We start from the raw sequence: 115,343 nt of genomic DNA on the forward strand, positions 1-115,343 counted from the left end.
CGCGAGGGCTGGCTCAAGCGCGGCGCGTACGTCCTGCGAAGAATGCGTCATGATTCCCCCTGTCGATATGAGTGGTGGACGCCAGTCAGCACGTCACGACGTCGCCGAGCGGCGCGGGCCCCGTGAAGAGGGCGAAATCGCGCAGCTCGCTTTCCGGCGGGGGCTCGCAACTCCACACCCGCGAGGGTTGCCAGCCGAACTGCCGCTTGTACTGCGCGAGCGACTCCGCCAGCTTGAACGCGGCCACGACCGGATCGATCACGGGCACGCCCACAGCCTGCTGAACCGCGTCGAAGAAGCCGAATTCGATCGTGCAGCCCAGAATCACCGCTTCCGCGCGATCCTGTTCCACGGCGCGGCGCGCCTCCTCGATGATGCGCGCACGCGTATGCGCAGGATCGGTCTGAAAATCGTTCACGCCCATCGCGAGCGAACGCATCGACGCGAGCCGATCGAGCATGCCGTAGCCGCGAATTCGGTCGCGCATCTGCTCGACCCATTTTTCGCGCCCGACGATCACCGAAAAACGGTTGGCGAGATTGGCGGCGATCTGCAAACTCGCCTGGCAGGGACCGACCACGATGGTTTGCGACGAGATTTCACGCGCTGCTTCGAGCGCGGGATCGTAGAAGCACCCGATCACCATTGCGTCGATCCCCTGTACGCCGGCTTCGCGTGCGACATGGACTGTCCGTTCCTCGATCAAGGCCTCGTAGGCGCGGTACTCCAGATGCGTTGGCGTGGACGCCATGTCGAGCGACGCGACTTCCACCGTTGTCGTTGGCTGCTTGATGGCGTGCAGCATCTGGGCAATCGGACGATTCCACGTGGCAATGCCCACCGGATTAAGCCAGCGCACCGAAACCGGTACATTCACCGGTTCACCCTTGAACGAATTGCTCATTGCACGACTCCTTGCTTGACTGAAGCATGTGTGAACTGCAAAAGACGCAGTTGCGTTACAGGTATTTGACGAGTGCCATCGTGAACGAGACCGAGCGGTGCAGGTTCGACGACGTGTAGTAATCGAAGTTGAGATTCCCCGAGATATAAATGCCGTATTTCGCCAGACCGTAATAGCTGAACGCCGGGCCGATCTTGCCTTCGCGCATTTCCTCGAAATCGGAGGCCGCCGCGCTATAAATGCTGTACGCGTGGTGCAGACCGATGAACAGATCGTCGCGCACCTGGTAGCCGCCCGCGATATCGAGCAGCGTCATGCTGAGCCCGCCGCGCAAATGCTCCATCTGCCCATTGCCGATATCGGTCGCGTTGAGATTGCGCGTCGCGTAGGTCAACTCGACAGGATTGATCGTTACGCCGATACGACCAATCTGGATGTAGTTGTTGACGTTGAAGCTATACGAATACTGGTTCGCCCCGGCCCCGAAGCCCGCGCTTTTCGTGCTGCCATTGGGAAACGTGACCGTGAACGTGGGGCTCGTCCAGAATGTCTTGTAGCCGGGCGTGCCCACGGGCCGGTCGGGCTCGATCACGTTGTAGTAGTACTCGATGCCGATATTCGGATAGGCGCCCCCAAAGCCACTCGCACCGGGCGCGCCGTGCGTGTTCGCATAACCCACCGAACCGTTGATCCAGAACTCGAACTGGTCGCGATGGGTGCCCGTGAACCCCGTCTCGGTAAAATACGCCGGGTTGAACGACGAATAAATCTGATTGGAATTCGGGCTCGTGTGCTGAAACACCGGAAATGCTTCGAGCGCCCATGAATTCGGTGCGCCAGCCTGGCCGTAGCCGATGAATTCGTCGGCGCAAGCCGGCAGCGCGGCGCCCGCAAAAAGAGTTAGACCGGCAGCTCCGGTCGCCAACCTACGCCCCACTTTCATGCTGATCCCCTGTCCTCTGCATGTAATACGGAATCCTGATTAATAGACGGTCTTTTCCCCATTCCGTCTGGCGAGGCGATCAGTCCGCCATCGCCGCTTCGATCTCGCTCACGGTTTTCGGTATCGGCGGGCCCATCACGCGCGCCCCCGTTGCCGTGATTTCGATCTCGTCTTCCACGCGCATGCCGCCCAGCCCCACGCAAGCACGCAGCGTTGCGTAGTCGATCAGCCCCTCATGGCGCCGCTCGGCGGCCCAGCGCTCGATCAAGGCCTCGATGAAATAGATGCCGGGCTCGACCGTAAGCACCATGCCGGCCTTCAGCGGCTTGCCCATGCGCAGGCTGCGCAAACCGAACTGGGTGCTGCGCGGTGTCTGTACGTCGTAGCCCACGCGGTCTTCGCCATAGGACTCCATGTCGTGAACATCCAGACCAAGCTGGTGGCCAAGGCCGTGCGGAAAAACGACTGCGTAGGCGCCCGACGAGACGATGTCGGAGACGGAGCCCTTGAAGATCCCCATCTGCAACATGCCGCCGGCGAGATGCGTGACGACGGCGCGATGCACGTCCGCGTAGCGCACGCCAGGGCGCGAGCCGCGAATGCCGATGTCCTGGGCCTCGAGCAGAAGCGTGTACAGCTCCCTCTGGCGCGTATCGAATCGCCCGCTCACCGGCAGCGTGCGCGTGATGTCGCTCGCGTAGCCGCACGCGCTCGTCGCGCCCGAGTCGTTGACGACCAGGTCGCCCGGCGCGAGGCGTCCGTCGTAGTTGAAGTTGTGCAGAATCTCGCCGCGCTTCGTGAACACGGACTGATAGGCTTCGAGCACGCCGTGCTGCGCCAGCACCGCGTGCATCCGCGCTACGCCCTCGCGCTCGCGGGCACCGGGGCGTACCGCGCGCATCGCCGCGCGATGCATTTCATCGGTAACTGCGAGCGCGGCTTCGATCTGCTCGATCTCTTCCGCGCCCTTGACCTCGCGAAGCGCGACGAGCGCATCGATCAGCGCCGTTGAGGCGCATCTCGCCACTTCCTGGGGCGCAACGCCCATGAGCCGGCCGATTTCGAGCGTCGTGGCCGCCCGGTACGGCGGCAGAAAATGCAGCTTGCGAGCGTCCCTGCGCGCAGCGTCGAGCGCGGCTTGCAGCGCCGCGTAGCCGCGCACCGTGCGGCAACCTGCCCGCTCACACGCGCTCGCGAGCGACGGCGTTTTGCCAAGCCAGATTTCGTCGTCGAGCGTCGCGTCGTCGCCAAACACAACGTCTTCGCCGCTCTCCAGATCGAGCAACGCCACTAGCCCCGGACGATTGATGCCAAAGAAGTAGCGGAACGTGGCGTCCTGCCGGAACGGATGCACGTTGTGCGCGAAATTGATCGGCGCATCGACATTGCCCGGCAGCAGCACGATGCCCGTGCGGAGCCTTTCGCGCAACGCCCGGCGCCGCGCGATATAGATGTTCTCTGCAAACATGTGAAAACCCTGGATCGTGTTTCGATGGTTCGATGTCGCGATCAAACAGCGACGCCATACACGCGCTTCGCGACTTCGGCGCTCACATAGCCGTTCTTCACGTCGTCGAGCACCGCCGCGCGCGAGCGCCTGGCCGGGTCGCCAAAGCCGCCGCCCGACGCCGTGCGGATGCGGATCACATCGCCGCTGTCGAGCGGCAGCGCGCTCACCATGGAATAGCGCTCGGTCGCCCCATTCCCGCGCACGACTTCGATGTAGTTGAGCGAGCCGTCCGCGCCACCCGCCAGCCCCCAGGGCGGCACTTGCGAACGCGTGTAGCCGCAAGTGAGCAAGGTGTGATCGGCGCGCACGCGATACTCGACGTGAATGCCGCGTCCGCCCCGGAACTGGCCATGGCCGCCCGGTTCGTCGTTGAGCGTCATGCAATCCACGTACAGGCCATAGCGCGCTTCGCAGACTTCCGCCGGGCAGTTGTAGGTTTCGCCATGCATGCCCGAATACACGGCGCTGTTGCCGTCGCGCCCCGCTTCGCCGCCCCAGCCGCCAATTTCGGGTTCGACGAGGGTGAACGCCCGCCCCGTATCGGGATGCACGCCGCTGATGAAAGTGCCGCAAATCGATGCGAAGTTGCCCGCCGGCAGGCGTTCGGGCAAGTGCGCCGCGAGACAGCGCAGGATGAGATCGTGGGCGCGGATCAGGTTCTCGAAGTAGAAGCCTTCGGCGGCCGGGCTCTGCGCCTCGAACATCGTGCCAGGCCGCGTGAGCACCGTCAGCGGACGGAACGTGCCGCCATTGGTCGCGGCGCGCGGATCGGTGACGGACTTGAACGCCATCTGCGCGGCGACGACGGTGCCGTCGCGGCTCAGATTGTGGGGTCCGGGCGATTGCGCCGGGTTGTCGCGCAAGTCGACGATCATGCCGGTGTCGCTGATCTCCACAATCACGCGCAACGTCTGGCCGTCGTCCTGCAATTCGTCCATCGTGAAGCGGCCGCGCGGTGCGTCTTTGAGCGCCGCGAGCGACACCTTCTCGCCGAGTACCATGAAATCCGCCACGGCCTCGAGAAACACGTCGACGCCGTACTTTTGCGCGAGATCGACGATTCGCGCCGCGCCGCCGCGCACGGCCGCGATACCGGCCCAGAGGTCGCCTTCCATGAAGTCGGGCAAACGCGTGTTCGAGCGCAGGATCTGCATGACCGGGCGAATGGGCTTGCCCTTCGAGACCAGCTTCACGCAGGCGAGGCGCAGGCCCTCCTGGAAGATGTCGCCGGCATGGGTCGAGAGCGAACCCGGCACCGAGCCGCCTACGTCGTTCCAGTGCGCGATGTTCGCTGTCCACGCAATGATCCGGTCACCGGCGAACACGGGCATGGCGAGCACGACATCGTTCAGGTGCGTGACGCCCCCGCCGCTGTGCGGGTCGTTGGTGATGAACACGTCGCCGGGCTCGATCTCGCCCGGCTGCGCATGCTGCGCGAGTATGCGCTTGACCGCCTTGTCGAGCACCGCGATGAAGCCCGGCGCGCCGGAGCCGGAACTTGCGATATCGCCATGCGCGTCGGTGATGCCCGTGCCCATGTCGAGCACTTCGTAAATGATCGGGCTCATCGCGGTCTTGATCATCGCCGCGAACATTTCGTCGGCAATGGCCTGTAGCGAGTTCTGGATGATCTCCAGCGTAAAGATGTCCACTTTGCTCATCGTCGTTCTCCCTCGTCAGAGCGTGATGTGAAGGTTGCCGAGGCGATCGACGCTCGCTGCATTGCCCGGATGCACCACGATGGTCGTGCCCGCGTCTTCCACGATCGCGGGCCCCGCGAACGCCATGCCGGGTTCGAGCTTCGCGTTGTCGTAAATGGTGGCCTCGTGCACGCCTTCGAGCGCGTAGTCCACGGAGCGCTTGCCCTTGACGGTGCTCGCCAGCGTCGCGCCCGTGACAGGCAGCTCCGCGAGGTCGAGCTTGCCGATCTCCGAGGTCGTAACAATATGGAAGCCGACGATTTCGAGCGGCGCGTCGAGCCGGTAGGTGTACTGCCGTTCATACGTGGCATGAAAGCGCGCGGCAATCTCGCTCCAGTGCGAGACGATGCGCTCACCGGCGTTGAACGGCACTTCCACCGAATGCTCCTGGTTCTGGTAACGCAGCTTGCAGTGGATCGCGATGTGCAGTTGCGCGCGGGCAATGCCCTCGTCGCGGAACTGCGCGGCAGCGGCTTCGACCAGCTCGTCGAGCACGCCTTGCGCGGCCGCGAGCGAGGCTTCGTCGGCGGTCTGGAAAAAGCGGTTCACGAACAGGTCGCGACGCAGATCGGACATGGTCATGCCCCACGCCGAGAACACCGACGCTCCACGCGGAATCACCACTTTTTTCACGCCCAGTTCCTGGCCGAGCGCCACCGCGTGCATCGCCCCGCCGCCGCCAAACGCGACCAGCGTGAAGTCACGCGGGTCACGGCCGCGATTGAGCGAGACGAGCTTGAGCGCGTTGACCATGTTGTCGTTGGCAATGCGCACGATGCCGCGTGCGATTTCCTCGCGCGTCATCGCGAGGCGAGCCGCGAGCGGGTCGAGTGCGCGCTCGATCGCCCCCATGTCGGCAACCGTCTCGCCGCCGCAGAAGTAGTCCTTGTTGATGCGGCCGAGCACGAGGTTCGCGTCGGTCGTCGTCGCGTGCGTGCCGCCGTTGCCATAGGCCGCAGGCCCCGGCGACGCACCGGCCGATTGCGGCCCCACATGCAGCTTGCCGAAGTCGTCAACCCAGGCGATCGACCCGCCACCATTCCCGATCTCCACCAGATCGACCACGGGCACCATGATCGGATAGCCCGCGCTTACGCGGTCGCGCTCCACCCAGTAGTCGGTCTTGATGGTCACCTGGCCGTTTTCGATGAGCGAGCATTTCGCCGTCGTGCCGCCGATATCGAGCGCCAGCACGTTTGGCTCGCCAATCAGGCGGCCCAGTTCGGCGGCGCCCCAGAAACCGCTCGCCGGACCGGATTCGACCATCGTGATCGGAATTTCACGCGCATGTGCAACCGTGTCGACACCACAGTTCGACTGCATCACATAGAGCGGCGCCCGATAGCCATTGGCCCGCACGCCCTGCTCGAGCTGGTCCAGATAGCGCGAGGCGATCGGCTGCACGTAGGCCGAGAGCACCGCCGTGCTCGTGCGCTCGTATTCGCGCCACTCGCGCGTGATCTGGTGCGAGGCCACGACCGAGACCTCCGGCCATAAGCGGCGGACTTCGTCGAGCACGGCGCGCTCATGCGCGGGGTTCGCATAGGCGTGCAGCAGGCAGATCGCCACCGCCTCGACTTCCGCACGGCGAAAGTCCTTCACGATTTCAGCGAGCGCGCCGAGGTCGAGCGACTCCCGCTCGCCGCCATCGTAGTTGATGCGGCCGCCCACCTCGCGGCGCAGATGGCGCGGCACGAACGCCGCAGGCTTGGCCCACCTCAGATTGAAAAAGTCCGGGCGATTGGCGCGTGCGATCTCGAGCACGTCGCGAAAGCCCGCCGTGGTAATGAGGCCGGTGCGCACGCCACGCCGCTCCGTCAACGCGTTGATGACGACGGTCGTGCCATGCGCGAGGAAGCTCACCTCGTCGAGCTTGACCTGCGCCTTCTCGAGCACGTTGATGATGCCCTGCTCGAAATTGGGCGGCGTGGTGTCGGTCTTTGCCGTGCGAACGGTCTGCGCGCCGGTCGCGGGGTCGATCTCGAAGTAGACGAGGTCGGTGAACGTGCCGCCGACATCGGTCGCCACCCGAATGGTCTTTCCACCTGAGGTCATCGCACTTCTCCTTGCGTCACGATGGCTGGCGCACAAGCCGCCGGCCGTTGTTTTTCTGACTGGTCGCCGCGTTTCATAATAGGTAGCATGCCTAAACGTATGTTCATGGAAGCGGCCATGCCGCGATCGAATGAAGCGCTCGCGATACGGCCCCCGCGCAACGCGCGCCGGGGACGGCACCGGACGGTTCATCTGCTGCTGAGGCGGACTTTATGAATCCAATAAGCGCGCGGCAACCGGCACGGCGGGTAGGCGGGAGACGGGGTGAGCTACCCGCCTACCCATATGGGTAGTTTTGTGCGGGTAGTTTCGGAGGCGGGCCGCGGGGGCAAAGGCGCCGCGCGCCGCGAAGTCACGGCTGCGTGGGCACCAGCCCCTGCTGCATGGCGGCGGCGATGGCGCCCGCGCGGGAATCGACCCCGAGCTTCTGGAAGATCTGCTTGAGGTGGAACTTGACCGTGTTCTCGGAGATATCGAGCGAGCGCGCGATCGCCTTGTTGGTCTGCCCGGTGGCAAGCAAGCCGAGAATTTGCGCTTCCTTGCCGCTGAACTGCGCGCGCGGGCGCACGGGATGCGCGCGCCAGCCTCGCAGTTGCGAGACGATTGCCTGCAAGGCAGGGATGCCGGCGTCTCCAGCCGTCGGCAGGAACGGCAGAATGCCGGGGCCGATGTCGAGCAGCAGGCCGGGAATTTGATGCGCGATGACCGGCCGGAGCGCCTCGGCAAGCTCCGCCGGGGTTGGTCCTTTCGCGCCCGCGGCCTTGCCCAGGGGGATCAGCGCGAGCAGACGCAAACGCCAGGCGGGCAACAGCAACCCCGCCCGCTCCAGCTTCGCGGCATCGTGGGCGAGGCGCGCGAGCGCTTCGGCCGCGGCCCCCATTGCAAGGCGCATGCGTGCGAAGGCCAGCGCCGCCGCTTCGCACAGGCGCCAGTCGAGACCGCCATCCTCGGCGGATGTCGCAGCGAGGCTGAGTGCCTGCGCCTCCTGCTGCGCGCGCTCACCTTGCCCGCACTGGGCAAGCAAGTCGACGCGCCAGATATTCACCAGTTCAGCCAGCCGCGGCAGTTGGCGGTCCTGCGCTATACGCTCGGTGTGATCGAGCACGCGGCAGGCGTGCTCCATGCCGTGCTGGCGCAGGCCCGCGCGCCAGGCGATATCAGCGGTATTGGCGAACAGTTCGAACCAGCCGTCGATATGCTCCAGCGTTTCCTGGCCCTCGACCAGCCACGATTCGGTCTCCGCCCATGCGCCTTCGAGATAGAGATGCTGCGCCTTCAGGCAACCCACAACGGCCTTGAGCGAGCTGTCCGTGCCGAAGTTCGCCTCGGCGAGCGTCATGGCCTCGTCGACACGTTCTCGCGCGGTGGCGATTTCGCCGCTCGTGCACAGGGCGAGCGCTTCGTGCATGAGGCAGAAGTTTTCGCCAAGCGGGCTCGCAACGATTCGCATGCGCACACGTGCCGCGCGCGCCGCGCCAATCGCGTTGCGCATCTGGCCGCGCCGCACCGCGAAGAGCGCGCCTACGCACAGCAACGTGGCCTGGGCGAGAGCGTCGTCGGGCAGCCGCTCGTTCGCGCTTTGATCGTCGACGGGCAAGCGCAGATCGTCGCCGTCGATGTCGAAGTACCCGCGCAGCAGCGCCTCGATGACCGTGAAGTCACGCTCGAGGCGCGCGTCACCTTGCATGGCCGGCTGGGCGAGACGCAGCAACTCCATCGCCAGCGCCGGGTTGCCGAGCTTGGCTTGCAGGTAGGCCTGCATGAGCACGAGTTCCGGGTCGCTGCGGCGCGCGCGTTCGTCGAATTGCTGTAGCAGGCTCTGCGTGTAGTGGATGCCGTGGCGCAGCACCAGTTCCCAGCCACCCGCGTCGAGCACGAGCCGGATGCCAAGCGCCGTGTCTTGCGCACGTAGCGCGTGCGACACCGCCAGTACCCAGTCGTCGCGCTGCGCGAGCCACTGTGCAGCGGCTCGATGGATCTCCCGGGCTCGTCGCGCGCCAAGGCGCTGGCTGAGAAAATCGGAGAGCAGCAGGTGGTAGCGGAACCAGTTGCCGTTGGCGTCGAGCGGGACCAGCAGTGCGTGGAACGAGGTCAGGCGCGCGAGCAACGTGGCGCTGTCGTGACGGTCGCGCGCGACATCGGCGAGATCGGCGTTGAAGCGCTCGAGCACCGACGTCTCGATCAGGAAGTCGCGGCAATCTTCGGGGAGATTGTCGAGAATCTGCTCGGCCATATATTGCGCCATCTCGGCGACGTGCCCTGAGAACGAGGGCAAACCGAACGCCGACGCCGTGCCTCGGGCGAGCCACAGGCGCGCTAGCTGGACGGCGACGGCCCACCCCTCCGTTTTCGAGTGGACGGTCGCGAGGGTCGATGGCCCATGGTCGGGGCCGAGGATCTGCGAGGCTTCGGGTAGCGACAGAACGAGGTCGTCGGCGTCGATTTCGTGGACGAGCCCGCGCGCCTTGAGCGTGGCGACTTGCCAGGCCGGTCGGGTGCGACTCGCGATCACGAGGCGCAAGCCGGGGGTCGCCCGTTCGAGCAGTGTCAGCACGATCTCGTCGATCACGCGCGATGCGGCCCGGTGGTAGTCGTCGAGCATCAGCGTAAAGCAGCGCCCGTCGCGCGCGAGTGCCTGAAGCAGCGCGGCGATCGTGCGCTGCGCGCGCGCATCGAGTGCCTGGGAGTGGGCCAACGACGCCAGGCTGCCGAGATCGAGGCCGGCGTCTTCGAGCGACAACAGCAAATAAACGAGAAAGCGGTTCGGATCGCCATCGGCCTCGTCCAGCGAAAGCCAGGCGACCGGCTGCGTTTGTGCGCTGTCGCTCGCGCGCAGTGCGTCGCGCCACTGCGCGAGCAACGTCGTCTTGCCAAATCCGGGCGCGGCGACGACCAGCGTGAGCGGACGGCTTGCGTGCGCCTGCAAGCGTTCGAGCAACGCGAGGCGCGGCACGGCTTCGAGCTGCGTATAGGGGGGCGTCAGTTTGCCGACCCACATCCAGGCGCTCGACGGATCGGTCGCGTCGAGTCGGACGTCGGTCATAGGGACTTCCCGCTGCCGCGTTGCGGCTCACGCCTGATTGCGCGGCAGCCGGCACGCATGTGTCGCGGAGCAAAAAATGGGCTGTTCTGGCCCGGGAATGGATAGCGTGGCATTGGCCTGGTTTGAGTCTGGCGCATCGGTCGGAACAATAGCCGCAACGGCGGCGGACGCGGTGTCGCTCGCAAGCCCTCGCAGCAAAGCCATATTGCGCGCAGTGTAACGCAGCCGAAATTCCGTGCAGAGCGTGTGCGGGTAAGTCTGGGGTCTCGCTGCCCTGCCCGGCGCCGGAGGTTCGCGGCGATTCAGCGGCGCGACCGTGACCCGGCTGGCGATCGGCTGGCGATCGGCTTGCCGCGCCAAAGCGGTTCACGCGGCCCGCCGCGCGCCGTGCCGTCCGCCCGATTCCATCAATCGGGCGTCGCATCCGGTCCGGTGCTTCATGACGCGGCCCACTCGCTCCCCTCTGGCGATGGGTTCAAGTGGGCCTGCCGTGCTCAATGCAGGGTGTGGGCGCAACTGATGGCGTCGTGATCGGCGTCATCGGACGAGGCTTGATCGAGGATCGCGCACCGGAAGTCGTACTTTACGCGCAGGATCGCGGATTCAACACGTGCGTCGCCGCGGTAGCCGCTCAGGCGAGTATTGATCGCCTCCTCGACGGCGAGAATGGCCTGCTCGATGCTTTCAGGATCATCGCTATCGAATCCGACCTCAATCTCGACGCTCTCCAGCAGGTCTAACGCTGCCGAAATATCATCCGAAGCAACGAATAGCGTCTCGGCGTTTTCTCTCATCTTCCCTCCCCGTTGGATCGTTCAGCGTTTTCAGACAGCTGCGAGTTGCACGACTATCGTTGCACATCCGGAGCCAATCTGGCGGGAGATGATGGCGGTTGTTGGGTTCGAAACAACGGAAGGGTTGCGTTACATAGTGAAGCGAATAGAATCGACTGTTCCAGCTTGATCTATTGTCGCGGCGTTCGCCTTTTGGACATCATCGACAACCAAGAGCATCTCCGCTTCAAGGCAGTCGCTGCCACCGTAAATGCGGGCTATGCGATCAAGGCGGCCCTCAATCCCACGAAAAATACGATCCTCGTCGAGAAAGGCTCAAGCGTCTATGCCTGTCTGATCGCCGTGCAAGCGCGGGACGCGAACAAGCCGTGGGGGCAGCAGCGGGTGTCGGCCGACCAATCGTCCGATGCGCTGCACGCCAACTTCAATCCGCGCCTGTCGTGAAGCCGCCGTGTCGGCGCAGCGTCGCGCCGGGAGGCGCTCGAACCGCCGCAGCCGTGACGTGCAGCGCACCGCCCGCTCACGTCATTCCGACGGCTTCGAGAAGCCTGCAAACCGCTCATCAATCACACGCCCGAACTCTGCCGATTTGTAGGCGCTCGCAATGTCTTTCACGTACGGTTTGTTCAGATCGGCCGTGCGCACCGCGACGAGGTTCAGATAGTACGGCGGGATTTTTTCGAGCAACAGCGCATCCGTGAGCTTGAGGCCGGAGGCCAGCGCGAAGTTGCCGTTCACGAAGGCGTAGTCGACGTCGTCCAGAGAGCGCGGCAACTGCGCGGCTTCCAGCGGCACCAGCTTGATCTTGTGCGGATTGGCATCGATATCGCGCTCCGACGATTTCACGGCATCGACACCGGGCTTGAGCGTTACCCAGCCAAGCTGCTGCAACAGGATGATCGCGCGCGCCTGGTTCGTGACGTCGTTCGGCAGGGACACCGTGGCGCCGTCCTTCAGTTCGTCGAGACGCTTGTGCTTGTGACTGTATAGCCCGATGGGCGCGGTTGGCACCTTCACCAGTTCCGACAACGCGAGCTTGTGATCCGCCGAGAACTTCTTCAGATACACCTCGTGCTGGAATGCGTTGGCGTCGAGCGCGCCATCGGCCAGCGCGAGATTCGGCTGAACATAGTCGCTGAATTCGACGATCGTCACCTTGTAGCCTTCTTTCTCCAACTGAGGCTTGATGCCGTAGCGGATCTGATCGGAATAAGGTCCGGCTGTCGCGCCGAAACGGATTTCCTTCTTGTCGGGATCGGCGGCATGCGCGCTCACGCTGAGCGCGATCAATGCCCCAAGAGCGAGGGTGGCCAAGGGCGACCAGGCATGGCGGAAAGCTTTCATCGGGTTCTCCTCTGCGCCGTTGTGCCCGTGGGTCGGGCCCGGCTGCGGTTTATTGGTTGTCGGCATGCGAGCTTAAAAAAAAGTCAGCCCCCGCCAAACCAACAAATCAATCTTTGGTTTCCTCTGGAAGCGAATACGGCTGGCCGCCCATTCAACCGCAGCGTGACGCGCTTCATATGTTTTTCAGCATTCGTTCGTTGTCGAGCGTGCGATCAAACCGTAGCCTCGTGTATCCAGCCGCGACGCGTTTCGCCGCCATCCCATCGAGGCCGCCCATCGCGCACGGCGCTTTACCGACAATCTCAAGTACATCCATGGTCACGATCGCGAGTCAGCTTCCCGAACCCTTCAACGACGCCGTGCGCGCCCTCCTGCCCGATGCGCAGGTGATCGGCATTCCACGCGGTGTGCCGCCGGGATTGCCGGACGATGCATCGATCCTCGTCGCCGCGCCGATCATCGTGAGGGGCGCGACGGCGCCCGAGCATGCCCCTGCCGGCTGGCCGTTCGGACTGCGCTGGGTGCAACTGGGTTCATCCGGAATCGACTTCTATCCGCGCTGGTTCTTCGACGGGCCGCCCGTCACAACGGCGCGCGGCACCGCATCGCAGGCGATCGCGGAATTCGTGCTGGCCGCGATCTTCTCGCACGCGAAACGTCTGCCCGACATCTGGATTCACGATGCGCACGAATGGCAGATGTCGCCGCTCGCGACGGTGGCGGGAAGTACGGTCGGCATCTTCGGTTTCGGTTCGATCGGCGAGGCGGTTGCGCAGAAAGCGACCGCGCTGGGTGCGCGGGTTCTCGCCGTGCGCCGCCGTACGACGAATCAGGCCGCCGTAGCTGGCGTGACCTTTGTGGCGGACATCGGCGAGCTGTTGCAGCAATCCGACCACCTCGTGCTGGCGGCACCCGCTACGGAATCGACGCGCCATATCGTCAACCGGGCCTCGCTCAAGCTCGCGAAGCCAGGGCTTCACCTGATCAATATCGCGCGCGGCTCGCTCATCGACGACGCAGCGCTGCTCGAAGCCCTCGACGAGGGTGTCATCGGCCGCGCCTCGCTGGACGTCACCGAGCCGGAGCCTTTGCCCGCAGGCCATCGCTTTTATACGCACACCCGCGTCCGGCTCTCGCCGCATACGTCGGCGATCGGCCCGCACAATACCCAGGAGCTGGCACGCAAGTTCGCGCGCAATTTCAAGGCCTTTTCCGCAGGCACCGCGCTGGAGGATCTGGTGGATGTTCGCCTGGGGTATTAGCGGCGTGCCATTTGTGACTGCGAGCGTCAGTGGGAGCGGGCTCAGGCCAGCAACGCCCCATAGCCCACAGGCCGCTCACCGATATTCAGTCTTTTCAGGCAATACCAGAGCAATGCGGCATTGCTCGTGATGACCGGACGTCCCACCGTGTCCTCGATCGCCTGGATCACGCCGCTCACGCGGATGCCCGCGCAGCTAATCAGCACGGCGTCGAACTCGCGCGGCAATGCCGTGGCGAGCTCGAGCCACGTTTGCTCGGGCAGTGTGCCCTGCTCGTAGGGGGTTGTGCACGCGCGGCTCGCGTCCACCACCACCTCGAAACCGCGTGCGGCGAGAAACGTCTTTTCCGTCGCCACCACGTGCTCGCCATAGGCGGTCACGAGGCCGAGCCGCTTCACGCCCAGTTCGGCGCAGGCCGCGAGCACGGCTTCGATCGTCGTCACCGCCGCGATCTGCGTCGCCGCCTCCACGCGTGCGTTGATCGCCTCGGGCCCGTTGACGACGCCCGCCGCCGTGCAGTTCGTGGCGATCAGATCCACTTTCGCGTCGGCGAGCAATTGCGCGTGCGTTTCGATGTCGTCGATCAGCGTGCGGTCGGATTCGATCGACGTGTCGCGAAACGGCAGGCGCGTGGTGACGAACTGCACGCCCTCGGGCGCCATCGCCTGAATTTCGAAGTCGCACAATCCGCCCGACGGATAGAGATGGCCGATGCGCGCCAGATGTCCGTATCCTATGCTCACGAATGCCTCACTTGACGAAGTGCATGGTGCGCGCCGCCATCGGATGATGGATGTTGCTGCCCTCGAACGGCGGGAATTGTTCGAAGTCCTGACGCATGGCGTGACGTACCGGCGAGTGCATCGCCTCCGTGATCGCCTGCGCGCTGTCGAACATCAGCTTGTTGCGCTGCATGTAGTGCACGCGCGTCCACGGCATCGCATCGAGCCAGTCGATACGCGTAAAAATCTCGATCTCGCGCACGCCCGGAAAGTCGAACATGATCTGTGGATGATGCGTGAGGTAGTAGTTGATCCACTCGTCGAAGTCGAGCGCATGGCCAGGATAGTGAACCAGAAACTGGCACGGCAACGCGCCTTGCGGCACGCGCGCCTGCGCATCGGCCACGGGAAACGGCCGCCGCAGCATCGCTTGCTGCTCGACGCGGCAACCCGCCAGGCTCGGCAGGCCGGCGCTCGCGAGCGCCTGCAAGTGTCCGCCCGCGGCGATCGGCGCTTCGAGATCGAAGACCGTGTCGTAGTCGAGTTGCATCGCGAAGATCGGCGAGGGGCCGTCCTGCGTGTAGTAGTCGTCCGCCGATTCGGGCGTGTACAGCCGCGCGCGGCGTAATGCCGGCGTGGCTTCGACGATCGCGGCGATACGCGCGAGATCGTCGGCGGCCATGCGCGCCGACGCGTCGGCGTGCACCCAGGTCACGAGATAGGAAAACTGCATGATTCGATTGACCTCCTTGTGTGCCGAAGCGCGGCGGACAAGGCGCGGCGCTTCGGTCATCGTGTCACAACGCCAGCAAGAGCGTCTGGATTCGTTCGCGTTGATGCGCGGCGTCGTGCGCCGTGGCGTCGTGGAGCGTGAGCGCGAGCATCAGGGCGATGCGCAGTTTTTGCGGGCTCAGATCGCCGCCCGCGATCACCCCGTCGCGTGCGAGGAACGCCTGCGGCGGCACCACGCCGCGCGCGGCGCGGCTCGACTGCACGACGACGACGCCCGCCTCCACCGCCTGGCGATACGCGCTCGCCTCGCCCGCCGAGGGACGTCCCGGCACGAGCCCCGCGCTGATCAGTCCCATGCTGCCCGCCGCCACGAAGCTCTCGATGGCGACACCGTCCGCACCCGCATACGACATCACGATATCGACGCGCGGCAGCACAACCGCCGCATCCGCTTCCAGCAGCGCGCGATCGAACCACGGCGTCGCGCCGTCGCCCGTGCCAGGACGGGGCATCGCGCCGCGCCGCCAGGTCACGCGCGCGTCGGCGTCGATGCGTGCGAGCGGACCATAGCCCGGCGACTCGAACGCATGAAGCTCGAAACTGGCCGCCTTCGTCACATCGCGCGCCGCAAACAGCGCGCCGTCCATCGCAACCAGCACGCCATGCGCGGCGCTCGCGGGGTCGCGCGCGGCGGCGATCGCACCGCGCAGATTGGCGAGCACGTCGCTGCCCGCCGTGTTGGCGGGCCGCTGCGCGCCGGTCACGATCACGGGCTGCGCGATATCGAGCACGAGTTGCAGGAACCACGCCGTTTCTTCGAGCGTGGCCGTGCCGTGCGTCACGATAAAGCCCGTGATGGTCGGATCGCGCCGCGCCGTGCTGCGGATCAGGCGCGCGAGCTCGACCCAGTCCGCGGGCCGGATCGCGACGCTGCCGAGGCTGCGAAACGTGACCGGCAGCAGGTCGACGTCGGGCGCGAGTTCACCGAGCGTGGCCAGCAGCGTATCGATCGGATGCACAATACCGCTTTCCGAATACTCGATCCAGTCGAACGGATCGCGCGCGTGCATTGCGAAGGTGCCGCCCGTGCCGATCACCGCGATCCTTGGGCGGTGCGGCGCGCGGGCAATGAATGAAGTGCGATCGTCGGTCATGTCAGCGGCTCAGGCGAACATAGAGATTGCCGTCGTCGATACGCACTTCATGGCAACGCGTATCGCGCGTGATCGGCGACGTCGTGCCCTTGCCGGTGCGCACATCCACGAGTCCCGCGTGCAGCGGGCACTCGATCTCGTGGCCGTCGAGAAAGCCTTCGCTCAAGAGCGCGTTGCCGTGCGTGCAGATATCGTCGAGCGCGTGGATCTCGCCGTCGATGCGAAAGAGGCCCACCTTCACCGAGTCGATCGTGACTCCCAGGCAATCCTTACCGTCGAAGCAGGCCTCGACCGCGCCAACGAGGCGCCATGCGTCGGCAGCCACGGGCGCGGCGCCGCCCGTTTCCACTACGGCGTGCGCGGCGTGCAGCGTGCGCGTGCACGCGGAGGCAATGGGAATGACCTTCACAGCGCATACTCCTTTTGAAGGTTGATGACGTCGTGCTGCTTCATCGCGCCGATCAGATCGGCGATACGCGCAATGCCGCGCCGCTCGCAGAACGCGCGCATGCCCTCGATCACGCGCGGCATCGCGGTGGGCGAAACGAAATTCGCCGTGCCGACCTGAACGGCGGTGCAGCCCGCGAGCATGAACTCGATCGCGTCTTCGGCGGTGCTGATGCCGCCACAGCCGATCACCGGAATCTCGACCGCCTGGGCGCACTGATACGCCATGCGCAGCAGGATCGGTTTGGTCGCCGCGCCCGTGAGGCCGCCCATCACGTTGGCCACGCGCGGCTTGAAGGTTTCGACGTCGATCGCCATGGCGAGAATCGCGTTGCTGCACACCAGCGCGTCCGCGCCGGCCGCCTGCGCCGCGAGCGCCACTTCCACCAGGTTGCCCGCGTTCGGCGTCATCTTGACCCACACCGGAATGTCGGTGCTCGCCTTCATCGCGCTGATCACCTGGAAGGTCGCTTCCGGGTCCATGCCGAACGCCTTGCCGTTCTTCTTCAGGTTCGGGCACGAGACGTTTGCCTCGATCGCCGCGATGCCGCTCGCGCCGATGCGCGCCGCAAGCTCGCCGAATTCATCGGCGGAATTCGCGGAGATGCTGCCGACCACGGGCGGCGTGTAGCGCCGGTAGAACGGCACGGTCGTGTTGACGTAGTAGTCCGCGCCCTTGCTCGGGATGCCGATCGAAAACAGCGTGGCGTCCTTGAATTCGGCGACGCGCGGCGGCGGCACGCCTTCGCGGATATCGGCCGTGATCGTCTTCGTGACGATCGCGCCGAGGCAATTGAGGTCGAACACGCGCGCGTTGCCGTCGGCGAAGGTGCCCGAGGCGGGCATGACCGGATTCGCGAGCGTGAGTGCGCCCACCTTGACGCTCAGATCTACCATGATGTCGTTTCCTGCAAGTCGAAGACGGGACCGTCCCAGCACACGCGCCGGAACGTCAGGCGCCCGGATTGCGCGTGCTCGCGAAACGGCCGCACGCACGCATAGCACGAGCCGATGCCGCAGCCCATGTGCTGCTCGATCGCGGTTTGCCCCGCCACGCCCCATTCCTTGCCGAGCTTTTGCAGCAGCACGAGCAGGCGGTTCGAGCCGCAGGTCGAGAGAAAGTCGAACGGCTTTTGCGTGTGCAGCGTGTCGAGCAGCGCTTCGAGTTGCACGGGGTCGCTGTTGCCGTCGGCGTCGGTCACGATATGCACCGTCGCGCCGGCCGCGCGCAAGCGCTCGGCGGACATCACGAGCGCCGGGCTGCGCGCGCTCAGCACCGCCGTCACGCTCGCCCCGCGCGCGATGGCGTGCGCGGCGAGCGGCGAGAGCGTGGCAAGGCCCACGCCGCGCGCGACCAGCAGCACGTGGCGCGCGTCCTTCGGCGGCGCGAAGCCCTGGCCGAGCGGCCCGAGCGCGTCGAGCGTGTCGCCGGGCTGCAACGTGGCGAGGCCCTGCGTTCCGGCGCCCTGCACCTTGTAGAGAAACTCGACGGTGCCGAGCCGCGGATCGGCGCCGTAGACGCTCATCGGCCGGCGCAGAAACGTCGAGCCCGACGCGCCCGGCGGGCACGCCAGATGGAAAAACTGGCCCGGCTGCGCGTTGGCGGCGCCTGGCGGGGCGGCCACGATCATGTGCCGGTACTCGGCGTTGACGGGCGTGTTCTGCAACACCTCGCACGCATGCTCGGCGATCCCGGCGACGAAATCGCCGCAGCAGCGTGACGCCGGATCGGCGCCGGTATGGGTCGCGCAAGGCGACGAAACGACTTCTGTCATGACTGACTATCCTGGGTTCGCGGGTTGCGCGGGTTGTGCTGCTCGCGGGCGACGCGCAGTGCGTCGAGGTCCGCGAAACTTCTGGCGATCGGCAACGGGCCGTCGGCCAGCGTCATCATCTGGAGCGTGTCGAACTTCATGTAGCTGATGAGCCAGAGGCCGCTCGCGGCGTCGCGCCGGTAGCGCTCGGTCGTCACCGCGCCGAGCCATACCGCGCCCGCCTGCGCGCTCTCGCCCTCGCGCAGCGCCACCTGCATCAGCCGCCACCTCGCCTCGGCTTCGCCGCGCACGGCGTCCACCTGCAAGCTCTCGCTCACGTAGTAATGCATCGCGAAGCGCCACGGCGACGCGAGAAACCAGCGCGCGATCGCTTCGCGGCCCACGAGGTCGCCGCCGAAGCCGTCGCCGCCCGCCCACACGGCGTCGTCGGTAAAGCACTCCGCCTGCTGGCGCGCGATCTCGACGAGCGCACCGGCGTCGATCTTGCGATAGTCGTCGGTGTACTTCGCGTCGGCGAGCGCCCCGTAATGCGCCTTGAGCGCGCGGATCGCCTCGATCGCTTCGAGCCGCGCCACGCGCGCAGCCAGCGCGGCGAGCGTCACGTCGCGCGCCTCGTCCGAGTGGTCGTGCGCGAGCGCGAGTCCCATCGAATTGGCGTTCATGCCGCAAGCTCCCTGAGCGGCGTGCGGGCATCGGCGAGACGCGCGAGATCCACGGGCGCGCCGCTTTCGACGAGCTTTTCGAGGAAGCGCCGCTCGCGGCCCGCATTCACGAGCACGCCCGCCACGACGCGTCCGTCGCGCACGCTGAACGCCGCGCACGGTCCCGCGCCGGGCTCGCCGCGCATGACGACCTCGTCGCGCGGATCGGGCTGGCCCACGACCTGGATGTTGTAGCCGAGCTGGTCGGTCCACATCCAGGGCGTCTCGCGATAAGGCCGCGGCTCGCCGACGATCGACTGCGCGACGGCAAGCGCCTGGTTCTCGGCGTTGCGCCACGTTTCCTGACGCAGCCCCTGCGATGGCGACGCGCCGCCCAGCACGTGCGCGACGTCGCCGACCGCGTACAGCCACGGCGCGCGCGGGCTGCGGCACGTGACGTCGACATCGACGCCCTGGCGGCCCGCGAAGCCGGTGCCGTCGAGAAACGCCGGCGTGCAGTCAACGCCGATCGCGATGAGGATCGTGTCGGCCGCGACGTCGAACGCCGCGCCCGCGCTTGCGGCATCACCGTCCGCGTCGACGTTCGCCTTGCGGCAACGCACGACATAGCGGCCCGGCTGGCCGGCGCCATTCGCCTCGTCACCGGCGGCGATTTCCTCCACCGCCACGCCCAGTTCCACACGCACGCCGCGCGCCCGATGCTCATGCACCAGCCACTCGGACATCGCGGGCGGCAGACAGCGAGCGAGCACGCGCGGCCCCGCTTCGAGCACCGTCACCGGCACGCCCAGTTCACGCGCGGACGACGCGACTTCCATGCCGATCACGCCAGCGCCGATGATCGCGAGCCCCCGGCTCTCGCGCAGGGCGCGGCGCAAGGCGACGCTGTCGTCGATCGTGCGCAGCAGATGCACACCGGGCTGCCGCGCGCCGGGAATCGCGCCGTCGCGCGGCGCGCCGCCCGTGGCCACCACGAGCCGATCGAACGGCAGTTGCGCGCCGCTCGCGAGCGTGAGCACACGTTGCGCCGCGTCGAGCGCGACCGCGCGGTCGTGCAGGCGGTCGATGCGCGCATCGCGCAGCGCCGAGGCTTCCCAGAACGCACCGGGTGCAAGCGTGAGTGTCGATGCAGGTGTCGATGCGGCCGACGCCGCCTCGCTCCACGGCTCCTGCTCGCACGTGAGCCATTCCTTGGAGAGCGCCGGGCGCTCGTAAGGCGGATGACGCTCGTCGCCGACCAGCGTGATGCGGCCGGCGAACCCGAGCGCGCCGAGATGCTGCACGACGCGCCCGCCCGCGTGCCCCGCGCCGACCACGACGACATGCGCGGGGGCGTTATGGGTTGAAGGATCGTGACTCATGCGTCCTCCTTCATGCAGCGGCCGACGACGCGCTTCGCGATTCGGCGCGCAGCCCGGCTCGATAGAGCACGCCCCGCGCAGCGACGCACGCGAAGCGGCGCGGCTCACGCGGCGGAATCAGGATCGCCTCGCCCGCGACGAGACGATAGTGCTCGCCCGCCGCGTCGATATCGAATTCGCCTTCGAGAATCGCGACGACTTCCTCGCCGCGCGCATCGGCGTGGTCTTCGCGCACTTCGCCCGCAGCGAAGACCGAAAATTCCGCGGCCAGCAACTCGCCTTGCGCGCGCGCATCACGCGCATCGTGCGCGGCGCCCCAGCTCCCGGCGGCGGCGAGCGTGGTGATGCCGTCGGCCGCCATGTCAGCGCCAGATTTCATTTGCGCTCCCTCTTTCATCGGTTATCGGTTTGCCAGCGGGTAGTACGGCGTCTCGTCCTGCGCGGCGTATTCCGCGCGCGGCGGCGACACGATATTGAGCCTCATGCTCACGCCCTCGGGGCCGTAGCCGTTCTTGCCGTAGTGGCTCAGACCCGCGGGAATGATCACCGCGTCGCCTTGCGCGAGCGGTCGCTCGACCTCGGACACGCCGGGACGCACCTCGAAGATCGAGCACGTGCCGAGCACCTGAAGCGAGGCTTCCTCGCCATGGTCGTGCGCCTTCGCGGGCAGGTGGGTGCCTTCCTGCTCGACGAACTTGATGACGGCGACGCTCATCGTCTCGCCCATCATCGTTTTCATGTACAGGCCGTTTTCAACGACGGTTTTCAAACCGTGGTCGATACCGAACACGCGGCATTTCGCCATTTCGCAGCTCCTTCAAAAACGGGCCGGACGCGCCGGCCGACAGCGCTCAGGGCAACGGACGCATGACGAAGGACTCGTCGGCGCGAAAACGCGCCGACTCGTATCCGTCGATCACGGCCGGCTGGTTGTAGAACTCGATGGCCGGCGCGATCTCGGCGAGCGAGAGCAGCAGGTACATCAGCGTCATGGCTTCGGGATGCTCGTCGAGCGTCGCCAGCGCGTAGCCGTTCAGGTAGGCCACGACGTCGTCGACCTGCGGCAGGATCGCGTCGCGAAACGCGAGAATCGCCTCCATGCCAACGGCGTGACGCTGCGCGTTGCGCTGTGTTTCGGTTTCGAGCGCCCAGGTCTCAACGAAGGGCGCAAGCGATTCGAAGCCGGCCGGCAGCGCGCGCGCGGCCGGCCCCTTGCGCGCGACGAAATTCACCGTCTGGGCGGGCAGCGCGGCATTCATGTTCGGACTCGTATTCAGACTCATGTTCGGACTCCTGTTCAGGCCGCGACAGCGGATCGGGCGGCCGCTTCGGCGGCGGCGCCTTGCGCGAGCATGCGCTCGACGACGTGAAAAGCGTGGCGCACGAGCAGTTCGTTGTCCTGAAGCACCATCACCTTCTTGGCACCCGTTTCCGCGGCGCGTTGCGTGCGTTCGAGCGTGCTGAAGTCCTCCAGCAGCACGTCGCGCAGTGCGACTTTCATGTATTCGAGGAAGAAGCGCCCGCCCGGTGTCGTCATCTCGGGGTAGTAGACGCGCGCGTCGACCAGCGTCTGGTTGTGCGAGATCGGTCGGAAGTTGTACGCCTGGCAGTAGTTCGGGCGCAGCGAAACATAGAAGTCCGGGAAGATCACGTTCATGTCGAACAGCCAATTCGGGCTTTTCGTCCAGTTCACGCCAGGGGGCAACGCGTCGAGCGGGAACGCATGCTTCGCGCTGCCGATGCCCGCGCGCAGCGCAGCGGCCGCGATCGGGCGCTTCTGCCCCGCGTCGGACAACGCGGCTTGCGCGGCGGCGCCGCCCTCGGTCACGGCCTTCGGGTTGCCGTACACGGACTTCTGGTTGCCCGCGAGCGAGAGACGGCGATGGAACTCGCCGCACAACGCATCGAGCGGCGGCATGCTTTCGTTTTCGGTCTTGTCGATGGCGTCGGCGATCGAATTGCCGTGCACATAGGCGACGTGGTACGCCTCCTGGAACGCGTCGAGCGCGAGCTTCCAGTTGCAGTTCACCACGGTCTGCCAGCCGAAACCCGCGGTCATCTTGTCGAACGGATAGCCTTCGATATCGCCGAACATCGGCTTCATGTAGTCGGCGAGCGACACCGACGGATTCGGGTCCATGTTCACGAAGATGAAGCCCTGCCACACCTCGCACGCCACGCGCGCAAGACCGAACTGCTCGCGGTCGAGCCCGAAAAAGCATTTTTCGTCGGGCACGCCGGTGAGATTGCCGTCGAGGTCGTAGGCCCAGCCGTGGAACTTGCAGAAGAATTTGCGCGTGTTGCCGCACTTGTCATAAACGATCTCGTTCATGCGGTGCGCACACACGTTGTGCATCGCGCGAATCTCGCCCTGCCGGTTGCGCACCACGATGATCGACGTGTCGCACGCGGCCAGATCCTTGACGAAATAGTCGCCGGCCTTCGGGATTTCCTCGACGCGGCCGACGTGCAGCCAGGTCTTCTTGAAGATGTGTTCCTTTTCGCGCTCGTAGTAGTCGGGCGAGATGTACGGCTCGACCGGGATCGTTCCGGAGCCAAGCTCGGGATAGCGGCCGGTCAGCGTGCCTGCCGGTGCGGGGACTTCGGGGGACAACAAGGTCGTGGACACGATGGCATCACCTCAAAAACGAACATCGTTTAATAATGAATGATATTCTGTTTTGGAAAAATTTGTCCGTCAAGGGCTTTTTTATCCATGAGCGAAACGGGGCGCCGGTCCGGCTCCCCGCGACTGGGGGCAACGCAATGAACGGCGACAAACGGGAGCGGATTGCGCAAGCCGCGCTCGAACTCTTTCAGCGGCAGGGCTTCACGGCGACGAAGATGGCACAGATCGCCTCGGCGGCCGGCATGACGGCCGCCAATCTGTACGTCTATTTCGATTCGAAGCTGGCGCTCCTCTATGAGGTGTTCCGGCCGTGGCTGCGCAACCAGTTCGAAGCATTGAGCGTGGAGGTGCGCGCGCAGGCGGGGCCCGAGCAGCGGCTACGCCGGTTGCTCGTCGGACTTTGGCATGACATCCCTGGCGCCGACACGAACTTCGCCAATGCGTTGATCGACGCACTCGCGCAGCGCCGCTCCGGTGCGCAACGCTCGGGGGCGTTCCTGCACGAGATGGAGGTCGCCGTGGGCGCGCTGCTGCGCGAGTGCATCGGCATCGAATCGGGCGCGCGCGTTTCGTGTGCGGACGAAGCGATGCTGTCGCGGCTGATCTGGATGGCGTTCGACGGTTTCGTCATCAACCGGCGTCTTGGCGACGTGCGCGACATCGAGGCCGTCGCGGCGTTGATCGTCGCACTGGTGCTGAACGAAGCCGCGGCTTCGTGATACAGGCGTCGCACGAGCGCTGATTGATAGAATTGGCCGCACCGGGTTACAGCCACTCCAACCGAGAGACCTCAATTGCCGCAAATTAAAAAAGCCGTCAAGCGCGAAGCAATCCTGACGGCCGCCTTCAGCGCCTTCAGCGAAAAGGGGTATTCGGCGACGACGATGACCGAAATTGCCCGCCTCGCGGGCACCACCGTCGCCAATCTCTACGTCTACTTCGACTCCAAGCTCATCATTCTCTACGAGATCTATGAGCCCTGGCTCATCGAGCAACTGCACCGGCTGCGTGCGGAAGTCGCGCTGCTCAACGGGCCGCGCAAGAAAGTCGAACGCATCTTGCAAGGCATCTGGGGCGACATTCCCGCCGCCGACAATGCCTTCGCGAATGCGCTGATCGACGCGCTCGCGAGCGCGCCGGCGGGCCTCGCCAAGCCCAACAGCCTGCTGGTTTCGGTGGAGAATTTCCTCACCCAGTTGCTCAAGGATTCGCTGCCCCCGGAGCGCGGCGCGGCGCTTGGCGGCGAGCTATTCGCGCATGTGATCTGGATGGCTTTCGACGGCTTCGTCATCAATCAGCGCATTGGCGACCATCGTGACATCCAGCGCATCGCCCAACTCACGACCACGCTGCTGCTCGGCGAGGCACCGCCCGAATCCGCCTGAAACGCAGCGCATGCCCTAGGGATTTTCCCGAACCAGGCACAAATCTTTTTTGAAATCTTTGACGCAACCAATATGGAATGACATTCTTTATTCGAGCGCAGACTGAAGCTATGTCCTGCGCCGGGCAGGCAAGCCCCAGGAATGTGGTGCGCGATCGCACCGCATTGCGCGCCGCAAGGTCACGCACGAGGACTGGCACGGCGCTTGCCTGATTCTTTCCGGCAGTTTCGTTCGAATAAGTCACCCCATGGCGGCCATCTCCGAAAGTCCTCACGCTATTGCCCTCGACCCGCCCGCGAGCACCACGCGCCGCGTGCTGGCCCTTTGTTTCCTGACGATCGTCACCGAAGGCTATGACATCGGCGTCATGGGCACGATCGTTCCCTCGATGCTCGCCGATCCGGTCTGGAAGCTCACGCCCATCGAAGTCGGCGCCATGAGCAGCGCGGCGCTGTTCGGCACGCTGTTCGGCTCGTACTTCATCAGCGTGCTCACCGACCTGATTGGCCGCAAACGTCTGCTGATTGCGTGCGTCACGCTGTTTTCGCTGTCGATGCTCGGCGCCGCCGTCGCGCCGACGCCGTTCCTGTTCGGCGTCATGCGCTTCATTGGCGGGCTGGGTCTTGGCGGCGTGATTTCCGCGGCGGCGGCGCTCACAGTCGAATATTCACCGGCAGCCAAACGCAATCTGAATTTCGCCATCATGTATTCCGGCTACGCGATCGGCGCGCTGGTCTCGGCCGTGATCGGCATCGCGTTTCTGGAGTCGCATGGCTGGCGTTTCGTGGTCGCGCTGGGCGCGCTGCCGCTGCTCGGCGTTCCCGCGCTCGTGATGATGCTGCCCGAGTCGCTCGCCTATCTGCTTGCGAGCGGCAAGCGGCGCGAGGCCGACGCGCTCGCCGAACGGCTCGGCCTGTCGATTGCCTCGCTCGATACGGCGCCCGGCGAAGCGCCGGTCAAACCTTCGCTGCGGCTCGTGTTCAGCGAGGTGTTCTCGGGCGGCAATCTCTGGTCGACGCTCTGCCTCTGGGTCGCGCAAGTGGCCGCCGTGCTCGTGATCTACGGTCTGGGCACCTGGCTGCCGCAGCTCATGCGCAAGCTCGGCTACGACCTCGGTTCGAGTCTTTCGTTTCTCGCGGTGTTCATGCTCTCTTCGGCGATCGGCGGCATTCTGATCGGCCGCGTCGGCGACCGGTTAGGACCGCGCAAAACGATCGTCGGCGGCTATGTGATCGGTGCGCTCGCGATCTGCGGATTGACCGTGAAAGGCGGCGTGCTCACCAATTACGCGCTCGTGGCGCTGGCCGGGCTCGGCAGCATCGGCGTGGCCATGGTTCAGCTCGGCTATATCGCGAGTTTCTACCGGCCGTTCGCCCGCGCCAGCGCGACGGGCTGGGCAGTGGGCATTGGGCGGTTCGGCGCCATGGCCGGGCCGATGCTCGGCGCGTGGTTCGCGTCCTCGCATCTCGACGTGCGGCTCAATTTCGTGGCTTTCGCCGCCTCCGGTCTCGTCGCCGCGCTCGCCATCAGCCTGTGCCGTCCCCGCAACGCATAACACGCAGCACCTGACACCCGGTACGGCGCGCACCGCGCGCCCTCCCCGCGCTCGGGCGACATCGCGCCGATCCGCTTCCCCATACCTAAACCCATAACCGCATGCAACCACTTCAACGTGCCACACCCCTATCGTTAAGGATTCCTTTTTATATAACGGTCGCTATCATCGTCTGCATGGGTGTGCTCACCTCACGCCCCGCTCACGCGCAAAGCAACGTCACGCTTTACGGCCTGATTTCGGTGGGCATCAGCTATTCCTCGAACGCCGGCGGAAAATCCCTCACGCAGATGACGAGCGGACCGCAGCAGCCCTCGCGCTGGGGACTGCGGGGCAAAGAGGATCTCGGGGGAGGTGTCGCCGCGATCTTCGTGCTGGAAAACGGCTTTTCCATCACCTCGGGCAGCGCCTCGCAAGGCGGCCGCCTGTTCGGCCGCCAGGCATGGGTAGGTCTGACCACGCCGCAATACGGCACGATCACGCTCGGCCGCCAGTACGATGAAATGACGCAGCAGTTGAACTGGACCTCTTCCGCGGTGCAGTTCGCCACCTACGGCGCACACGTGGGCGACAACGACAACATCTTCAACGTGCTGCGCTTGCAGAATTCCGTGCGTTACGTGTCGCCGACGCTGCACGGGCTGTCGTTCGCGGCGCAGTACGCGTTTTCGAATCAGGCCGGTGCGTTCAACAACAACAGCGCATTCAGCGGCGGCCTGTCGTATCAGCGCGGACCGTTCCGCTTCTCAGCCGCGATGTCGCAATACAACCACCCGGATTCGACGAACACCGGTGGCGCGATCGGCGACTCGTACGGCTACACCTCGCCGTTCGCGACCAGCGCCGGCGGCGCGGGTGTCGAGAAGCAACGCATCCTGGGCGTGGGCGCAGGCTACGACTTCGGCTTCTTGCAGACCACGCTTTCGTACACGAACGTTCTGTTCAACTACCTCGACACCACGGGACTGCGTCTGAACAACGTCGAAGTCTCCGTGACCCACAAGATCACGCCGATGCTGCTGGTGGGCGCCGCCTATATCTACACATTCGGGGAATCGTCCGAAGCGCTCAAGCCGCACTACAACCAGGTGAATCTCGGCGTCGACTATTTCCTGAGCAAGCGCACGGACCTGTATCTGGTCGGCCTGTACCAACGCGCGGGCGGCAGCGCCCAATACGCGCAGATCGTGACGACGCCCGCTTCCAGCACGAAGTCGGAAACGCAGGTGATCGCCGGTATCCGCACCAAGTTCTGACGAACGCGCATTGCGTCGGTGGGCCCGCGCAGTCGCGGCCCGCTCTCCCATGGCGGCATTCGCGTCGCCTTCGCTTGCTTCATGTATCGAATCACCATCATGAAACTCTACAACAGAGAATTTCTCGCCATTGTGCTGTTTGGATCGTATGTTTCCGTGGCGTGCGCCCAATCGAGCCTGACGCTGTATGGCAGCATTGACGAAGGCATCGGTTACGTGAGCAACGTGAAGGGCGGCACTGCCTGGGTGATGGGGCCGATCACCGTGCCCGACCAGTTCGGCTTCAAAGGCGTGGAAGATCTCGGCGGTGGAACCAAAGCAATTTTCCAGCTTGAAAACGGCTTCTTTTCGAATACCGGCGCGCTCGCCTCGTCGGGCGTGCTGTTCAGCCGCAAGGCGTTCGTCGGCCTGAGCGACGACCGGTGGGGCACCGTGACGCTCGGCAAGCAATGGGATCTGACCGACGACGTCTTGCTGCCCAACGCGAACGGCGCGGTCCAGTACAACTACTTCCTCTATCACCCCGCCAACATCGACAACGACGCTGTCACGACCGTGAACAACACGGTGAAATACGCAAGCGTTCCGTGGCATGGCGTATCGGCACGCGCCATGTACGGTTTCAGCGATGCTTCGACGGGACAGGGCCGCTACGTGGGCGCAGCGCTCCTCTACAAGTCGTCGGCGCTGCAACTCGGCGCGGTCTACAGCGACACCCGCGACAAGTCGTACGCATTGCACACATCACTCGGCTACGACAGCTTTCTCGGCCAGGATCTCTCGGGCGGCGCGGCATTCAAGGCGAGAGATTCGCGGATCTTCGGCGTGGCGGGCACGTATTCGCCTAACCGGCAGTGGGCCTTCCATGCAGTGCTCGACACCGCACGCATCGCGAGCGAAACCGATGCCGCCAACGCGACAACGGCGGAACTCGGCGTGGACTGGAACGTCACGCCGTTCGACACGGTCTTGCTCGGCGGATACCGAACCTGGTTCGCAGGCAAGAACTACACGACCGCGGGGCTCTCGAATCTGTACCATCTTTCCGTGCGCACGATGCTGTACGCGCAAGCGACCTTCCAGCATGCCGGGGGCGGCGCGCATGCGGCGCTGCTGTCCTTGTCGCCGGCGTCGGGCAGCAATCAGGCCTCGTTGCGCGTTGGCGTGCAGCATTTCTTTTGATGCGTGCGTATACGCTGGCCGCGTGTTTCTCGATGGGTGGACTGCCGGTGCTTGCATTACCCAAGCGGTTGGTCGATCACCAGGCAGGCTCTCGCGAGTTCGTTGCTGGCTTACCCGTCACGATCAGAGTCGTCGACCGTCGCGCTCTCCTCCACCAGGCGTTTGCGCCGGTAAGTCAGTTGGCCCCGCGTAATGCCGAGCAACGCCGCTGCGCGCGACATGTTCCCGTCCGAATGCGCGATGGCGGCTTCGACCATCGTGTTCTCCATGTCGTCGAGCGTCAGCCCGCGATCCTTGATCAAGGCGCCGACGATCTCCACGAGCGAATGCGAACGCCGCTCCGCTGAAGCCGGCGCAGTGCTCGCATGAGGGGGTTCCGGTGCGGCCGGGTGCGAAATGGCCGCTCTCTCACGCGGCAGATTCTTCATGAGCACCACATGCACGGCGTCGAGCGCCCGGCCGTCTTCGGCGAGAATCACCGCGCGCTCGACCACATTGGAAAGCTCCCGGATGTTGCCCGGCCACGCGTAGCCGAGCAGCATCGACATCGCTTCCGGCGTCAAGCCGTACACGGCTCTCCCATAGGCCGTGGCGAAGCGCCGCATGAAATGCTCGATGAGAACCGGCAAGTCCTCCTTGCGCTGACGCAGCGGCGGAATCTCGATGGGGAACACATGTAGCCGGAAGAACAGATCCTCCCTGAAGCGCCCGGCGCGAACCGCCTCCCACAGGTCTTCATTGGTCGCGGCGACGATCCGCACGTTGGCCTGACGCGACACGCCGCTGCCGAGTCTTTCGAATTGCCCGGTCTCCAGCACACGCAGCAGCTTGCTTTGCGCAATGAGCGGCAAGGTGGCAACTTCATCGAGAAATAGCGTTCCGCCTTCGGCCAGTTCAAAACGCCCGGCGCGCGCGGCGTCCGCGCCGGTGAACGCGCCACGCTCCACGCCAAATAATTCGGATTCCATCAGTGTTTCGGGAATCGTGGCGCAATTGACAGCGACGAAAGGGCCGCCGGCCCGCTGGCTTTGTTCATGTAACAGCCGTGCGAACGTGCTCTTGCCCACCCCGCTTTCGCCTAGCAGCAGCACCGTCGCGCCGGTTCCCGCAACGCGATTGATCTTCCCGACCGCGGCCTGATACGCCGGCGAGAGCCCCACGATATCCGAGCGGCTTTTGGATTGTTCGAGCGCCGCGAGCGCGGTGCGGTGCTCGCCCGCGGGGTTGCGCGTCTTTGAAACAAGCGCCTCGGGAAAAACCGGCGCCTGCAAAAATTGCAGATCCGCTTCGGCGTCGTCCCACTCGCTCGCTGGACGCGCAATCACACGACAGGCGTCGAAACCCATCGCCCTGCACTCCACTTCGCGCACGATCATCAGCTTGCCGACGCAGGCGCTCAGGTAGCCGCTCGCATAGCCGGTTTCGAGCCAGCACACCGGCGTGGACTGGGTATCGTGCGTCCCGGTGTGCCATTCGTCTTCATACGAATGCTTCCAGAAGAACTCCAGCGTACAGCGCCCCTTCTCGATGTCGATGTCCGAGCTGATCATCTCGACGAGCGCAACGCCTTGCAAGGCGTGCAGTTGGCCGCCGCGCGCAAGCAGGTGAAAGATGTTTTCCGTCGGCGTATGCAGTTGCAACGCCAGTTGTGCGTCGCGCGTACCCGTGGAAAACCCGATACGGGTCAGCAGGGTGCGCGCCGTCTGACTGCCGAGCGAAGCAATCAACTCGCTGCGCAAATCGTTGAGCGACGCGATATGCATCAGAATCATCCGCTGATCGCCCAGCACAATTTCGGCTCGCTCGGTCCTGAATCGCAGCCGCTCCTTGATCGGCGCAATGTCGGGGAAATCCTGACTTGCATAGCTCCTCTTCACCTTCGTCTCCGTCTTCATTCTCGTTCTCGTGGCATAGCGCACGCCTCAACGAGCAGTTGATCTGGCCAGTTCGTTGCGCGCACACCAAAAATTTGCAGCCGGCGTCTATTTTTTGACATCGACCGAACAATTTCAAGCACTCGCGCTTCCTCGCACGTTGCTGCGGCGCGACCGTCGCCGGTACGCGAACCCTTCGAATGCCCCGAATTCACGGAGATTGAGGGGAGAAATACACCGCATACGCTGCAACATCATAGCGCTGGCACGGCCATTGCTTTAAGAGAGCCGCGCCGCGATGTTCAAACGCCGGCGCAAAAAAATCAATCAACAGGAGACATCATGTCGGAGCTTTCAAGCCTCGGGTACGTCGTTTTCAAAGTCAGTGACCTTGTGCGCTGGGAGGATTTCGCCGTCGGCATTCTCGGCCTGATGCCCGGGCGCCGCACGCCTGGTTCGCTCGGCCTGCGGATGGACGAGCACGCCCAGCGCATCCTGCTCGAAGAAGGGCACGATGACGATATCGCCGCCGCCGGCTGGCAATTCGATACTCACGATGATCTGCTGGCCTACGTCGAGCGCCTCTCAGCCCGGCGCGTCGCGGTGCGCGAGGGTGACGGCGCACTCGCGGCCAGCCGGCAGGTGGAGCGCATTTTCGTCTGCGACGACCCCAACGGCTTCACACACGAGCTTTATTTCGGCCCGACTCACGCGCCCATTTCCACGCCCTTTCGCTCGCCGCTGCTCAAGGGGGCGGGCTTCGAGACCGGACGCCTTGGCATGGGCCACATTCTCCCGGTCGCGCGCGACTACGCGCAGTCCCTCGACTTTTACCGCAACGTATTGGGCCTGCGCGTGAGCGACACGATCCGCGACTCGCATACCGTACCCGGCGCCACCGTCGACGCCACGTTCTTCCATACCCGTACGGGCCGCCATCATTCGCTCGCGACCATGGCCGCGCCGTTCCCGAAGCGCCTGCATCATGTGCTCGTGCAGGTCCAGGACATGGACGACGTCGGCATGGCCTACGATCGTTGCGTGAAAGCGGGCCTGCGAATCCACGCGGGCCTCGGCCACCATCCCAACGATCGCATGTTCTCGTTCTACGTGGAAACGCCGTCTGGTTTCGGCCTCGAATACGGCCATGGCGGCATCGTCATCGACGCCGCCGCCTGGGAAGTGAAGAACTATAGCCAGCTCAGCGACTGGGGACATCGCCCTCAACCGCCCGCCCGCTGAGCCTCAGCCGTTTTCCCCGCAATACACGTGCTTCATATAATTCGGATTACGAATCATGCAGATCGATACTCCTGCCTGCCCATCGCCCGTTCAAGGGGGGCATGCTTCGCCGGATGATTTCAGATACGCCATGCGCAGTCTCGCCGGCGGCGTCTGCGTGCTCACCTCGGAGCTGGACGGCATGCCGGTCGGCCTCACGGCCACCGCCGTCACTTCGCTGTGCGCCGATCCGCCCCGCCTGCTCGCGTGCGTCAACCGCAAGGTCTACGCACACACGGCCTTCGAGCAAACGCGCACGCTATGCGTGAACGTGCTGGCCGCCGAAGACACCGAAGTCGCCAGGCGCTTCGCCGGCATGGTGCCCGAGGTGAGCGGCACGGAACGCTTCGCGCATGGCGCATGGCACGGCACGCCGCCCGCGCTTGCCGGTGCGCTTGCGAGCTTTGCCTGCCGCATCGTCGAGATCGTGCCGGCCCATTCCCATTCCATCCTGATCTGCGAAGTGGAGCGAGTCGCGACGAGCGACACGCTCGCCGCCCCGCTCGTCTATGCGCAGGGCCAATTCGGACAATTCACCCGCACGAACCCATAAACGGAGACAAGACATGAACGCCATCAATCAAGCTGAAACCCCCTGCGCGCCGGGCGTAACCGAACTGGTCGAACGCGCGCGCGCCATGATTCCGGCCCTGCGCGCCAACGCCGCCGAAGTCGAAAAAGCCCGCAGCGTGCCGAAGGAAACGATCGACGCCTTCAAGGAGGCCGGCTTCTTCAAGATTCTCCAGCCGCGACGCTGGGGCGGATGGGAAATGGATCCCTGCGTGTTCTCGAAGGTATTGATGGAGCTGGGCCGCGGCTGCCCGTCAAGTGCCTGGAACATGATGATCCTGGGCGTGCATCAGTGGGAGTTCGGCCTCTTCGACGAGCGCGCGGGCAACGACATGTGGGCGGCGGACAACAGCGTGCTCGTCGCCTCGTCCTATGCACCGTTCGGGAAGTGCCGCAAGGTGGATGGCGGCTGGATGCTCAGCGGCGAGTGGAAGACCTCGAGCGGCTGCGACCACGCGCAGGGCGGCGCGATTCTCGGCGCGTTCGAGCTCGATGACGAGGGCAACCGGCGCGATACCCGCTCGTTCCTCGTCTCGCGCGAAGACTACGACATCATCGACGACTGGTTCGTGGTCGGCCTCGCGGGCACGGGTAGCAAGAGCGTGCGCATCAAGGGTGAGGCCTTCATTCCCGATTACCGCTCGCACAGCGTCATCGACTACACGATGACGGATCGTGAAACACCGTATCTGCATCCGTTCAATCAGGTGTTCTATGCATCGGTATCGTCGGTGATCATTGGCTTCGCGCGCGGCATGATCGACCTCTACATCGAACAGATGAAGCCGCGCCAGAACATCATGGGCCCTGCGGGCGCAGCCGCGCAGAACCCTTATGTGAAGGACAAACTCGGCAACGCCGCCCTGCTCGTGCGCTCGGCTCAGGCACGCCTCGCGCAGGTCTTCGAAGAGGCGTCGGCGCATGTGCAGCGCGGCGAACTGGTGCCGCTGCATGACCGCGTGTTCCACTTCCTCGAAATCCAGCGTTGCGGCAAGGACTGCCTCGACGCTTCGATGATGCTCTGGAAGAAGCTCAGCGCACGCGCGATCGGGCTAAGCAACCCCGTGCAGTTGTGGATGCGCGCCATGCTCGTGGCCGCGAACCACATCACGCAGAACGAGGACGATAACGCGGGTGTGCTGGGCGGCTACCTGCTCGGCCAGGGCGTGCCGCCGTTCATCTACAACCTGCCCGAAGCGCCGGCGTGCCAGGAGCAAGCGGCGTGACGCTCGACACGACGACACTCGACACGCTTGGCGAGCGCCTCTACACCGCATGGCGCGAGCGCAACGCAATCGACCCGCTCACGCAGGCCCATGCGCAGATGACGCTTGAAGACGCCTATCGGGTGCAGCAACGCCTGATCGCACATCGCGTCGAGGGCGGCGAGCGCATCGTCGGTAAAAAGATCGGCGTGACGAGCGAGGCGGTCATGACGATGCTCGGCGTCGATCAGCCGGACTTCGGCCAGTTGCTCGACGGCATGATTCGCGACGATGGCGCGGCGATCGACAGCCGCGCGCTGATTCAGCCGAAAGCGGAAGGCGAGATCGCCTTTGTGCTTAAACGCGATCTGCGCGGTCCGGGCGTGAGTGCCGCCGACGTGATCGCCGCAACCGAAGGCGTGATGGCCTGCTTCGAGATCGTCGATTCGCGCATCCGCGACTGGAAGATCCGGATTCAGGACACCGTTGCCGACAACGCTTCATGCGGCCTGTTCGTGCTCGGCGATCGGCTCGTCGATCCGCGCGCGCTCGACATGCGCACCTGCGGCATGGTGCTCGAGAAGAACGGCGCGGTCGCGGCCACGGGTGCGGGCGCAGCGACGATGGGCTCGCCCGTCGTCGCGGTGGCATGGCTCGCCAACATGCTCGGGCGCCTCGGCACGACGCTCGAGGCGGGCTCGGTGATTCTCTCGGGCGCGCTGGGCGCCATGGTGCCGGTCGTCGCGGGCGACAACCTGCGCGTGACGATCGGCGGCCTCGGCGGCTGCTCGATCCGCTTTGACTGAGGGCACGCCCCTCGACTTATCAACCTGCAACGGAACAACACAGGAGACTAGCCATGACAGCATGGACTGAAGCGAATACCAGCCGATTCGCGCAAATCGACGAAGGCGGGCTGAAGCTGCGCGTTCACTACAACGACGCGGGCACGGGCGACGCCGTCGTGATGCTGCACGGCTCGGGCGCGGGCGCCTCGGGCTGGAGCAATTTCCACCGCAACGTCGATGCCTTTGTCGACGCCGGCTATCGCGTGATCCTGCCGGACTGCCCCGGCTGGAGCAAGAGCGATCCGGTCGTCTGTGACAAGGGCTCGCGCGCCGTGCTCAACGCCACCTCGCTCAAAGGCCTGCTCGACGTGCTCGACATCGAGCGCGTCCACGTGATCGGCAACTCGATGGGCGGCGGCAACGCCCTTGCGTTCGCACTCGCGTGGCCGGAACGCGTGGGCAAGCTCGTTATCATGGGCGGCGGCGGCGTGGGTCCGAGCCTGTTCCAGCCCATGCCGCTCGAAGGCATCAAGCTGCTCTACGGGCTCTACAAGGCGCCCACGATGGAGAACCTGCGCAAGATGCTCGACGTGTTCGTTTTCGACCCGTCCGCACTGACCGACGAACTCGTGCGCCAGCGCTTCGACAACATGATGGAGCACCGCGAGCACCTCGACAACTTCGTCAAAAGCGTCGAGGCCAACCCTGACTGGCTACCCGATCTGAGCGGCCGCCTCAAGGAGATCAAGGCGCCGACGCTCGTGACCTGGGGCCGCGACGACCGCTTCGTTCCGCTCGACAGCGGCTTGCGCATGCTGTGGGGCCTTCAAAACGCCGAACTGCATGTGTTCAGCCGCTGCGGTCATTGGGCGCAATGGGAACACGCGGAGAAGTTCAACCGCCTCGTGCTGGACTTCCTCGCGCAGTAACGCGCTGTGCGGGCGCGCCACGGTGCGCCCGCATCTCAGGTCTACGCGGCCATACGGTTCGCGCTGTCATTTTCACCTTCTTCGATCATCCCGGGAGGGATTCACCTTATCTATATCGCAGTCCGAATTATAAATATATCTGGAGATTTTTCCTGAGTCGCGCGTGCCACGAACGTCGCACACTCAGGCAGGAGACGAAAATATGTTGAAAAAACGCGTTTCATTAGCGTGCGCCGCAGCCAGCGGCTGCGCGCTATTATGTGTCCACGCAGCCGCGCATGCCGAGGGCAGCGTCACGCTCTACGGCATCGTCGACGGCAGCGTACTCGTGACCAGCCGCACCCGCGACAGCGCGACGGGCCAAAACGACGGCGCGCGCGTTTCGGTCACGGACAGCGGCCTTTCGCCCTCGATGTTCGGGCTCGCCGGCAAGGAGGATCTCGGCGGCGGCCTCACAGCCGAATTCAAGCTCGAAAGCGGCGTGAACGTCGCGGACGCCGGCTTCAACAATTCAAATGGCAACCTGTTCGGCCGCCAGGCGTGGCTCGCGCTGCGCGGCGGCTTCGGCGAGGTTAAAACCGGCCTTCAGTACTCGCCATTCTTTCTCGCGCTCTACGATCTCGATCCACGAGGCTGCTCCCAGTTCGGCAGCAGCCTTGTGCCGTACCTCAATAACGTGGTGGGCACCGGCATCTTCAATGCCAACGCCTTGTCGTATTCGACGCCCGTTCTCGCCGGCTTCCAGGGGCGCGCCATGATCGGACTCGGCGGCGAGGCCGGGAATTTCAGTGCAGGGAGACAGTACTCGTTGAGTCTGCGATACGACAACGGAACGCTAGCCGCGCAAGCCGCGTTCTACGACGGCAACGGCGGCGGCACCGTCGCCACGCCGCTGCCCACCACCGTGCCGTTCATAGGCCGCATGTTGGGCGCCTCATACAAGATCGGCTCTTTGACGGCAAAGGCATCCTTCGCAAGCTACAAGGTGGCTGGCGGATTCAGCAGCAATGTCTATGGCGGCGGCCTCGATTATTTCGTGTTGCCGCAATTCGACGTGAATGGCGGCGCGTGGTTCACGAGCGATCGCAACGACACGGGCAATCACTCGATCCTGGCCGCTATCGGCGCGAATTATCTGCTCTCACGCGCGACCACGCTCTATGCGCAACTCGGCGTGGTCGACAACCACGGGGCCATGAACACAGGGCTCGACGTAGATGGGCGCGCCGTCGACAGCGCGCTGTACGGCGTCCATGGTACGACTGTAGGCGGCAACGTTGGTGTCCGGCACATCTTCTAGGCGAAGCACGGTCGCGCCCGTGCGGATGCCACCGCACCGGCGCGACGTCGTATCAAGCAGTGCCGGGTTTCTGCCCGATTGAACCTGCTTGCGCAGGCGGCGTTATCCGGCGAGCGGCTTTTACGTCACATCGACCCAACGAGCACCTCCGCCACCTATGCTCATCTTGCTTCCCCCGCTTTGAATACTTCCAGGCGTGGTTGGGTTGGTCGCATGAGTGGATATGAACGTTGAGATAAGTTTAATTATCATAATATCTCCGTTTTTATAAACAATTGCAATGGATGAAAATCCCCCTATCCGTGGATGGCGGCCAGGGAGGCCTGTCTGAGCGCATCGCACCAAGACCGAACTGGCGACAGAATCATCGAGTTCTACGGCCTGACAATAACCAGCGCACGAGGACATCAAAAATCTCTAAATCCACCGCACCGTTTAATGTCAAAATTTTCCACCAGCGGCAAGAATCCGCACACTCTCCAAGTGCGGCACATCCTGACTTCCTTCATTGCCAACCTAAGTTGCGCTGGCGTTCTTGAGCACCGGTCTCTTCTCACTCATGCAACGCAGAAGTGGGCAATCATCGACGCTCGCTACGGTACGGGAAGTGGAGGTACGGCACGCTCATTTCCGTCAGAGTTTGACTGGCGGAACCGGTCAGCGACGAATGCGACTACTTGCGCAATGGTGTTGGCATTGCGAAGCGCGTCCGCCGTGTTGTTCACGGCAATATCATCCAAGCCTTGAAGATGGAAATACTCGTGCGTGATCACATCGCGTTGTAGGTCGAGTGGGTCATTTGTGAAGAACGGTTCGCACAGGTGGGTTTTCGGGTCGGGCTGACTAGCTGCTGTCCAGGCGTGCGGCAGCCCGCGAGCGTTTCGGGGATTGGCTGGATCGCAAAGGCCTGTAGTACCCGCCGCCAGAATCGTCTTCCGCTGGGCGAGATTCCGCTCGCATAGGAGTATTACTTTGTCGAGAGAGGTGCGAAAGGGTCCGCTGCTTGGATCCGCAGTTAGCAGGAGACGCTTGGCTAGAACGGCAATGTTTCTTTTGTGCTTAAACAACAAGGCTGTCAACGCACCGCTGAACGCCGGATCCGTAGACGCAGGTAGCAAGTCAATGTCAGTACGCAAGAGCCTGAGGTGGCTCAGTGCTAACCGAAGTGCCTCCCGACTCGCATCGTGAGCGCGATCAGCAACTGCGTCTCGAGTAGGAAGAGGCGACCCCAACAACTCGGCGTCCATGGCCACGATCGTCATTTGGCCAACGATGTCGTCGGGCACACGCTGGTAGCTGAAATTGATGATCGGCGGCAAGTGTGTCGTCTTGTAGTTCAGCACCGCCCTGGCAGTTGTAGGACCGTACGACATTGCCGATTTTTCCGCAGCGGATATCGACGGACCTGTCGGCCGTAGCCGCTCGATAGCCAGTTGGATCTTCAAGATATGGGGGCCCGGTGGCGTACCAACCCGCAAGTGTCCGCTCGGACTAGTCGCACAGGCTTCCAGCTTCGGGTCGTCCCTTAATTCGTCGGAATGCAGCACACTCACGACACTCTCCCAAAAACAGTTGATAAAACAGAAGTTACCCCAACGGTCGTCGATCCAGAAAGCCATGCACCGCAGATGACTCTTCAGATCACTGTAAGAGGATAGAAGATGACGCTGCGATACCCAAAATCTTCAAGTTTCACCTCAGCGGTTACAGTGGTCGCTTGCTGAGCAAAGTCGCCATTTGAATGGCAGTGAAATAGAACTGGTGAACGATGGCCTATGGACGATTCTGCCGAGAAACACTAGCAGGTTTCCTATCCTTGAATTATTGGGCGACGGGAGTGGATCGCTATGATGGGCCATCAAGGTGGCGTGCAAGACAAGCTCCTCTAGTGCTTCGAACTTGACCAGAACGTCCCGCAACTGCACCTGTTTCGCCGCATCGATAGGCACTTCGAGCTCGATGGCTTACGAGAGCAGTTGGCGCCTCACTTCAGTCACACGGGTCGCGTCCCCCATTTAACCCCCGAGCTCATGCTTCGCGCGCCGATTGTGGGCTACCGTCGGTGTCAGTTCAGAGCGTCGTCTTTTCGAATACGCTTATTTCAACCTTGCATATCGTCCAGACCCTGAGGACTCTGTACCGAATCACTCGACGTTTCCAAAGAACCGGCATGCCGGGTTTCGCGACATGTGTTTGAATTAATTCTGCATCGGTGCATGAGCGAAGGATTCCTTGATGGCGAAGGATTCGACGCCCAAAGTGAACGTCCATGCCACTCCCTTTTTGAAGGTATTCTAAACTCAGCACAATACGCACGTTAGCTCGTTTCAATGATAATTTGACTCAATGGCTGAAGTCCAGGTGATCCGTCGAGTCGACGCTCCCAGCATTCTCTTGTTGCGTGAGAGCGCCACGGTCGGTCCTGATTTGTCAGCTCATAAGGTGACTCGTATGGCCTGGACGAACTGGAAGCTATGGTCTGGAAACGTCATTAATACGCGGGTAAGAGCGCCGGCAAGCGGCATGGCTGCGTACGGCCCCTCCCACAATCCCTTAACGCTCGAAGCCGGTGCGATCGGCACGGTCGTCAACATCCTGCGTGAAGGCGCAGCAAAGCCGGACTACGTGAGATTCAAAGGCTCGCTCAACTATTCGCTGGCGGCAGAGATTTTATTCAGAAAGGCCGATAACTCCGAGTCTATGTGGAAACACTTCTTCATAACGCAGATGAAGAACGACGAATGCGTGGTGGTTATTCCTTATCCGCCACTTGACAAGCTCGAGATTGAATATGAGCCAAGGTGAAACTTCCCACTCAGCCCCGAGCCTCGCCACGAATTGCTTGTTCCCTGTGAGTCACTCTCCGGTTCACCTCATGCCACCAATCTCAATCATCATCCCCTGCTTCAACGCGGCCTCGACCCTGCCGCGCACTCTCGAAAGCTGCATGATCCAGCCGGAGGCGGCTGAGATCATCGTGGTGGACGACGCCTCGACCGATGAATCCGCCGAGGTCGTCCGGCGCTACACGCAACGCGACGCCCGCATCGCGCTTTTGCACATGCCCGTCAACGGCGGCTCCGCGCGAGCGCGCAACTGGGCGGCGTTGCACACGTCGCAGCCGGTGCTGGCCTTCGTCGACGCCGACGACGAGTATTTCCCCGGCGCGCTCGGCGCCGCCAACCAGTTTCTCAATCAAAATCCTGACGCCGCATCCGTTCGGCTTGATGTCGAATATGCTGGATTCCCCGAAGAAATCGTCAAGCACCCTGATTTCGAAAAATACGCGGCAACGCTCAGCAATACCATTCCGAGCAGTCTGGTCATTCGGCGTGCGGTCTATCTCGCGATGGCCGGCTTCCCGATGGACGAATTCTTTCGTCAACACGGCGGCGAGGACGGCGCACTTTCCTGGGCACTCTCAAGAATCTTCGGTAATCCAAGGCTCATCGACACGAAGCGCGTGCGTATGCACCATCACGCGCGCAGCCACGCCACACACTTCTTCAGGGTCAGCATGGGAATGCATACGCCGGACCCCCGCCACGTTCTGGAGTCAATCCGTCTCTCGTCACAGTTCGTTGCGGCAACAGAATCGGCTATCAGGCAAATGACCGAAATGAGCCGGCTCGCCACAGGCAACGCTAAAAGCTAGGGCTGCGGGTTCCGCACGCTTTGTTCCAGCCCGCGCCTCACCTGGGCAATGTCCACGCCCCCCGCGCCCGGTAGATCCATGAGCGGCATATAAGGCGCGGGCGTATGCAGCAAGTAAGCCTGTAGTTCGTCTATCACGATGCGATCGCTCGGATCGTAGCCCATGCCCGCCAGTTCCTGGGTCAGCGCCGCGCGCTCGGTGTAGCTCAACTGATGCCACCAGAAGGTACGGCACGCATGCGCGTAGTCTGGGTCAGAAAAGTAGCGCCAGTGCCCCAGTTCGTGGCTCAGGATCGCGGCGCGCACGGCCGGATCGATGACCTCACCCGCCGGGCCCGTGCCAGTCGCCGGAATCGTGATGAGAAAATCGCGCTTCGAGGCGGCGCGCCACATGCCGTTCTCCTCGCGTATCAGCCTCCATCGCACCAGCGTGTCTTGCAGCGAACGTTCGCCGTCGGTGAGTCTCACGTGCTGGCGCCGCGCGACCTCGAAGAAGTTCGCGATCTGCGCGGTGCTGAAGTTGTTGCCGGCCGTGAGGCCGGCGGGATCCTCGCCAAAGCGTTTCGCGTTCACGGCCACCGCGTTCATGGTCACGACGCGGTCGCGCGGCATGTCGCGCCGCTCGGTCAACGCGACGATACGGGAGAACATGGCGCCCTGCACCGCGAGGCTCGGCGCGTGCATGACGTAGAGGCCCGGCTGGTCGGTGATCTCGAAGAGCTTCAACCTGGGTTGCTCGGGCAACGACGCTTCGAGTTGCGCGAGTGGCACGCGCTGCACGGCGAGCGCTGGCTCGCAGGACTCCTGCTGCGCGCCCTGCACCCCGGCCGACGGCAAGACGCCCACCCACGCACCGCAAAACACGCACGCCAGCACGAGACTGGCAGCGCGCACGCGCCTTCGGAAAACGGCAGTCATATGCGGCACTCATTCGGTCACTGTCAGGATCGTCACGCGGCGATTCTCGGGTGCCGCCGGGTTGCGCGCATTGAGCGGCTCAGTCGAGCCTTTTCCGATCGCGCTCAGGCGCTCGGGCGCAATACCGTCCTGTTGCGTGAGGTAATCCACCACCGCCTGCGCGCGCTCCTGGGACAGCGTCATGTTGGCGTCGGGGCTGCCGCGCGGGTCGGCGTGACCTTCCACGCGGAATTTGTAAGCGGCCAGTTTGTCGGATTGCAGCGCGCGCGCAACCTTGTCCAGCGCAGCGCGAGCGGAGTCCGTGAGCGTCGTCGAATTGGTCCCGAACGTGATCAGCATCTGCGCCGAAGGCGGCTTCGCCGGCCTTGCCGGTGAAGCCGCCGCGCCGGGCTTCTGGTTCGACAACACGAAGCCGCGGGTGAGCACGTCTCCTGTCGAGGCGGGCGGCGTGAGCGCATGGGTAATCGACTGCTCGTTGATGTCTTTTTCCTTCATCACGTCCGTCTGGGCGTAAGCCGCGCTCACCACCACGAGGATGCTGGAGAGGAGTGAGAGCGCGCACGCACGGCGCGAGGTCAAAAGCCGGGTTTGCATGAGGCCTGACATGGTTAATCTCCGATACGTCCGTTCCCGTTACGCTGCGCGCTCGCGCGCCGCAGCGGCACCACCGTTTGCCACGCCGCGTCTGCGCGATCGAGCAGATCCGCGAAACGCGGTCCATCCAGAAGGCCCGCGCCGACGCGCAGCGTCGCGGGCACCTCATCCGCCCCCTCGGTCCACCACACGCTCGTGCCGGGCGCGATGCCTGCCGCGAGGGACTCGCCGAACGGCGCCCCGCTATCCGGCGCACGGGCGCACTCCATGCGCCACGGCGCCGCCTGCGCATCTGCCCTCACCTGCTGCATGCCATTCAGCGCCACGAGGCTGGTGTCGAACGCTTCGAGCTGGAAATCCGCGGCAAGCGTGGAAAGCGCGAACTGGGCGGCCGTATCGAACCAGGCCTGCGCCACGTTCAGCCACGTGGCGAGCGCGTCGCCTTCGTACGCCATTGCGATCGTGAGCGGGAAATACCGCCCCACGCGATCCACACCCGGCATCAACACGCCCGCCCACGCGCTCGCACCGCACAGACCCGGCGCAAGCACGAAATTCCACAGGGGCGCGTTCAGGTAGATCGGCAGCCACTGCGGACCGAAGCACGCGCGCGCGTGCAGCATGCCGGCTTGCAGGCTGCGATCCCAAGGATCGACGAACGCCGCGGGCAGGCGCCGCGTCACGAAATCGCCATGCGTGCGGACCTTGCCGAAAAAACCTGGCGCGCTCATAGATGATCCGGACACCGAAACTGGTCGAGCACGCCTCGCCGGAACGGGTTCGTCACACTGCTCGCGTCGAGTTCGAGGTCGACGCGACGACCGTCCGAAACAAAGCTCATTCTGAACCGATCCGGCTGACCGGCCTGCTGAAGGTTCGCCGTGTCCATCAGATGCAGCAGCGCCCACGGTCCGTCCGCGTGTGGTGCGCTGCCGCCGCCGGGCGGCGTAAATTCGACATGGGTCTGGTTCGTGCCTTTGCCGCTTGGCCACTGGAAACCCATGCCCTCGGTAGCTCCTGGCTTCGCCACCCACTGCTGGCCGTCGATGTCGAGCGTAAACTGCGTAAGCGACGGGTCGATCGCAACCGGCTTGACCGTAAAGCGCACCGACACATCGCGACCGCCCGCGCGGAACAGCGCGTCGCGTATTTGTGCCGCGCGCTGGAACTGCAACAGCACATCGTCTGGAATGCCAATCGATTCCGAGCCCTGGCGCCAGCGCCAGGTCGGTTCCGACATGTCGACGTAGTTCTGCAAGTTCTTCTGGAAGAAGTCGTCGATCAATCCGCCCGGCGCGAGCAGGCGGCCGAAGTCATCGGGCGTGGCATCGCGCGTCGAGGCGCGCACGAGCGGATAACGCCCATCCAGCGCCTGCTTGCAAAGTTGCCCGACATTGGCGAGCCACAGCGCGTTCAGCCGCGCGCGCTCGCCGCCCGCCATGAGTGCCGTCGCGCCCGTCGAGACGTCGCTTACGACCGCCGCAAGCGGCGCGGGCGCGCCCTGCGAGGCGAGCTTGAGCTTGCTGATCGCATCGGCGGGCGGCGGCGGGAGGCCCTGGCGGCGCGCCGTGTCGGCGGCCTGAAGGTAGGTGGCCGCGTCCTTGAGCGCCGCAAGCTGCGTATCGAGCGGAGATGGCCCCTGCGCGCCGGGCTTGCCGACGAGGTCGTGCAAGGGCTGAAAGTGCGCGTCAACCGGATTGACCTGCGCGGGCGCGGGCGCAGCGCCGCTGTCGTCGGGCTGATTGCCGAGCGCCGATTCGAGCCGCTTTTTCATCGCGTCGATCTTGCCGCCCAGCACCGCGCCGGCCTGCGCCGCGAGTGTGACATCGCCGATGTTGCCGAGCGTGGTCTCCTGCGCGGCCGCGACCATCACCGCCCGCAGCGGCGAATCCGCGTTGCCCAACGCATAGGCCACGCGCGCGCCCTTGTCGATACCGTCGAACGGCACGACGTCGATGTCGCCGAGCAACGCATCCCACTCGCGGATGTACTCGTCGTAGTAGAGCTGCGTCATCGCGCTCTTCACGTCCTCGGCGGCCTGCGGCGTGAGCACCTGCTCGTCGCGGCCGAGCACCCAGTTGTCGCGCGCGATGTCGAGCACGGCGGCGTCGCGCAGCGAGAGGAACTTGCGGTAGCCCGCACGCGTATAGGCCCCCGGCACGCCACGCGTGAGCGGCGCACCGCTCTTGCGCGCGAGCACGAGCGAGGCGTTCTGGCCGGCCGCACCCGCCACGCTGAAGCCCGCCAGCTTTTCAGCGTCCAGATCGCGCTTGACCCGGTTGAACATGCGCTGCGCGAGCGGCATCCTGGCGAGATTCGTGCGCGCCTGCGCGACCAGGTCCTTGTCGAGCGGCAGCGACGGGTCGAAGAATGCCGGCTCGAACAGCGCGGCCAGATGCCCGTCGATATCGTTGCGCTGCGCATCGGTGGCGTCGCGCAGCGGTCCGCGCTGCCAGTCCACGTCCGCCCACAGGCGCACTGCGTCGGCATCGTAGTGGGTCGGGTCGCCGAGCATCAGGTAAGCGCGCAGCACCTCGTACTGATAGTCCGGATTGTTCGCGTCGCCGCGCCGCAGCTCCTCTTCCATGCGGCGCACGACGAGCGGCAAGAGCGTTTGCCGCAACAGCCGCCGGTACGCCGACTGCGCCTCGACACCGAGCTTGTCGCCTTGCCACAGCCCGACCCTCGAAAGCCACGGCACGCTCGCATCGCGCTGCGCATAGCCGCCCGGCAGGTCGCGCGCCGCGTTCAGGAGCGGCAGCAGCGAGAGCGGATTGTCGCTCGCCTGAGCCCCCTGGGCGAGCTGCTGCAACGACTTCGCCTGCTGATCCACGCGGCCGATATACGCAACGTTGCGCTGATAGCTGACGAAAAACGCCGCGAGCGCAAACACCGTTGCGAGCCCGATCACAGCGAGCGCGATGCGCTGCATCCATGCCCGGCGCCGCTCGAGCCGGCGGTTCGTGCCCGCCAGGCCCTCCTCCTGGAAAATGACGTCGCGCAGGAGGCGCGTGATGAAATAGGCGCGCCCGGCCGCGGCATCGGGCAGCACGACCTGCGCCTGCAAACCGAGCGCGACGGCAACGGCGCTCATGACACGGTCGATCGGACGACCCTCTTGTGTGCCGCTCGTGAAATACACGCCGCGCAGCAACACTGGCTGCTCATAGCGCGACGAGCTGAACGCCTCGTTCAGGAATGTCTGGAGCACCCCCCGCAGTCCCGCGAACTGCTGTGGAAAGGCGTAGGCGAGCGCGCGCCGCCGCGTATCCGTTTCCTGCTGCATGCGACGGAGCACGCGCGCCTGCAAGCGCTTTTCGAGCGCGTCGAACTGCTCGGGGAACTGCGCGAGCACGTCGCCGGGCTGGCCATTTTCGTCGAGTGCAAACGTCACGCCCCACACCTGCTCGCGCTCGTCGCGTCCAAGATCGTCGAAGAACTCGACGAATCCCGCCAGCAGGTCGCACATCGTCACGACCACGTAGACGGGAAAACGCGTGCCAAGCCGCTCGTACAGTTCCTTCAGCCGTTCGTGCACGGCATTGGCCTGCAATGCGCGCTGTGTATCCGACAATTGCAGCAAGTCGTGCACCGACAATGCGACGATCACGCCATTCAGGGGCCGGCGCGGCCGGTATTTGCGCAGCAACTGCAAGAAGCCGCTCCACGCGGCCTGATCGGCGGCGGCGAAGCTGTCCTGTGTGGTGAAGCGGCCTGCCGTGTCGAGCAGCACGGCTTCGTCGGTGAACCACCAGTCGCAGTTGCGCGTGCCGCCCACCCCGCCCACCACGTTCTTGCCCAGTTGGGCGGAGAGGGGAAACTTCAGCCCCGAATGCGTGAGCGCGGTGGTCTTGCCGGTGCCCGGCGCGCCGACGAACATGTACCACGGCAACTGGTACACGTACTGGCTGCCAAAACGCCCCTTCACGCGCGACTTGCGCAGGATCGCCATGGCCTCTTCGAAGCGTTGCCGCAGCGCGGCGACGTCCGCATCCGACTCCTGTTTGCCGGGCGCGGCCTGATCCGCGCCTTGCGTCACCACGCGCGTAAACGTGACATTGGCGAGCCGCGCGCGCAGCCAGCGCGCGAACCAGTACAGCGCCCACAGCAGAAGCAGGACGGCGACCACGATCCAGCGGCTCGTGGCCGATTCGAGCGGCGCGCTGCCCGCCCAGGCGAAGAGCGGCCCCTCGATCCACACGATCAGCGCCAGCGCGATCACGCCAAGCAGCGACAGCACGATCCGGCGCTTGAGCCGGTTGACGAGCCTTTTGATCATGGCCGAGCCCCTCGTTCTGTTCCGATCGGTGCGGTCGTCATCACGATGCGGCTCCCGGCGCGAGAATCTCGACCTCCACGCGGCGATTGCGCGCCCGGTTGGCCGCCGAATCGTTCGGCGCCACCGGTTCGGTGTCGCCGCGACCCTCCGCGCTGAAGCGCGCGGGCATGCCCGTGCGGGCGGCGAGCAGGTCCTTCACCGTTTGCGCGCGCGCCTGCGAGAGGTGCCAGTTCGACGGGAAGCGCGCCGACATGAGCCGTTGATTGTCGGTATGCCCCGTCACGACCACGTTGCCTGTCACGGACTTCAGTGCGTCGCCAATGCGCTGCATGAGCGGCAGGTAGGTCGATGCAAGCTCGGCGCTGCCCGAAGCGAAGAGTCCGTCGCCGTTGATCGTGACGATCGTGCGGTCCGGCTTCTCGGTCACGGTCACGAGACCCTGGGCGATCTCGGGCGCGAGGAACTGCGAGAGCCTGGGCGCAAGCTTCGGCGCGGCCTCGATCTTCGCCGCGAGCACCGGCGGGGGCGCGACACGAACACCATGCAGCGCCTCGAACACCGCATCGGATGCATCGTTCAGCCGGAACGCGAGCACGAGATGGACGACCACGAGCAGCACGCATGCCACGGCCGCCGCGACCCATAGCGGCACGAGTTGCAGGAGCGGCTTGCGTTCGGACTTCACGGGCTGCCATTGCGGCGAGAGGTCGCGCTCGGCTGCGCCGCGCTGCGCGCGGATCATCTGTTCAAGCCGTTCGCGCACCGCGTCGAGCTGCGTGCGCCCGCCGTCGATGAGCCGGTAGCGCCCTTCGAAACCGAGGCCCAGCATCACGTACATCAGTTCGAGCACGTCGATGTTCGCGGCCGGATTCTGTGCGAGACGCTGCAAGATCAGGAAGAAGCGCTCGCCGCCCGACGCCTCGTTGTGGAAGGTCACGAGCAGGCTGTGGCTCGCCCACGCACCGGCCCCCCACGGCGTGCTCGCGATCGCTTCGTCGAGGAACGTGCAGAGGCAGTAGCGCGAAGCGCCAAGTTTCTCGTCGTCGTAGCCGCTTGCGCGACCCTGTGTCTCGAAGACGCGGATCATCTGAATAAGTTGCGTGCGCAACTGCTCGAGATCCGGGTGAGTCGGCAGGTGGCGCAGCGGCAGCGCGAGATCGATGAGCGGATTGGCGGCACGCAAAAGCGGATTGAGGCCGCCCGCGCCGGCCGGAATGGGCGCGACCGCCGACGCCGCAGCCACAAAGGCGGCGCGAGCGCCGCCAGGCGTCGGGATCAGTATCGTGGCGCCGGGATCTTCACCGGCGCCACGCGATTCATCTTGGACCACGATGCACGTCCTCCTCAATCGGTGGCGTGGCCGCGCGCGAGGCGTCAGCGGCGGATCGCCCAGAATTCCATCGCGAGGCCCGGAAACTCGCCCGCGACGTGCAGCGCCATGCCCGCCGACGTCGCGAACTGCTTCCACAGTTCGTTGCCGCGATCGAGTTCGAAATAGGTGAAGCCCGCGTGAAACGGCAACTGGCGCGGCGCCACGGGCAGCACCCGCAAGCCGATGCCCGGCAGTTGCAGGTTCACGAGGTCGCGGATGCGCTCGATGGGTCCGATCTTCACCTGAGGCGCGAAACCGGAAAGGATCGCTTCGGCGGGCATCTGCGCGCGCACGGCAAGCACGAACGTCGCCGCCGCGAAAAGGTTCTTGTCGGGCACGAGCGCGACACGCAGGCCGAACTTGCGTTCCTCGAGCGGGATCGGCACCGCATGCGGGTCCATCACCATGCTCAGCGATGCGCGCAGGTCGTCGATCACGGGCGCGAATGTCTCCTTCAGGCGATCGTGGCGGTAGACGGGATAAGCGGGCGGCCGCTTGGTCTTCTGGCTAAAGGTGGCGAGTTCGCCCGCCAGTTGCACGACCACGCGATACAGCGCCTCGGGGTGGAGCCCTGTGATCGTCGAGAGATGCGCGGCAAGCGGTTCGTTGCGGTTGATGATTTCGAGCAACAGAAAGTCGGCCACTTCCGCGACGCCTGTCACGCCTGGCTGCACGAGGCGTGCCGCAAGCGCTTCGCCGCGCTGATGCAGCAGGCCCACGAGGTCGTCGGCGAACGCGCCGAGGCGCCGCGCCACGCGGTAGTCGAGGCACGGCGGGCTGTAGTCGGCTTCGAGCGTGATGCGGTTGTCGGGCTGGCGCTCGATCACGCGCGCCACGCCAAGCGTCGTATAGGCGTTCAGCACATCGGGCTCGAGCGCGAGGCGCACGCGCAGCTTGCCGATCTGCACGAGCGCCGGAATCGTGTTGGCGTCGTTGCTGTCGGCAACATCGATCTCCGTCCTGCGGTGACGGGCGAAGTTTTCCTCTGTCTCGCCATTCGCGGTTTCCGGCACACCGGGCCGGCGCACGGGCAGCGCGAGCGTCACGAGCTGGCCGCGTACGCCTTCCGGGATGTCCAGCGGTTCGGGCAGGTCATCGTCGGCGGGCAGGTTGAAGGGCGTACCGTCGGCGAAGACGCCCGAGCACGAGAGCAGCGCGAGCTTGCCTAGCTTGAGCGCCTGCTCGTCGATGTCGAGCGACGCGAAGCCCCACGCACACGGACGCAGGCCGCCCGCGCGGATTTCGAGCTGCGTTTGCAGATAGCGGTCATGTTGCTGCAAGTGCTGCGGTTGCAGGAACATACCCTCCGACCAGATGACTTTGCTGTTCCAGGACACGTTATTCCCGTATTCGTATGGGTCAGGTGGGATCCTTCTTCGACTTGGACGCCGCATCGCGCGCACGATGCATCGCTTCAACCTGCGCTTCGTAGGCCTCGTTGAACGCCTGGCCGAAGAGTTTCTGGAAATCCTCCTCGGCTTCGCGAACGATGCCCGCGCGCATTTCGACGAACCGGTCCCACAGCTTCGCCTTGCGGTTCGACAGCACGCGGTCCAGCACTCCCTGCTCGGCAAGCTGCGCTTCGAGCACGGCCGGATCGAAGCGCGCGAGCACCTGGGCGAGCGCCGCGCGCATGCCCACGAGCACGGCGAGTTCATGCGACTCGATGTCGACGAACGCGCGCGCAACCGCTTCGTCCGGCGGCAGGTAGCCGCTCGTGCGGCCCGTTAGCATCTGGGCGAGCGCACTGTCGACATCGGGGAAGAACTTCAGCGGGTTGTTGTCGCGCTCGACGATCACCGTCGTGCCGAGCCGCGCCTCGCGTTTGGTCATCGAACGCGCGCGCAGCACCGACATCGTGCCGCGCAGCGACTCGCGCAGCATCATGCCGGCGAGGCGCGCGAAATCGGCGGCGGGCAGGTTCGGCGTGCGCGCAGGATCGAGGCCCAGGCCCTCGTAGAGCGCGGCGAGCACGCCTTCATCGATCCCGGACGCAAGCGGTCGGCCCTGGGACGACGGTTGAGGCGATGTGGCCGGCGCGGGCGGTTGCGCCGGGCTTTGGGCTGGTGCTTCGCGTGCGGCGGGGCTGGAAGCCGGGGCGCGATCCGGCTCGTCTTCGAGTGCCCGCTTGCCGAACACGTCGGCGGCTTCAGGCGGACCCGAGTCCAGCTTCACGCGTGCTTGCGCAGGCGCCGCGCTCGGGACCACCGGTACAACCGGAGAGAACAGATCGTCGAACGGCGTAGCCCCACCAGGGACCGGATCGCCCAGCAGCCCCGCCGGCAAGCCAGTGGGCCCGCCAGGCGCCGGGGCCGCAGCGCTCGTGAACGGCGCGGCGAACGGATCGAGCGGCGGCGCGGCCGCTGGCGTCACCGGTGCAGCAATACGCGCATGCACGACCGAAGGCAACGCGGCCTGGCCAGTCGGCGAGAATGGCCCTGGCGTTTGCGCGGTGCCGCCCGACGACTCCCACTGCGCCAGCGCATCGGCCAGCGGATCGTAGTCGGCGGGAATACAGCTGGCCGCGTGCGCCGAAGCCGGCGATGCAGTCAGCGTAGGCGGCGCGAATGCCTGCAACTCGGGCGAAACATGATCGCTCTCCGACCCCGCGAAGCCGGGCCTCGCCGCAATGCGCTCGCTCGCGCCGAAGCTCGCCTGGCCGAGCGCGTCGAGTCCGCCCATGCCGGCCGCACCAAGAGGGCTACCGGGCAGGCCCGCGTCCGGCGCGCTTTGCGCCGCGCCGCCGAGCACCTGTGCCGTGGCGAGCGGATCGTGCCCGAACGGCCGCGCGTCGCCCGACATGCCGCCTTCGACGAGCGCCACTTCAATGAGGTACGCGCCAATCATCAACTGGTCGCCATGCGTGAGCCGCGCTTCACGGGTGCCCCCCAACGCACGCCGGTTCAACACACTGGGATTCGCACCAAGATCGCACAACAGATAGTCGCCGCCGCGGCATTCCACGCGCGCGTGGACGCGCGAAATCGCGCGCTGCTGGTCGGGCAGCACGAGTGTGCAGGTGGTCGCGCGGCCGATCGTGCCGCCGTCCGGGCCAAAGCGCACCGTGATCGGCTCGGCAAGCGGCTCGTCGTTGTACTTCGCCACGCTTAGCGTGAGCAGCGGATTCGTGATTTGCATCCCCGTACCCTGGTTGCCGTATTGGCTCATTGGCGCCACGCCCTCTCTACGAGTCTACTTTCTTCGTGCCATCGTCGGCGTCCGTGGGATCGACGGGCGCAGTGGGCGACGCCCCCGCTCCCGAGCCGGCGGAGCCCCCCGAGTTCAACTGGATCGGCGTGCCCTGTACAGAAACGGGTCCGGGTTCGATCACCACGAACGCGCCGCCCACCTTGAGCGTGATGCCCGTCTGGGCTTCGATCACGATCGACCCGCTGGCCGCGAGGTGAATGTTGCCGGTCACGGACAGCGCGTAGTTGCCGCTCACCTGCTCCTGCTGATCTCCCTTGACGGTCAGCGACGCGTTGCCGTCCACCTGCGCGTTCTGATTGCCGACCACGTGATCGTGACGGTTGCCGCCGACCGAGACGTGTTCGTCCACCTTCACCTTGAGATGGCGGTCGTTGCCTACATTCATCAGCGAGTCGTTGATCACCCACGTTTCGTGATCTTTCTGGGCGTGAAAGAACAATTGCTCGTTGCCCTTGGCGTCCTTGAAGCGCACTTCGTTGTAGCCGCCGCCGCCCGTCGTGCTGTTGCTCTTGATCGTCGAGACCGCCGAATCGTCGGGCAGCTTGTAGGGCGGCATGAGACTCGCGTTGTACACGCTGCCCGTCACGACCGGCTGGTCCGGGTCGCCCTCGATGAATTCCACGAGCACTTCGTGGCCGATGCGCGGCAGGAAGAACGCCCCCCACTGGTTGCCGGCCCACCCCTGCGCCACGCGCACCCAGCAGCGGTTCATGTCCGATTTCGTCGGCGACGCCGGCATCAGTTGCTCCCAATGGAACGCCACCTTGATACGGCCATACGAGTCGGTCGTGATCTCGGCCCCGCTCTCTCCCACCACGACCGCCGTTTGCGGGCCGCTCGCCACCGCGCGGGGCGTCGTGCGCGCCGAGCGGAACTGATTCGACTTGCGCAACGCCGTGAAGGCGCAGTCGAACAAAGCGGGTTGCGCGCCGGCCGCGAAGGTCGAGACATAGGTGTCCGAATTGATCTCGTAGCTCGCGCTCACCACGAGATAGCTGTCGTTCTGCGCATCGGAGGGATGGCCGTTCAGCCGGAACAGGCCGCCGGGCCAGACGCCGCGCGCCGTCGAGCGCCCCTCGACGATCTCGTTGCGCGACTGGTGAATCTCGGCGCCCACGCGCGCGTAGCGGTCGCCCTCGCTCGCCTCCGTATAGCCCGATAAATGCTCCTGCCCTGTGTAGCTCGCCGGATCGTAGGGCTGCGTGCGCGTCGCGCGCGACTTGAGCCCCTGGTGGAGGCTCGCAGACGGCTTCTGGAAGTCGTAGTCGTTCGTCTCGTAGAAACCGGTTTGCAGTTCGCCGCCGAGACGCCAGTGGTAAATGCACTCGCGCTCCTTCCACGGCGTTTCGGCCGGGTCATAGGCGATCGCATCATAGTGCGAAATGGGCGTGTGCACGTCGCCGGAGTCGGCCAGCACCATCGTGTGCTTGCCGCTTTCGTGCTCGAAGTAGTAGTAGATGCCCTCGTGCTCCATGAGCCGGCTCACGAACGCGAAATCGGTCTCGCGATACTGTGCGCAATGCTCGCGTTTCGGATAGGTCGTCGTGCAGCGGTTGACCATATCGACCTGGTACTCGTCCAGCACCGTCTTGACGATGTCCGTCACCGTCATTTCGTGAAAGAAACGGTAGTGCGAGCCTCGTGTCAGCAGCCAAAGCCGTGGCCGCACGATCGCTTCGTAGCGGCTCATACTGCCGTAGATGCCCTTGCCCGCCGAGGACATGCGAAACATCGTGACGATCCCGTTGAATTCGCGCGTGGGCCCCGATGGCAGCGTCAGCTCCACCGACAGGTCCTGCCCGAGCATCTCGCCGGGCGTGAGGCCGCCCGACAGGCAAAGCAGGTCCAGACGGTACTCGCTCAGACGTCCGAGCTCATCGCCGCCCACCATGCGCAGCAGCATGAGTTCGGCGCTCGCGCCTGAGCATTTGACAGTGACATGACGGTCTACGGGCATATCAGGGAATCATGGTTTTCACGGTGGCGGGATTGACGATCGTGACGACGCCCCCCCAGTTGCACATGCAGGTCGACACGTTGTCGAGGGAAGGCTGATTGCCGAGTAAAACGGTGGGCGCGCCGGGCGCCCACGGCGAGTACGTCGCCGGGATGCAGGGCTGCGGCGTGAGCACGCCCATCGCCGCCGCCGTGGCCGCCGCCACCTGAGGATTGGCGGGCGACGTGCAGACGTCGAACGGCATGATGTTGACCATCGGAATATGGTCCATGATGTTCGCGGCGGGCGGCCCCTCGCCCATGACCTCGTTCACCGGCAGGACGACGAGGCTCGACGGCGCCACACCGAAAGAGCACTGAAGCGTCGCCCCCATGCTGACCTGTTGCGGCATCTCTATCCTCCTTCGCGCAAGTTTCGCGGCAAGCGCCGCGGGTTCAGTCGAACGTATACGTGAACTCGCCTTCGTGAGCGCCAACCTGCACCTTCTTCACCGCCTCGCCGCGCATCATGCGCGTGAGGAACTCGGTTGAAACGCGCGGCAACAACGTATTCGTGAGAATCGCGTCGATCATGCGGCCGCCGCTCTCAAGTTCCGTGCAGCGGCTTGCAATCAGTTTGACGACGTCCTCGTCGTAGACGAACGGCACCTTGTGCGAGAGGCGCAGCCGCTTTTCGATGCGCCCGAGCTGTAGCCGGATGATCGCGCCCAGCATCTCGTCCGAGAGCGGGTAATACGGAATCGTCACGACGCGGCCGAGCAGCGCCGGCGGGAATACCTTCAAGAGCGGGTCGCGCAACGCCTTGGCGATCCCCTCCGGACCGGGCATCAGTTCGGGGTCCTTGCAAAGATTCGTGATGAGGTCGGTGCCCGCATTGGTCGTGAGCAGGATGAGCGTGTTCTTGAAGTCGATCACGCGGCCTTCGCCGTCCTCCATCCAGCCCTTGTCGAACACCTGGAAGAAGATTTCGTGCACGTCCGGGTGCGCCTTCTCCACCTCGTCGAGCAGCACGACGCTGTACGGGCGGCGACGCACGGCCTCGGTGAGCACACCGCCCTCGCCGTAGCCGACGTATCCGGGCGGCGCGCCCTTGAGCGACGACACGGTATGCGCCTCCTGATACTCGCTCATGTTGATCGTGATGACATTCTGTTCGCCGCCATAGAGCACTTCGGCGAGCGCGAGCGCGGTCTCGGTTTTGCCGACCCCCGACGTGCCCGCCAGCAGGAACACGCCGATCGGCTTGTTCGGATTGTCGAGGCCCGCGCGCGAGGTCTGGATACGCCGCGCGATCATCTCGGTCGCATGGCCCTGGCCGATGATGCGGCGGTTCAGGTTCTCCGCCAGCTTCAGCACGTTTTCGATCTCGTTGCGCACCATGCGCCCCACGGGAATGCCGGTCCAGTCCTGCACGACCGAGGCCACGGCCTGACGATCGACGGTCGGCAGAATCAGCGGATCCTCGCCCTGGTGGCTCGCCAGCGCCGACTGGAGTTCGCGCAGTTCGGCTCGCAACGCTTCGGCATCGGGCCCGGCGTCCGCCTGGGCTTCGACACCCGCCTGCGCCTTGTCGTCCGCGCGACCCTCCACCTTGCCGGTCTGCTCGCGCAACTGGGCCCGCAACGCCAGGATGCGGGACACGAGCCCCTTCTCCTTCTCCCAGCGCGTTTCGAGTTCCGCAAGACGGGCGCGCTCGGCCAGCAGTTTTTCGGCGGCCGCGGACTCGCGCTCCGCCGTCTCGATGCCCACGGCCTTCTCGCGCGCGATGATCCCGAGCTCCGTTTCGAGCGCGCCGATGCGCTTGCGTGCGTCATCGACTGAAGGCGGCGTGGCGTGCTGGCTCACGGCCACGCGCGCGCACGCCGTGTCGAGCAGGCTCACCGACTTGTCGGGCAACTGGCGCGCCGGAATATAGCGGTGCGAAAGACGCACGGCGGCTTCGAGCGCTTCGTCGAGCACCTGCACCTTGTGATGCTGCTCCATCGTCGAGGTGATGCCGCGCATCATGCGGATCGCCTTTTCTTCGTCGGGCTCGGGCACCTGGACGACCTGAAAGCGCCGCGTGAGGGCCGGGTCCTTCTCGATGTGCTTCTTGTACTCGGCCCACGTCGTGGCGGCCACGGTGCGCAGCGTGCCGCGCGCGAGCGCGGGCTTGAGCAGGTTCGCGGCGTCGCCCGTGCCCGCCGCACCGCCCGCGCCGACGAGCGTATGCGCTTCGTCGATGAAGAGGATCACCGGTTTTTCCGAGGCCTGCACCTCCTCGATCACCTGGCGCAGCCGGTTCTCAAACTCGCCTTTCATGCTCGCGCCCGCCTGGAGCAAGCCGACGTCGAGCGTGCGCAACTGCACGTCGCGCAGCGTCGGCGGCACGTCGCCCGCCACGATGCGCTGCGCGAAGCCCTCCACCACGGCCGTCTTGCCGACGCCGGCCTCGCCCGTGAGAATCGGGTTGTTCTGGCGGCGGCGCATGAGGATGTCCACGACCTGGCGGATTTCCTCGTCGCGGCCCACGATCGGGTCGAGCTTGCCGTTGCGCGCCTGCTCCGTGAGATCGGTCGTGTAGCGGCGCAGCGCCTCCTGCTTTCCCATCGCGGCGGGCGGCACCGTACCGTCAGCTTCGGCGCCTTCCGGCGTGCTGGCGCGGAATCCATCGTTCGCGCTCATGGCCGCTTCCGGGGAGTCGCCGAGCAGCTTGTCGAACTCGTCGCACAGCGTTTCGAGCTTCACCTGCTCGAACTGCCGCGAAATGCCATAAAGCGCGTTGCGCAACGACGGCGTTTTGAGCAGCCCCACCACGAGATGCCCGGTGCGCACCTGCGACTCGCCGAACATGAGCGAGCCGAACACCCACCCGCGCTCCACCGCCTCCTCCACCTGCGAGGAAATGTCGAGCGACGACGCGCCGCGCGGCAGGCGGTCGAGCGCCTCGGTCAGGTCACGCGCGAGCCGGGCCGGGTCCATCCCGAAGTGGCGCACGACGCGATGCAAGTCCGAGTCCTGCAATTGCAGGATCTGGTGGAACCAGTGCGCAAGCTCGATATACGGATTCCCGCGCAGGCGGCAAAACGTATTCGCGCTTTCCAGCGCGCGAAAGCCCAGTTTGTTGAGCTTGCCAAAGAGCGCAGCGCGTTTGATTTCGGCCATGGCTTCAGTCTCCCGAAGGGGTGTCGCGCACGACGGCGCGCTGCGCGACGCTTGCCGGATTGAGCTTCAGTTGGCGCTGGTCGCCGCTGGCAGCGCCGCTCAACAACCAGCTCGTGTAGCCGAGCCGGGCATGCATGCCCAGCTTCAGGCGCGGCACGTCGGCTTGCCGCAATTGCAGATTCACGTCCCAGTCGAGTCCGTCGTGGACGTAGTTGCGCACCCAGTCCACAAGACGCACAAGACTGTCTGCGCCAGGCAGGAAACGTTCATAGTCGGCGATCGAGAGCGGCCCGAAGACGATACGGAACTTGTGTTGCGCGTCCCACGTTCGCGCGCCCAGCGATGTCGAGACGCCCAGCGCCGCGCCGTCGCCCGAACCGAGCCGCGTGAGCGATTCCCGCGGCAGCGGCATCCAGTGACCGACCCACTGCTCGATCTCCACGGGCAGCCGGAAAAAGCGCGAGAGAATCAGCTTGAGCCCCGCGGCCGGTCTCGTGGGCATGGAAAGCAAGCCGGCAAAATGCAGCTTCGCGAAGTCGGGCACCGTGTCGCGCTCGCGCAGCGAAGTTTCGCCAAGGCCGAAGGTCGTACCCACATACATCGAGAAGCGATCGCGCCCAGGCCGCTCGAGACTCACCGCCGGCTGGGTGTTGGCCCATGCGCGGTAAAAGAGGCTCACCATACGGTGCTGGAACAGGTCGAGGAAACGGGCGAACGTGGGGTCGTCGGCGTTGCGCTCGCGATCGCGGATATATTCGGTCAAATGGGTCGGCAGCGCGCCGTGCGGACCCAGCAGGCCGAAAAAGTTCACCGCCAGTTGGGGCGCTCGCCCCGCCTCGCCCTGCTTGAACGCACCGAGCGTCGTGGGATAGAACACGAGTTCAGGCCGTTGGGTGAACCGGACGGCGTCGTCGCGCGGCAACAGGGACTCGCCCACGCGCGGCTGCTGTGGCCACGCGTTCTCAACCAGCCGCACCGCCTGGAAAAAGTCGAAGCGCCAGGACTCGTCTTCGAGCAGACGCAGCACGTTCACAGAGTCGAGCATCGCCCCGCCCTCGCCGGCCAGCGCATGATCTCGCCACGCGTCGTGGTCCTCACCACCGTTTCCGTGAACGAATTGATCGACACGTAGAGCGCAAAATATCGTGCGAGCACCGCGCCGAGCACGAAGGCGCCCGCGCCCTCGAAAGCCGCCTCGTCGAACGTCACGCATACCTGCTGGCCCCGCCCGAATACGATCGGCCCGGCCACGGGCAACCGCCGCGTGATCGCCTTGGCCTCGACCGAGCGCACGCCTTCGATCTGGCGCTGCGCGGGCACATCGTCGACGGCGCAATAGAGTCCGAGCAGGTCGCGCAGCGCGCGGGCGCCCGTCACGGCGTCGGAATCGAGCAGTGAGCCGTAATTCAGCGAAAGATGGCTGAGCAGGCGCCACGCCACGGCACCGTGCGCGAACGACGGCAGAGGGCGGCTCGGCCCGCTCACACAGCGCACGCTCTCCACCGGCGCCTCGACCGAGAGCGTGAAATCCGAGGCCCCCGTGCCCGTCGAAAGCGTGAGCGGCAAATCGCGATTCGTGCAAAGCACCTTGAGGGCCAGTTGGCGCAAGTCCCCGCGAAACGGCGCGTTGGCGGCGTCGACCAGGGCAATGAACGTCTCGCTGCCCAGGTAGCTCGTGCGCTGGCCGCGCTCGCGCTGGCGCGACGACTGGAGCCGGCGCTCGCGCCGCAACTGGTAGAAGGCCTCGCCGCCATAGCCGGCGCCCAGGTCCCGCGCGTAATAGAACGGCTCGAAGCGCTGCTCCTCGTTCGATCCCGCGCTATAGCCGGTCACGTCCTCGATGCCGTAGATCTCGAAGTCGAGCGGCCGGGTACGGTCGGCTATCACCTGATATTCGAACTGCGTTGGATTGAGCGCGATACGATCGGTGCGGCGCGGAAACAGGTTGACGGCCGGCGTGCAGTAGAGCGAGAAGTTCGAGGCGTCGAGCGTCTGTTCGAGCAGTGGGTCCGCACGGTTGAGGAGCACGACGATTTCCACCTCGTTCGCGGCGCACTGGCGCAATGCGGGCAGCAGACCCTCGATGCCGACGAACAAAAAGCGCTGCGCGAACGCAAAATACTCCTGTAGCAGCCGGAAGCCCTGGAACGACTGGCGGCCCACCGGCAACAGCGCTTCGTCGTCCTCGAAGCCGAGTGGCCGCACCGCGTTGGCGGGCAGCAGGCGATGCCACGTTGCCGGGCGTGACGCGGGCATGACCACGACGCCCACCGTCGAGGCGAGCAGCCTCTCGTAAATGCGCGTAGGCAACGCGTCGGCCCCGCGCAGATAGAGCGAAAGCCGGTCGAGCCGAAGCTGGTTGAACTTCAGCCCCGCCGTCGTGCGCAGGCGCAAACGCACGCCCGCTTTCACCCCGGCGGGAAGCGCGACGTCCGCGCCGCCAAGTGCGCCCGCATAGGTGAAGAACTTCGCTTCGGCAATTTCAACGGGCCACAACGTCAGCGCGTGCGCCGTGCGGTATTCGCAACGCGTGGAGCCGTTCTTGTCGAGCACGGCGTGCAACGCGCTGCCGCGCGGCACCGTCACGCCGGCCGCCAGCGCGGGATGTGCAAGCTCCGGCTGGAGGCGCACGATGGCCATCGAAGGTGTCGGCGCGAGATAGTGCGGGTAGATCAGCTCGGTCAGGTGCTGCGTGAAGCGCGGAAATTCCGCGTCGATCTTCAGTTGCACGCGTGCCGCAAGAAAGCTGAAGCCTTCGAGCAGCCTTTCGACATAAGGGTCGGCGCATTCGAGGCCCTCCATGCCGAGGCGTGCGGCGACCTTCGGAAACTCGCGGGCGAACTCGGCACCCATTTCGCGCAAATGGGTCAGCTCCTGGTTGTAATAGCGGATCAGGTCGGGATTCATGGTTTCTGGCGCGGCGCGCTTTCGTCGATCACGCGGACCTCGCCCGCTTCGAGGTCCAGCTCGGTGCGAAAATAGAGCCGCTCGGGATACGGCTGCGCCCACAGGTCGCCTTCGATCACGAACGCCACCGTGTTGTGACGCCCCGTTGTCTCCTCCTCCAGAATCGCGCTCACCCGCACGGTGTCGCGGCGGATACGCGGCTCGAACGTGATGATCACGTCGCGGATCATGCGCTCGAGCAAAGCGATGTCCATGCCCGAAGCGGTCTTGCCCGCGATGTCGGGCAAACCGAAATTGACCACCGACGCCGCGACAGCAGGGTACGCCGAGAGATCCTGCACCGTGCCGAGCCCACTCGCATTGAGCAGCCATGCAAGATCGCGCTGCACGCCCTGGCGCAGCGCGCGCATGGAGAGCACACGCCGCTCGCGGGTCTCCTGTTTCGCCTCGCGCTCCAGATCAGTCAGTCGATCGAGCAGCGCGGGTTGCAGGCGGTCGCGGCCCGTCAGCTCAGCCATGATCGAGCTCGGCGTCGGCGGCGGGCGTCTCGACCTTGAGCTCGACCGTGCGAACGTCGAAGAGCGCATAGTCGTTCGCGTCGGTCGTGAACATGCGTTGGCCGAGCGGGCGCGCCTCGTCAACGTCGCCACCGGCGGCGCCCGTCCATTCGGTCGAGCGCGCGAGTGCGAGCGCGCTGTCCCCGGCTTCGAGCGTGCCCGGATAGCGCACCGGAATGAGGCCCGCGGCCTGGCCGTCGTTGGACCAGGTGAACACCGCGGGCATCCACACGCGATCGCGCAGGTCGGCGGGCGGCTCGATTTCAATGCGGCGAATCCGCTCGAAGGGAATCCAGTAGTAGCGGCCCGCGAGGATCACTTCGAGTGCCGGACCAACCCGGCTGTCCGCGTCGGCAATCCATTCGAACGCCTCGCCGTTGAGCGCACCGGCCGTGGGCGCGGCCTGCTCCAGCGCGTTCGCGCGGCAAGCGGCGGCGGCCTTGACGTCTCCCGCTCCCTCCAGGCGCAGCGCTTCGATCAGGAGTGCGAGCCATGCGGTGGGCTCGCCGAAGATCAGCGGGGCGCGCCGGCCCTTGAAGACATCTTCGCGCAGCGCCTCGCATTGGAGCGCGTCGCGATAAATCTGCACCATCGCGAGCGCACCCGCATCGAGGTCTCCCGCAACGTTCAGTTGTGTGAGCGCCCGGTCCCATGCGCCCTGGATGGCGAGTAGCTGGAACAGGAACACGCGATACGACGCGTTGGCCGGATCGTTGCGGACCTGCTGCTGCAACTGCTTCAGGCAAGCGTCGAGATCGCCTTCGCGCAAGCTCTCTTCTGCTGTCATTGTATGTAGGCTCCGTCAAGCCGGACCCGGGCGCCGCACCGGGAAATGCCGGTCAAAGCACCCGCGCGGTGCGCCCCCTGGCGCGCGCCGCGCGGGTGCCGGTACTGCACCACATGCGTCAGTCGGCGGCGTTTGTCGCGATGTTCCACTTCGTCTCGACGACGCCCCCTTCCTTCTGTCCCTTCGCGCTCTGCGGCTGGTACTCGACGTGGTATTTCTCGAAGTTAAGCGTGACGTGCTCGGTAAAGCGGTCCTCGCCGCCCGAACCGCCCTCGCTGATCGACGAAATGATCACGGTGGTGAACGTGATCTTGAAGTATTCGAGCGGGTTGTCGCCGCCGGCCTTGCGCACCGTGAGCACGACCGTGTCGAAATGCTTGCCGTCCGCGCACTTGCCCATCAGGATCGGCGACGCTTTGTCGAGGTACTTCGTGATCGACAAATCCTGCACGTTGACCTTGCCTGCACCTCCGCCCGTTCCCATGTGCATCGTGCCGGATTGCGACATGCCCCAGCTCCATGCAAGCACGTCGATTTCGTCCTTGTGCGTCTTGTCCTGCGACTCGCCCTTCACGTCGCCGATCTTGATGAAAATATCAACAGCCATGTTTATTCTCCACTCAGAAAGTACGCGTTAAGCCGCCTTCGCGGACGGCAGCTTGGACACCAGCCGCAACGAGACCGTGAGTCCCTCGAGCTGGTAGTGCGGGCGAAGGAAGAATTTGGACGTGTAGTACCCGGGATTGCCCTCGACTTCCTCAATCACGACTTCTGCGGCGGCGAGTGGCCGGCGCGACTTCGACTCTTCAGTCGAGTGCGCCGGGTCGCCGTCAACGTACTGCAATATCCAGTTCTGCAACCAGCGCTGCATGTCATCCTTCTCCTTGAAACTGCCGACCTTGTCGCGCACGATGCACTTCAGGTAGTGCGCGAAACGGCTGCAAGCAAAGAGGTAAGGCAAACGCGCGGCGAGATTGGCATTCGCGGTGGCGTCGGGGTCGTCGTACTCCGCGGGTTTGTGCAGGGACTGGGCGCCGATGAACGCGGCGAAATCGGAATTCTTCTTGTGGATGAGCGGCATGAAGCCGTTCTTCGCGAGTTCGGCCTCGCGCCGGTCGCTGATCGCGATCTCGGTCGGGCATTTCATGTCCACGCCGCCGTCATCGGTCGGGAACGCATGCACGGGCAGGTTCTCCACCGCGCCGCCCGACTCGATGCCGCGAATGCGCGAGCACCAGCCATACTGCTTGAACGAGCGATTGATGTTGGCCGCCATGGCGTACGCCGCGTTGGCCCACGCGTACTTGCTGCTGTCCGCGCCGGCCGTGTCCTCTTCGAACGCGAATTCATCGACGGGATTCGTCTTCGCGCCATAAGGCGCGCGGGCGAGGAAGCGCGGCATGGCGAGGCCGATATAGCGCGCGTCCTCCGACTCGCGCAGCGAGCGCCAGGCGGCGTGCTCCGGCGTCTGGAAGATCTTCGTGAGGTCGCGCGGATTCGCGAGTTCCTGCCACGAGTCCATGAGCATCACGGCAGGGTCGGCACCGGCGATAAAAGGGGCATGCGCCGCCGCAGCGATCTTCGCGATCTGCGTGAGCAGGTCGACGTCCGGCCCGCTGTTGTCGAAATAGCTGTCCATCACCAGCGCGCCATAGGGCTCGCCGCCGAACTGGCCGTACTCCTCCTCATAGAGCTTCTTGAAGATCGGGCTCTGGTCCCACGGGGTGCCCTTGTACTTCTTGAGTGTCTTGTACAAGTCGGCTTTCGACACGTTCATCACGCGAATCTTGAGCGTCTCGTCGGTCTCGGTGTTGTTCACCAGATAGTGCAAACCGCGCCATGCGCTCTCGAGCTTCTGGAACGGCTCGGCGTGAATGATGAGGTTCACCTGGGCGGTGAGCTTTGCGTCGATCGCCGCGATCATCGACTCGATGGTCGCGAGCACGTCGCCCGAAACGACAGCGGTGCCGCGCAGCGCTTCTTCCGCCAGCGTGCGCACAGCCGTTTCCACGGCTTCCTTCGCTTTGTCGCTGCGAGGCTTGAATTCCTTTTCCAGCAGGCTCGCAAATTCGCCGGCTTCGAGCATCTCGCCCGCCTGCTGCTGCGACTCCTGCCCCTGTGTGCTGGGTTCGGCCATGTCAGACTCCCTCTCGTAGACGGTCATTCCTTCGGCTTGGGTGCGGACGCCAGCGCCTGGAGGAGCGTGGGATCCTTCAGGAGCTTCTGGATCAGTTCCTCGGCGCCAGTCTTGCCGTCCATGTAGGTCAGCAGGTTCTGCAACTGACCGCGCGCCTCGAGCAGCTTCGCGAGCGAGTCGACCTTGCGCGCGACCGCAGCCGGCGAAAAGTCGTCCATGCTCTCGAAGGTCATTTCGACCGGGAGGTTGCCCTCACCCGTCAGCACGTTCGGCACCTGCACGGCAACGCGCGGCTTCATCGACTTCAGGCGCTCGTCGAAATTGTCGACGTCGATTTCCAGAAACTTGCGCTCGGCCACCGGGGCGAGCGGGTCGGCCGGCTGTCCGGACAGGTCGGCCATCACGCCCATCACAAACGGCAAGTGCACCTTCTTTTCCGACCCGTACACCTCGACGTCGTATTCGATCTGCACGCGCGGCGCCCGGTTGCGTGCGATGAACTTCTGGCTGCTCTCTTTCGCCACGGCAATTCCCCTCATCGATGCCGTGCCGACGCAGCGTCACTGCCGCGCGCCCACGGCGTTGCTGAACCTACCGGTCCTACTCGCTTTCCGTACCGCCGATCGTGCGCGCCTGCGCGAGTCCATCGGGCGCGAGATCCTCGAGAATTTCCATGAAGCTCTTGTCGACGAGCCGCCGTGCGCGAAGCAGAAGCAGAGGAAGCGGGCTGGATGGCTCGTTTCGTTCGTAATACTTACAGATCTTGTCGATAGCCCGTACGACATCCTCGCGCGACGATATTTCACCGGGCGGCGCGGCGGGAACGGGAGCAGCCGCCATTGCCGCGGGGCTCACAGCCGCGCCGTCGGCAGCGGCCCCCTCGCCATCGGGCGGCACGCCCGCGTGCGCCACGCGCTCGCCTAGAAACGCAGCGGCCTGGCGCAAGGGACGTACGAGCGCGTCGAGATCGATCGAGCGCGCGGCGCCCACCCGCTCGGTGACGAGCGTTTCGATCCGCGTCGTACTCTGCAACGCGGATTCCAGCGCCGCATGGACCTCGCGCGCGTTTTCACCGGCGTCGGCAATGGCCGCTTCGATCGAGGCGAGGGACGGCACCGACACGCCGCTCGGCGGCGTCACCGTGCCGCAGACGTATTCGAGATCGCGCAGCGTGACGGTGCCGTGTGCGCGCGAGAGCGCGAGCGGCGCGTCGCGCAGGTCGGCGAGCGTGCCGGTCTGGTCGACCAGCGCGGTGAGCGCGTTGATGCGCGCGGTAGGATCGTTGTCGTCGTCGGCGTCGAGGCGCGGATAAACATGATCCCAATGCTGATCCAGCATGCCCCCGATCAGTGCGAGTGCCTCGGCAAAGGCGACATAGCCGTCACGGTTGAGCAGCGCGCGCGCGAGATACCCGGCCACACGCAGGTCGCGGCTCTTGCCGAGCAGGCTGAGCGCAAGCGCGTTGGCCTGCTTCCAGTCGGGCGGCACGGCATCAACTACGGTATCGCCAAACTGCACGTCGGGCTTGCCGCTGACCACGCGTTCGAGTTCCAGAAATTCCGGGTCGTATTCGACGTCTTCCCCGCATGGCAGCTCGGGCGACATTTCCGCGAGCAATGCCCCAGCATCTAGCGTGGCCATGGTCTGGTGGTCTTTGGTTGGTGGGTCGTCGTTCACGTGCCGCGCAACGGATCAGGCGTGGGTGACACGGCTATTCACGGCCGGATGCGCAGTGCTGGCGCAGTGCTGGATATGGCAGGCAAACGAGCGTGGCGCTTTTATTACACGAGTCGTTGCGTAGTCCCGTTCCTTCGCGCAGGTGATGACGCTATCCCCAAGATCCGCTACCAGAATAGCACGTCACCGCCAAAAAAAAAGAGCACTTCACCTCACTTGATGCCGTTCCTCCGACTTTTATTATTCGAATGTACTCAGGATGTTTTTAAATATTGATCGGCAATTTTTCGATGCATGACGGGCGACGAAAAAGCATGTCTTCCTGCGAAATCTTGATGCATCGGAATCCTGCATACCGACACATCATGACAATACTTTCAGTCGAAGAAAATATCTTCTTTCCAAGGGTTAACGATCGTATACGAACGCTTAAAAATCGCGCGAAGTTTGAGAACGATACTTCACCATGATGAGACATCCTGCCTGTGCACCGTGGCGCCTGTTACGTGCGCAAGCCCACATAGAATTTAATGCAGTTCGGATAATGTTTTTGAGCGTTGCAGCACGAATTAGTAGCCGATCTTTTATGTGGATGCGTAATAGAGCCGAATAACGGTTTATAAAATTTCACCGCTCTTCTTTCTTGTCATAAACACGCTCTGCTAATAGACTCGATTTGCAGGTCGAGCGATCCACGCATACGAAGTACACACGTCGCGGACATGCAGTCGATGTCAGGTCATGGCGGCACAACCCACCGCACCGGGTTGGCGCACGCCTGTGCCGTCCCATGTTGCGTACTGTCGCAAACCGCGCAGTCGTCGCGGTGCACGGAGCAAACGGCCGGCCGTCATCGTGCGAGGGAACACGTGGCAAATACCGAAAGCGCAGCGCTCGCAGAAGCGGTAGAGGAAACGCGCGGCTTGCCGGATCTATGGCAACGCCGAACCTGCCTCACGCGAGACGAAATGGCTTCGCTCTATGCGATCGTGCGCCGGGCGCTAACCAGCTATCATCCTTTCGAATTGCAGGCTCTGGGTGAGGACAAGGAAGAACTCGTTTCCCAGTTCCTGTTCTTCAAGGTCTTCCGGCTCGAGGCACCGGCTGCGGAACCCACGTTCCCGGCGCACAGCGCGCCTTCCAGCAGCCACGCCGTTTGCAGCTACTTCAGGCGCTATTTGATCGACTGCCTGCGCAGCGCAAGCCACCGGCGCAACGTGTCGATCGACGAAGACGACGTCAAACTCGAGATCGACCGGCAGACCGCGCTGCAAGCCGACCCGGTCGGCACGGCACTGTTCCAGCACGGCCACGACGAAGCGTCGATACGCGATGCGGCCGCGCAGTTCATCGACGACCTCGACGAGCCGGACCGCCTGGTGCTCGCTGGCAGCCTGGGCTGGCTATCGGACGAGAAAGGCGGCCTTTCGCGGGTGGCCGCACGCTACCAGATCGCCTCATATCACTACCGCGCCCGCAAACTGGGCGTGACGCTGCGCAAAGGTTCGGTGCCCACCGACTTTGCACGCACTGGCATAGGGCGCTGGATCGAGCAGACACTCGGCATCGAAATCAGCGCGGACAACCGGCTTGCCATCCTTGCGGTGTTCGGCATTCTCGCCGAGCAGTCGTACGTGCGATGCGACATCGAAATGAATCAATAGTCCGGATAACGCACGAACGAGGACGGGAGGCACACGTGCAACTGGCCTTCGCAAGCCTGACCGACAGGGGCGGACGGCAACGCAACGAAGACTCGCTCGGCGAATTCTCGAGCGAACGCCTGTTTTATTGCGTAGTTGCAGACGGCGCGGGCGGCCACGGCGGCGGCGACAAGGCTTCGGCGATCGTGGTCGACACCGTGCTGGCCGACCTGCGCTATTTGACGATGGCCGAATTGCCGCCCTCGGGCGAACGGCTCGCCGCCGCGCTCGCGCATGCGAACGACAATATCGTCGAAGAGCAGTCGCACGGGCCGCCTCATCTGCGCGAAATGCGCTCGACGGCGACGCTGCTCGCCATCGATCGCGAGCGACGGACTGCCGCGTGGGCGCATTGCGGCGACACCCGGCTCTATTGCTTTCGAGCGGGTTGCATCGAAGCGCAGACGCGCGACCACAGCATGGTGCAGGAAATGGTGGACGCAAGACTCCTCAGCGCCGATGCGGCGCGCCATCATCCACGGCGCAACTTGCTGTATTCGGCACTTGGCACACTGGAGGGCCTGAACGTTACGGCGCGCCCCGGGACTTTCGGGTTGCAGCCACGCGACGCGTTTCTCATCTGCACCGATGGCTTTTGGGAATACGTGGACGAGGACACCATGCTCGCGGCACTCAGCCAGGCCACGAGCCCTCGTGCCTGGCTCGACGCGCTCGGCGCACACGTGCGCGCGCTCGCAAAGCCGGGCAACGACAACTTCAGCGCGAGCGCGGTGTGGGTGGCCGGTGATACGGCTGGCGAGATGACGCTCGCCACACGGGCCGAGCCAGGCGCGGAAAAACAGAAAGTCAGTGTTACTGACGATGAAGCGACGATCATGCAACCCGTAAGGAAAGCGGACGCTTAAGGCCGCGGCGATTGCGCTGATCGAAAAAATGCTGCTTGACTCTTCATCCGCGGAGCAAAACCGTGTGCCCCGAAAACACGCCACCGGCCGGGTGAACAAGACACACCGCTGCCCGGACGTCGTTGATCACTTGATATGACGGAAGCGAGTTCAACTTGGGTTCGGACAAGCCATACCAGGGATCGAGACAGACGAGCGAACCTCCCCGTGTTCTAGCTGCACACACCACAAAGTGCCCAGCGTTGTTTGGCCAGCCGATCCTTGTAATGAACGGGAAGTCTGCCAATAAGGCGAACTCCTTGAAATTCTTGATAAAGGTTGCCGTGGCACCAAAGCCGACTCTTTGCATCGCTGAGGCAAGCGCGCCAAAAGACGCTGTCCCCTTGCCTTCCTGGTAGCCATCTGGAAGCAACTCGCAAATTTGTCGGATGCGTACTTCGCCGCCAGCAGGGCACGCCTGCTGCACGATTCGCTCGATCATATAGATACACGCAGGGCCGCAGGTGTCAGCGCGTTCCTGCAACCAGATGTACTGACTATTGCCGTCATCATCAGTATCAGTAAGCTCGGACATGGCAAGATTCCACAGTAGAAGCCGACAGCGAACATCAACCTCAACGCTTCAGAAGTCTCCACACCCATGTTGCCCGTTAAGCAGCATGCAACTGTTCAGATTGGGTTGCGAGCGCACGCGCTTCCACTCCACCGCGAGCAGGTCCTGGTTCTCTCCGGGCGGCGCGGTGGTAAAGAGCGGCTGGTTCGAGCCCACGCAAATGTTCGTACCCTGAAGGTTGTTCTCGTAGACGAAGGTCTTCTCGCTCGGTCCGAAGAAAGACTGCAAGCCGCTCACAGCGAGAGGCAAGTCGGGCGCATACGTGGGCTGCGGCACAACCACATTCAACGTGCCCGGCTGTTCGATCACGATGTAACCCACGCCTGAAAGGAATGAAGGATCGATCGCGTACTGGCCGGGCAGCGAACCGGAATTCGCGCTCGTCGAGAGCGTGCCCGACAATGCGCCAGCGGCCGTGTCGCCGTTGATGAGCCCGCTCGTCGTATACGTGAAGTTCGGGTTCGGCGCGCCCCACACTCGCGTCACGCCGTTCGCGGTTACGGTCACGGTGGGCCGCGCGACATAGACGAAGTGGTCGCCCGTGAGCGGCACGGTGCCGCCCCATACGCAGCCGGCCCCGAAACTACAGCCGTAGAAGTTAGGCTGCAACGTGTTGGGCTGTACGTTGCCGCGCGTTTCCCCAACCCAGGTGGACACCCAGATGCGCCAGCCATTATTCGCGCTCACGGAACCGGTACCGTTGTCGGTGAACACTCCGTTCTCCATCACGAGATCGATCGTGCCGCCCGCGCTCAGGTTCGTGTTGGCGCCGCCCGTCGGACCGCCTGCCGATGCCGCGCCGCCGCCAAGGCCGATACCACCCGTTGCAGCCTGAGCGAGCAGGTTGCCGGTGAGGTTCGAGTTGGTCGCGTCGATCGTGGCCGCCGTGTTCGACGCCGCATCGAACGAATGGCTCACGATCGGGCCAATCACAAAGCTCGTCGAGTTCAGGAAGTTCACGTTGCCGACGTTGAGCATGGCGAGCACGCCCACGTTGTTCTCCGGGTCGTTCAGCGTGAAATTGCCTGGGCCGTCGAGCAGCAACCCGGCCGCCTGAATGCCGCCGGGGTCCGTGACCGCGCCCGCCGAAGCCAGCGTGAGCGTGTTGGCGCCAAGCGAAATACCGTAGAGCAGTTGAATGCCCTGGCTGCCTGCGCCCAAATTCATGAGCGTCAGATTCTCGTTCATGCTGGGCTTGGTCAGCGACGTGCATGAGCTAGACGAGGCGCATACGCCACTCACCGTGATGAGTCCCGTTTGCGTGCTGGAGCCGAGCACGAATGTCGAGAAGCCGCTGAACAGTGAGAACGCCGTCGCGTCGATGCTCAGGCCTGGCGCGCCCGTGCCGAACAGTGTGATCGGTGTGCCGTCCAGCGCAGTGAAGTTGAAGGTCCCCGGGTTGACGCTCGCGGGCATCAGCGCGAGCGTGCCGTCGTTCGCCGTGATGGTCGCGCCGTCGTTGACGAAGCTGGACGTGGTGCCGTCGTTGGCAGCGCGCAGGGCGAGTGTGCCGTTGGTGCCGGCGTTGACCTTCACGGGGCCGGATGCGTAAGTGAACGTACTCGGCACAGGCGCGGCGCCGAAGGCGAGGCCGGCATCGGCCGTGTTGGTCGAACCCGCGATCGAAATCGTGGTGTTGGGCGCCGTGGCGGAGATCGTGCCGTTATAGATGAGCGTGCCGTAGTCGTATTGGGTGCCGCCGTTGGTCGGGCCCGTTGCCACGCCCCGGATGTCGATGGTGCCGGCGTTGCTGGAGGTGATCGTCGAGCCGCCGGCGACGAGGACGCCTTGGGCGTTGGTGCCGAAGCCGCTGCCGTCAATGGTAAGCGTACCGCTGCCGGTCGTGACCGAGGTGGGCGTGGTGACCGTGCCGGGCACGAGGCTCGTAAGCACCACGCCGTCCGAGGACAGGCCGCTCGCAGGCGTACCCGTCGTATTGCCCTTAAGCGTGATCGCGCCGCCGCTCGATGTGACGGTTGCGCCGACAAGATCGACCGCGACGCTGCCAGTTTGCGTCGCGGGTACGTTGCCGGTGACTGAAATGGCGCCGCTGCCAGTCTGGATCGTCGGCTGCACGGTGGTTCCAGCGGCGAAGCCGCCATCGAGATACACGCCATACGCGTAGGACGTCGCGCCCGCCGTCGTGCCGTTCAACGTCACGCCACCCTGGTCGGTCAGAATCGAACTGCCGACCGTCCACACCCCATACCCGTCCGCTGTCCCCCCCGGCGCATCGTTCACTGTTCCGGTTGCCTGCACGGTGCCGGCGTTCGCGGTTAGCAGCATGTTGCTGAGGCGCACACCGGTGCCGCTTTTCGCCACGTTGGCCGTCCCGTTGAGCGTCATCGCTCCATTGGCCGTTGTCAGCGCGCCGTTGTCGAGTTCCACGCCGCGCGCGTAATTACCGGCCGCCGTCCCTGTGATCTCGATCGTGCCGTTGCCCGTCGTTGAGAGCGTGGGGTTTGACGCGCTGCCTGGGGCGAAAACGCTGCCCGTCGGGTATGCACCGACCATGTACACGCCGTAGCTGAAGCTGAACGGCGCTCCCTGACCGGCGATTCCGCTGGTGCCGTAGAACGTAATCGAGCCGCCCGTGGAACTGACGCCGCTGTAACTGAACAGCACGCCGTTACCCAGCGCGTTCGAATTGCCGGTGATCGATACGTTGCCGGTCGTCGTCGTGAGCTTCGAATCGTAGATCCATGTCCCGTTCTTGTAGTCCACCGCGCCGGACGCGCTTTGGCCCGTGCCGACCACCGTCACGTTGCCACTCGTCGTGTCGACCGTGGTGCCGGTCAGGAGCGCGCCGGTCGCCACATGAGGGTCGGAAACCGCGCTGCTCGCCGTACCCGTAATCGAAACGTTGCCGCCTCCTGTCGATATCGAAGACGTGCCGATGGCGAAACCATATGCATTCTGCGCAGGCACCGTGCCGCTGCCGATGGCCGAAACGTTGAGCGTGCCGTTCATCGTGGCGTCGCCGCCGCCCGTGTTCAACGCGCTGCCCGAAATGGCGATGCCATATCCATAGCCCGTCGACGTCGCGGTACCGGTGAGCCCGATCGCGCCGGTTGATGTTGTGCGGATCGTGGCGTCGATCACGTCGACGCCGATCGCGTAGCCGCCCGTTGTCATACCGGGCGCCGTGGCGGTGCCGTTCAGCGTGATATTCCCTGATTGCGCCGCGAGCGTGGCGTCCCCGACCAGGACACCATAGGCATTGCCATTCGTGGCGGTGCTCGAATTGCCGTTCGACGCCGTGCCGGTCAGTCCGATCGTTCCGCTGCCGGTCACGCTGAACGCGTCGGCGGCGCTGCCGCCCGCCGTGCCGCTGTAATCGCCGGCGACAACGACGCCGCCGTTGTCGGTGCCAGCCGCGAACTCCGCGTTGCCGGTCACGGAGATCGAACCGCCGCCGGTCTGAATTCCGCTGTCGTACAGATACACGCCTGCCGAGTCGTCAGTGCGAATGCCACCGGTTGACGTGCCGTTCACTGTGACGTTGCCCATACCCGTGCCGATGAACGAATACCCGATTGCGACGCCGACTCCGGCCGCGTTCGTACCGGTGATGCCGATCGCGCCGGCTTCCGTGGTGATGTACGAATCCTCGATATCGACCGCGCTTTTGCCTGTGTCGCCGATCGTGAACGTGCCGCCGTTGGTGTCGAGCGTGAGCCCATCGAGCCGGACGACGTAGTTGCCCGGCGTCGCGTTCGGCCCCACATTCGCGTCGAATACGACATTGACCGGGCCGCCGGTCGACGTGAAAGTGACCGTGCCGTCGGTCTCCACATAGATGTTGCCCGCAGCCTGTAACGAAAATGTCGAATTGCTGCCCGAGTCGTGCACGTCATAGCCCAAGCCAATATCGCCGTTGGCCGTTACGGTCAGGTTGCCTGCCGGTGTTAGCGAGACGTCACCCTTATAAGCGACTGCTCCGAACGTTCCCGAACCGGGATCAAAAATGGCCACCTGAGCCGGAGACAGTTCGACACCCGTCGCATCGGTCAACGTCACGTTGCCGGTGCTGTTCACGGAGAGCGTGGCCACGCTATTGTTCGCGTTGGTCAGCGTGAATGTACCTGCTCCGACCAAGGCGAGCGTCCCTGCGGTCACCGGCCCGCCCTGCGTGACCGTCCCCGCCGAGGCCAACCCCAGCGTTCCGCTCGTACCGACCGAAAGCCCGTATGGCAACTGGATTCCCTGGCTGCCGCTGGCATCGTTCTCGAGCGTCAGGTTCGTGGTGAACGTTGGGCGCGTCAGCACGCACGTATCACTATTGGCAGCACAGACGCCGTCCACGGTGATGAGACCGGTCTGTGTCTTCGATCCCAGTATCACCGTGCCGACGTCCTGCGTGAGCGCCGCGAACGTAGCGGCGTCGATCGTCATGCCGGTGCCGGTGCCGAACAGCGTGATCAATGTGGCGTTCTGCGCGACGATCGCGAAGCTCGTTGGATCGACCGAGGCCGGCGCGATGACAAGCGTGCCGGCCGGCACCTGCACAGTGAGTCCGCTTGCGACGAGGCTTTTCGCCGTGTTGTCGTTGGCCGCGCGAAGTATGAGCGAGCCACCTGTACCGGTCGAAATCGCCACTGAGCCTTCGGTCGAGAAGCCGCTCACCGCGTATCCAAGCACTACGCCGTAATCAGATGTGTCGGTCGAGCCGGCAATCGAGATGCTGCCCGGAGCGCTCACCGTGGCATTGTTGATCACGACGCCGGCATCGTTTTGCGCGTTCGAGGTGCTGCCGCTCTGCTGCGGCGCGCCTCGCACCGCGCCGCGAATGTCGATTGCGCCACTGGTGGTGGTCTGAATCTTCGTAGCGTCGGTGATCAGCACACCCTCAGTACCCGAACCCGAGCCGCTGCCGTTGATACTGATCGGGCCGCTGTTCGACTGAACTGACGTCGCGCTGCCCGATGGGTTTCGCAGCACGATGCCTTGCACAGCCGCGCTCGCGGACGGTGTGCCAATACTCTGCCCGGACAGTGCGATCGCGCCGCTCGATGTACTGATTGTCGATCCGTCGATCACGGTGCCGATTCCGCCGCTGTACGTCGACGGCATGCTCCCGCTTACCGTGACGGTGCCGCCCACCGTGCTGATCGACGCGTCGTATATCTGCACGCCCTGCCCCAACGGGGCGTTACCTGCCACAGCGCCGTCGTTCCCTCCTGTCTCGCCGTTGGTTGGCGGCGAGCCAGGCCCAGTCTCGCTTTGCGTTGGCGGCGAGCCGGGCCCAGTCTCGCTTTGCGTTGGCGACGAGCCGGTCGATCCGGTGCCGCCAGTCGTTGACGGCGAGTCTGTCACCGGCGTTACGACTGGATATGAGCCGGACGCCAGTGCGTGTGTTTGTGCATCACTCCCGGTACTGCCGCTGCTCGCGACGGTGTTAACGGCGCCGGTCACGTTGACATTTCCGCTGGTCGCGCTCACTGAGCTACCTAAACCCAGTACAACGCCCGTGCTGGCGGCATTCGAGTAGACCGTGCCCGTGAGCGTCACGTTGCCGGTTGTGCCAACCAGATTCGCGAACTGGAGCCAGATACCCGAACCGCCGTTGGTCGCCCCCGCGGCAGTCGAGCCGAGCGTGCCGGTTACGGTAATCGCGCCGCCCCCGCTATCGAGCGTCGCTGCGACGGCTTGAGTGACCGGATCTGTGTAGTAGCTGCTCAGGTACACGCCCGCCGAACCTACGCCACCGGTGCTGCCGCCGGTGCCGGTGAGCGAGAGCTTGCCGCGGCTCGTGGTGATCGAACTGGTGACCAGGGAGATGCCGTCGCCGGAGCTGGTGTCCGGCACAGTGCCCGTGAGGGTAGCGTTCCCGCCAGCCGTCGAAAGCAGCGAGCTGTTGATGGAAATTGCCGTCACGGCGTTGGCGTTCGCCGGCGAGTTGCCGGTGAGCGTCAGGTCGCCGCCCTGCGTATTGATCGTCGACGAGCCGATGCCGATCGGGCTCTGACCGTTCGTGCCGATCTGCACGCTGCCACCATTTGTCGTAATGCTCGTATTCTGGAGTGTCACGACACTGCCCGGCGACGCCCCCCCGACATTCGCGTCGATCACCAGACCCAGCGCCCCCGACGTCGACGAGATGCTCGCCGCATAGCCAATCGTCACCGAGCCCGAAGCCTCCAGCGTGAATGTTGCGTTGCCGCCCGACGTTTTGGAGATCGCCGACTGGACGTTGATGTCACCGACATCGCCATCCGCGTCAGTCCCGGTAGCAATCTTCACCGACGTGCCCAGATTGAGCGCCGCGTTGATGGTGCCGTTGGTGATCGTCGTACCCGCCGTGAGGGGGCCGTACTCGACCGAGCCGCCCGGCGTGCCAACGCTCTCACTCTGATCACCGCCTTGCTCGATATAGACAGAGAACGGATCAAGCAGCCACGTGCCGGCGTTGCCTTTCGGTGCGGAGGCGTTGATCGTCGAGCCGCTCACATCGAGCGCTTGCCCCGACGTCTCGATCAACCCGCCATCGGCGCCCTGCGGACCGCCTTGCGCGCTCAACGTGCCGTAGAGCCGCGCCGCCGTCGTCCCGTAAGCAACAATATGCCCACCGTTACCGTTCGTCAGCGCATCCGCATGAATCTGCGCCGTGGGATCCATCCACACCGCGTTCGCATTCCGGATCGACGGGTCTGCGCCAGCCGCCCCGCCTCCAAACCGTACAGCGCCACCACCCGCCGCCCCACTCGCATTCACATTCGCCCCGGCGAGCAGCGCCACGTCATACCCCGTCACATCCACCTGCCCGCCTTTAAGCCCCGCGCCGCCCGAAGCATCGAGCGTGCCGGAAACGAGCGTCACGCCATTGCTGCCGCCGTCCAGAATGATGTGTCCGTCACGCTCGGCAAGACTCTGCGCTCGCACAATGCCCTGCTGGTTGATGACCGTATCCGCGAGCGCCTGCGCCGTCTGCGCGCTCATCACCACCGTGCCGCCGTCCGCGGCCAGCGTGCCGGTGTTGCCCAGCAGCGCGTTCGCAGTCCCCGCGTTGATCTTGATCGTCGTGAGCCCGTCACCGGCGAAGTCGAGTGTGATGTCGCCGCCCGCCCCCATCGCCACGGTGCCGAGCCTGGCCGCCACGGTGCCGCTGTTGGTCACCGTGCCGCCCAGCAGCGCGATGGTGCCGCCGTCGGCCGCCGTGATCGTGCCGGCGTTGGTCACGGCAGCCGGCGCTTTGCCGACGAAGTGGAAATTACCCGCAAGGAAGTCCGCATTCGAAATGCCGAGCGTGGAAGCGACAAGCGAACCCACGTTGACCGATGATCCCGGCGAGAAGATCACGCCAGCCGGATTCACGAGGAGAACCTTGCCATTCGCGCGCAGGCTGCCCGCGATCGTGCTCGGATCGTTGCCCATCACGCGGTTGAGCAGCGCCGCTTGAGCCGATGGCTGCGCGATGTTCACGGATTCGCCCGTGGCAATCGAAAACGTGTTCCAGTTGACGATGGCGTTTGGCGTGCTCTGCGTGATGTTCATCTGCGACGATGAGGGCGTGCTCACCGTCACGCCGCCCGCCACCACCTGCGCACCGGTCGGATTGGCGAACAGCAACGGCGCGTAAGCCGCCTCGAACAGCGCGGCCGCGACGCTCGCGATCGCCTTCACTTGCAGCGGCCGCACGGTGCACGCCGGCTGCGTTCTGCCACGCTTGTTCATACCGCACCCCTCGCGCCGGTTCGCGCCCGGCACCATTGCGAAACGTGGTCCGCGCCTCGCGGCCGGACCGTGCATGACGCCAGCGGCGTCAGAACGTCTTCGTCAACTGCATGTAGAACGTGGGCAGCTTGTCGTTGCCGGTGGTGTCGGGCGACGTCGTGCGCCACGCCACCGTGCCCTGCCACGAAAATCCGTACGGCAGCGAAACATACGCACCGATGCCCGCGCCGCTCCTCGTGATGTTGTTCGGCCCCTGGTTAGGACGCGGATTCGCGTTGTACCAGCCCGTGCCGAAGTCGAAGAACGTGAAGGCCGTGATCTGCGGCGTGAACGCGTAGCGCAACTCCGCAGTGGCGACGAAGCCTTCGTCGACCAATCCTTCGGAGGGCGAATAGGCACGCACCGCATGCGGGCCGCCCAGCAGGAACCGCGACGAATTGTCGAGCGTCGTCGCCGCCCACTGTCCCGAGAAGCCGAAGAAGAGGCTCATCTTTTCGGTCACTGCGTTCAGGCGGTTCGCGAAGAATGTCGCACGCACCTCGTTGCCCGCCGTATTGCGCCCGTACTGCGACTGGTCGATCAGGTAGTTCGCTTCGTCCTTGAAATGCAGGCTGCCGATGAACAGCGCGACGTCCGCGCTGTTGAAGCCGCCGCCGAACAGCGTGTCGCGGCTCTCATAGGTGAGCCCGAGGCTGCCTTCCACCATCGAGCGCCGGTTGTGGTCGTCGACCACGCCGATGTTGTCCGAGAGGTCGCGATACTCGAAGTTGGCGCGGCCTAGCAGGTTCTGGTTGCGCGTGCGCAGGATCGGATGCGTGACGGTGAGATCGGCGACGGTCGCGTCGCCGGTCGCGTCGAGCGATGAGTACTCCTTGCCGAGCGTGTAGTTCATGCGCGCCAGGGCTACGCCCACGCGCGTGCCGTAAGCGTTCACGGGCGCCTCGTAGCCAACGCGCCCGTAAGCGGTGTCGAGCCGCTCCGCACCGAGAATGCGCAAGTCGAGGTTGTCGCCAATGCCGAACGGCGAGTTCAGCCGCGCGAGCGCGCCGAGCCGCCAGGTGCCGCTCGTCGAGGCGCCGTAGTTGTCGAGGTCGGCGGCCATGGTCCAGCGCTTCGCCGGCGCGACGTTGATCGTGAGATCGACGGTGCCGGGCTCGTTGCCCGCCTCCACCGACGAGGTCACCGTAATGCCCGGCAAATCGGAAAGCAGCAGCATGGTGCGCTCGAGCACCTGCTCCTGCAACGGCGCGCCCACGGGAATCTGCTCCACGCGCTCGCGCAGGAGCGACTCCTTGATCGGCGTGCCGGCGGCCACGTCGAGCCGCACGTGACCGACGCGCCCTTCGAGCACACTGAGCTGGACGTCGCCCGAGGTCACGTCCTGTTGCGGAATCACCACCTGTGCGAGCACGTAGCCGCGGTCGCGATAGACCTGGGTGATGCGTGCGGCAATGGCCTGCAAATCCGCGAAGCTCGTCGGCTGCCCGATCTTCTCGCGCACAGGGGCGAGCAGCTCGTCGGTGGGGATCGTGTCGTTGCCCTTGAGCGTGAGGGACTTGAGCACGAACGTCGGGCCGCCCGGCTGCGCGGTCTCGCCCGGAGCCTGTGGCACCGCGGGCAGTGCGTTCTGGCCCCCCAGCGGTTCCGGGCGCGTCTCGCGCGGCTGGGTCTGGTTCAGGATGGTGCCCGAGTTCGGCGGCAAGGCCTGGTTGAGTATGGCGCCCGCGTTCGGCGGCGGCGTCTGGCCCCAAGCCAGCGCGCTACTAGCCGACACGAAGGCGGCAATCGTTCGGAGTCCTGTTCTCATGTTATATTCCGCGAGCGATGCTCAAACGCCAGCCACCCATCAGGTCGAATGGTGCCCAGAAGAACGGATGCGCAAAACGCGGCTCTTTCATCACGGCGAGCTGTGCGGCGCGCATCGCGTCAATGGCTTCTTTGCCTTGCGATAGTTGCGAATAGAAGGTGCGCATGGTGATCGCCGTAGACTCGTCGGCAACCGGCCACATCGAAACGATCAGGCTCGTCGCGCCCGCGTAAAAGAACGCCCGCGTGAAGCCGAGGATTTCATCGCCGCTCGCAATGCGCCCCAGCCCCGTCTCGCACGCGGAGAGCGTGACAAGCGAGACATTGTTGAGCTTGAGGTTGTAGACGTCGAGTGCGAGCAGCGAGTCAGGGCCGTCGGCCGGCTGGTTCGCCGGCGCGAGCAGGATGCGCGAATGGAGCGGGTCGATCGTGTCGGCTTCGGCGTGCGTGGCCACGTGCAGCACGCGGCCCGCCGGCGCGCTTTCGCGGAACTGCGCGCGCGTGGCCGCGCTTTGCAGGAACAGCGCTTTCGAGGCGAACAGCGGCGCGATGCCCTCCACCTCGGCCTGCGCACCCGGCAGCGCGAACTGTGGCGCGATTTGCGGGTTGCCGAACGCCACCAGGTTGCTCGCCACCTGCTGGCGCCGCGCCTCCAGTTGCAAGGCGATGCTCGCCGAAGGTTCGAGCGCGATGGCGTGCTGCTCGATCAGAAAGCCGTTCGGGCCGTGCAGCGCCTGGAACGGCAGATAATGCAGCGGGCCGTGCGGCACGATGACGAGTCGCTCGTCGGAACGCAGCGCGAGCGGTGCGATCAACAACTGGTAAAGCTTGTCGCCGTAGGTGATTGCGGCAGGCCGGCGGTGCACGATCGCATTGCGCACGTCGGTCACGGCAGAGTCGATATCGGCGCGCGCAAGCGGCAGCGTATGGCCCGAGAGGCCGTCCTTGCGGATCACCCACACCACGAGCGTCTTCGGCAGGCTGTGATACTCGACGATCGCCTCGTTCGGCTTTAATGCGTCGCGCACCGCCTGCAACGTAGGCACCATGCCATTCAACTGCTGGTTGTCCACGCCCGTTTCGACGCGGTTGCGCACGACGTCGAGCAGCGCGCGCGCACGGCTGCGCTCGGAGAGGTTCCAGGCGGCTTCGTAGTCGCCGGCATCGACAGTGAGCGCGATGGCTTCCTCGAAAACGCCTTGCGTATCGCCGAAAAGCCCTGTCTTGAACTCGTCGCTGCGAAAGCGCGCGCGGATCTTTTCCGAGTCGTCCACGGCCTGCAAAAAGGCTTGCCGCGCGTGCTCTTTGTCGCCGAGCGCGAGATATGCGCGGCCAATGCCCTCGTGCACCCAGAGGTTGTCGTAGTTCGCGTCGCTCGTCGCGCCCCCGGCGAGCTGCGCCTGGTAGACCTTGAGCGCCTCGGCGGGCTTGCCTTCCGCGAGCAGCAACTTGCCTTCGATACGGCCATACGCGGGCGCAAGGTCTGCGCTGGGCGGCGGGCTCGCGGCCTCCAGCGTTTGCCGTGCGGCGGCCGTGTCGCCAATGGCGATCTGCGCGTTCGCGATCGACAGCTGCACGAAAGGCCGGTAGCGCGGCGAGGCGGTCAGCATTGCTTCGTCGTAGGCGGCGAGCGCGCCCGGTGCGTCGCCACGGCGCAGGGCCACGTCGCCGAGCACCTTGTTTGCGGGAGCGAAGACCTGTTCGGGCGCCTTGGGATGCGAGGCGAGCGCCTGCTGTGCGTACTTCTGCGCGTCGTCGAGGTCGCCGGCATAGCTGTACGCGATAGCGAGATCGCGCTTGGAGAGCGCGGCGAGGTCGGCGTTATCGGTACGCTCGGCGACAACGAGCGCGCGCGCCGCCGCGTTGATGCTGTCACGGAAATCGCCGCGCTCGGCCGCCGCCACGGACATGCTGCAATATTCGTAAGCCGGCAGTTCGACGCGGTCGCGCGAAAGCAGCAGGCGGCCTTCGTCGGTGAGCGATTGCAGCGTTTCGGCATCGCGCTCGCGTTCGGCGGCTTCGCGAAAGCCCTGCGATTCTGGAGCGAGACCGGGCGCGGCGGTGCCAGCGTCGCTGGCAGTCCCGGCGGCCTGCGCCGTGGACGGCAAGAGCAACAAGCCAGGCGCGCTGGCCAGCGCGCAGCAGGCGCCAAGGCGCAGCACCCCGCGCCGGATGGATGACACCCCTCGCGCCGCGCGCGCGCAACGGGCGCTCGCGCGCAGCACGACCGTGTACCTACCCGCCACATCGAATTGAATTTTTTTCACTTCGGGCATCCTGCTGGACACTTGCGCGGGCGAGTCCGGTGCGATATCCGTACCGGGCCGTTTCAAAGACATAGACGAGCAAGCCCGCGAAATTTTGAAATCCCGATGGGTGCCCCCGACAAAATGCCTGTCCAGCTGCTACGCTTTCAAAAATCCACCGGTTCGTTCGTCTTGCAGACAAGGGTGCGCGCGCACGCGGGCGAGGCGCACGCCACGCTCTGCACACGGCGCGATGACGCGCAAGGCCATGCCCACGGAGCGAAGCCAGATGAACAGCCCTGACGACAAGACGTTGATCGTGTCCGCACCGGCCGGACAGGACGACGCGCGCGCGTCTGAAGGGGGCCGCGCATCGGCTCAGGCACCGCAGCGCGACAGCCCGGACGAAACCACCGGTACGCCGATCCCCGAGGACGACGCCACTCGCCTCGTGCCGCGCCTGCAAACGCAGGCCGCCGCGGCGCCGGCCACCCAGACCACACAGGCCGGCAGCGCCGAAGCCGGCGCACATGAGGCGCTGCCGGTCGGCACGGTGATCGCGGAGTTCGAGATCGTCGGGCTCATTGGCGAAGGCGGCTTCGGCATCGTCTATCTCGCATGGGACACCTTGCTGCGGCGCCACGTGGCGCTCAAGGAGTACATTCCGGCGTCCCTCGCCACGCGCGCCGCCAATGCGAGCAACGTGACGGTGCGCTCGCAACGCCATGAAGAAACTTTCCGCGCGGGCCTGAAAAGCTTCATCAACGAAGCCCGCTTGCTCGCGCAGTTCGACCATCACTCGCTCGTGAAGGTCTACCGGTTCTGGGAAGCGAACGGCACCGCTTACATGGTGATGCCGTATTACGAAGGCCTGACGCTCAAGGAAGCGCTGCGCCAGATGTCCACGCCGCCCGGTGAGGCATGGCTGCGAGCGCTGCTCGCACCGCTGCTGGAAGCGCTCGGCGTGCTGCACGCGGCGCAGTGCTACCACCGCGACATCGCCCCCGACAACATCATGCTGCTCAAGGGCAGCCAGCGGCCACTGCTGCTCGACTTCGGCGCGGCGCGCCGCGTGATCGGCGACATGACGCAGGCGCTCACCGTCATCCTCAAGCCCGGTTACGCGCCTGTCGAGCAATACGCGGAAGTCCCCTCGATGAAACAGGGGCCGTGGACCGACATTTACGCGCTCGCGGCGGTCGTGTACTACGCCATCAAAGGCGCGACTCCACCGGCCTCAGTCGGGAGATTGATGAGCGACAGCTACGTGCCCCTCGCGACTGTCGCGGCGGACCGTTACAGCGAGCGCTTTTTGCGCGCGATCGACCACGCCTTGGCCGTGCGGCCCGAGGATCGTCCGCAGGATGTGCAGGCGCTCGCGGCAGAGTTGGGTATTGCGCTGGGCGATGGAGCGAATGCGCCGCCGTTCGACGACGACGAGACGGGCACGGCGTCGCGGGCGGAATCGAGTGGCACCGCGCAGCGTGCCAGCCCCCCCGTTGCGCCGCCTGGCGAGAACCGCGCGCCGGCTTCGCACAGTGCGGCACGCACGCTCCCCCCCGGTCGCGCATCCAACGCGGCGACGGCGGCCGCTGCGGGCGGCAAGGGCAGCAAGCGCGGCAGCACGATCGCCGCCGTGGGGGCGGGCGTCGCGATCATTGCGGCAATCGGCGCGTGGTTCGCACTGCGGCCTTCGGGCGCGCCGCCTGCCGCCTCGACTCAGGCAAGCGCCACAACCGCCACGCCCGCAGCGCCGGCAAGCGCCACCGCCGAACTGCCACCCGTGCCGCCGCCAGCGGCCACGGCAAGCACCCCGGCAGGGACAGCCGCACTGGCTCCGGTTGCCCCTCCGGCCGCTAGCGCACCGCCAACCGAAGCCGCTGCCGCGCCGCCCTTGCCCCCCTTCACGCCGTCCGGCGAATTCGAACGCATCGTCGCGATGAGTGATCCGTCGATCCGCGTGACGACGAAGCTGCACAGCACCAGGGCGCGCATCAAGAAGGACTTCCTGCAATTCCAGGTGACGAGCAACCGCGCGGGCCACGTCTATGCGTTCATGGTCGATCCGCAGGGCGAATATCTGATGCTGCTGCCGAACCAGCGCGACAAGGCGAACAGTATCGCGGCGGGCCAAACGCTCACGCTGCCACGTGCGAGCTGGCCGATGCTCGCAGACGCGCCGGCCGGCCCGATTCATTTCCTCGTGCTCGTCTCGCCCGAGCCACGCGACTTCACCGACGCCGGGCTGCGGCAGGGCGATGTCTTTGCAGACATCCCGGCGAGTGCGCAAGCGCAGGCCGCCGCGCGGCGCACGGGCAGCGACTCGCCGTTCGCAGGCAAGGCTCGCTGCGCGCCCGGCGCGTCGACCTGCAACGACGCTTACGGCGCGGCGACGTTCCAGATTGACGTGGTAGGTAACGGCGCCGGGCAATAGCCCGGCTTCGTGTCGTCTTTCATGCGGCTGAGACTCTGGAGGCCGGAATGAACAAACCTCTCTTCGTGTTCGCCGCGGCTGTATGGCTTGCCGGTTGCGCGGGGGACAATCCCGGCAGTTCCGTGGTGATCGGACCGGCGGCGCGGCCAAACGCGCAAAGTACGGGTGTCACGGCGCAAACCGCATCGACGGGAGCAACACAGGTTGCGGCGCCATCGAGCGGCGCACCCGGAGCCGCCGCAACGGGCATCGTGTCGAACGCCGCCGCGTCTGCCCCGCCAGGCCCCGCAATCTTGCCTTCGCCGGTCTCGTCCGCCGCGCCGTCCGCCGCGCCGTCCACAGCGCCGTCCGCAGCATTGGCAGCCGCGTTCGGTACGCGCCATGCCTTCTACCAGCCCGCCCGCTTCGCTGACCTGCCGGGCTGGAGCAGCGACGACCTGGGCGGCTCGCTCGACGCCTTCCGCCGCGGCTGCGGTGTGGTCGGCGCACGCAGCGGCTGGGCCACGCCTTGCACGGCCGCGCGGTCGGTTGACGCGAATAACCCCACCGCGATCCGCCGCTTTTTCGAAACGTACTTCGACCTCTATCAGATCACCAGCGCCGAGCGCAGCCCCGACGGCACCATGACCGGCTATTACGAGCCATTGCTGAACGGCAGCAAACAGTACGGCGGCGCTTATGTGTACCCCGTCTACGGCGTTCCCGAAGACATGCTCTACCTCGACGCCCGGCGCCTGAACGGCAAAGCGCGCGGCAGCGTCACCGCGGCGCGTATCGAAGGGCGGGCGGTCATTGCGCTCCAGGACGCTCCGCCGGCTGCGCCTTCCGGTGTAAAGGGCGTCTACGCGCTCGACCTGCGCGACAGCGTGCCCGACATTCGCGACAAGAAAATCCGGCTGCGGCTGGATGGCAACCGCATCGTGCCGTACTACACGCGCGCTGAGATTGAACGCGGCGCGGCTCGCGCGCCGGTGTTGGCGTGGGTTGACGACCCCGTCATGCTGTATTCGATGCAGATGCAGGGCTCGGGCAAGATCCGCATGCGCGACGGGACGATTCGCCGTTTTGCGTATGCAGAGCAGAACGGCCGGCCGTTCCTGCCACCCATCGCGCATGCTGGACAAACCGGCGGGCATCGACTGATGGTCCGTGGACTCGACGTCGATATCGACGTTACCGACGACGACAACCCCATCACGCTCGCCGACGCCAACGGTGCGCATCCGTCCGACAACGGCGGCGGCCCGACACCCTCGGCAAGCTCGAACGACAACGAAGACGACCAGCCCGTCTCGCCGCTGCTGCGCGGTTTCAAGCTCGCCGCCGCAACACCTTCGAGCACCGGCTCGGCGGGGCCCGCCACGGCGAGCGCGCCGCGGCCCGCGAACAAGAGTGCGACAGCAGCAACAGGCGGCGCGTCATCGAGCCCCGGCGCGGACATTGCAACGGCGCTGGGCGCGGGTGCGCCGGTCAAACACAGCTTCGCGACCTCGGACCCGAGCTACGTCTTTTTCCGCCCGATTCCCGATTCGCCTAACGGCCCGACGGGGGCGCTCGGCGTGCCGCTTTCGGCGGGCCGGTCGGTGGCGGTCGATCCGCGTACGACGCCGCTCGGTTCGCCGGTGTTCGTCGCAACGCGCGACGATCCGCAAACGCCCGGTGCCGTAAACCGGCTGATGATGGCGCAGGACTCGGGCGGTGCAATTCAGGGCGCGGTGCGCGCTGACTATTTCTATGGCTTCGGTCAGGCGGCGCAGAGCGCGGCGAGTCGCACGAAGGAACATTTGCGCATGTGGCTGCTGCTGCCGAAGGGGTTGCATGTGGCAGCGCAGGAAACGGCGACGAAAACGCGAGGGATGGCGGCGCCTGCGACGGCGGATTGTCTGGTTGCTGATTCGCAGTTTTGCGTGGATGACAGTTCGCCTTGAGGGCAGTGGCAAGCGCAAATTGTCGATAGCGATTGGGGCAATTGAGTCTAGGACACGAACATGCGCTGGACCTGGTGATTCCAGTGAAACGCATTCGCCAGCCGCGCGGATACGGACTGGTTCGTACTGCTTCGACTCTGGACTCGCACATGTGTCCATACACGCAAGATCGCATCAAGTTGCTACGTCAAGCACAGGTTGAAGCTCCCCCTTGAAACGGCCTCGGAAAAGCCACCTGCGCTTTTGGCACGAAAACGGAATATGGAGTTCTTCGATGGCAAATTTTCAAAAGCATGGCGAAAACGTCAATGGCCGCGTGCTCCACACGTCGCCCGGCAAGCTCTACGAGTTGGGCGTCTGGGGGCCGGTCGATACCCGGACAATGACGGAACTCGATGTGTCGATCCGGCCAGCCAGCGCGTTGGTGACCGTGAAACGAGCAGGCATGGTTCCCGGTCAGAACGTACGCATATGGCAGCTCATCGGGCTTCCGGTTGGCCGGTTCGTCGTCGAAGCCAGGGACGGCGGCGGGTCCGTCTGGACGTCCGTCACGATCGACACCACACCGCAGCCGCAGGAGGCCGCAGCCGGTGGAAGAAAGTACACCGATAACCCCAACGAACAGGTTACGAAACGCACTACGCCGACCGCTCGAGACGTTGTCACCATGCTGATGGCGGCATGGAGTGATCTGACTCAAAATGGAGCCCGCACACTGGCCGCGCAATTTATGGCCGAAACCGGTAGTGGGCGCTATTGCTTTAACTGGAATCTCGGCAACGTAAAAGCTGGGCCGAACGAACCGCATATGTATCTGCGGGGGGTCTGGGAAGTCGATAGCGTGGCGGGTGCGCAAACGCAGGTTGCCAACGCAGGCGGCCTCGCGCACGTCGCAAGCGACGACGAAATCAAGAAGCACGGTTGGGGCTGCCGCGCAGGCGAATCGATAGCCGTGTTCGATCCACCGCATCCACAGTGCCGCTTCCGCGCGTACGGTTCCTTGACTGAAGGCGCAAAGCGCTGGCTCGGACGCTATCAGAAGATCGCCCAGCGCAACGCAGACTTTCTCACGTCGCTGAACAATGGTGACACCGCCGCGGTCGCGCATCTGCTCAAGCAGACCCACTACTACACGGCCGATGAGGATAAGTATGCAAGCGCGATGGCGCGAACCAAGGTACAGGTGGATCGTGAATTGGGGCCGCTCCAATGAGATATGCCTCAATTGCCCCCATTCTGGCGCTCGGCGCAGCAATTGCGGTAATCGCGGCCACTGCGCCAACGGCGCTCGGGGCGGGTGCTGCCACAGCCCCGCCCACTTCTGAGCCGAACGCAACGTACCGTCCAGGGACCATCGCAACAGCCGGGCGCCCGCTCTGGCTACGGCTCCAGAATGGCGAACTGACGTTTTGCGACACGCGAGGAACACGCAAGCTGGACCTCGCAACGGGGCGCGATATCGCACTCTCTCAGCCGTGCACAAGCGCCGTCGAACCGAATACTGCGTGTTCCGGCGTCGATCCCGATGTGTCCGTGCGCGCACTGCTTTCCGAACCCAATGACATTGTCGATATCGACGGGATATCCGTGCCGCTCAACGGACGCGTGCATGACTGTGCGATCGGCGGCAAAACCCTCGCGGTGGTGACAGCGTCTTCCGTCGTTCTGATAAGCCTCGGAGAGGGCGTGGTCTCGAAAGTCAGCAGCAGTGGCGGTGATCGGGTCGCAATCAGCCCCGGATGGATCGCCTGGTCCAATGCAGCCACCTTGAATTGGGTGCAGCGAAAGGGTCATCCGTTCGACTGATTTGACCCGGCCACCGTTTTGGTAGACGTTGCAGGACTCCTACTGGTTTAGCCTGCATCGGGTAGGTCAGCTGGAAATTGTGGACGAAGGCTATTCTTCGAGTTTGTTAACAACATGTGCATTCCTCACAAAACGGGTTCACATGAGACAGCACCCCGCCCCACGCGGTCGGCCTGCAAGACGTCTTTGCAACCGGCCTGCATGACATTGACCGAGGCCGCAAGCGAAACTCGCGATGACCCGGTGAGCAACGACGACACCGCTGGAGGCGGCTGCACACAGCCTCGTGCTGTGGGCCGCATCGTTATATCGAAGCAATAATCGCAGCGGTGATTAGTAATAGCATGACGTATCGCTCTTGAATCCCGACGAAGGCACCCAGAATGACACGGAAAATCACCGGCGCTGTTCATGGCGGACATGAGTCGCGCCCCGCCATTGCCACCCCGTACAATCTCAATGCTGCACCGGTCCACGCACGCGGCCGCACAGACGCCATGGCGGAGATCATCGTGCACGCGGCATTTCTGAAACGCGCGGATATCGTGCCGTTCGACGTGAAGCCGCTGTTGTCGTCAGGCGCACGTTTTCAAGACTTTCGCGGTGGTCTGCGTCACTACGTGATGGCGCATCGCGCGCCTCTGACGCTTCTCGTGGGAGGACACAATTTTGCGGAATTTGCGTGGCGGGCGCCTCGCCTGAGGGACATGCTGATCGCGCCGCAAGCCCGCACGGACCCATTGCCGGCCGCGGCCAACTACGGAGATTGTCTTTTTGAATACGTCGCCCGGGATCCGACGCTCGCCATCATGCGCAAGCTACTTTTTACGCAGAAGTGCGGCAAGGACATCGAGACCAATGCCATTATTGATTCCATCTACGCGCTAAAGGATGCTTATCGAACCTACTACGACACGGCTATTGCAAACAGCCAACGCATTCTCCGGGACAGAGGAGTTGTCGAAGCGCGCCCGGCCGATGTGGCTACATTGCTCTCGCAGCGCAGCTTCGTCGCAGCGGACAAGGAAGTCGATCCGATGCTTGAAAACATGCGGTTCGACGAAGGCGGCCCCTCCCAGTTTCTCGACTTCCCGCAAGTGTACCTGTCGTGCTGCCAAAGCGAGGCAGATCGGCATTTGCCGGTGCTGGTTAATCGTGATTGCATCGCGGCGACCGTGTCCGAGCTCGAGGAGGCCGCCGCGAAACAAGACACGGGCCGCCCATGAGGCCCATGTCTTTCACGAAAAACAATCGGAAGCGATTGAACGAAGCCTGGTGCAATCCGTTTACGTTGCCAGCCAAACACGCATGCCGGCATGAAGATTTCCGGCGTGGCCGACATGCGGGCCGGATTCAATGGTCCCGTCGGCAGGGTGCGGACCTTGCTTGAACGAAAGCCGCAACAGTTGGCGAGGCCGCCAGCGTAGTTTGATCGCACACAAGCATCGTCGCGTAGCTACTTTTGCCATTCCGGATCGAATGTCAGTTGCAGCGGATCTCGAAGCAGCAGGCATCCGGAACGACGCGAGGCAAACGCCCGCGCCGTCACCCTGTTGACCGGGGTCGTGCGCCGGGAACCGGCGTTTGCTGCGTATAACCTCGTAGACAGTTAGTTGCACCCCTTTCCGGACGGGAACGGACGAATCCACCGCTGCGCCACGAAGATTGATACCTTGAGGTGCTAAACGGGTTCTCGCGCCCGACCACGCGAGTGCGGCGATACGCGCCGGGCAAGGACGCGCCGCAGGGGATTCCGTCGCCCGGTAGGCGGCCCTACCGGTTCTTCGACGCAACACGGGAGGTGCGCTTCCTGCACCGCATGCTCATTGAGGCCGTGAGGACCGGGTTGCCACGCAAGCGGCACTGGCCAGCGGATTCGACACCGCGTTTGAGCCGTTGAACGAGGAACTCCACGTGCCCAGCCTCGACCACGGAGCGGCCAATCCCGCTGGCGCTTCTCACTTGGGCCTCGTTTCGTGAAATGAAGATCGAAGCCCGCGACCTTCGCCCGCGCAAGGTCGTCGCTTTGGCCCAGTGGTTCATCAAGCGTCATGTTCGTTCGCGGCGAAGCGCCAACGGCCGGGATCCGTGACGCGATACTTGCATTCCGGTTATCCGTGCGTTAAGTTCGTCAGCGCTCGCTGAATCCGGGGTGCGGGTAAAGCGGCGGACACGCGCCGCGCACAGATTCTGACGCCTGGTGGACACAATAATGAACGACTCGAACCGACCGCCGGCCACCGCACTCACAACGAATATCACCTTGCGACCGGACATGGGACCGCCGTTTGCGGCCTGGCAAGCGAAATTCACGCATGCCGCCGCTCAGGCCCAAGGCTTTCTGGCGCTCGATATCGCGCCGGCCTTCGCGGGTTCCGCTGACTGGCGCATCATTCAACGCTTTCGTTCGCCCGAGGCGCTGAGGGCGTGGCAGGACGCGCCCCAGCGGGCGCAGTTGATCGCGGACCTCGCGCCGATGCGCGACCCGCATGTCACGGCGTCCGCGCACGACACGCTGCATTCGTTCGATCCGCTCTCCTGTGTCACGGAAGTCATTACCACGGTGGTGGAACCGGGCAAGGAAATCATCTTCCGGACGTGGGCGGAAACCATTCAGTCGAGCCAGTCGTCGTTCCCCGGTTATATGGGGACGCTGGTTCAGGCTCCGGTATCGGAGGCATCGCAGTACTGGACCACGCTGGTGCGTTTTTCCAGTCCCGACGAACTCGATGCATGGCTCGGTTCGAGCGAACGCAAGCAGTTGTTACAACGCGTAGAACCGCATGTCGCCAGCTGGAAGAGTTACCGGATGCCAAGTCCGTTCGCCGGCTGGTTCCCGGCGGCCGGAGACAAGCCGCCGCCCGCCTGGAAGCAGACCGCCCTCGTTCTGCTCGTACTCTTCCCCGTGGTGATGCTGGAAATACGCTTCCTGAGTCCGCTGCTCGCGGGACAACATGTTGCGATCGCGACGTTCATTGGCAACGCCATCAGCGTATCGCTCGTATCGTGGCCGCTGATGAAGATCGCGGTGGCGGCCATGGGCTGGTGGCTGCGGCCGTCGCCCGCCAGACGCAGTCAACGCGAGGCGCTCGGGGCTTGCACCATGCTGGCGCTGTATCTCATCGAACTGGCGGTTTTCATGCTCGCATTCTGAAGCGTGATGGCGCTCAACATCGGCGGCGGGCACCGAGGTTATCGCTGCCGCCTACACGGAGGGTGAAAGAATGACGGACGACGACAAGAAATTCATGGCACGGGCAATCGAGCTATCGGAGAAGACCGCTCTGATCGACAGCGCCGGCGGAGTGTTCGGCACGGTGATCGTGCAGGACGGCAAGATTATCGGTGAGGGCCGTAATCGCGTGGTCGCGGAGAACGATCCGACCTGGCATGGCGAGATCGAGGCGATCCGCAATGCATGCAAGGCCACCGGAAGTTTCAAGCTGCGTAACGCGACCCTCTACACCAGCGCGGAACCTTGTCCGATGTGCATGGCCGCGGCGTACTGGGCCGGGATCGAGCATATTTTCTATGCGTCGACCAACGAGGATGCGCTCGAATACGGTGATTTCGACGACAGCATGATTTACGGCGAGATCCGCAAGCCGATGGCGGAGCGCTCGATTCCGAGTCAGCAGATCATGCGCGCGGAAGCGGTCGAGGTGTGGAAGAAGTACAAGAACAAGGCGGACCGGGTGCCTTATTGAGCGCGGCCTGACTCGCACCTGCCAGGCTGGCGCGGGCGCAGCCTGTCGCGAAGGGTGACTCGCGGCTCTGGCTAACCACGTCCAGGCCCTGCGTTCAGTGAGCCCGCTTCTGCCCCGCCACCGGAGTCCGGTCATAGCCAGGACTTCGGTGGCGGCCGGAATGCCCGGCTGGAAGCCGCTTTCCAGGAGGGTGACGATCAGGTTGGTGCGCCGCTTCACATTGAAGCGCGCTAGCAGGTCAGCTATTTGCGGACCGCGATGTCCTCCAGACTCATGTGCCCGGCGATCGCCCTGATCGGCAGAAAACGAGTCATCCACGCGAAGACTCGAACGCTCCCGGCGCGAGCGTCAGATCCGCTGCCGTGCCGATCTTCTGTTCGCCTGCGGCGGGCACCGCGGCCGTTGGCGGTGCCCGCGCGGTCATCGCGCGCCTGATGTGATCGATGCTCGACGCCGGCAGAAGCACGCCGCCGGCTAACATCGCGCTGATCGCCGCGTGCAGCGCTTCGTTTCATGCCGACTTCGGCACGTCAGCCATCGCACACAGTTCCACGCACCGTTTGAGCGTTTCTACCCGCTCGTGCGCCGACGCCACGATGACGGCAAGAGAGGAACGGGACACGTGCGCGTCGCGGGGCGAAGCGAAGCGCGAGATGCTATCGCGCAGAAACACACCCCACCAGCGCGAATGCGGCGCACTGCGCGTAAATGCTTCGAGGCTGTCGAGGTCGAGCCAATACTGGCGGATACCCACATGAATCCGCGGCGGTCTTCCCGACTACATTCTCTGTGCGCCCGCCAGCTCGAGCAGCGAGCACGACATCGCCCGTTGATGTCGATCTACCCCGTACGGAGACTATGGCAGGTAGCAAGCTGGAACGGTCATTCGCATGACATCTCGGCTGACAAGTTGTCTTCAGGTTTGTCCAACGCCTGCCCGCACGCGCAGTCATGCGCTTGCGAGTCCGTGGACATGGGCAGGCGTCGAACAAACCTCAAGACCTGGTATCGAGCGCCCGCCAATGTCGACAACATCTTTCCACGCGATTCCCATCGTGACAGTCAAAGCTCGCCATCCTCGTGTGGTGAAAATGTCAAAGCGAGTCAGCCGTATTTTTGAAATGTATTTTTTGGGGGGCATCATAGGGCAACGAGCTTTAAATCAGGTCGGCAGCCAAACGGGGGGCATGTCATGGACAGCGCGCTGCTTTGGGCGGCAATCCCTCACAACAGTGACGGGGTCGTGTTCCAGGTTCGCGTGATTCGCGGACTTCAACGTTTTCATATTCCACGCCGGACGCTTGAGGAGGCATTCGGCCTGGCTCGTCATGCATCGGATGCAGGGCAACTCGAACTCTTTTATCAGCACAGGCCTCACATCCTGAGGTGGGCCGTACGGAAACGTCCGATTGCGGGTGCTGACACGGCTGCACTTCTGACTGCCGATTGCCCCACTGTTATGGAAGTGGAACGGGACGCGACGGCGCATCTGCCGCAAACGCCCTGGTTTCTTGCCTTGAAGTGAAGGGCTTTTGATGAAAACGGTCGCTCATGTCCGTCGGGAATGCCAGGTCGAGGGACCGCTTCTCGCGTCAAAGCGATCCTTCATCCATGTCATCGTCAAACGGCACGGGTCATCTCGAACGCGTCAGCGGCCCTTACCGTATCCAGTGCCTCGCGCAACAGCGCGATCTTGCCGTCGCGCGCCACGAGCCGACCGGCGTACATCTGCCGATAGATTTTCCCGGTCGACGGCACGAGCGCTTCGACCTCATATTCTGCGAAGACCTGCTCCGGTGTTTCGATCAGAAAGTACACGTTTTTAAACGCGAAATCCGGCACTTTCGCGAGCAGTGAAGCGATAAAACCTTCGATCGCTTCCGGCCCCTGCGCGCGGGCGTCGATGCCGAGCGATTTCAGATACGGCAGTTCCAGCACGCCATCGTCGGCGAATAATGCAGCCGCCGCACGCGGGTCGCGAATCGATTCAAGGTAAGCAGAAAGCAGTTGTCTGGCGTTGTTCATGAGCGGCTCGATATCAGTGTTAATAGGTGCGTGTTATTGCAGACGCGTCTTCAATGCCGTCGCCATCTGCTGCATGGCCGCGCGCGTCGGGCCGTCGGTGGCGAGCACATTGAGCAGGCCGAAGTCGTGGATCGTGCCTTTGTACTGCGTCGTCGTCACGTCGTTGCCGGCCTGGTCGAGCCGATGTCCGTAGGCCTCGCCTTCGTCGCGCAGCACGTCGAACTGCGCGGTCTGAATGAGCGCGGGCGGCAGGCCCCGCAGCTCGTCGAGCGTGGCGCGCAGCGGCGATGCATAGCGCTGGTTGCGCGCGCCTGCGTCGGTCGTGTACGCGTTCCAGAACCACTTCATCATTTCGCGGCTCAGGAAGTAGCCGTTTTCGAAAGTGTCGTAGGAGGCGTTATCGAATGCGTGGTCCGTCACCGGCCACATGAGGCCCTGGAAGCGGATCGCCGGGCCATCGCGGTCCTTCGCCATCTGGCTGACGACGGCGGCCATATTGCCGCCCACGCTGTTGCCCACCACCGCGAGCCGCGTGCCATCGACGCCGATTTCCTCGCCATGCGCGGCGACCCACTTCGTTGCGGCATAGGCCTCGTTGATCGCGACCGGATAGCGCGCTTCGGGCGAAGGCGTGTATTCGACGAACACGGCCGCGGCGCCCGACTGCACGACGAGGTCACGCACGAGACGCTCATGCGTCGGGTAGTCGCCGAGAATCCAGCCGCCGCCGTGGAAGAACATGAACACGGGCAGCACGCCGCGCGCATGCTGCGGCTTGACGATGACGAGCGGCACGCTCAGACCATCCTGCTCGATCGTACGGCGCGTGACGTCGATGCCCGAAACGTCGACCTCGACGCTGCGCTGCGCGCCCGCCAGGACTTCGCGCGCTTCGGCAGGCGTGAGCGTTTCGATTGCCGGGCCGGTGCCGCTGTTGAGCGCATCGAGGAAGGCGACGGTTGCGGTATCGGGCGTGTTCGGGTGGGCTTGCGTGTTCATCGTGATTCTTCCTTTCCGTGTGGTTGAGTGGCTGGCGACGTGATGTCGTGCAGCCGGTGGAAAGGAGAATACGGATCAGGAGAAATTTGCGAAATAGAAGCGTTTGAAACCCATCATTGCAAAAATGCAATGATGGGTCGTCGGTTTGTCCAGCGAGTCACTTCGGCCATCGCCACGTCGGATCGGAAAGATGTTCAGCGAAGTAATCGGACAGCGCCGCCACCTTCGCAGGCCGCGCGCGCGCCGACGGCGTGACGAAGTAAAGACCGCCCTTTGTCAGCGACCAGTCGGTGAGGATCGCTTCGAGGCGGCCATTGGCCAGATACTCGCCCGCAATGAACTCGGGCAGCTCGGCAATCGCGAGGCCGTCAAGCAGCGTGGGCAGCAACGCATCGGAATTCGTCACGCGCAGCGGGCCGGTGGGCATCACCGGCTCCTCCTCGCCCGCGTCGTTCCTGAAGCGCCAGACATCGCTACGCGCGCGATACGCGTACGAGAGACATGGCCGATCCGCCAGTTCGCGCGGATGCGCGGGTCGCCCTTCGCGCTCCAGGTATTCCGGCGACGCCACCACGTATTGCGTTACCGCACACAGCCGCCGCGCCACCAGCGACGAATCGGGCAGCGCGGCAATACGCAGCGCGGCGTCGAAGCCATCGGCGACCAGATCGACCGACGCATCCGATAGATGCAGGTCGATCGACACTTCCGGATACGCGCGGAAGAAACCCGGCAGCAGCGGCGCGACCCAGCGCAGCCCGAACGACATCGGCACGGCCAGGCGCACCAGCCCGCGCGGCTGTACCGACATTTCGCGCGCGGCGCTTTCCGCCTCCTCGGCCTGCCGGTAGATCTCGCCAGCCTTCTCACAGATCGTGCGACCGAACTCGGTCAGCGACAACTGGCGCGACGTGCGGTTGAAAAGCCGCGCGCCCAGCCGGTCCTCAAGCCGGGCCACGCCGCGCGAGACCGTCGCCACCGACACGCCCATCGCGCGCGCCGCCGCCGCGAACGATCCCTCCTCGGCGACCTTCGCGAACATCGCGAGTCCTTCGAAATCAGGCAGCTTCGCCATTACCCCTCATCTTTTCATTTATGCAACGTTAGGTTGCAATCAATTCTATTTCGAAACGACCGGGCCGTCGATATTCTTCTCACATCGCAGCACGCAACACCGAACCAGCCAACCCCCACTTCCACTGAACGAACCGAAAGGAGCCATACCATGGCACGCAAACTCGACAACAAGATCGCACTCGTCACCGGCGCAACCAGCGGCATCGGCCTCGCCACCGCCCAGCGCTTCGCCGCCGAAGGCGCGCACGTGTACCTCACAGGCCGCCGTCAGGCCGAACTCGATGCCGCCGTGCAAAGCATCCGCGAAACGGGCGGCCAGGCGAGCGGCGTGCGCGTCGATTCCACGAAGCTGAACGAGCTCGACGCGCTGTATGCGCAGATCAAGGAGGAACAGGGCCGACTGGACGTGCTGTTCGCCAACGCAGGCGGCGGGTCGATGCTGCCGTTCGGCAACATCACCGAAGAACACTTCGACGACACCTTCAATCGCAACGTGAAGGGCGTGCTGTTTACGGTGCAAAAGGCGCTGCCGCTGCTGGCCAGGGGCGCATCGGTGATTCTCACGGGTTCGACGGCAGGCAGCGCGGGCACAGCGGCGTTCAGCGTGTACTCGGCTTCGAAGGCTGCGGTGCGCTCGTTCGCACGCAACTGGATTCTCGACCTCAAGGACCGCCAGATCCGCGTGAACACGATCAGCCCGGGCGCGACCCGCACGCCCGGCCTGCTCGACCTGGCCGGTGACGACGCCGCCCAGCGCCAGGGTCTCGCCGACTACCTGGCCGCACAGATCCCGATGGGACGTCTGGGCGAACCGGGCGAAATCGCGAGCGCCGCGCTGTTCCTCGCATCGGACGATGCGAGCTTCGTGAACGGCATCGAACTGTTCGTCGATGGCGGCCAGCAGCAGATCTGAACGTGGCATGGGTGCTCGGATGGGGCCTTCACATCCGTGCGCCCGAACGGGCTTTCATCATGATCGAACATCGCCCTTTTCATTCGCTCGGGCGCAATCGCGCGCGGCTGGTCGCCGATTCCGTGCAGACGATGAGTGCGGGCGCAACGATCCATCACGCCGGGGGCAATGACGGAAATGAGCCAGCGCCGCTATTCCGGCCAGGGTTGCGCCCGCGCACGCATGGCGGCACACCGCGCTGGGCGACGTGCGTCTGCTCGCGCGAATGTCGCGAAGGCCGCTTCGTCGCGCCTGCGAGCGGCGATGCTCAAGATATGCGCGCAGGCGCGCTGTCCATCCGTGTCGACGCACGCGTGCGCCGTCGCGACACTGCGCGAAGGCACGACAATAAAGCGCGCGTTGCCGATGCCCGGCTCAGCGTAGCTTGTTGCGGATCACGGGCGGCTCGACGTGGGACCTATCCAGTTTGCGCCGCGCGACGGCGTAGCCGTCCGGGCAGAAGCACAGCTAAATTTGAGGGCGCATGGCGATACGGATGTGGTGATCGTCGAACGCTTGGGCCAGGGCAAATGGGCCTTCTCGATGCGTGCGGCTGTCTTCGGTCATGAAGTACCCTTCATTTGGCACGCAGCCCCGTCATTCCGGTATCGGCTGCGCCCCTGGAAACAGCCAGTGAATCCGCCGATCTGGTACAAATTTTAGGGCACGGTGCGCAGTTGCGTGTATTCGGACCCATGACGCTTCAGGCCAGGCTTGCGCGGGGCCAGGCAAGGGACACAGCGAGACCCTGTCGCATCCCTTCGTCTGCCGAATGGCGCGCGCGGTGAAACAGTTACAAGATAAGTATTGACGCGGGTCTACCCGGCGGGTACTGTGCAGCTCGAAGTTCAAGAAGTTCGATTGCTGTTCATCAATTGCTCGCTCCTCTGCGGTATTCGTTGTCCTCTCCCTCCTTGAAGCTTCACGCGCTCTTTAACAGAGCAAATCTTCGTTTTTTCTCTCAAGGATTCTTCATGGATACCGGCACCGTTAAGTGGTTCAACGACAGCAAAGGCTTCGGCTTCATCACCCCGGACAAGGGCGGCGACGACCTGTTCGCTCATTTCTCCGAAATCAAGAGCGACGGCTTCAAGACGCTGGCTGAAAATCAGAAGGTGAGCTTCGATACGAAACAAGGCCCGAAGGGTCTGCAAGCAGCTAACATCAAGCCGCTGTAACGTTTCAGGGACCCGGCATCGCACGCCGGGTTGCAGCAACACCCTCGCGGAGCTTTGTCTCCCAAAGTTGGCGTGATTACCCTTAGCTGCACCTGTTTATTCAGCAGCTAACCAAGCGCCATACGCCTCGTTGCGCCCCATTCCCTCCTCAGGCTTTAACGCCATTTCTCGCCTTTCGACTTTCTCGTAAGCCGGCGCAAATGGCTTTGGATCGACGCACCCGTGCACTTTTCGCACGGCACGTGCGCACTCAAATATCATTAAAATTAAAATGCGAAACACAAAAATTCAACAATACAACGGCTATGCCGTCCAATCCTCGGCGCATCGTTTGCCCGACGGGAGCTATTCATCCAACCTGCTGCTCGAACGCATCGATAGCGCGCGCACCGAAGGCCGCTACTGGTTCTATTCGCTCGATTATTTCAAGAGTGAAGAGCAGGCGTTGCGGCACTCAAGCCAGTGGGCACGCAATTGGGTCGACACGCGCGGTTAAAGACGACGCAACGACCTGGAACACCCAACGCATCAGAGGCACCCCGGCGGGCGCAACCAAACGCGCCCAGGCACCCAGGCACCCAGGCATTACCCAGGCACCTTGGTCGCCAGGCACATGGCGGCCTTCGGTTACAATGCGGAAGTCGCTTGATTCGCATAGTGCCGAGAAGACGTGTCCTGGTTAGGCGCGAATTTTCCTTTGAGTGATAGTCCAGCGCGGCCTGCGTTATCCGTGCTCGCCGGACTGCACGCCCCGACTCGCACCAGAGCGGTCTTGCGAGCCGCCGCGTCTGACCATTCTTCCCCGCGCACCTGATTCACCGCCCGGACAAGGCGATGTCAGGACGCAAGGGCCGCCCAGCAATTTTCGTGCTTCCACCACTGCACGAGCGCCTGTCCATCAACGCTCGCAGTTTCTTCCTCCATCCAGCCCTCGAGCCCGTGTCGGCCAATTGATCAGGAACCTTGAATGGCCAAAGAAGAACTGCTGGAACTCGACGTTATCGTCGACGAAGCGCTGCCAGACAGCCGCTACCGCGTGCCGCTCGACAATGGCGTGGTGCCAGGGGCGTATGCGTCCGGTCGAATCCGCAAGAATCACATTCGCATCCTTGCGGGCGACAGGGTAACGCTAGAACTTTCGGTGTACGACCCGACGAAAGGACGAATCAATTTTCGACAAAAGGATGAACGCAGCGACGGCGCAACGCAAAGAACCGCCTTTCGCCGTCGTTGATGCCACGATACGTGACTATCGGCCGTGATCCTCACCTGGACCACGACGCTGCGTGCACATCCACCTCTCCATTCGGCGTTGCTGCCGGATCCCAACCAAGGAAAAAATTGACTACCGTAATTCTGAAACCCGACGAGCCCGTAGATGTTGCATTGCGCCGTTTCCGTCGCGCGATCGAGCGCAACGGCCTGATTCCGGAACTTCGTGCCCGGACCGCCTATGAAAAACCTACTACAGAGCGTAAGCGCAAAAAGGCAGCCGCAGTGGCACGCCTGCGCAAGCAGATCAAACGGTCGTTGCCGCCGAAAAAGCGGTATTGACCCGGAATTAACCGGGCAGCCATGCTGAAGGGCACGTCTGCTGCCCAGCCGGGCGTCTCACGTAAGCTCCGCATGGGGAGCCGGTTCTGATCCAGGCCGAGTGGCCGATTGTGTTCGCATAACGGCCACGCGACTTTCTGCGATCGATAGACCGCTCAAGGTCGACTAGAGCCGCCATTTACCGCTACGTTCGCTGGCCCCGCAGCCGCTACGCCCGGCGCGCCTGGGCCTGCCTTGCTTTGCGGCCGGTGCGCACCGCAAAGCGCGAGCGGCCCAGAAAAGAGACAGCCCTGTGCTTCCGGTCGGCTATCATGCCAATCCTCTCCGAAGTAGCTCCTTATGATTTCCGTCCGTAATGTCACGCTGCGCCGCGGCGTTAATGTCGTGCTCGACTGCGCGTCCGTCACCTTCACCCCTGGCGAAAAGATCGGTCTTGTCGGCCGCAATGGCGCCGGCAAGTCGTCCTTCTTCGGCCTTCTCAACGGCAAGCTGCACGAAGATAGCGGCGAATTCTCGATTCCCCCTGCCTGGAAGATGGGGCAGGTCGCGCAGGAGATGCCGGAGACGGAACAGGGCGCGACCGACTTCGTAGTCGAAGGTGACACCGTGCTGCTCGCCGCGCAGGCGGAAGTCGCCGCCGCCGAGGCCAGCGACGACGGCATGCGCATGGCGCACGCCTACATGGCCCTGCATGACGCCGGCGCACACGATGCCCCCGCACGTGCCCAGGCGCTGATCCAGGGACTGGGCTTTACGGCCGCGCAGCTTGACCAGCCGGTCAACAGTTTCTCCGGCGGCTGGCGCATGCGACTGCAACTGGCGCGCGCGCTGATGTGCCCGTCCGACCTGCTGCTGCTCGACGAACCAACCAATCACCTCGACCTCGACGCGCTGGTCTGGCTGGAAGCCTGGCTCAAGCGCTATCAAGGAACCCTGGTCGTGATCAGCCACGATCGCGAATTCCTCGACGCGGTGACGCAGGTGACGGTGCATGTCGACAACGCCAAGCTCGTGCGTTATGGCGGCAACTACAGCAAGTTCGAAGACATGCGCGCTGAGCAGCTCGTGTTGCAGCAGGCCGCAATGGCCAGGCAGGCGGACAAGATCGCCCACCTCCAGAAGTTCATCGACCGGTTCAAGGCCAAGGCCTCGAAGGCAAAACAGGCGCAGAGCCGGGTCAAGGCGCTCGAGCGCATGGAGAAGATCGCACCGGTGCTTGCCGATGCAGAGTTCAACTTCGAGTTCAGGGAGCCCCTCAACGTCCCGAACCCGCTGTTGTCGATGCTGGACGCGAGCTTCGGTTACCCCGCGCCGACCGGCGCAGTGCCGGGCACGCCGCCCACGGTCATCGTGCGGGGAATCAACCGCTCCGTGCTGGCCGGGCAGCGCATCGGCATTCTCGGTGCCAACGGCCAGGGCAAGTCCACGCTGGTGAAGACGGTGGCGCACGCCCTGGCGCCGATTGCTGGCGAAATCAGTGAAGGTAAGGGCCTGAACATCGGCTACTTCGCGCAGCAGGAACTCGACGTGCTGCGTCCGCTCGACACGCCGATGGAACACATGATCCGCCTTGCCAGGGACACGCCGCCGCACATGCGCGCGCCCGGCCAGAGTGGCACCGAACAATCGCTTCGCACCTTCCTTGGCACTTTCAACTTCAGCGGCGACATGGTCCATCAGGCGGTTAGCACGATGAGCGGCGGCGAAAAGGCGCGGCTCGTGTTGTGCATGATCGTGTGGCAACGCCCCAACCTGCTGCTGCTCGACGAGCCTACCAACCACCTTGACCTGGCCACACGCGAAGCGCTGGCTATGGCGCTCAACGAATTCGAAGGCACGGTGATGCTGGTCAGTCACGACCGGGCCCTGCTGCGCGCCGTATGTGACGAGTTCTGGCTGGTCACCAAGGGCGGCGTCGAGCCCTTCGACGGCGATCTGGACGATTACCAGCAGTTCCTGCGCGACGAGGCCCGTCGCATGCGCGAGCAGGCTGCCGCAGAGCAGTAGCGCATCGCCTGAGAGACTCCCTGGCGGGCGGCCGGTGTTGCCTGGGAGGCGCAGCGCGCGCTTTCGCCAGGGACTCCGGTAATCGTGCGGACAAGCGCGCTCCAACGCAAGACATCGACCAGGACGTGCCGCTCGTCCTGGCGGCTGGTGCGACACTCGACAGCAAGCGCCGCCCTGCTGACCGGACCGCCGCGTGCCAATCGCGCCCGTCGCGTTCGTGAACGTAGCGCTCGCCTGCGAAAACGCGCCGACCACCCGCAGCTCTCCACAGCGACGGGCAAAACCGTTCAGAACATAGAAGCGGTGGCACGTCCCGGGGCAAGGCGCCAGCCGGTGCGGGAGGCGTTTAACAAAAGCCGACGCGCGAGCGAAGCACCACGGTGGTCGTTATTGCAGATCGTGGCCTTTTGACAGGCTCCGCCTGCGCGGAACCACTACCCGTCTTTTATCTCGTCGCCTGCGATCCGGCCCGCATCACTTGTGACGCTCAGCGTCGGGACCCGGTACGGGGATCGTCCACTCATCCACCGCTTTCCCCGCCTCGGGTTCGCGCTCTTGCCGAAGCGCCAGGATGCGACCCTGAGCGACAACCACTTTGAGGTCGAGTCTCACGCCTTTTCGGAAGTGGAACAAATAAGCCGTGAAGGAGGCTGTGTCGCTGGCAAGGTAACCGTCACTCAGAAACTGTCGGCGCGCGACAAGTCCATCGCTTGCCACCCAGTAATCGGCCATGGCGCAATCGAGCGACTTTGTCTGCCACTGCTTTCTCGGCAGGTCTTCGGGGAACGGCTCGAAATCCTGAGAAAACTCGAATGTGTCGTTCATCCTCGAGCGCCGCTTCGCTGGTATTCGCGTCGACCAAGGGTAGCACGCCCTCTTCAGTCTCCGGGTTCGAACCGCAAAACTGGTTGGGGGCGCTTGCGCGCCGCAGTTTGCCCGTCGCTGGAATGTGCGGGACAGGACCGCACCAGAATCCGCAAGTTACAGTGGAAGTCGAGAGAAGGTGCGCTAAAGAATGGTGCACTCCTCACCAACAGATTGCTCACCATGAAAATGGAAAGCTGGGTTGGAACCATCGAACGGGAATGGCAGCCGTTGCGCTGGCCGATAGTGCACGGCTCGGGCGGGGCATGCCGGTTGACGTTGGGCACAAGGCGTCGGCGCACGATCCTGGGCTCTTCAGGGAAAGCATGTGGGGTACAAACGACAGCAGCGCTGTTCCGGACCGGATAGCGCCGTCTGGAAACGCTGCGTTGAAGCCGGTTTCGGGCAGCCACCAGCCCACGCCAGAATGGTGACCGAGACCGGGCTTTCGCGTGTGGCCAGGGAGGAATCCGCAACGCGTCCCTTGGTTCTGCGACTCTTCTCGAGCGCCTTCCCGGCTCCATTTCAGAATCCGCCTGAATGTCTGCACCGTGGCAAGGTCTCCGGAAGCCGAAACTTGTGCTGTCCGTGGACCTGCTTATTGGCAGGTATTATCCCGGCGTGGTAAAAAAGTCGTCCTTGCGGGTGATCGCTTCCATGCGATGCGGTATTCTCGCAATTTCAGGTTTCAACATCGACAGGATTCAAAAAATGGCAACTGGTACAGTGAAATGGTTCAACGATGCGAAAGGCTTTGGCTTCATCACCCCGGATGACGGCGGTGAAGACCTGTTCGCCCACTTTTCCGAAATCAAGACTGAAGGCTTCAAGTCACTACAGGAAAACCAGAAGGTAAGCTTCGACGTGAAGATGGGGCCGAAGGGCAAGCAGGCTGCAAATATCAAGCCAGTCTGACCGGCGCGCGTCGCATCCAGCTGTGTGGCCCGTTCTGCGGGCCAGTTTTTCTTGTGCCCTGCGCGTCAATCTTCGATGAAACGATGGGCATCCGTCGCATGCGCGGGCAATGCTGTTTGCGCGTCAACAGCCGTTTTGTGCAAAACACGATGTCCTGAGGCGCCCTCCTCGCGACATCGATCGACTCTCCGGATAATCGCTGATAACGCGACAGGCGTTTCGCCTGCCCGCCAGGTTACGCAATGAGCGACTGCTCTGTCTGCGGGAACGCCGGTGTCTGGTGATAGTTTCCGTTCCCGTCGGGGCGCTGCCGCGCCGACAACCAGCAGGCCCCGGCAATGATCGGCGAAGCGCGCATTGCGGTAGCGTTGATGCCGCGCTTTCAGCTACGCCGCCCCGACGCATCGTCGCCCGGCACAACAGCGGATATCCTGTGAAGGAAAGCAGTTGAACTCCGCGCCGGCAACAACGCTGCCCTCGAAGAATCGACATCTCCGACCAGAAGCACTACGATCAAAAACATGCCACGACGCCATGGCAAGTGCTTGTCGCAAAGTAATTCTCTGAGGATTGGCACTACCCGTGCCAGACTGCTCCATCGATGTCGTGGTCCATAGCACCTCGCGACGCATGCATGGGGAACCGGTGCCGTCTCGCGCAAGAAGGCCGTGGCCGGGACGCCGTCCGCCGCGTTGCCTGTTTGAATCGGGTGAGGAGGCGAGCGCCGGAAATGCGTGGCGCTATCCTCAGTGGATGCCCGTCGATGCCACCACCCATTGGATCGACGCCGGGAGCCGTGCTTTCAGGGGAATCGCAATGACGACGACTGAGTCACTTCTGACGTTGGCCGAATATCTCGAACTGTCCCTGAACGCCGGCGGTAGCGTGATCATGATGCAGAAGTGCAATGACGTCTGTGCCGTGTACGTTGGCGACGCCAGGCGAGATCAGGATCGCCTGAGATATCACGGGAACATTGCCGCAACCCTGGCCGAAGAGATCCTGGAGCAAACCCACGCTGGACGAAACCGGCTGGAGATCGGCGGACAGCTATATCGTTTTATCCGGAGCTTCAAGCATTTTGAGGATCGCGGTGCGGTCGTTTTCGCGCCGTCGTAACACCGGAGGCACGACGATTTCGGGAACCGTGAATCTGACGTTTCTGGGTCTGTTGCGTATTCCCAAATACTGAAAATCCTGATCAAGGACTTGTCAGACGAAGTACGTTGCGCTCGAATAAGATCGGGTGGTTGACCCTGACGGTCGACGGCGGCCAGGGTTATCAGCGGGTCCTGCAAGACCTCGCCCCATTTGTCGGTACGCCGTTTCAGTTTCTCGTCGATGCAGTGGGCGCGGAAAGGGATGATCGTACAAAGAATCCGCCACGCTGCTGGGCGAGCATTCCCCCTCTGGGAACGATTCACTTACGCGTTCGCGCCTGCAAAAACAGGAGCACTCGAACGGCGCTTACGAGTCGACGGGCGCACATCGCGCTGGTATGCGTCAACTGGCGGGGTGCAGCCAGAAACGGCAGCTCGTGCGCTACTTCGCCCGATATCCAGACGACAGGTTCTACCTCAGAAGTCGGCGTTCACGAAACGCCAAGCCGGGTTCGATCTGGATTTCCGCAAAGACAAGAAGGATTCCGAATCAAATTAGCGCTTCTGTGGTGAATACCGTAAGGCATCGACCAGAAGGGCGAACGCGGCCGTCGGCTGTCGACGGCTTGGATAGTAGAGGTGGTAGCCTGAAAACGGTTCACACCAGTCTTCCAGAACGCGAACCAACCTACCATCGGCAAGGTACGGCTCCATCTGCCCGTCGGTCAGATAGGCAAGCCCCCGCCCTTCGAGGGCGGCGTGCAAAATGAGATTGCTGCTGTTGAACACGAGTTGACCGTCCACCTTGACGTTCAGTTTCCGCCCGCGTTTCTCGAACTCCCAGGCGTACAGCCCTCCGTGACTGGAGAGGCGAAGATTGATGCAGCTGTGACCCGTCAGCTCCTGCGGCATCCGGGGCGGCTTGCGCTTCCTGAAATAGTCAGGCGACCCGGCTACAGCCATCCGCATCGGTGGCCCAATCCTCACTGCAATCATGTCCTTTGCAATGGTTTCCCCCGGTCGCACGCCGGCATCGAAGCGGTCTCTCACAATGTCGGTCAAACCATAGTCGATCAGCACCTCGACCTTGATGTCGGGATACGCGTCGACCAGTTTTGCGATTGCTGGCCAGAGCACCGCTTCGGCCGCGTATTCAGTGGCGGTCAGCCGGATTACGCCAGAGGGCTTGTCGCGCAATTCGCTCAACACCACGAGCTCGCGCTGGATTTCTTCGATTCGCGGACCGACAGACGCCATCAGGCGCTCACCTGCTTCGGTCGGCACGACGCTGCGGGTTGTGCGTGTGAGCAGCCGAAGGCCCAACTGTGCTTCAAGCGCACGAACCGTCTGACTCAGCGCCGACTGCGAAACGCCCAGACGTTTCCCGGCCCGAGTGAAGTTTCTTTCCTGTGCGACGACCATGAAGGCCGCCAGGTCATTCAGGTTATCGCCGGCCATTAAGAAGCTCCGCTTATCGGTCCAATCTGATTCTAGCACCTAGTTTCTGATTAACGCGTCGCGTACATTGAATGAGCGGTCTGGTTTGCGCGTCGCGCACCGGAGGTATTGCGGAAATGCAGGCGTTCGTCGACTCCTTCGCACGACGCCACATCGTCTCCGGCATCGAACGCATCAAACCCAGCCGGATTGACCTGACATTTGAGCGAATCAAGTCGAAGGGCGTTCGCTACCGCTTCGTCATCGACCTGACGCATCTTGCAATGCGGGGCTGTCGGCTTGATTCGGAGCGCCAATCATCAAAAGGTCATCATGAAACACGTACTCGCAGTGGCGACTACTGCTGCCAGCATCGCGTCGAGTGCAGCTGTCGCCGACAGCATCGAAGTTCGCCATAGCGCGGAAGTGCAGGTTCTGGCTGGAAAGCCGGGCAATTTCACTGGCAACGCGGCAGTCAGGTCGCTCCTCCCGCCCAATGATTCGACGCGCGCCAATGTCGGGCTGGTCGATTTCGCTCCGCGCGCACGCACGACCTGGCACACCCACCCCGCAGGTCAATTGCTGATTGTGACGGCAGGCATGGGTTGGATACAGGAGGAAGGTCAGGAACGCCGCGTCATCGAGTCTGGCGACGTGGTCTGGATTCCCGCAGGCGTGAAGCACTGGCACGGCGCGACGGACACGACCTCAATGAGTCACGTAGCGCTGACTTACGTGGTGGACGGCAAGAACGTTGACTGGCTCGAGCCTGTGTCCGACGAGCAATATCGATAAGGAAGGAAGCGGAATGAACGCCACGACATCTACCGCCATCGCTCTCGCACTTTCACTTGGCGCAGGTACCGCTCAGACCGCTCAGGCGGAAGTCGGGGCGCAACGAGGCACGCTTTCGGAAGCAGACATCCTGGCCGTGTCACCCGCGCTCGACCGGTATGCCACGGTGAACCTTGCCAATGACCTGTGGAAGCGGCCTGGTTTGTCCGCCCGTGACCGCAGCATCGTCACGGTCGCGGCGGTGATTGCACGCAATCAGGTTGTCTTGATGCCCGAACAGTTCACGCTTGCACTGGATAACGGCGTCAAGCCTCTGGAACTGTCGGAAATCATCACGCATCTGGCGTTCTATGCCGGCTGGGGCAATGCGATTGCGGCAACCGTCATCGCCAGGGAGGTTTTTGCTGCCCGAGGCATCACGCTGAACCAGCTTCCCCAGGCTTTAGTCGAGCGGCTTCCGCTAGACGAGAAAGCCGAAGCGGACCGTGCGGCGCGCGTAGCCAGCAGTGCCGGGCCGGCCTCACCGGGACTCGTGCGCGACACGACCGACGTTCTGTTCCGGGATTTGTGGCTGCGGCCAGGACTTGCGCCGCGAGACCGCAGTCTCGTTACCGTCAGCGCGTTGATTGCCAATGGTCAGGTCCAGCAGATTCCGTTTCACCTGAACAAGGCGATGGATAACGGCCTGACACGTGAGCAGGCCTCCGAGGTCGTGAACCAGCTCGCGTACTACGCTGGCTGGCCAAACGCTTTCTCAGCCGTTCCCGTCGTCCGCTCGGTCTTCGAAGCGCGCGCGGCGCAATAACAGTCGACTATAACCCCAAAGGAATCGAATCATGTCATCAGGTATCCAGAACAAAGTCGTCGTCATCACCGGAGCCAGTAGTGGCCTGGGTGCGGAAACAGCGCGCCACCTCGCGAAGGCAGGTGCTCATGTCGTGCTCGGCGCGCGTCGCATTGAGCGCCTCGAAACGCTGGCGAGCGAACTTCGCCTCAACCCCGAGGCCATCCAGAAAACGGACGTGACCGACCGTAGCCAGGTGAAGTCACTCGTTGAGCGTGCCGTAACCCTTCACGGGCGCGTCGATGTCCTGCTGAACAACGCTGGCCTGATGCCGAGTTCGATGCTCGACAAGCTGAAGGTCGACGAATGGGACCGCATGATTGACGTCAACATCAAGGGTGTTCTGTATGGCATTGCCGCCGTGCTGCCGCACATGCAAAAGCAGATGTCCGGTCAGATCATCAACGTTTCTTCTGTTGCCGGGCACAAGGTGGGTCCCGGTGGCTCGGTCTACGCGGGTACCAAATGGGCGGTCCGAGCCATTTCAGAGGGACTGCGCCAGGAAGTGAAACCCTGGAACATTCGCACGACAATCGTTTCGCCCGGCGCTGTCGCAACGGAACTCATCAGCACGATTACAGACAGTGATATCGCTGCCGGAATGGCGAAGACCTATGAAAGGGCCATTCCGCCCAGCTCATTTGCACGCGTGGTCGAGTTCGCCATCAGCCAGCCGGAAGACGTCGATATCAACGAAGTGCTCTTCAGGCCGACGAGCCAGGTGTATTGATAGCGTCGAAGAGCGGCCTTCCCTGGCCGATTCGACCCGTGTTCAACCCATGGAGATTCAAGCAATGCCACATGTCATCGTAAAGGCATGGCCCGGAAAGACCGAAGAGCAGAAGCAAAAACTGGCAGATGCGATTACGCGCGATGTGATGTCCATCCTCGGGTACGGACAGGAATCGGTGTCTATCGCGTTCGAGGAGATCGATGCAAGCCGATGGAAGGTTGATGTCTATGTCCCTGACATTCAGGGCCGCCCCGACATCCTGCTCAAGAAGCCCGGTTACAGGATGTAAGGAGTCCTGCAATGTCAGACATCGTTTCCACAAAGGCGAGGGAAGGTTCCGTAGTGTTGACGCTGATGCCTATCATGGCTGCCGTACTCGTCGGCTTCGTGATAATCGGTGTCGCGCTCCCGGTGCTACCCTTGCACGTCCATAACGACCTCGGGTTCGATACCTTTGTCGTCGGGCTCGTTGCGGGCGCACAGTTCGCCGCGTCACTGGTCTCCCGCATCTGGGCAGGTTCCTGGTCCGACCGTCATGGTGCGAAACAGGGTGTTGTGACAGGACTGATTGGCGCGGTAGTGGCAGGATTGCTCTATCTGCTGTCGCTTGCGTTCGTAAAGGTACCCGTTCTCTCCGTCGCGAATCTGCTGATTGCGCGCGCTGTTCTCGGAGGAGCGGAGAGTTTCATCATCACCGGAGCGGTCGCCTGGGGACTCCGGCTTGTTGACAGGGAGCACGCCGGTAAGGTCATCGCCTGGGTCGGCACGGCGATGTTCGCATCGATGGCCCTTGGAGGTCCTGTTGGCTCCGTTCTTTATGCATCGGTCGGTTTTATTGCCGTCGCTTTGATCACGACTGTTCTGCCACTCGTCGTTTTGTTGTACCTCACCCGGGTGCCATCAGTCGCACCGCATCCCCATGGGGATCGTTCGTCGCTGAAGGCAGTCATGAGCGCTGTATGGCTGCCAGGCGTTGGCGCCGCACTCGCGAGTATCGGCTACTGCGCGATTCTCGCATTCAGTTCGCTGCTCTACAGCGACATGCACTGGCATCCGGTATGGATGGCATTCACCGCATTTGGCCTCGCGCTGATGCTCGCGCGAGCGCTCGCAGGTCATCTACCGGACCGGTTCGGTGGCGCGAAGGTCGCTCTGGTGTTTGTGGTCATCCAGGCGGTGGGCCTGATTTTGATCGGGCTTGCGAAAACGCCGCTCATTGCGTCTGCGGGGGCGGCACTTGCGGGTTTTGGCTATTCGCTCGTCTATCCGGGACTCGGAGTCGAGGTGGTAAGCGCAACGACACCGAAGAACCAGGGTCTGGCGATGGGCATCTACACGGCTTTCCTCGATGTGGCGATGGCCGTCGGCAGTCCCGCGTTAGGCTGGGTTGGCGGGCATACCGGGCTTGGGTCAGTATTCCTGGTCGGCGCCGTGGTCGTTTCATGCACGGCAGGAGTGGCAGGCGGGTTGCTTTGCAAAGGATCGTCACAGCGCGCACGCTCCAGCCTTGAGCGTTGAAATTCACCCATCTCTGAGCAGTCGTCCCAGTGCTAAAAGTCGCTGCACCACGAGTGTGTATGCTCGCGCGGTCCTTCAGCGAACGGCAATTCACCATGAGCAACGCTGTCGAAACTTCGCCCGATCGAAAAATGGGGGGTAAGCGCATCAACCGCGCCGCTGAGACTGGCTGCTTTCGCTCACAAAGCAGCCAGTCCAGGTGCATTGATGGCATTGGCCGCTTCGGGTCGTGAGGACCCGTTCGACGGCAGCGAGAGCGGACATTTGTGGTCGCGCAGGTGTGAACGGCAGTCAACCTGCCTGTAGCCGACGCACCGCTGCCTTTCTGCGAAGGTCCGCTTAGGCCGACAACTTGCCCTCCGGCGACTGTATCGAATGCCCCGCCCCACCATCAACGCCGCGCCTGACATTCACGCATGAAGAACCTGGTCGCTATGCGTCAAGCCATATTAGACGTTCAAAGAATTATCGACAGCTATTTATGGTATCTGAAATTCCACTCCAAATTTCTCCAACCGGAACTATCCAACTCTTTTCAAGTACGGTGTACTGCAACTGGCCGCCTTCCGGATTGAAATTAAACTGTAGCTTGACGGCCCACCCAACCCCACTCGTAGATGCCGTGCCGGTATTTCCCTCCGCTGGATCATAAATGGTCCCATGATCCCGCTTCGATTTTGTTTTCAGACATGAGAAGATTTCAGGCGTAACCCCGTTGTATGTTTTGCTGTCGCTCATTGCCCTCTCCTTGTGTTGATTCTCAATGAAGTCACTGAAAACCTCCGTGGAGTTATCACTTTCATTCAGAAACATTTCTGGCAAGCAAAGCTAGAGAAGTCCGCTTCTTCGATGAAAATCTAGGTACAAACATACGGAAGCGCAAGAGAATTTTCGAGCTGCTTTTGCATCACGACTGATCCGGTCCACACTCGCTCTGGTTTACCCCATAACCACTCCTATGTGATTAGGTATGCGAACTTCTCTCAGAATCTTACCCCTTGAAAGAAGGCGTTGCGGTTCAAATCTGTCAGCGCCTCGCATCTCGGCAAAAAGAGGCTCATGACGCGACACAGAGCAGTCTGCCTTCCGTCGACTGGCGTCGACTGGCGTCGACTAGCGTGGCGTAGAACTGGACGTGCGGTCGAGACAGCAGCAGCTACAGACTGGGTCAAAGCGGCTCCACAAGTGTTCCGTGTTCGAAGTTTTCCCGCAAGGCCCCCAGTGACCTGAGACGCTTAGATTTCATAAAAATGTAGCATCCGTGGAGATATTTTTATCGAATATTTGAGCGTTCTTATGCGCGCCGCGTAAAAGACATTAAAACGCATTACACGAATGATAATTAACCGACAGCGATCGGGGGCTCTCGAAAAAAAATCTACATCTAGCCGGATCTGTACTCTATAAAGAATCCAGCAGGCACAACGACAGGGAAGAATGCATTCCAGATAATAAATGCAGGATTACTAATATTAAATTTCTTTTTAGCTTACCACCTTCACCCAGCATTTTCTCGCGATAGCGGCGACTCCGGTTTTCCGGAGCCCCGGCTCGCCGCGCGCGTGAGAGAAGTACACAAACCTGGCTGGAACGCTCGGCAGTCGCGGCTGGGACGACTGAGAGCCATCGATTTCACAACCCTTGGTGCAGCGACATACCCGATATGTCGTTGTACACCTCACGCACGGAGAGTACAGCAATGGAAAGCATCAAGTTGGAAGGGGTGACCCCTGAGCAGATGGCCCATGTCGCCCGGTATCTCGAGCGCAGCGGCGTCAAAGGCTTCTCCGGAAACGCCGGCGCGCTGGCCGGCGACTGTTTCAAGGCCGACTACCGTTACGAGCCTGAGTCCGGAATCCTGGTGATTACGCCTTCGGAGTTGCCGCACGCCTTTCGCAAGGCTCCCGCCGGGGTGGCGGCACCCGCCTTCGCAGGCCTCGTGCGCAACGTCCTGACCGGGCGACCGAGCAAGTATGGCGTGTACGACTATGTCTACCCCACGATCGACAACCAGTCCGGCGGCACGCTGACCTACTCCACCAGCGATCCCAGCAACGGAACCATCGAAATCAAGAAGAACAAGATCGAGAGCGGCAGCAGCGTGGAGGCGTTCGAGGCCGACAGCACCAAGCTCTCGGGCACGGGCGTCGGAGGCACGTGCACGTACACGCTCGCTGACGGCCAGACCACGCTCGTCATTACGTACTTCCTCAACACGAAATTCACCCATACGTTCACGGTCGGACTGAGCGGCGGCAACGCCGCGCGCTACACGGCCACGGCGACCAACACCGACCCGAGCGTGGACGGCTACACCTATCTCAACCCGACGGTTACGTTAGCCAAGGTGACGAATGTCTAACTACGAGAGCGGGCCATCCAGCGATGCATGGGGCGTTACGCTCACCGCCCCGCAACTGGTCTCTCACAAAGGCATGCTGCTGTCGTTCGCACGAGCGGCGGCGGCCCCGAACGAGACCCTCTACTTTCAGGTCCTCGATCCGCAAAGCGGCGGCGGGGCGACCGGCGAAGGCGTCTGGAGCGGCTGGTATCGCTTCGCCTTCCCCGGCGCGCCCACGAGCACACCGACGGGCAAAGCCTTCCAGAAGGAGCAGCAGCCTCCCGAGTTGCGGCTGGCGGGCATGGACCTCATCACGGTGGCCACCACGGCCACGAAGCTGACTCCGGCGGACGCCCCGTTCCAGGTGATCAGCGACGGTTCGTACCTGGTGGTGCTGCGCCCGACGGCCGCCGGCTCGCTCTACATGAACCGCCTCGTGCTACGGCACTGGACCGACGAAGTCGCAGGCACGGCATACGCCCGATACGGCCTGGAGTGCGCCTGGGAGGTCCGCTATCAACGCAGCGGCGTGCGTGACTGGCCGCTCGACACCACGGATACGCTTTCGTCGCTCGACCTGACCGGCGCGCCGTTTCTCGAGCCGACCATCGAGTTCAGCCACGTTCGCGGTGCCGCCGCCGGTTTCGATGTCGCGCGGGTGCCGACGTCCGATCCCGCCCTGTTCCGCTGGTATGTCGCCTGCGTGAGCGGCACCGGCCTCCAGCTCTGGAGCATCACCGAGACCGACGGTACCGTCGTGGACTTCTCCGAGTCCACGACCTCCTACCCGCTGCTCACGCCGAAGGTAGGCGACAAGGTGCTCCCTGCTCTGGCCACGCGAGCGCCGGCCATCGTGATGTACGCTGAGCAGGAGCCAGCCGAAAATCCCTCGGGTGCGCAGGTCGAAGTGCAACGCGCCGCGCGACTGCTGGTCGCGTTCGCCGTGTCCGGCGAGCGCCTCGGCAATGGCCTTGCGGTCGCCACTGCCGTGTACGACTTCGGCCTCGACACCAAAGGGCTCGCACCCGCGATGCCGGCGGTGCAGCCCGAACTGGTTCTCGTCGATGGCTCCATCGAAGGCGGTACGTTCAAGCCCGATACGCAGTCGAGCGCGTTCCCGACTGCGGCGCAGGCTCCGCGGGTCACGCATCTGATCGGCGGCCAGGTCGTCACCGCGCTGCTGCTCGGGCAACTGCAACCGCATACCGACCTCACGGGCCGGATGGCCGAGGACGGGCTCGTCCATCTCTATGCGGGCGGCCCGCTCGCCACCGTGAACGACGCGCTCTCCGGCTGGGGCGGGCTTGTTCCCGGCCAGCCGCGCGCGATGGTCGCGCAGTTCGACCCGCGCGTGAGCCGGCTCGAACTGGCGGTCCCGTGGAAGTACGCCGCCCCGACCGAACAGCCGTCAGGCAACGCCAGGTTCGTCGCCCGGCAAAGCGGCCCGATCATGTCAGGGTCGACCGTGCGGATCAGCGATGCAAACTGGACGACGCCGCAACCCGACCTGTGCGACGTGACCGTGACCTACCCCGCCGCCACCGGCTGGGGCAGCGAGACATGGCACGGCGTGCCGCGCAACGTGGCCACATTCTCGAGCGTGCTGAACGGCGAGGCCACCGACGACAGCGCCGACCCGGATGCACTGGACGGCTCACGCCCCTACTTCGACTTCTCCGGCACGCTTCCGCTCGCACGGGTGCCGTTGCAGATGGCGCAGCAGCAGGCGGTCGGCTTCGAGCCCGTCGCCACGTTCACGACGCCGCGCGTCACGATCCCGCTGGAAAGCGTCGCCGTCGCGCAAAGCGGCGCGCGCCTTCAGGTCACGCTGTCCTTCCGGCCGGCCACCGGCGCGCCGATCACCGCCGTGTGGCCCGACGTGCCCGCAAAGGTCGCGGGTTGGGCCGCCCTCTTTGACGGCTCGGCCGATGCAACGGTGTACCCCTATGTCGCAGGGCCAGGCACGACGACCCTGTTCGGACTTGCCACCGACGCCTATCAGATCGATGCAGCGCTCCTGTTGCGCCCGACCGCCACGGCGCCCGACTTGAGCAACATGACGATCAAGGTGGAAGCGCCTGCCAAGGCTCCCGGCCTCACCGTCACCTTCACGCCGCCGTCCGGCGCGTTCACTATCGAGAACGTGCCGCGCGCCGTCAAGGATTTCGCCGCAACGCTTGCCGCCAATAACAAGTTCGCCGCATTGGGTCTGCTCGTCGACATCACCGGCGTAGCCGGCGACGTGCTGCCCACCGTGTCAGCGGTCGGGGCGCTCAGCTTGCGCGGCATGGCCGCCTTGTTCGACTTGCTGCTTCCCGATATCGACCTCGCCGGGTGGATGGCGCGAGTCGATACCTTCACGGCCGGCACCCAGAAGCACATCCAGCCGAAAGGACCGATCGCCAGCCTGGTCAGGCTCGGCGCGTTCGTTTGCGTGCCCGATGCGCCCGAGGAAGGCATCCCCGCGTACATCGAAAATCTCCAGGCGCAAGGCATCCGCGAAAAGGCGACCCGCAAGCTCAGGGACGCGGGCGCCACGGTGTCGGCCGGCGCGTGGATCCGCCAACCCGCGCCGATGTCGTGCACGTTCAATGGCACGGACAACGTCAACGTTCCGGTCGTCGCGAACAACGCCGCCCTCCCACCGGGCATCAACCTGCGGCCCCAGCCGGAATGGACGCTCGAAGCGTGGCTGCAACCGTCGAGCAGCGTGGCGCAGCGCGTCGTGACCTTCCACGACGGCGTGACGAAGCAGCCTCCCACCGTGCCGGCCCTCGACTATCGCATCGGGCTCAAAGGCCAGAACGTGGTGGAATTCGGCGCCTACACCAAGCAACCCGGTCAACCCGATTCCTCGTTCTTCCAGACCGGCACCTCGGCCAGCGTGAGTTTCCTGCCCGCCGCCTCGTTTACCTGGGAGTGCTGGATTCAACCGGATGCGACGGCCGCACCGGCCGGCGCATCAGGTGGCATCGTTCAGGTGCAGTTGCCGCACCAGGTGGTGCCGGCCTTCGCGATCACGCTCAACTCTGCACGCAACATCGTGCTGCGGGCGAGCGGCGATGGCTCGACGCTCCACGACTACACCAGCAAGGCGATCGTGCCGGCGGTCAATAACAGCAACCTGCCGGTGTGGACCCACGTCGCTGTGATCGGTACGCAGCCCAAGCCCAATGGTCCCTGGTCACTGGTGCTGCTCATCAACGCGATCGTCGACAGCACCTTTACCGACGTCCCGTTGCAGCAGAACCAGGGGGGCGCCTTCCTGATCGTCGGCGCCAATACCCCGACCGACGTAAGCCTGTTCGGCCGCGTGGCCGCCTTGCGCTATTGGGGTGTCGAGCGCACGGCCGCCGAGATCAGGCGCACGGCCTTCAGCGGCCTCACCGGCCACGAACCGGGGCTGCTCGGATGCTGGCCGATGACGGGGATGCACTCCGGCGGGCCGACCGGCAACTACCTGGTCAACATCGCAGCAGTCAGCGGCGCGGACTGGAACGCCGACTACTACAAGTGGACACAGCCCGTTGAGGTGGTGGCCGACGACTATTTCCTCTCGCTCGTCGCGAGCATCGCCGGCCTGCCCGCCGTGGAAGTCCACGCGGCCTTGCCCAACGACCGCTGGAACCACTTCGCGCTGGTCTACCAGGCCGGCGGCGCGCTGAACCTGAATCCGGCGACACGCTTTAACGCCGGCCGCTACGACTGGGCGCGCTGTCCGGGCGGCGATCTGAATCCGGGATCGTCGTTCGCCCTCGACGCGTGGGTCCAGTTGCCCGCCGCCACGGCGCAGAATGCGACCATCGTTGCCCACTGGGCATGGGACCAGTCGCCCGCCGACCAGTGCTACCAGCTCGCCGTGGACGCCAAAGGCAATCTGACGTTCACCGTGAAGATGATCGACACCGACCTCGGCGCGACCAAAACCGATACCGTGACGAGTGCGCAGATCAACCTGGCCGACGGCGCAGTCCGGCACGTGGCCGCCGTCTTCAGCGGGGTTTCAGCCACACGGCAAGACGGTTCGACGGCCTCGTACACGATGACCCTCTACGCCGGCGGCAAACCGATCGGCACGAAGACGGGGACCGTGAAGACCAGCGTGCTTCAGCTCGCCACGTCGCAGACCGACGTGCTCATTGGCCGGACCAACCTCGCACCAGACGGTGCCGACCAACCGGTCGAGTCGTACGGCCTGTTTCGCGGCACGCTCGGGCGGCTGCGCTACTGGAGCGCGGCCGCGAGCGTCGCTAACCTGTTTCCCGAACTCCAGCCGACGCGGCTCGCCTTCGGGCCGCCTGCGGGCCTCGCTGCCGAGTGGGCGTTGCGCGACGGCGAGGGCGTGGTCGCGGCCGACACGATTGGCAACAGCGATGCGGTGCTGACGTCGTCGGCATGCTGGACGAATCTCAACGACACCTCGACCCTGCACTTTGTCGCCAACGGCGCACCGGTCGTCAGTATCGAGCCCTACGCGGGGACGCTCACGCCCGCCACGAACTCGCAGTTCACCCTTGGCAAACCGCTCGAGAGCGGCGTGAATGGGCTCGTGGGCCGGCTCGGCTCGCTGAGCCTGTGGGGCGTCGCCCGCGACCTCGCGACCATACGCGGGCAACAGTACACGCCGCGTGCGGGCGACGAGCCCGGCCTGCTCGCATTCTGGAATTTCAGCAACGGCGGCATCGACCAGACCGGCGGCGGCAATGACCCTGTTCCGGCGATCGGCGCTGGCCGTCTGCTGCCCGGTGATCTTCCCGTCAGCAACGAAGGGGCGCTGATCCAGAACGTGTATGGCGGCGCGCTCACCTACCTCTGCGCGTCGACGCCCGGACGCGTCGCGGCGGGTTCCTACGCGGTCGCCACCGCCGCCGGCACACGCCAGGGCAAGGCGATACTCGAACGCGCCTATGTGCTCGACCCCAACGCCGCCCCCGAACGGCCGATCGAGCTGGGGCTGCTCGACCTGATCTACGTCGGCCAGGTGCAGACCGACCCGACGCTGATCGGCTACATCGAGGGAGCGCCACCGGTGCCGAGCGAGAACCTGTCGCGCCCGTACTACCTGTCGCAAACCAGCACCCTCTACACCGCCTACAACGGCACATCATCCGTCACGCTCACCCAGCAGAGCAGCCAGAAGATCGCGTACAGCTCGAGCACGACAACGACCGTCGACATCGACTTCAAGGCCGCGATTGGTCTGTTCGGCATCGAGAGCCGCGCCGACTGGAGCATCCTGCTCATCAACAAGCAGGCCTATGACCTGAAATCCACCGTGCAGGCGGTGGCCGCGACCAAGGCGACGTATGGCGATACCCAGGGCACCGACCTTTCGGGAGAGTGGACGTCGGTCCAGAAAGATATGGTCGCGGTCAAGGGTGACTGGGAGACGTTCCAGGGCGATGCAAAGCGCTATCTGAATCCGCAGGTGGGCAGGCGCTTCGTGCCGGCGAATCTCGGCTACGCGCTCGTCGAATCGCTCGTCGCCGACCTGTTCGCCATGGTCTACCACGCCAGCGGCGCGGCTGTCGGAACGCTAATCGTGCCCAACCTGGCCATTCCGCCCGACCGCAACTTGCTGCTGTTTCCGATGAACCCGCGTTACACGAAGAACGGCTCGCTCGACGGCAAGGTCGGACTGGTCGACGACCCTTCGACCGGCAACGCCGGTGCCCCCCACCGCAGTTACTTCCAGCCAACCGAGGCTTATGCGCTCGCCGCGTCTCTTGAGGCGCAGAACGAACGTCGGCAAGCCTATGCCGCTCAGTTCGACTGGAAAGGACGCGACCAGGGCGGCAACGCGAGCCTGAACGACGCCAAGGCGAACCTGCCGGTTGACTTCGACAGCGAACCGGGCGGCGGCAATCAGGGCAGCTTGCCCGTCACGGGCATTGCCAACCGCTACGTCTGGAGCGCCGACAAGGGGTTGCATACGGAGTCGCAGAGCTTCGCGAGCGTGTCGTCGCGCAGTTATACGGGCTGGCGCAACCGTGGGGGCGGTGGCGGGCTCAAGGCACAGGGCGAATTCTTCTTCGAACTCGGCTTCGCGTATTCGCTCGATCTGCTCGTCACGCAGATGGTCGATGTTCACGTCGGCCTCAAGAGTGACAAGCAGCAGTCGGTCACGCTCGACGTCACGGTGGACGGCGAGTCCTATCTCCCGGCCTGGGACCCCAGTGCGGGCGCTGACTACGGTGGGGGCACCGGCGCGTTCGCGCCGGGCCTGTGCCCGGGCAAGGTGCGCCAGTACCGCTTCTTCAGCTTCCTGCTACCAGCCAGCCAGGAGAACGCGGACGGGTTCGCCAAGGTTGTCGACCCGGTGTGGAAGGCGCAGTCGAACGATCCGGCGGCGCGCGCAATGCGCGAGCTCGACACGAGCGGCCCCGCCTGGCGCGTGCTGCACCGTGTGACCTACGTCGAACGCATCCCGCCGCGGATCGCCGCGCGGCCGGTCTACACGAAAGCGGCGCCGCTCAACGAGCCGCCGAATGTCGAGGGCAATCTCGAACTGCTGGCCTTGATCACCGGTCAGATAAGCGGCATCAACCCGACACCAGCGCAGGTTGGCGCAGCGGTCGCGATTGCCATCAATCCGGCGCCGACGTCGCCGGGTGTGTACCCAGCCTCGCTGCTCGAGCAATCGGTGCCGTGGTGGGGCGCGTTTCTG

At 64.1% G+C, this 115,343-nt stretch carries 92 protein-coding genes and 1 pseudogene (2 of these 93 cut by a window edge); 41 read left to right on the forward strand and 52 right to left on the reverse strand.

Going from position 1 to position 115,343, the window contains the following annotated elements:
• The 8 genes from C7401_RS24215 to C7401_RS24250 all read right to left on the reverse strand — a co-directional run.
• A protein-coding gene (locus C7401_RS24215; RefSeq protein ID WP_112173950.1) for an MFS transporter crosses the window boundary here: on the reverse strand, positions 1 to 51 show its beginning. Its footprint begins 1,371 nt before the window's first position; the window shows 51 of its 1,422 coding nt (coding positions 1–51); the start codon lies at positions 49 to 51; the stop codon falls past the left edge of the window.
• Between the two features lie 34 nt (positions 52 to 85).
• Positions 86 to 904, reverse strand: coding sequence for an aspartate/glutamate racemase family protein (locus tag C7401_RS24220; RefSeq protein WP_112173951.1), 819 nt, complete (start codon positions 902 to 904; stop codon positions 86 to 88).
• Between the two features lie 55 nt (positions 905 to 959).
• A complete protein-coding gene (locus tag C7401_RS24225) occupies positions 960 to 1,829 on the reverse strand; it encodes a hypothetical protein (protein WP_112173952.1) in 870 nt (289 codons plus the stop codon).
• A 97-nt stretch (positions 1,830 to 1,926) separates the two neighbouring features.
• Entirely contained in the window at positions 1,927 to 3,315 is a 1,389-nt protein-coding gene (locus tag C7401_RS24230) for an aminopeptidase P N-terminal domain-containing protein (RefSeq protein WP_112174038.1), read from the reverse strand.
• A 41-nt stretch (positions 3,316 to 3,356) separates the two neighbouring features.
• On the reverse strand, positions 3,357 to 5,018 hold the full coding sequence (locus tag C7401_RS24235; protein WP_112173953.1) for a hydantoinase B/oxoprolinase family protein: 1,662 nt from the start codon (positions 5,016 to 5,018) through the stop codon (positions 3,357 to 3,359).
• 15 nt (positions 5,019 to 5,033) lie between these two features.
• The gene (locus C7401_RS24240) at positions 5,034 to 7,112 is read right to left on the reverse strand and encodes a hydantoinase/oxoprolinase family protein (protein WP_112173954.1); all 2,079 of its coding nucleotides are present in this window, start codon (positions 7,110 to 7,112) and stop codon (positions 5,034 to 5,036) included.
• Positions 7,113 to 7,464: 352 nt separating this feature from the next.
• The gene (locus C7401_RS24245) at positions 7,465 to 10,155 is read right to left on the reverse strand and encodes a winged helix-turn-helix domain-containing protein (protein ID WP_112173955.1); all 2,691 of its coding nucleotides are present in this window, start codon (positions 10,153 to 10,155) and stop codon (positions 7,465 to 7,467) included.
• 494 nt (positions 10,156 to 10,649) lie between these two features.
• Positions 10,650 to 10,949: a YuaX family protein gene (locus C7401_RS24250; protein WP_112173956.1), complete on the reverse strand. Its 300-nt coding sequence runs from the start codon at positions 10,947 to 10,949 to the stop codon at positions 10,650 to 10,652.
• Positions 10,950 to 11,141: 192 nt separating this feature from the next.
• Between C7401_RS24250 and C7401_RS45635 the strand changes: the two genes are divergently transcribed.
• Complete coding sequence (locus tag C7401_RS45635; protein ID WP_258397211.1) at positions 11,142 to 11,393, forward strand: MetQ/NlpA family ABC transporter substrate-binding protein; 252 nt, start codon at positions 11,142 to 11,144, stop codon at positions 11,391 to 11,393.
• 81 nt (positions 11,394 to 11,474) lie between these two features.
• On the opposite strand, the gene C7401_RS24260 is transcribed toward C7401_RS45635, so the two are convergent.
• Positions 11,475 to 12,293 (reverse strand): MetQ/NlpA family ABC transporter substrate-binding protein, encoded by an 819-nt coding sequence (locus tag C7401_RS24260; protein WP_112173958.1) that lies wholly within the window; start codon positions 12,291 to 12,293, stop codon positions 11,475 to 11,477.
• 56 nt (positions 12,294 to 12,349) lie between these two features.
• On the opposite strand from C7401_RS24260, the gene C7401_RS24265 reads away from it, so the two are divergent.
• A complete protein-coding gene (locus C7401_RS24265) occupies positions 12,350 to 13,555 on the forward strand; it encodes a D-isomer specific 2-hydroxyacid dehydrogenase family protein (protein ID WP_220092846.1) in 1,206 nt (401 codons plus the stop codon).
• A gap of 41 nt (positions 13,556 to 13,596) precedes the next feature.
• On the opposite strand, the gene C7401_RS24270 is transcribed toward C7401_RS24265, so the two are convergent.
• The 12 genes from C7401_RS24270 to C7401_RS24325 all read right to left on the reverse strand — a co-directional run bounded on the left by C7401_RS24270 (position 13,597) and on the right by C7401_RS24325 (position 23,037).
• Positions 13,597 to 14,298: a maleate cis-trans isomerase family protein gene (locus C7401_RS24270; protein ID WP_112173960.1), complete on the reverse strand. Its 702-nt coding sequence runs from the start codon at positions 14,296 to 14,298 to the stop codon at positions 13,597 to 13,599.
• Between the two features lie 7 nt (positions 14,299 to 14,305).
• The gene (locus tag C7401_RS24275; RefSeq protein ID WP_112174039.1) at positions 14,306 to 15,010 is read right to left on the reverse strand and encodes a hypothetical protein; all 705 of its coding nucleotides are present in this window, start codon (positions 15,008 to 15,010) and stop codon (positions 14,306 to 14,308) included.
• Between the two features lie 64 nt (positions 15,011 to 15,074).
• A complete protein-coding gene (locus C7401_RS24280; protein ID WP_112173961.1) occupies positions 15,075 to 16,163 on the reverse strand; it encodes an asparaginase in 1,089 nt (362 codons plus the stop codon).
• 1 nt (position 16,164) lies between these two features.
• Entirely contained in the window at positions 16,165 to 16,572 is a 408-nt protein-coding gene (locus C7401_RS24285) for a non-heme iron oxygenase ferredoxin subunit (RefSeq protein ID WP_258397212.1), read from the reverse strand.
• Entirely contained in the window at positions 16,569 to 17,507 is a 939-nt protein-coding gene (locus C7401_RS24290; RefSeq protein WP_112173962.1) for a dihydroorotate dehydrogenase, read from the reverse strand. Before C7401_RS24290 ends, C7401_RS24285 begins: the two co-directional genes overlap by 4 nt.
• Positions 17,501 to 18,385, reverse strand: coding sequence for a dihydroorotate dehydrogenase electron transfer subunit (locus C7401_RS24295; RefSeq protein ID WP_112173963.1), 885 nt, complete (start codon positions 18,383 to 18,385; stop codon positions 17,501 to 17,503). The genes C7401_RS24290 and C7401_RS24295 overlap by 7 nt, the downstream gene beginning before the upstream one ends.
• A complete protein-coding gene (locus tag C7401_RS24300) occupies positions 18,382 to 19,047 on the reverse strand; it encodes a nuclear transport factor 2 family protein (RefSeq protein ID WP_112173964.1) in 666 nt (221 codons plus the stop codon). The genes C7401_RS24295 and C7401_RS24300 overlap by 4 nt, the downstream gene beginning before the upstream one ends.
• Positions 19,044 to 20,408: an NAD(P)/FAD-dependent oxidoreductase gene (locus C7401_RS24305; protein ID WP_112173965.1), complete on the reverse strand. Its 1,365-nt coding sequence runs from the start codon at positions 20,406 to 20,408 to the stop codon at positions 19,044 to 19,046. Before C7401_RS24305 ends, C7401_RS24300 begins: the two co-directional genes overlap by 4 nt.
• A gap of 10 nt (positions 20,409 to 20,418) precedes the next feature.
• The gene (locus C7401_RS24310) at positions 20,419 to 20,787 is read right to left on the reverse strand and encodes a cupin domain-containing protein (protein ID WP_112173966.1); all 369 of its coding nucleotides are present in this window, start codon (positions 20,785 to 20,787) and stop codon (positions 20,419 to 20,421) included.
• A 21-nt stretch (positions 20,788 to 20,808) separates the two neighbouring features.
• Positions 20,809 to 21,213, reverse strand: a complete 405-nt coding sequence (locus C7401_RS24315) for a cupin domain-containing protein (protein WP_112173967.1) — start codon at positions 21,211 to 21,213, stop codon at positions 20,809 to 20,811.
• Positions 21,214 to 21,259: 46 nt separating this feature from the next.
• Positions 21,260 to 21,691, reverse strand: coding sequence for a hypothetical protein (locus C7401_RS24320; protein ID WP_258397213.1), 432 nt, complete (start codon positions 21,689 to 21,691; stop codon positions 21,260 to 21,262).
• A 14-nt stretch (positions 21,692 to 21,705) separates the two neighbouring features.
• Positions 21,706 to 23,037 carry an aromatic ring-hydroxylating oxygenase subunit alpha gene (locus C7401_RS24325; RefSeq protein WP_258397214.1) on the reverse strand — a complete coding sequence of 444 codons (1,332 nt, stop codon included), beginning with the start codon at positions 23,035 to 23,037 and terminating at the stop codon, positions 21,706 to 21,708.
• Between the two features lie 137 nt (positions 23,038 to 23,174).
• Between C7401_RS24325 and C7401_RS24330 the strand changes: the two genes are divergently transcribed.
• From C7401_RS24330 to C7401_RS24350, 5 genes are all read left to right on the forward strand, one after another.
• Positions 23,175 to 23,756 carry a TetR/AcrR family transcriptional regulator gene (locus C7401_RS24330; protein ID WP_181565670.1) on the forward strand — a complete coding sequence of 194 codons (582 nt, stop codon included), beginning with the start codon at positions 23,175 to 23,177 and terminating at the stop codon, positions 23,754 to 23,756.
• Between the two features lie 75 nt (positions 23,757 to 23,831).
• Complete coding sequence (locus C7401_RS24335; protein ID WP_112173970.1) at positions 23,832 to 24,422, forward strand: TetR/AcrR family transcriptional regulator; 591 nt, start codon at positions 23,832 to 23,834, stop codon at positions 24,420 to 24,422.
• A gap of 247 nt (positions 24,423 to 24,669) precedes the next feature.
• Positions 24,670 to 25,977 carry an MFS transporter gene (locus tag C7401_RS24340; RefSeq protein WP_112173971.1) on the forward strand — a complete coding sequence of 436 codons (1,308 nt, stop codon included), beginning with the start codon at positions 24,670 to 24,672 and terminating at the stop codon, positions 25,975 to 25,977.
• A 176-nt stretch (positions 25,978 to 26,153) separates the two neighbouring features.
• On the forward strand, positions 26,154 to 27,233 hold the full coding sequence (locus C7401_RS24345; RefSeq protein WP_112173972.1) for a porin: 1,080 nt from the start codon (positions 26,154 to 26,156) through the stop codon (positions 27,231 to 27,233).
• Positions 27,234 to 27,332: 99 nt separating this feature from the next.
• On the forward strand, positions 27,333 to 28,415 hold the full coding sequence (locus tag C7401_RS24350; protein ID WP_181565671.1) for a porin: 1,083 nt from the start codon (positions 27,333 to 27,335) through the stop codon (positions 28,413 to 28,415).
• Between the two features lie 110 nt (positions 28,416 to 28,525).
• Here C7401_RS24350 and C7401_RS24355 read toward each other — a convergent pair whose 3' ends face one another.
• Positions 28,526 to 30,310 (reverse strand): sigma-54-dependent Fis family transcriptional regulator, encoded by a 1,785-nt coding sequence (locus tag C7401_RS24355; RefSeq protein WP_112173974.1) that lies wholly within the window; start codon positions 30,308 to 30,310, stop codon positions 28,526 to 28,528.
• A gap of 321 nt (positions 30,311 to 30,631) precedes the next feature.
• On the opposite strand from C7401_RS24355, the gene C7401_RS24360 reads away from it, so the two are divergent.
• The 6 genes from C7401_RS24360 to C7401_RS24385 all read left to right on the forward strand — a co-directional run bounded on the left by C7401_RS24360 (position 30,632) and on the right by C7401_RS24385 (position 36,362).
• Entirely contained in the window at positions 30,632 to 31,531 is a 900-nt protein-coding gene (locus C7401_RS24360) for a VOC family protein (RefSeq protein WP_112173975.1), read from the forward strand.
• A 130-nt stretch (positions 31,532 to 31,661) separates the two neighbouring features.
• The gene (locus C7401_RS24365) at positions 31,662 to 32,123 is read left to right on the forward strand and encodes a flavin reductase family protein (protein WP_181565672.1); all 462 of its coding nucleotides are present in this window, start codon (positions 31,662 to 31,664) and stop codon (positions 32,121 to 32,123) included.
• A gap of 13 nt (positions 32,124 to 32,136) precedes the next feature.
• Positions 32,137 to 33,366 (forward strand): acyl-CoA dehydrogenase family protein, encoded by a 1,230-nt coding sequence (locus tag C7401_RS24370; protein ID WP_112173977.1) that lies wholly within the window; start codon positions 32,137 to 32,139, stop codon positions 33,364 to 33,366.
• The gene (dmpE, locus tag C7401_RS24375) at positions 33,363 to 34,151 is read left to right on the forward strand and encodes a 2-oxopent-4-enoate hydratase (RefSeq protein ID WP_112173978.1); all 789 of its coding nucleotides are present in this window, start codon (positions 33,363 to 33,365) and stop codon (positions 34,149 to 34,151) included. Before C7401_RS24370 ends, dmpE begins: the two co-directional genes overlap by 4 nt.
• Before the next feature lie 53 nt (positions 34,152 to 34,204).
• Positions 34,205 to 35,062: an alpha/beta fold hydrolase gene (locus C7401_RS24380; RefSeq protein ID WP_112173979.1), complete on the forward strand. Its 858-nt coding sequence runs from the start codon at positions 34,205 to 34,207 to the stop codon at positions 35,060 to 35,062.
• A 205-nt stretch (positions 35,063 to 35,267) separates the two neighbouring features.
• Complete coding sequence (locus C7401_RS24385) at positions 35,268 to 36,362, forward strand: porin (protein WP_373864456.1); 1,095 nt, start codon at positions 35,268 to 35,270, stop codon at positions 36,360 to 36,362.
• 593 nt (positions 36,363 to 36,955) lie between these two features.
• On the opposite strand, the gene C7401_RS24390 is transcribed toward C7401_RS24385, so the two are convergent.
• Positions 36,956 to 37,981, reverse strand: a complete 1,026-nt coding sequence (locus tag C7401_RS24390; protein ID WP_146757986.1) for a hypothetical protein — start codon at positions 37,979 to 37,981, stop codon at positions 36,956 to 36,958.
• A gap of 288 nt (positions 37,982 to 38,269) precedes the next feature.
• On the opposite strand from C7401_RS24390, the pseudogene C7401_RS46330 reads away from it, so the two are divergent.
• The 3 genes and pseudogenes from C7401_RS46330 to C7401_RS24400 form a co-directional block, all read left to right on the forward strand.
• A pseudogene (locus tag C7401_RS46330) lies at positions 38,270 to 38,491 on the forward strand (transposase); the annotation flags it as partial.
• Positions 38,492 to 38,708: 217 nt separating this feature from the next.
• Positions 38,709 to 39,167 carry a hypothetical protein gene (locus tag C7401_RS44465; protein ID WP_146757987.1) on the forward strand — a complete coding sequence of 153 codons (459 nt, stop codon included), beginning with the start codon at positions 38,709 to 38,711 and terminating at the stop codon, positions 39,165 to 39,167.
• A gap of 70 nt (positions 39,168 to 39,237) precedes the next feature.
• Positions 39,238 to 40,017 (forward strand): glycosyltransferase family 2 protein, encoded by a 780-nt coding sequence (locus C7401_RS24400; RefSeq protein ID WP_112173983.1) that lies wholly within the window; start codon positions 39,238 to 39,240, stop codon positions 40,015 to 40,017.
• Here the strand turns inward: C7401_RS24400 and C7401_RS24405 are convergent.
• The 18 genes from C7401_RS24405 to tssA all read right to left on the reverse strand — a co-directional run bounded on the left by C7401_RS24405 (position 40,014) and on the right by tssA (position 63,518).
• On the reverse strand, positions 40,014 to 40,934 hold the full coding sequence (locus tag C7401_RS24405) for a hypothetical protein (RefSeq protein WP_112173984.1): 921 nt from the start codon (positions 40,932 to 40,934) through the stop codon (positions 40,014 to 40,016). The two genes, C7401_RS24400 and C7401_RS24405, sit on opposite strands and share 4 nt — an antisense overlap.
• Before the next feature lie 9 nt (positions 40,935 to 40,943).
• The gene (locus C7401_RS24410; RefSeq protein ID WP_112173985.1) at positions 40,944 to 41,540 is read right to left on the reverse strand and encodes an OmpA family protein; all 597 of its coding nucleotides are present in this window, start codon (positions 41,538 to 41,540) and stop codon (positions 40,944 to 40,946) included.
• A 2-nt stretch (positions 41,541 to 41,542) separates the two neighbouring features.
• On the reverse strand, positions 41,543 to 42,259 hold the full coding sequence (gene tagF / locus C7401_RS24415; protein WP_112173986.1) for a type VI secretion system-associated protein TagF: 717 nt from the start codon (positions 42,257 to 42,259) through the stop codon (positions 41,543 to 41,545).
• Complete coding sequence (tssM, locus tag C7401_RS24420; protein WP_112173987.1) at positions 42,256 to 45,807, reverse strand: type VI secretion system membrane subunit TssM; 3,552 nt, start codon at positions 45,805 to 45,807, stop codon at positions 42,256 to 42,258. Before tssM ends, tagF begins: the two co-directional genes overlap by 4 nt.
• A gap of 40 nt (positions 45,808 to 45,847) precedes the next feature.
• The gene (locus C7401_RS24425) at positions 45,848 to 47,137 is read right to left on the reverse strand and encodes a DotU family type VI secretion system protein (RefSeq protein ID WP_112173988.1); all 1,290 of its coding nucleotides are present in this window, start codon (positions 47,135 to 47,137) and stop codon (positions 45,848 to 45,850) included.
• 44 nt (positions 47,138 to 47,181) lie between these two features.
• The gene (gene tssK, locus C7401_RS24430) at positions 47,182 to 48,516 is read right to left on the reverse strand and encodes a type VI secretion system baseplate subunit TssK (RefSeq protein WP_112173989.1); all 1,335 of its coding nucleotides are present in this window, start codon (positions 48,514 to 48,516) and stop codon (positions 47,182 to 47,184) included.
• 22 nt (positions 48,517 to 48,538) lie between these two features.
• Positions 48,539 to 50,317 carry a type VI secretion system-associated FHA domain protein TagH gene (gene tagH / locus C7401_RS24435; RefSeq protein WP_258397215.1) on the reverse strand — a complete coding sequence of 593 codons (1,779 nt, stop codon included), beginning with the start codon at positions 50,315 to 50,317 and terminating at the stop codon, positions 48,539 to 48,541.
• A 46-nt stretch (positions 50,318 to 50,363) separates the two neighbouring features.
• Positions 50,364 to 52,346, reverse strand: a complete 1,983-nt coding sequence (locus C7401_RS24440; RefSeq protein WP_112173990.1) for a type VI secretion system Vgr family protein — start codon at positions 52,344 to 52,346, stop codon at positions 50,364 to 50,366.
• Between the two features lies 1 nt (position 52,347).
• Complete coding sequence (locus tag C7401_RS24445) at positions 52,348 to 52,737, reverse strand: DUF4280 domain-containing protein (RefSeq protein WP_112173991.1); 390 nt, start codon at positions 52,735 to 52,737, stop codon at positions 52,348 to 52,350.
• A gap of 43 nt (positions 52,738 to 52,780) precedes the next feature.
• The gene (gene tssH / locus C7401_RS24450; RefSeq protein ID WP_112173992.1) at positions 52,781 to 55,489 is read right to left on the reverse strand and encodes a type VI secretion system ATPase TssH; all 2,709 of its coding nucleotides are present in this window, start codon (positions 55,487 to 55,489) and stop codon (positions 52,781 to 52,783) included.
• 4 nt (positions 55,490 to 55,493) lie between these two features.
• Positions 55,494 to 56,534, reverse strand: coding sequence for a type VI secretion system baseplate subunit TssG (gene tssG, locus C7401_RS24455; RefSeq protein ID WP_112173993.1), 1,041 nt, complete (start codon positions 56,532 to 56,534; stop codon positions 55,494 to 55,496).
• Positions 56,519 to 58,396, reverse strand: coding sequence for a type VI secretion system baseplate subunit TssF (gene tssF / locus C7401_RS24460; RefSeq protein ID WP_112173994.1), 1,878 nt, complete (start codon positions 58,394 to 58,396; stop codon positions 56,519 to 56,521). The genes tssG and tssF overlap by 16 nt, the downstream gene beginning before the upstream one ends.
• Positions 58,393 to 58,914: a type VI secretion system baseplate subunit TssE gene (gene tssE, locus C7401_RS24465; RefSeq protein WP_112173995.1), complete on the reverse strand. Its 522-nt coding sequence runs from the start codon at positions 58,912 to 58,914 to the stop codon at positions 58,393 to 58,395. Before tssE ends, tssF begins: the two co-directional genes overlap by 4 nt.
• On the reverse strand, positions 58,907 to 59,740 hold the full coding sequence (locus C7401_RS24470; RefSeq protein WP_112173996.1) for a type VI secretion system accessory protein TagJ: 834 nt from the start codon (positions 59,738 to 59,740) through the stop codon (positions 58,907 to 58,909). The genes tssE and C7401_RS24470 overlap by 8 nt, the downstream gene beginning before the upstream one ends.
• Positions 59,741 to 59,858: 118 nt before the next feature.
• Positions 59,859 to 60,347, reverse strand: coding sequence for an Hcp family type VI secretion system effector (locus C7401_RS24475; protein ID WP_112173997.1), 489 nt, complete (start codon positions 60,345 to 60,347; stop codon positions 59,859 to 59,861).
• Positions 60,348 to 60,374: 27 nt separating this feature from the next.
• On the reverse strand, positions 60,375 to 61,877 hold the full coding sequence (gene tssC, locus C7401_RS24480; RefSeq protein ID WP_208949047.1) for a type VI secretion system contractile sheath large subunit: 1,503 nt from the start codon (positions 61,875 to 61,877) through the stop codon (positions 60,375 to 60,377).
• A gap of 23 nt (positions 61,878 to 61,900) precedes the next feature.
• Positions 61,901 to 62,401 (reverse strand): type VI secretion system contractile sheath small subunit, encoded by a 501-nt coding sequence (gene tssB, locus C7401_RS24485; RefSeq protein ID WP_112173998.1) that lies wholly within the window; start codon positions 62,399 to 62,401, stop codon positions 61,901 to 61,903.
• A 76-nt stretch (positions 62,402 to 62,477) separates the two neighbouring features.
• The gene (tssA, locus tag C7401_RS24490; protein WP_112173999.1) at positions 62,478 to 63,518 is read right to left on the reverse strand and encodes a type VI secretion system protein TssA; all 1,041 of its coding nucleotides are present in this window, start codon (positions 63,516 to 63,518) and stop codon (positions 62,478 to 62,480) included.
• Between the two features lie 1,004 nt (positions 63,519 to 64,522).
• Here tssA and C7401_RS24495 point away from each other — a divergent pair.
• Both C7401_RS24495 and C7401_RS24500 read left to right on the forward strand, forming a co-directional pair.
• Positions 64,523 to 65,218 carry a hypothetical protein gene (locus C7401_RS24495; RefSeq protein WP_112174000.1) on the forward strand — a complete coding sequence of 232 codons (696 nt, stop codon included), beginning with the start codon at positions 64,523 to 64,525 and terminating at the stop codon, positions 65,216 to 65,218.
• Positions 65,219 to 65,253: 35 nt separating this feature from the next.
• The gene (locus C7401_RS24500) at positions 65,254 to 66,123 is read left to right on the forward strand and encodes a PP2C family protein-serine/threonine phosphatase (protein ID WP_112174001.1); all 870 of its coding nucleotides are present in this window, start codon (positions 65,254 to 65,256) and stop codon (positions 66,121 to 66,123) included.
• 43 nt (positions 66,124 to 66,166) lie between these two features.
• On the opposite strand, the gene C7401_RS24505 is transcribed toward C7401_RS24500, so the two are convergent.
• The 4 genes from C7401_RS24505 to C7401_RS24520 form a co-directional block, all read right to left on the reverse strand.
• Positions 66,167 to 66,697, reverse strand: coding sequence for a cysteine peptidase family C39 domain-containing protein (locus C7401_RS24505; protein ID WP_112174002.1), 531 nt, complete (start codon positions 66,695 to 66,697; stop codon positions 66,167 to 66,169).
• Between the two features lie 48 nt (positions 66,698 to 66,745).
• Positions 66,746 to 74,410 (reverse strand): two-partner secretion domain-containing protein, encoded by a 7,665-nt coding sequence (locus C7401_RS24510; protein ID WP_181565674.1) that lies wholly within the window; start codon positions 74,408 to 74,410, stop codon positions 66,746 to 66,748.
• Between the two features lie 88 nt (positions 74,411 to 74,498).
• Positions 74,499 to 76,217, reverse strand: coding sequence for a ShlB/FhaC/HecB family hemolysin secretion/activation protein (locus tag C7401_RS24515; RefSeq protein WP_112174004.1), 1,719 nt, complete (start codon positions 76,215 to 76,217; stop codon positions 74,499 to 74,501).
• A 1-nt stretch (position 76,218) separates the two neighbouring features.
• Positions 76,219 to 78,483, reverse strand: a complete 2,265-nt coding sequence (locus tag C7401_RS24520) for a CHAT domain-containing protein (RefSeq protein ID WP_258397216.1) — start codon at positions 78,481 to 78,483, stop codon at positions 76,219 to 76,221.
• A gap of 268 nt (positions 78,484 to 78,751) precedes the next feature.
• Here C7401_RS24520 and C7401_RS24525 point away from each other — a divergent pair, with 268 nt between their 5' ends.
• The 8 genes from C7401_RS24525 to C7401_RS24570 all read left to right on the forward strand — a co-directional run bounded on the left by C7401_RS24525 (position 78,752) and on the right by C7401_RS24570 (position 89,862).
• The gene (locus tag C7401_RS24525; protein WP_112174044.1) at positions 78,752 to 80,896 is read left to right on the forward strand and encodes a serine/threonine-protein kinase; all 2,145 of its coding nucleotides are present in this window, start codon (positions 78,752 to 78,754) and stop codon (positions 80,894 to 80,896) included.
• A 47-nt stretch (positions 80,897 to 80,943) separates the two neighbouring features.
• A complete protein-coding gene (gene mltA, locus C7401_RS24530) occupies positions 80,944 to 82,824 on the forward strand; it encodes a murein transglycosylase A (protein WP_112174006.1) in 1,881 nt (626 codons plus the stop codon).
• 274 nt (positions 82,825 to 83,098) lie between these two features.
• Positions 83,099 to 84,037 (forward strand): hypothetical protein, encoded by a 939-nt coding sequence (locus tag C7401_RS44470; protein ID WP_146757988.1) that lies wholly within the window; start codon positions 83,099 to 83,101, stop codon positions 84,035 to 84,037.
• 320 nt (positions 84,038 to 84,357) lie between these two features.
• Positions 84,358 to 84,630, forward strand: coding sequence for a hypothetical protein (locus C7401_RS44475; protein ID WP_146757989.1), 273 nt, complete (start codon positions 84,358 to 84,360; stop codon positions 84,628 to 84,630).
• A gap of 383 nt (positions 84,631 to 85,013) precedes the next feature.
• Positions 85,014 to 85,856: a hypothetical protein gene (locus C7401_RS24540; RefSeq protein ID WP_146757990.1), complete on the forward strand. Its 843-nt coding sequence runs from the start codon at positions 85,014 to 85,016 to the stop codon at positions 85,854 to 85,856.
• A gap of 1,049 nt (positions 85,857 to 86,905) precedes the next feature.
• Complete coding sequence (locus tag C7401_RS24555; protein WP_220092847.1) at positions 86,906 to 87,784, forward strand: putative antibiotic biosynthesis monooxygenase; 879 nt, start codon at positions 86,906 to 86,908, stop codon at positions 87,782 to 87,784.
• A 70-nt stretch (positions 87,785 to 87,854) separates the two neighbouring features.
• Positions 87,855 to 88,337, forward strand: coding sequence for a nucleoside deaminase (locus C7401_RS24560; RefSeq protein ID WP_112174011.1), 483 nt, complete (start codon positions 87,855 to 87,857; stop codon positions 88,335 to 88,337).
• Positions 88,338 to 89,529: 1,192 nt separating this feature from the next.
• The gene (locus tag C7401_RS24570) at positions 89,530 to 89,862 is read left to right on the forward strand and encodes a hypothetical protein (RefSeq protein WP_112174013.1); all 333 of its coding nucleotides are present in this window, start codon (positions 89,530 to 89,532) and stop codon (positions 89,860 to 89,862) included.
• A gap of 95 nt (positions 89,863 to 89,957) precedes the next feature.
• Here C7401_RS24570 and C7401_RS24575 read toward each other — a convergent pair whose 3' ends face one another.
• From C7401_RS24575 to C7401_RS24585, 3 genes are all read right to left on the reverse strand, one after another.
• The gene (locus C7401_RS24575; protein ID WP_112174014.1) at positions 89,958 to 90,362 is read right to left on the reverse strand and encodes a nuclear transport factor 2 family protein; all 405 of its coding nucleotides are present in this window, start codon (positions 90,360 to 90,362) and stop codon (positions 89,958 to 89,960) included.
• 33 nt (positions 90,363 to 90,395) lie between these two features.
• The gene (locus C7401_RS24580) at positions 90,396 to 91,361 is read right to left on the reverse strand and encodes an alpha/beta hydrolase (protein ID WP_112174015.1); all 966 of its coding nucleotides are present in this window, start codon (positions 91,359 to 91,361) and stop codon (positions 90,396 to 90,398) included.
• A 157-nt stretch (positions 91,362 to 91,518) separates the two neighbouring features.
• The gene (locus tag C7401_RS24585; protein ID WP_112174016.1) at positions 91,519 to 92,436 is read right to left on the reverse strand and encodes a LysR family transcriptional regulator; all 918 of its coding nucleotides are present in this window, start codon (positions 92,434 to 92,436) and stop codon (positions 91,519 to 91,521) included.
• Positions 92,437 to 92,586: 150 nt separating this feature from the next.
• Here C7401_RS24585 and C7401_RS24590 point away from each other — a divergent pair, with 150 nt between their 5' ends.
• The 6 genes from C7401_RS24590 to C7401_RS24615 all read left to right on the forward strand — a co-directional run bounded on the left by C7401_RS24590 (position 92,587) and on the right by C7401_RS24615 (position 98,129).
• Positions 92,587 to 93,351, forward strand: a complete 765-nt coding sequence (locus C7401_RS24590) for an SDR family NAD(P)-dependent oxidoreductase (protein ID WP_112174017.1) — start codon at positions 92,587 to 92,589, stop codon at positions 93,349 to 93,351.
• Positions 93,352 to 94,364: 1,013 nt separating this feature from the next.
• On the forward strand, positions 94,365 to 94,568 hold the full coding sequence (locus C7401_RS24595) for a cold-shock protein (RefSeq protein WP_112174018.1): 204 nt from the start codon (positions 94,365 to 94,367) through the stop codon (positions 94,566 to 94,568).
• A 271-nt stretch (positions 94,569 to 94,839) separates the two neighbouring features.
• Complete coding sequence (locus tag C7401_RS24600; RefSeq protein WP_112174019.1) at positions 94,840 to 95,064, forward strand: hypothetical protein; 225 nt, start codon at positions 94,840 to 94,842, stop codon at positions 95,062 to 95,064.
• A gap of 471 nt (positions 95,065 to 95,535) precedes the next feature.
• Complete coding sequence (infA, locus tag C7401_RS24605; protein WP_112174020.1) at positions 95,536 to 95,802, forward strand: translation initiation factor IF-1; 267 nt, start codon at positions 95,536 to 95,538, stop codon at positions 95,800 to 95,802.
• 107 nt (positions 95,803 to 95,909) lie between these two features.
• Positions 95,910 to 96,122, forward strand: a complete 213-nt coding sequence (rpsU, locus tag C7401_RS24610) for a 30S ribosomal protein S21 (RefSeq protein ID WP_112174021.1) — start codon at positions 95,910 to 95,912, stop codon at positions 96,120 to 96,122.
• 339 nt (positions 96,123 to 96,461) lie between these two features.
• Positions 96,462 to 98,129 (forward strand): ABC-F family ATP-binding cassette domain-containing protein, encoded by a 1,668-nt coding sequence (locus C7401_RS24615; protein WP_112174022.1) that lies wholly within the window; start codon positions 96,462 to 96,464, stop codon positions 98,127 to 98,129.
• Between the two features lie 474 nt (positions 98,130 to 98,603).
• Here C7401_RS24615 and C7401_RS24620 read toward each other — a convergent pair whose 3' ends face one another.
• Positions 98,604 to 98,954 (reverse strand): hypothetical protein, encoded by a 351-nt coding sequence (locus C7401_RS24620; RefSeq protein WP_112174023.1) that lies wholly within the window; start codon positions 98,952 to 98,954, stop codon positions 98,604 to 98,606.
• A 750-nt stretch (positions 98,955 to 99,704) separates the two neighbouring features.
• On the opposite strand from C7401_RS24620, the gene C7401_RS24630 reads away from it, so the two are divergent.
• Positions 99,705 to 99,908 (forward strand): cold-shock protein, encoded by a 204-nt coding sequence (locus C7401_RS24630; RefSeq protein ID WP_012406518.1) that lies wholly within the window; start codon positions 99,705 to 99,707, stop codon positions 99,906 to 99,908.
• An 816-nt stretch (positions 99,909 to 100,724) separates the two neighbouring features.
• On the forward strand, positions 100,725 to 101,027 hold the full coding sequence (locus tag C7401_RS24635; RefSeq protein ID WP_112174046.1) for an RNA-binding protein: 303 nt from the start codon (positions 100,725 to 100,727) through the stop codon (positions 101,025 to 101,027).
• 536 nt (positions 101,028 to 101,563) lie between these two features.
• On the opposite strand, the gene C7401_RS24640 is transcribed toward C7401_RS24635, so the two are convergent.
• Together C7401_RS24640 and C7401_RS44480 are read right to left on the reverse strand one after the other, a co-directional pair.
• The gene (locus tag C7401_RS24640; protein WP_112174024.1) at positions 101,564 to 102,466 is read right to left on the reverse strand and encodes a LysR family transcriptional regulator; all 903 of its coding nucleotides are present in this window, start codon (positions 102,464 to 102,466) and stop codon (positions 101,564 to 101,566) included.
• 50 nt (positions 102,467 to 102,516) lie between these two features.
• Positions 102,517 to 102,723, reverse strand: a complete 207-nt coding sequence (locus C7401_RS44480; protein ID WP_146757991.1) for a hypothetical protein — start codon at positions 102,721 to 102,723, stop codon at positions 102,517 to 102,519.
• Between the two features lie 55 nt (positions 102,724 to 102,778).
• Between C7401_RS44480 and C7401_RS24645 the strand changes: the two genes are divergently transcribed.
• The 5 genes from C7401_RS24645 to C7401_RS24665 all read left to right on the forward strand — a co-directional run bounded on the left by C7401_RS24645 (position 102,779) and on the right by C7401_RS24665 (position 106,335).
• Positions 102,779 to 103,240, forward strand: coding sequence for a (R)-mandelonitrile lyase (locus tag C7401_RS24645; protein ID WP_112174047.1), 462 nt, complete (start codon positions 102,779 to 102,781; stop codon positions 103,238 to 103,240).
• A 13-nt stretch (positions 103,241 to 103,253) separates the two neighbouring features.
• The gene (locus C7401_RS24650) at positions 103,254 to 104,045 is read left to right on the forward strand and encodes a carboxymuconolactone decarboxylase family protein (protein WP_112174025.1); all 792 of its coding nucleotides are present in this window, start codon (positions 103,254 to 103,256) and stop codon (positions 104,043 to 104,045) included.
• 31 nt (positions 104,046 to 104,076) lie between these two features.
• Entirely contained in the window at positions 104,077 to 104,814 is a 738-nt protein-coding gene (locus tag C7401_RS24655; protein ID WP_112174026.1) for an SDR family oxidoreductase, read from the forward strand.
• Between the two features lie 64 nt (positions 104,815 to 104,878).
• On the forward strand, positions 104,879 to 105,106 hold the full coding sequence (locus C7401_RS24660) for a tautomerase family protein (RefSeq protein WP_112174027.1): 228 nt from the start codon (positions 104,879 to 104,881) through the stop codon (positions 105,104 to 105,106).
• A gap of 11 nt (positions 105,107 to 105,117) precedes the next feature.
• Complete coding sequence (locus C7401_RS24665) at positions 105,118 to 106,335, forward strand: arabinose transporter (RefSeq protein ID WP_112174028.1); 1,218 nt, start codon at positions 105,118 to 105,120, stop codon at positions 106,333 to 106,335.
• Positions 106,336 to 106,800: 465 nt separating this feature from the next.
• On the opposite strand, the gene C7401_RS44485 is transcribed toward C7401_RS24665, so the two are convergent.
• Entirely contained in the window at positions 106,801 to 107,073 is a 273-nt protein-coding gene (locus C7401_RS44485) for a hypothetical protein (RefSeq protein ID WP_146757992.1), read from the reverse strand.
• A gap of 961 nt (positions 107,074 to 108,034) precedes the next feature.
• Here C7401_RS44485 and C7401_RS24670 point away from each other — a divergent pair.
• Positions 108,035 to 108,697: a hypothetical protein gene (locus tag C7401_RS24670; RefSeq protein WP_112174029.1), complete on the forward strand. Its 663-nt coding sequence runs from the start codon at positions 108,035 to 108,037 to the stop codon at positions 108,695 to 108,697.
• Positions 108,690 to 115,343: the 5' portion of a LamG-like jellyroll fold domain-containing protein gene (locus C7401_RS24675; RefSeq protein WP_112174030.1), read on the forward strand. The gene runs 135 nt beyond the window's last position; 6,654 of the gene's 6,789 nt are visible here — the first part of the coding sequence; the start codon lies at positions 108,690 to 108,692; its stop codon lies off the right edge, out of view. Before C7401_RS24670 ends, C7401_RS24675 begins: the two co-directional genes overlap by 8 nt.

The sequence above is a fragment of the Paraburkholderia unamae genome (genome assembly GCF_003268775.1).
In the GTDB taxonomy this organism is placed as follows: Bacteria; Pseudomonadota; Gammaproteobacteria; order Burkholderiales; family Burkholderiaceae; genus Paraburkholderia; species Paraburkholderia unamae.

Excerpts from the sequence above, each read along its gene's own strand:
- C7401_RS24220 (WP_112173951.1), bottom strand. The coding sequence starts at position 904 with ATGAGCAATTCGTTCAAGGGTGAACCGGTGAATGTACCGGTTTCGGTG.
- C7401_RS24230 (WP_112174038.1), bottom strand. The coding sequence starts at position 3,315 with ATGTTTGCAGAGAACATCTATATCGCGCGGCGCCGGGCGTTGCGCGAA.
- C7401_RS24235 (WP_112173953.1), bottom strand. The coding sequence starts at position 5,018 with ATGAGCAAAGTGGACATCTTTACGCTGGAGATCATCCAGAACTCGCTA.
- C7401_RS24240 (WP_112173954.1), bottom strand. The coding sequence starts at position 7,112 with ATGACCTCAGGTGGAAAGACCATTCGGGTGGCGACCGATGTCGGCGGC.
- C7401_RS24245 (WP_112173955.1), bottom strand. The coding sequence starts at position 10,155 with ATGACCGACGTCCGACTCGACGCGACCGATCCGTCGAGCGCCTGGATG.
- C7401_RS24250 (WP_112173956.1), bottom strand. The coding sequence starts at position 10,949 with ATGAGAGAAAACGCCGAGACGCTATTCGTTGCTTCGGATGATATTTCG.
- C7401_RS24260 (WP_112173958.1), bottom strand. The coding sequence starts at position 12,293 with ATGAAAGCTTTCCGCCATGCCTGGTCGCCCTTGGCCACCCTCGCTCTT.
- C7401_RS24275 (WP_112174039.1), bottom strand. The coding sequence starts at position 15,010 with ATGCAGTTTTCCTATCTCGTGACCTGGGTGCACGCCGACGCGTCGGCG.
- C7401_RS24280 (WP_112173961.1), bottom strand. The coding sequence starts at position 16,163 with ATGACCGACGATCGCACTTCATTCATTGCCCGCGCGCCGCACCGCCCA.
- C7401_RS24290 (WP_112173962.1), bottom strand. The coding sequence starts at position 17,507 with ATGGTAGATCTGAGCGTCAAGGTGGGCGCACTCACGCTCGCGAATCCG.
- C7401_RS24295 (WP_112173963.1), bottom strand. The coding sequence starts at position 18,385 with ATGACAGAAGTCGTTTCGTCGCCTTGCGCGACCCATACCGGCGCCGAT.
- C7401_RS24300 (WP_112173964.1), bottom strand. The coding sequence starts at position 19,047 with ATGAACGCCAATTCGATGGGACTCGCGCTCGCGCACGACCACTCGGAC.
- C7401_RS24305 (WP_112173965.1), bottom strand. The coding sequence starts at position 20,408 with ATGAGTCACGATCCTTCAACCCATAACGCCCCCGCGCATGTCGTCGTG.
- C7401_RS24310 (WP_112173966.1), bottom strand. The coding sequence starts at position 20,787 with ATGAAATCTGGCGCTGACATGGCGGCCGACGGCATCACCACGCTCGCC.
- C7401_RS24315 (WP_112173967.1), bottom strand. The coding sequence starts at position 21,213 with ATGGCGAAATGCCGCGTGTTCGGTATCGACCACGGTTTGAAAACCGTC.
- C7401_RS24320 (WP_258397213.1), bottom strand. The coding sequence starts at position 21,691 with ATGAGTCTGAATACGAGTCCGAACATGAATGCCGCGCTGCCCGCCCAG.
- C7401_RS24330 (WP_181565670.1), top strand. The coding sequence starts at position 23,175 with ATGAACGGCGACAAACGGGAGCGGATTGCGCAAGCCGCGCTCGAACTC.
- C7401_RS24340 (WP_112173971.1), top strand. The coding sequence starts at position 24,670 with ATGGCGGCCATCTCCGAAAGTCCTCACGCTATTGCCCTCGACCCGCCC.
- C7401_RS24345 (WP_112173972.1), top strand. The coding sequence starts at position 26,154 with ATGGGTGTGCTCACCTCACGCCCCGCTCACGCGCAAAGCAACGTCACG.
- C7401_RS24350 (WP_181565671.1), top strand. The coding sequence starts at position 27,333 with ATGAAACTCTACAACAGAGAATTTCTCGCCATTGTGCTGTTTGGATCG.
- C7401_RS24355 (WP_112173974.1), bottom strand. The coding sequence starts at position 30,310 with ATGAAGACGGAGACGAAGGTGAAGAGGAGCTATGCAAGTCAGGATTTC.
- C7401_RS24360 (WP_112173975.1), top strand. The coding sequence starts at position 30,632 with ATGTCGGAGCTTTCAAGCCTCGGGTACGTCGTTTTCAAAGTCAGTGAC.
- C7401_RS24365 (WP_181565672.1), top strand. The coding sequence starts at position 31,662 with ATGCGCAGTCTCGCCGGCGGCGTCTGCGTGCTCACCTCGGAGCTGGAC.
- C7401_RS24370 (WP_112173977.1), top strand. The coding sequence starts at position 32,137 with ATGAACGCCATCAATCAAGCTGAAACCCCCTGCGCGCCGGGCGTAACC.
- C7401_RS24380 (WP_112173979.1), top strand. The coding sequence starts at position 34,205 with ATGACAGCATGGACTGAAGCGAATACCAGCCGATTCGCGCAAATCGAC.
- C7401_RS24390 (WP_146757986.1), bottom strand. The coding sequence starts at position 37,981 with ATGGCTTTCTGGATCGACGACCGTTGGGGTAACTTCTGTTTTATCAAC.
- C7401_RS44465 (WP_146757987.1), top strand. The coding sequence starts at position 38,709 with ATGGCTGAAGTCCAGGTGATCCGTCGAGTCGACGCTCCCAGCATTCTC.
- C7401_RS24400 (WP_112173983.1), top strand. The coding sequence starts at position 39,238 with ATGCCACCAATCTCAATCATCATCCCCTGCTTCAACGCGGCCTCGACC.
- C7401_RS24405 (WP_112173984.1), bottom strand. The coding sequence starts at position 40,934 with ATGACTGCCGTTTTCCGAAGGCGCGTGCGCGCTGCCAGTCTCGTGCTG.
- C7401_RS24410 (WP_112173985.1), bottom strand. The coding sequence starts at position 41,540 with ATGTCAGGCCTCATGCAAACCCGGCTTTTGACCTCGCGCCGTGCGTGC.
- tagF (WP_112173986.1), bottom strand. The coding sequence starts at position 42,259 with ATGAGCGCGCCAGGTTTTTTCGGCAAGGTCCGCACGCATGGCGATTTC.
- tssM (WP_112173987.1), bottom strand. The coding sequence starts at position 45,807 with ATGATCAAAAGGCTCGTCAACCGGCTCAAGCGCCGGATCGTGCTGTCG.
- tagH (WP_258397215.1), bottom strand. The coding sequence starts at position 50,317 with ATGCAAATCACGAATCCGCTGCTCACGCTAAGCGTGGCGAAGTACAAC.
- C7401_RS24440 (WP_112173990.1), bottom strand. The coding sequence starts at position 52,346 with ATGCCCGTAGACCGTCATGTCACTGTCAAATGCTCAGGCGCGAGCGCC.
- C7401_RS24445 (WP_112173991.1), bottom strand. The coding sequence starts at position 52,737 with ATGCCGCAACAGGTCAGCATGGGGGCGACGCTTCAGTGCTCTTTCGGT.
- tssH (WP_112173992.1), bottom strand. The coding sequence starts at position 55,489 with ATGGCCGAAATCAAACGCGCTGCGCTCTTTGGCAAGCTCAACAAACTG.
- tssG (WP_112173993.1), bottom strand. The coding sequence starts at position 56,534 with ATGCTCGACTCTGTGAACGTGCTGCGTCTGCTCGAAGACGAGTCCTGG.
- tssF (WP_112173994.1), bottom strand. The coding sequence starts at position 58,396 with ATGAATCCCGACCTGATCCGCTATTACAACCAGGAGCTGACCCATTTG.
- tssE (WP_112173995.1), bottom strand. The coding sequence starts at position 58,914 with ATGGCTGAGCTGACGGGCCGCGACCGCCTGCAACCCGCGCTGCTCGAT.
- C7401_RS24470 (WP_112173996.1), bottom strand. The coding sequence starts at position 59,740 with ATGACAGCAGAAGAGAGCTTGCGCGAAGGCGATCTCGACGCTTGCCTG.
- C7401_RS24475 (WP_112173997.1), bottom strand. The coding sequence starts at position 60,347 with ATGGCTGTTGATATTTTCATCAAGATCGGCGACGTGAAGGGCGAGTCG.
- tssC (WP_208949047.1), bottom strand. The coding sequence starts at position 61,877 with ATGGCCGAACCCAGCACACAGGGGCAGGAGTCGCAGCAGCAGGCGGGC.
- tssA (WP_112173999.1), bottom strand. The coding sequence starts at position 63,518 with ATGGCCACGCTAGATGCTGGGGCATTGCTCGCGGAAATGTCGCCCGAG.
- C7401_RS24495 (WP_112174000.1), top strand. The coding sequence starts at position 64,523 with ATGGCTTCGCTCTATGCGATCGTGCGCCGGGCGCTAACCAGCTATCAT.
- C7401_RS24505 (WP_112174002.1), bottom strand. The coding sequence starts at position 66,697 with ATGTCCGAGCTTACTGATACTGATGATGACGGCAATAGTCAGTACATC.
- C7401_RS24510 (WP_181565674.1), bottom strand. The coding sequence starts at position 74,410 with ATGAACAAGCGTGGCAGAACGCAGCCGGCGTGCACCGTGCGGCCGCTG.
- C7401_RS24515 (WP_112174004.1), bottom strand. The coding sequence starts at position 76,217 with ATGAGAACAGGACTCCGAACGATTGCCGCCTTCGTGTCGGCTAGTAGC.
- C7401_RS24525 (WP_112174044.1), top strand. The coding sequence starts at position 78,752 with ATGAACAGCCCTGACGACAAGACGTTGATCGTGTCCGCACCGGCCGGA.
- mltA (WP_112174006.1), top strand. The coding sequence starts at position 80,944 with ATGAACAAACCTCTCTTCGTGTTCGCCGCGGCTGTATGGCTTGCCGGT.
- C7401_RS44470 (WP_146757988.1), top strand. The coding sequence starts at position 83,099 with ATGGCAAATTTTCAAAAGCATGGCGAAAACGTCAATGGCCGCGTGCTC.
- C7401_RS24540 (WP_146757990.1), top strand. The coding sequence starts at position 85,014 with ATGACACGGAAAATCACCGGCGCTGTTCATGGCGGACATGAGTCGCGC.
- C7401_RS24555 (WP_220092847.1), top strand. The coding sequence starts at position 86,906 with ATGGGACCGCCGTTTGCGGCCTGGCAAGCGAAATTCACGCATGCCGCC.
- C7401_RS24560 (WP_112174011.1), top strand. The coding sequence starts at position 87,855 with ATGACGGACGACGACAAGAAATTCATGGCACGGGCAATCGAGCTATCG.
- C7401_RS24570 (WP_112174013.1), top strand. The coding sequence starts at position 89,530 with ATGGACAGCGCGCTGCTTTGGGCGGCAATCCCTCACAACAGTGACGGG.
- C7401_RS24575 (WP_112174014.1), bottom strand. The coding sequence starts at position 90,362 with ATGAACAACGCCAGACAACTGCTTTCTGCTTACCTTGAATCGATTCGC.
- C7401_RS24580 (WP_112174015.1), bottom strand. The coding sequence starts at position 91,361 with ATGAACACGCAAGCCCACCCGAACACGCCCGATACCGCAACCGTCGCC.
- C7401_RS24585 (WP_112174016.1), bottom strand. The coding sequence starts at position 92,436 with ATGGCGAAGCTGCCTGATTTCGAAGGACTCGCGATGTTCGCGAAGGTC.
- C7401_RS24590 (WP_112174017.1), top strand. The coding sequence starts at position 92,587 with ATGGCACGCAAACTCGACAACAAGATCGCACTCGTCACCGGCGCAACC.
- C7401_RS24595 (WP_112174018.1), top strand. The coding sequence starts at position 94,365 with ATGGATACCGGCACCGTTAAGTGGTTCAACGACAGCAAAGGCTTCGGC.
- C7401_RS24600 (WP_112174019.1), top strand. The coding sequence starts at position 94,840 with ATGCGAAACACAAAAATTCAACAATACAACGGCTATGCCGTCCAATCC.
- infA (WP_112174020.1), top strand. The coding sequence starts at position 95,536 with ATGGCCAAAGAAGAACTGCTGGAACTCGACGTTATCGTCGACGAAGCG.
- C7401_RS24615 (WP_112174022.1), top strand. The coding sequence starts at position 96,462 with ATGATTTCCGTCCGTAATGTCACGCTGCGCCGCGGCGTTAATGTCGTG.
- C7401_RS24620 (WP_112174023.1), bottom strand. The coding sequence starts at position 98,954 with ATGAACGACACATTCGAGTTTTCTCAGGATTTCGAGCCGTTCCCCGAA.
- C7401_RS24630 (WP_012406518.1), top strand. The coding sequence starts at position 99,705 with ATGGCAACTGGTACAGTGAAATGGTTCAACGATGCGAAAGGCTTTGGC.
- C7401_RS24635 (WP_112174046.1), top strand. The coding sequence starts at position 100,725 with ATGACGACGACTGAGTCACTTCTGACGTTGGCCGAATATCTCGAACTG.
- C7401_RS24640 (WP_112174024.1), bottom strand. The coding sequence starts at position 102,466 with ATGGCCGGCGATAACCTGAATGACCTGGCGGCCTTCATGGTCGTCGCA.
- C7401_RS44480 (WP_146757991.1), bottom strand. The coding sequence starts at position 102,723 with ATGCGTCAGGTCGATGACGAAGCGGTAGCGAACGCCCTTCGACTTGAT.
- C7401_RS24645 (WP_112174047.1), top strand. The coding sequence starts at position 102,779 with ATGAAACACGTACTCGCAGTGGCGACTACTGCTGCCAGCATCGCGTCG.
- C7401_RS24650 (WP_112174025.1), top strand. The coding sequence starts at position 103,254 with ATGAACGCCACGACATCTACCGCCATCGCTCTCGCACTTTCACTTGGC.
- C7401_RS24655 (WP_112174026.1), top strand. The coding sequence starts at position 104,077 with ATGTCATCAGGTATCCAGAACAAAGTCGTCGTCATCACCGGAGCCAGT.
- C7401_RS24660 (WP_112174027.1), top strand. The coding sequence starts at position 104,879 with ATGCCACATGTCATCGTAAAGGCATGGCCCGGAAAGACCGAAGAGCAG.
- C7401_RS24665 (WP_112174028.1), top strand. The coding sequence starts at position 105,118 with ATGTCAGACATCGTTTCCACAAAGGCGAGGGAAGGTTCCGTAGTGTTG.
- C7401_RS44485 (WP_146757992.1), bottom strand. The coding sequence starts at position 107,073 with ATGAGCGACAGCAAAACATACAACGGGGTTACGCCTGAAATCTTCTCA.
- C7401_RS24670 (WP_112174029.1), top strand. The coding sequence starts at position 108,035 with ATGGAAAGCATCAAGTTGGAAGGGGTGACCCCTGAGCAGATGGCCCAT.